The following is a 113,310-nucleotide window of genomic DNA, read 5'->3' as shown; positions in this document are numbered from 1 at the left end:
CGGTTCGAGCGGGGTCACGTTCACGATGATGCCGCAGCGCGCATAGGTGCTCTTGCCGAGGCAGATCACCAGCACGTCGCGCGGGATGCGAAAATATTCGACCGTGCGCGCCAACGCGAAAGAGTTCGGCGGGATGATGCAGACGTCGGTCTTGCGATCGACCAGGCTCTTGCCGTCGAAATTCTTGGGGTCGACGGTCGAGCTGTCGATGTTGGTGAAGATCTTGAACTCGTCGGCCACGCGCGCGTCGTAGCCATAGGACGAGAGCCCGTAGGAGATGCAGCCGTCACGCCGCTGCGCCTCGACGAAAGGCTCGATCATGCCGTTTTCGAGCGCGTTGCGCCGGATCCACTTGTCGCTGAGAATCGCCATCCCCGCGTGATCGCGCAAGCCGGCGGGGGGGGCAAGCGGCGGCGGAGCGCTTGTCCACCGGCCATGGATGCTTTCGCGCATTGCCATCCCCTACCGATCGCTTTAGCCAAACGCCACAATTCAGGGGATCGGCGATTTTGGACGATAGCGCGACCGCTTCGGGTACCGTTCCGGTCCGTCGCCCCCCGTGGTGGGGCAAGTCGATGATGCCCGTCTTCGCCGGCCTCACCGCCGCGCTGCTCGCGCTGGCGCTGGTGATCGGCCAGACGATCGTCGCGCAGCGCGATGCCCGTGCCCTGGCCATGACCGAGGGCGACACGCTGCTCGCGCTCAACGCGCTGATGTCGGCCATGCTCAACGGCGAGACCGGGCAGCGCGGCTACCTGCTGACCCAGCGGCCCGACTACCTGACACCCTACACCAGCGCCAAGATGCGCCGCGATCGCGCCTCGCAGCAGTTGCGGGCGATCGCGGCCCGCGCCGGCGACACGCGGTTCCAGGCCGATCTCACGCGGCTCGAGGGTATGACCGACGCCAAATTCGCCGAGATGGACCGCTCGGTCGCGCTCGCCCGCGCCGGCTATCGCGACCAGGCGCTCGCGCTGATCCAGGCCGATTTCGGCAAGATGCAGATGGACGCGATCCGCCGCGAGATCTCGCGGATGAGCCTCGACAAGGCGAAGCGGCGGCGCACGGCCTTCGCCAGCGCCGAGATCTTCGAGCGTCGGCTGCTGCCGCTGATCGGCGTGCTCAGCCTCGCCATCCTCGCGCTGATCTACGCGGGCTTCCGCGCCGAGCGCAGCCGCTCGCTGGCCCAGGCCGAGGCCGATCAGGCCGCGGCCCTGCGCGAGGCCAACGCGCGGGTCGAACTGCTCGCGCGCGAGCTAAACCACCGGGTGAAGAACCTGTTCTCGGTGATCCTCTCGATCGTCTCGCTCTCGGGCCGCAAGCAGGCCTCGAGCCGCGAGGTGGTCGACGACATCCGCGCGCGCATCCGCGCGCTGTCGCTCGCCCATTCGGCGAGCCAGGGCGGCTACGGCACGCCGACGACCGAGCTCGGCCCCGTGATCGTCAAGACGATGGAGCCCTATGCCGACGGGGACGGCACACGCGTGCGCGTCGGCGGGCCGCGGATCGAACTGCCCGCGCGGATGATCACGCCGCTCGGCCTGATCGTCCACGAGCTCGCGACCAATGCGGTCAAGTACGGCGCGCTGTCGGTGCCCGAAGGCGCGGTCGAGATCGCCTGGACGGTCGCCCCCGACGGCCATCTTTCGCTGACCTGGAGCGAGCGCGGCGGCCCGGCGATCGCCGGCGAGACCGGCACCGGCGCGGCCGGCTTCGGCTCGCAGATGACCACGCTCGCCGCCAGCCAGCTCGGCGGCACGATCGCGCGCGAATGGCCCGAACAGGGCGCCATCGCACGGTTGAAATTTCCCCTGCCCTCGGACAGGGACGAGTTCGAAAAGGCTTGATCGGAAACGATGATTCTCCAGACCTCCGCCCCGCTACCGACGTCCCTGCCGGTGCCGACCCCGCTCTATCCGGTCCTCTTCGCGCCGTCCGGCACGCCGCCGACCGGCCACCACGCGGCGCCCTCGGGCCGTCCCGGCGAGCGCCTGCTCGGCAAGCGCGTGCTGATCGTCGAGGACGAGGCGATGGTCGCACTCGAGCTGCAATATGCCTTCGAGGACGAGGGCGCCGACATCGTCGGTCCGGCGCAGACCCTGGCGCGCGCCTTGGCGACGGTGAGCCAGGACCACGAGATCGACGTGGCCCTGCTCGACGTCGACCTGGCGGGCGAGAACATCTATCCGGTGGCAGACCTGCTGCGCCAGCGCGGCGTGCCTTTCGCCTTCCACACGGGCCACGGCTCGCGCTCGGAGATCGGCGCGCTGTTCCCGGGGGCGACGACCTTCATGAAGCCGGCGCTGCCCGAGGCGCTGATCGAGCACCTGGCGGGGATTGCGCGGTAGCGCTTCGCCACCCTCATCCAAGCTTCGCTAGCTCCTGACGGAGCAAGCTGCGCTATCCTTCTCCCGCCAGCGGGAGAAGGTCGGCTACCCCTCTCCCGCTGGCGGGAGAGGAAGCGAGACTTAGCCGCGCAGCGGCTTAGTCGCAGCGGTGAGGGTGGCCTCTAAAGCGTCCAGTCCGCCGCCGCGCCGAGCTCGCCCTTGAGGTCCGCGAGCGTCCCGCCCTTGGCGAGCAGCTTGCGCAGCGCCTTGCCGCCCATGTCGAGATAGGCGCGGTGCGGCACGGCGAGGACCACCATGTCGTACTGGCGGCTCAGCGCATCGCCGACCAGCGGGATGCCGTATTCGTGCAGCGCCTCGGCAGGATCGGCCTCGGGATCGTGCACCGTCACGCCGTGGCCGAGCCGGCCCAAGGTGCAGACGAGGTCCGCGACCTTCGAATTGCGCAGGTCGGGGATGTTCTCCTTGAAGGTCAGCCCGAGCACCAGCACCGAGCCGGGCTTGCCGTCACGCGCTGCGTGCAGCTGCTTGCCGACCCAGCCGGCCATCGAATCGTTGATGCCGCGGCCCGAGAGGATCACGCGCGGATCGATCCCGAGCTGTTCGGCGCGGTGCGAGAGGTAGTAGGGATCGACGCCGATGCAGTGCCCGCCGACGAGGCCGGGGGCGAAGGGCAGGAAGTTCCACTTGGTCCGCGCCGCGGCGAGCACGTCCCAGACCGAAAGGTCCATCTTCGAGAAGATCTGCGCGATCTCGTTCATGAAGGCGATGTTGATGTCGCGCTGGGCGTTCTCGATCACCTTGGCCGCTTCGGCCGCCTTGATCGACCTGGCGCGGAACACGCCGCCCGAAGTGATCGCGTCGTAGAGCTCGGCGACTCTTTCGAGCACTTCGGGGGTCTGGCCCGAGACGACCTTGGTGATCTTGTCGATCGTGTGCTCGCGGTCGCCGGGATTGATCCGCTCGGGGCTGTAGCCGAGGAAGAAGTCCTTGCCGCATTCGAGGCCCGAGGCCGCTTCGAGCAGCGGCGCGCAGACATCCTCGGTGACGCCCGGATAGACCGTGGACTCATAGACCACCACGGGCACGCGCCCTTCGGCGCAGGCCGCGGGCAGCAGCGCACCGATCGTGCGGCTGGCCGCCTCGACGATGCGCAGATCGGGGCGGTTGGCGCCGTCGATCGGGGTGGGCACGGTGACGATGTAGAAATCGGCAGGCGGGCAGCGCGCGGCGTCCGAGAGCAGCGCCAGCTCGGAAGCCTCGAGCCGCTCGGGCGTGATCTCGCCGGTGCGGTCGTGGCCCTTCGCGAGTTCCTCGATGCGGCGCGTGTCGACGTCGAGCCCGATCGTCTCGAACCGCCCGGCCAGCGCCACGGCGAGCGGCAGCCCGACATAGCCGAGCCCGACCACGGCGACGCGCGTCGTGAGCGCTTCCCCCGGTGCGAGCGGCGTCGCCTGGGCGGTCTGGGCGGGCGAATACATATAGGTCAAAGGCGGCCTCGCTGGTTTGCGCGAAGCCGGTTTAGCGGGAGGGTGTTTTTAGGCGGTTAATGCGGGTGGAGGCAGCGATCCGTTCGGCCTGAGCTTGTCGAGGGGGGCCGGTCGGAATTCACGAACTTCGCGCGTGTGGCGCATGGAGAGTTTTATGTGGTGAGTCGCGCGAAGACCGCGGCTTTCTGCGGGTTTGCGCGGGGTTTCGACGATGTCAAAGAGCGCGCGGAGTGTGGTGAAGTTTGCGGATGTAGGAAAGGCTGGTCCAACCCCGAATTCGTCGCTTCGCACTGCAATTTCTGATAGCGCAAATGGCAGTGCGCCAGCGCCGATACTGTTATATTTTTGGTTTTAAACGTGAATTCTCAGAATAATACATCGATACCCTCCAAATCGATTGACCTAATCGGAGAGCCATGCTCGTTTTCGAATGGGGAGAAAGCATGTCCTATCGAAAGTTGCCGCTGGCATCGTTGGTCGTAAATCCAGCAAATGACCGGCATGGCGAGTTAGAAAATGAGACCGCCGCAATTGCGCAGCTCTTTGCCACGCAAGAGCTGCATATGCGCAGTCTCGCCAAGGATCTTGTTGCCAAGGGTGAAATCTTCGAGCCACCTCTCGTCTTCCCCTCAGGCGACAGATATATTGTAGCCGACGGCAATCGCCGTACTACCTGCCTCAAGCTCCTGGCCACGCCCCGTCGGGCACTCACGGTCGAGCTGCAGGAATTCTTCGCAGATTGTCGTAAAAACTGGCCGGGCGACTTTCCTGATAAAGTCGAATGCCGAGTTAAGACCGACCGTGATCGCGTCGATGATATTCTGTTTCGGCGTCACACAGGCGTACAAGGCGGTATCGGCCAGAGCACCTGGAACGACCGAATGAAAGCCAATTTTGTCATCCGTACTGGCAAAGGCGGCGGCCTTAACGTTGCAGATGAAATTGAGAGGCGGCTCAAAGATGCTAAATTGCTGCCAGGGCGTAAAATTCCGCGCTCCAATCTGAATCGCCTACTCTCCGCGGAATCACTTCGCAATAGGTTAGGCATATCGGTACGGAAGGGAAAGCGCGACATTATTCGAGACGAGCAGGAGACACTAACTGCATTACATCGAGTAGCTAACGACCTAGCCAGCCGCACCATAACTTTGGACGATATTTGGGACACAGAATCTAAGCTCGCCTATATCGATGCTCTAGAAACTGAAGGTGTGTTGCCGCAAATTGCGCTTAAATCTAAGACAAGCCCCGGCACGCCTACGCCAGCGCCACGCGTGCCGCACCCAATTCCCGCGCCCCCGCGCCCCCCGGTTTGGCCTCATCTAATTCCCAACGTGAGCTATGGGGTCACATGGTCAGCACACCTCCAACGGCACCGCGCGATCTGGGAGGAATTGCAGTACAAGCTAGATCTCGGCGAGACCCCCAACGCGGTATCAGTGCTACTGCGAGTGCTGCTCGAACTCTCAATCGACAATTATGTAAAACGCCGACAACTCACAAATGTACAGGAAGGAGACAAGCTCGCAAACAAGGCTGGCAAGGTCGCAGATCACCTCCATGCCGCGAGCAAGATCGACAAGAAATATCTCGGCGCAATCGTTAAGCTTAAACAAGGCGAGGAAATCGTGTCGCTAGACACGCTCAACCGCTATGTTCACTCGCCAAACTTCAGTGTATCGCCTGACCATCTAAACATGCTGTGGGCGACGCTTGCTGAATTTATTGTGCTTTGCCTTGAGGCGTGACGTGTGGCCGCGTGCTTAGCAACAGGCCTGCGCCGCCTTACGTTTTCGGCCAGCCGCTCCACCTAACCCCCCCTTAACCCCCGCCCGCTAAACCCGCGCCCATGAGCACCGCCGCCGCCCCCGCCACCATCCTCGTCGTCTTCGGCACGCGCCCCGAGGCGATCAAGCTGTTCCCCGTCGTCGCGGCGCTCGAGGCCGATCCGCGCTTTCGCCCCGTGGTCTGCGTCTCGGCGCAGCATCGCGAGATGCTCGACCAGGTGCTCAGCATCGCCGGGATCGTCCCCGACTACGATCTCAACGTCATGCAGCCCGGCCAGACGCTCGACGCGCTGACCGCGCAGCTGCTGGTCGGGCTCGGCAAGGTGATGGACGAGGTCCAGCCCGACCGCGTGATCGTCCAGGGCGATACGGCGACGGCGATGGCCGGGGCGCTCGCGGCCTATTACCGCAAGCTGCCTGTCGACCACGTCGAGGCGGGGCTGCGGTCGGGCAATATCTATCACCCGTGGCCCGAGGAGATTAACCGCAAGATCATCGGCTCGATGGCCGCGCTGCACTTCGCGCCGACCGCGACCTCGGCCGCGGCGCTGCATGCAGAGAACGTCGATCCGGCGCGGGTCCACGTCACGGGCAATACGGTGATCGACGCGCTGCACTGGGTGTCCGAGAAGATCGCGGCCGAACCCGCGCTCGCCGCGGGGCTCGCGCCGCTCGAGGCGCGCTTCGCAGGCAAGCGGATCATCGGCGTCACCAGCCACCGCCGCGAGAATTTCGGCGGCGGGCTCGAAGCCATCGCGGACGCCGTGCGGCGGATCGCGGCGCGGCCCGACGTCGCGCTGGTCTTCCCGGTCCATCCCAATCCCAACGTCCGCATGGTGATGAACGATGCCCTGGCGGGCCTCGACAACGTCGCGCTGATCGAGCCGCTCGACTATCCGCACTTCGCGCGGCTGCTCGGCCTCGCCGAGATCATGCTGACCGATTCGGGCGGCGTGCAGGAAGAGGCGCCGGCGCTGGGCAAGCCCGTGCTCGTCATGCGCGAGACCACCGAGCGGCCCGAGGGCCTGGCCGCGGGCACGGCCAAGCTCGTCGGCACCGATGCCGACCGGATCGTAACGGAAATTTCAGCCCTGCTCGACGATAAGGCCGCTTACGAGGCCATGGCGCGCGCGCACAATCCCTTCGGGGACGGAACCGCGGCGCGCCGTATCGTGGAGATTCTGGGTAATGAAATCGGACGCCAAACCTGAAGTCTGTGTCGTCGGCCTCGGCTACATAGGCCTGCCCACCGCGGCGATCATCGCGCGATCGGGCAGCAAGGTGCTCGGCGTCGACGTCACGCAAAGCGTGGTCGACACGATCAACCGCGGCGAGATCCACATCGAGGAGGTCGATCTCGACGGCCTCGTCCAAGGCGTGGTGTCGCGCGGGCTGCTCGCGGCCTCGACGCAGATCGCCCCGGCCGACGTCTTCGTCATCGCCGTGCCGACGCCCTTCGACAAGAACCACGCGCCCGACATCTCCTATGTGCTCGCCGCGGGCCGTTCGGTCGCTTCGGTGCTCAAGGCCGGCGACGTCGTCATCCTCGAATCGACCTCGCCCGTCGGCACGACCGAGGAACTGCGCGATCTGATCGCCGAGCTGCGCCCCGACCTCAAGGTGCCCGGCCGCAGCCAGGGCACGCCCGACGTGTCGATCGCCTATTGCCCCGAGCGCGTGCTGCCGGGGAAGATCCTCGAGGAGCTGACCAACAACGACCGCTCGATCGGCGGCATCACCCCGCGCTGCGCGCGCAAGGCCTTGGCCTTCTACAAGCGCTTCGTGCGCGGCACCTGCGTGACCACCGACGCGCGCTCGGCCGAGATGACCAAGCTGGTCGAGAACGCCTATCGCGACGTCAACATCGCCTTCGCCAACGAGCTGTCGATCGTCGCCGACAAGATGGGGCTCGACGTCTGGGAAGTGATCCGGCTTGCCAACCGCCACCCGCGCGTCAACATCCTGCAGCCGGGCCCCGGCGTCGGCGGCCACTGCATCGCGGTCGACCCCTGGTTCATCGTCCACGGCGCGCCCGAGGAGACGCCGCTGATCCGCACCGCGCGCGGGGTCAACGACGGCAAGATCCACCACGTCATCAAGCATGCCGATGCGCTGATCTCGGCGCATCCGGGGGCCAAGGTCGCTTGCCTGGGCCTCGCCTTCAAGGCCAACATCGACGACTTCCGCGAGAGCCCGGCGCGGCTCGTCGCCGCGACCCTGGCGCGCAAGTTCGGCGAACGCATTCAGGTCGTCGAGCCCTATGCGGCCGAGCTGCCGCGCGAATTCGACGGCACGGGCGCGAGCCTGATCGACATCGACACCGCGCTCGAGGACTGCGACGTGCTGATCGCGCTGGTCGACCACGACGTGTTCCGCGTCGTGCCGCTGGCCGAGCGCGCCGACAAGCTCGTCTACGACACGCGCGGCATCTGGCCCGACCAGCCCAAGCCGGCCGAGCTGGACCGCGGCGGGCTGCGGCTGGCGAGCTGATCGCCCGAGACGGCATCCCGACACCGCGTGATGGCGCGGTTTCGGATGCATCTGCCGCCGGCTCCGTTGCCATCGGACGACGACGTGCCAGCATAGGCACATGACTCGCCTCGCACTTGCACTGCTGCTCGCCGTCGGTCTGCCGGCTTCGACCCTGGCCGAGCCGCCGGCGGCAAAGCCCGTGGCGGCCGAGGCGCGCTTCGTCCCGACCTTCGCGCCACCGCTCGGGCAGCCGCTGCTCTATCGCCTGACCACCGAACGCAGCACCCCGGTCGTCAAGACGCAGGCGGTGTTCGACCAGCAGGTCGTGTTCGAGCGGCTGGGCGACGATGGCTTCGTCATGCGGTTCCAATGGCTGCGCGTGACCCAGGGCGGCCGCAGTTACGACCTGGCCAAGGATATCGACAGCTTTCCGGTCGAAGCGCGGGCGATGTTCGCGCCGATGGCGATGGAGCTCGACGCCAATGGCCGGCCGCTGCGGATGCGCGACTGGCAGAAGCTGCGCGAGGGGCTGATCGACATGTCGCCGCTGATGGCGCGCGGGCTCGAGGACGATCCTGCCCGGCGCGCGGCCACCGAGAGCTTCCTGCGAAACTTCCTCAAGCGCTACGCCGCGCTCTCGGCCGAGGAAGCGGTCAACCACATGGTGCGGGGCTGGCCGCAAGTCCTCGCCGAGCTCGGCAGCGAAGTCGAGCTCGGCCGCGAGGCGCAGTCGATCATGCAGGCGCCCTCGCCGTTCAGCGCCGAGCCGATCGACTATGCGACCGCGGTGATCTGGACGCGCACCGACGAGGGGCGGACCCTGCATCTGACGCGGCGGTCGACCCCCAGCCCGGAAGGCCTGCGCGCGGTCGGCGAAGGCTTGACGAGCGCGGTGAAGCAGTTCCGTCCGCCGGGAAAGCGCGCCGATCCGGCGGAGATCCGGCGGATGTTCGCGGACATGAAGCTCAGCATGCAGACCGAGATCGATTTCGATCGCGCGACCGGCCTCTTGCGCAAGGCGGTCTTCGAGAAGAGCGCCACGACGAACGGTCAACAGGGCACAGACCGGATCACGCTGACCGCGCTGTAAGGCGGCGCGGGTGCCCCGTCAGCTATCCTTCACGATCGCGTGGAGCGCTTGGGTCAGCTCATCGATGTCCGTGGCGACCTTCCTGGCCCAGTCGGTCTGTGCGAAATGTTCGGTCAGCTTGGTCTGGCTGAGAAAGGCGACCGCCGCGGCCAGACAGTCGGCGCGGCTGATCGTTTCATGCTGGTTTGCCATTGCAACATCCCCTTGTGGTTGCCGGGGATGAATTATGGGAGGGCGCAGCGGCGTGATAACCGGGATTGCTCGGTTGCCGATCTTTAAGCCGCGCGCGGCGCCTCAGATCCCCGCGTACCAGGCGTAGTCGCCGACGTCCTCCCAGTAGCCGCCCTTGCCGCCGTAGAGCCCGGCGAGGCTGGCGCGGACCTCGATGCGCTGGACGAACTTGGCGTGCTTATAGCCGAGCTGGCGTTCGACTCTCAGGCGCAGCGGCGCGCCGTTGGCGACGGGCAGCGGCGCATCGTTCATCCGCCAGGCGAGGATCGTCTGCGGATGGAAAGCGTCGAGCAGGTCGATCGATTCGTAATAGGGCCGCGTGTCGAAGCGGTCGGCGCAGTGGAACACGAGGTAGCGCGCGCGCGGCAGCAGGCCGGCGAGTTTCAGGATCTGCGAGAGCTGCGGCCCCTGCCAGACACCGATCGCGCTCCAGCCCTCGACGCAATCGTGGCGGGTGATCTGGCGACGCTGCGGCATGGCCTGGATCGCCGCGAGCGGCAGCGCCAGGGGCTTGGCGACGAGGCCGTCGACCGTCAGGGTCCAGTTTGCGAAGTCCTGCGCGGCGTGGCTTTCGTAGTCGGCGCCAGCGACGCCGCGGTTGCCGTTGGGGCGGAACACCGGCGAGACGTCGGCGGGCGAAAACTCGCGCGCGAGCGGCTCGTGCCCGCCGATCAGCCGCTGCGAGCGTTCATGCAGCGCCTCGGCTCCGCTCAGCAGCGAACGGAATCCCGGGCTCTCGCCCAGCCGGTCGCAGCCGCCGAGCAACAGGCCCGAGCCGGCGGCGCCCGCGGTCAGCAGACCGCGGCGGGTGATCAGCCTGCTCATCGCGGCAGCCTGTACCAGCCGGTGATCATCGCGCGGACTTGGTTGAACGGCCCCGACAACAGGACCATCGCCAGGTGGATCACGAAGAAGCCGAGCAAGCCGAAGGCGGCGAGGAAGTGCAGCGAGCGCGCCGACTGGCGGCCGCCCCAGATCTCGGTGACCCAGGGCCAGGCGGCGTCGATCCCCGGCGCCATGCCGAGCCCGGTGACGATCACCAGCGGCAGCAGGCCGAACAGCACGCCGGCATAGGCGAGCTTCTGCAGCACGTTGTAGCGCGTGGCGGCCACGCCCGTGGGAAAGCGCAGCCGCGCATGAGCCTTCACGTCGCGCCAGACATGCGCGGGGCGCCATTCGCGACGGCTGATGTGGATGTCGCGACGCAGGTGGCCGTTCACCAGCGACCACAGCAGGTACAAGGCCAGGCTCAGCGACAGCACCCAGGCGAAGGCCAGATGCCAGCGCCGGCCGATCGCGAGGTCGTAGTATGACGGAATCGTCGCCCAGTGCGGAAAGGCCTTGTGCCGCTCTGCCCCGTCTGCGCCTTGCGAGACGCCCAGCAGGCCGGTGGTGCGGATCGTCACCTGGCCCACCCGCAGCACGCCCTCGCCCCGGACCGCACCGATCTCGAGCCATGCCTTGTCGAAGTTCGCGCCGTATTCGCCCCAATAGAGTCGCGGATGGGCGTTGAAGATCGTCAGGCCGCTCATCAACATGAGCGCCAGGGTGACGGCGTTGAGCCAGTGCCAGAGCCGCGTCGACAGCCGGTGGCGGTGCACGCGCTCGCCGCCCTCGGATGCCAGTGGATCAACCGCCTCGTTCATCGGACGAGGCTAGGCGATTCAGGGCCGCGCGGACAGCCCCACGTTGTAGTCGGCCAGCGGCACGCGCAGCGTGTTCTGGACATAGGCGATCGCGACATACTGGCCGATCATGAAGGGGAATTCGATCAGCTGCTGCTCGTTCCACTGCGAGGACAGGACCGTCCAAGTCGCTTCGGACAGCGCGCTGTCGCCGATCAGTTCCTCGACGCCGCGCACCACCGCGCGGTCGAAGTCGCTCCAACCATCGGCCGACGAGCCGTCGAGGACGCGCTCGATCTCTTCGGGGGTCAGCCCACAGCGCTGACCGATGCGCACGTGCTCGCCCCATTCGTAGGGAGCGCGGCAGAGCAGACCGCAGCGCAGGATCGCCAGTTCGCGTTCACGCGGCGGGATCGTGCCATTGTAGAGTGCGTCGCCGAGGATCATGTTCGGCTCGAACAGCGGCCGGTTCTTGATCATGATCCGCATGTAGTCGGGCATTTCGGTGGTCGGCGGCGCGCCCGCGCCGGCGCGGACCTTGTTGACCAGCGCGAAGGCCTCGGCGTCGCATTGGTCGTTGGGAAGCGGCGACACGCGCGGGCCATCGCCCACGACATGCGCCTGACGCGCGGCGACGTCGACCTCGATCCGGCCGGTTTCGATCCTGCTCATGTTCTCTCCCATTCTAGCCTTATTGGGTTCAGCGGTGACTGAGCCCCGTGTTGTTGCCGTCGAGCCGGAAGCGAACCGAATTCTGCTGCATCGCGGTGGTCGTATAGACCCCGACCAGCACGGTGAACTCCATCAGCTGCTTGTCGTCCCAAGTCTTCGCCAGCGTCGCCCAGGTCTCGTCGGTGATCATGTAATCGGCGTGGAGTTCCTCCACCGCCCGCATGATAGCGCGATCGTGTTCGCTCCAGCCCTCGGCCGCCGAACCCTGCGTGCAACGCTCGATTTCCTCCGCGGTGATCCCGCAGCGGTTCTTGCCCATCTCGACATGCTCACCCCATTCGTAGGGCGCGCCGCAGATCCAGGCGTTGCGCAGGATCGCCAGCTCGCGCTCGCGCGGGGGAACCGATCCCGCGGCCAAGGCGATGCCGATCGCCATCTGCCCGCGGAACATGCCGGGATGGACGAGCATCTGGCGGAAGCTCTCGGGCATGAAGCCGTTCTCGGGCATGCCGAAAGCGGCGCGGATCTCGACCGCGGCCTCCTCGGCCTCGGGCGGGAGATTGTCCTCGGGCAGCGGTTCGATCCGCGGCGGCCGACCGACGATCTGCGCCATGCGCGCGGCGATGTCGCGCTCGTTCGGCTCGAAGCTCATGTCCCGGTCTCTCCTCTCAACTGGCTCGCGCATTCCATAGAGCCTCGGCCTTGCTGAACAAGTGCCCAATCATCGCGGCGGCGTCATTCGCCCAGAAGGTGGAGCGCGACCTCGCGCCGATGCGCGGCGCGCCGGTGTTCTGCGAGATAGATTCCTTGCCAGGTCCCGAGTTGCATGCGCCCGTACCGCACGGGAATCGACAGGTTCACGCCGGTCAAGGTCGCGCGCAGGTGCGCGGGCATGTCGTCGGGGCCTTCGTCGTCATGAGCATAGCCGTCGCTCTCGGGCGCGAGCCGTTCGAACCAGGCGGCCAAGTCGGTCTTCACCGCCGGCGCGGCGTTCTCCTGGATCAGCAGCGAGGCCGAGGTGTGGCGGCAGAGCAGGGTCAGCAAGCCTTCCTGGATACCCGTTGCGCCAAGCCAGGTCGCGATTTCCTGGGTGATCTCGGTGAAGCCGCGCCCGCGCGTGGCGACGGTGAGGATGGTGGAGGCCTGTCGCATCGTCCCGGTATAGGCAGGAAAGAGCGCCGTGCCAGCCCGCCGATCGTCGGTTGACCAAGTCGGAATATATATGTCATTTTGACATGATCATTCCAAAATAAGGGCGAGACGATGACCGACCTGGCAACCGAGTTCTGCACCGTCGCGATCGACGGGCATGTCATGACGGTGACGCTTAACCGGCCAGAGCGGCGCAACGCGCTGCATTCGGACGCCAGCTACGAGCTCGGCGCGGTGTTCGACCGGTTCGACGCCGATCCCGACCTGTGGATCGCGATCGTCACCGGCGCGGGGGACAAGGCCTTCTGCGCAGGTGCCGACATCGTCACCGAGACGTCGCGCGAGCGCCCGCCCGTACCCGAATCGGGCTTCGCCGGCCTTGTCTGGCGTTTCAGCCGCCGCAAGCCGGTGATCGCCGCGGTCAACGGCATGGCGATGGGCGGCGGTTTCGAGACCGCGCTCGCCGCCGACATCATCGTCGCCGCCGAGACCGCGACCTTCGGCCTGACCGAACCGCGGATCGGGCTCGCCGCGCTCGGCGGCGGCATCCAGCGCGTGGTCGAGGAATTGGGGCCGAAGCGCGCGCATGCGCTGCTGCTGACGGGCCGCAAGATCACCGCGCAGGAAGCCCAGGCCATGGGCCTGGTCGCCGAGGTCGTGCCCGGCGATCAGCTTCTCGCCACGGCGCGGCGCTGGGCCGACGAGATCCTGGAATGCTCGCCCGCTTCGATCGCCGCGACCAAGGCCGTGGTCCAGTCGGTCGACGGCCACGGCCTCCGGCATTCGATGAAGGACATGTTCCACCTGCCCGAAGTGCGCAGCCTGCTGACCGGCCCCGACGCGCGCGAAGGGCCGCGCGCCTTCGCCGAGAAGCGCAAGCCGCAATGGGACAATCCGCAGTGAACGGCGATCTCGTCCTCGTCGAGCGGCGCGATGCGATCGCGCTGGTCACGCTCAACCGGCCCGAGCGGCGCAACGGCATCACCGTCGACATGTGCCACGCCTTCTACCGGGTGATCCGGGACGTGGCGGCGAGCGACGCGCGCGTCGTCGTGCTGCGCGGCGCAGGCAAAGACTTCTGCGTCGGCGCCGACCTCACCGGAGGGGATTCGGGCGAAGGTCCGCCAACGCGCGAGCGCGTGGGCGACATGCATCAGGCGGCGGCGGTGCTCCACACGATGCCGCAGGTGTCGATCGCCGCGATCGACGGCGGCTGCGCGGGCGCCGGGCTCGGCTGGGCGACCGCCTGCGACTTCCGCTTCGCCACAAGCGAGGCGCGGTTCAACACCGCCTTTCTCCAGGTCGGCGTATCGAGCGACATGGGGCCGCCCTGGTTCCTCACGCGGATCGTCGGCGGCGCCAGGGCGCGCGAGCTGATGCTGTTCCCGGGCAAGCTGACCGGCGAGGAGGCGCTGAAGCTCGATCTCGTGACGCGACTGTTCCCGCGCGAGACCTTGCACGCGGAGGTGCTGTCGCTGGCCGAGGAGCTCGCCGCGCGCGATCCGCTGGCGCTGCGCATGGCCAAGGCCAACCTGCTCTCGGCCGAAGAACTCGCGATCGTTGACTTCATCGAGATCGAGACCGCGCGCCAGCTCGAGACCGTCGATCGGCCCGATCTGGTGGCGCGGATGGCCGAGGGCTTTCGCGCGGCGAAGGACCGATAGCGCGGGCTCTAGTGCCCGCCCGCGCCGGGGCCGACCGCGCGCTTGGGCTTGGGCGACAGCCAGACCAGCGCCGCCGCGAAGAACAGCACCATGGCGGTGATCCAGAACAGGTGATTGACCGAGAGCATGATCGCCTCGGATTCGACGAGGTTCGAGATCGTCTGCCGGCCCTGCTCGGCCGACATGCCCGAGCTCTGCAGCGCACGCACGGTGTCGTCGGGCTGGATTTTCGAGACGAGCTCGCTGCGCGCGACGCGCTGCTCGTTGCCCCAGGTGGTCAGCGCGAGCGAGGTCGACACCGCGATCGCCATGGTCCGCAGGAAGTTCTGCAGGCCCGCGGCCGAAGGCACCTCCTCGGGCTTGACCGCGGCCAAGGACACCGAGGTCAGCGGGATCATGAAGAACGACATCGCCAGGCCCTGCAGGATCTGCGGCATCGCCAGCGTCCAGAAATCGGCGCTGCTGTCCCACTGCGTGCGCATCAGCGTGGTCAGCGCCATCCACACGATGGCGAGCGAGATCATCATCCGCGGATCGGCCCAGGACAGCATGCGCGCGGCGATCTGCGAGGTCAGCATCGCTGCGAAGGCGGTGAAGGCGGTGACGATGCCGGCGTCGGTCGCGGTATAGCCCATCGTCGACTGCAGCCACTGCGGGATCAGCACGATCGAGGCGAAATAGGCGCCAAAGCCGAAGGCCAGGGTGAAGACGCCCGCCGAGAAGCCGCGGTTGGCGAATATCCGCAGGTTGACGATCGGATGCTCCTCGGTGAGCTCCCATATCACGAAGACGCAGAAGCCGATGAAGGCGCCGATCGCCAGCATGACGATCATGGGATCGCCGAACCAGTCGTGATCGCGGCCGATGTCGAGCATGATCTGCAGGCAGCCGATCCAGAACACGAGCAGCGCGAGGCCGATGTAGTCGATTGGCAAGCGCTGCGTCTCGGTCTCGATCGGACGCAGGATCAGATACCCCATCACCGCGCAGAAGGCCGCGACGGGCAGGTTGATGAAGAAGATCCAGTGCCAGGAGATGTTGTCGCTGATCGCGCCGCCGATGATCGGGCCGAGCGCGGGGCCGGCCAGGGTGGTCATCGCCCAGAGGCCCATGGCCATGCCGCGCTTCTCGGGGGGGAACACGCGCATCAGCAGGGTCTGCGACATCGGCATCAGCGGTGCGCCGCAGATGCCCTGGCCGATACGGCAGGCGACGAGCATGCCCAGGGTGACCGACATGCCGCAAAGCAGCGAGAAGACGCCGAAGCCCACCATGGCGAACATGAAGCACTTCACCGCGCCGAAGCGTTGCGCGAGCCAGCCGGTCAGCGGCACGCAGATCGCCTCGGCGACGGCGTAAGAGGTGATGATCCAGGCGCCCTGGTCGAGCGAGATGCCGAGGTTGCCGGCGATGTGCGGGATCGAGACGTTGGCGATCGTCAGGTCGAGCACGACCATGAAGTTGCTGAGCGCCAGCACGATCCCGGCCAGAACGCGCCGCGAAGGCGGAATCATCAGCCAGGTCTGCAGTTCGGCGGATTGCGGTTTGCTGGCCATGACTGGGCTCCGCGCGCTTCTGTCAGCGGCCCGAGACGTCGATCTCGACTTCCATCGACAGGCCGACGCGCAGCGGATGCTCGGCGACCTCCTTGGGATCGAGCTCGATGCGAACGGGCAAGCGCTGGACCACCTTGATCCAGTTGCCCGTGGCGTTCTGCGCCGGGATCAGCGCCATCGAGGCACCGGTGCCGCCGGCGATACCCGCGACCTTGCCGTGATAGGTGACCGAGCCGCCGTAGATGTCGGCCGTGGCCGTCGCCGGCATGCCGATCGCCACGCGCTGGAGCTGACGCTCCTTGAAATTGGCGTCGATGTAGACCTGGGTCAGCGGCACGATCGTCATGATCGGCGTGCCCTGGGCGACGCGCTGGCCGAGCTGGACCTGGCGCTTGGTGACGGTACCGTCGATCGGCGCGCGGATCACCGTGCGCTCGAGATCGAGCCTCGCCGCGTCGAGCCTGGCGCGCGCGGCCTGGACCGCGGGATCGGTGTCCTCGTTCGAGCCGCGCACCAAAGCATCGTTGGCCGCATACTGCCCCTGCGCCGCGGTGCGGGTCGATTCGGCCTGGGCGATCACCGCCTGGGCCTGGGCCAACTGCGCGCGCGCCGACTGGAACGCCTGCCGCGCCGAGCTCAGCTCCTCGCCCGAGACCGCGCCGTTGCCCGAAAGCGCCTGGCGCCGCGAGAGATCGATGCGCGCCTTCTCGAACTCGGCCTGGGCGGCCATGACCTGCGCGCGCGCCACGGCGATGTCCGATCCGCGCGCCTGGACCTGGGCCGACAGCGCGGCGCCGGTCGCGACGCTCTGGCGGAACTTGCGACGCGCCTCGGCCAGTTCGGCCTCGGCCTGGGCGACCGCGATCTTCTGGTTCGACGGATCGAGCTTGACCAGAATATCGCCGCGCTTGACCGCCTGCGTGTCCTTGACGTTGACCTCGATCGCCTGCCCCGCGACCAGCGGCGTCACCTGCGCGACCTCGGCGTTCACATAGGCGTTGTCGGTGCCGACATGGTTGCGGCCGACCAGGAAGTACCAGAGCCCGTAGACGACGGCGACGACCAGGACGACGATCGCCAGACGCGTGAGCCACACGCGGCGCTGCGCCTTGCGGCTGGCGGCCTTGATCGCGGCTTCGTCTTCGGTCTCGGCCGGCTCGATTGCAGGAGGATTGGCGTCAGCCATGGGGTTGGTCCTTGGAAGTGGTGCGGGCGGGCTCGAAACCGCCGCCCAGAGCGCGAATGAGGGCGATGTCGACGGAGCGCAGGCCGGCGTGGAGCCCGGCAACGGCAAGCCGCGCCTGGAGCAGCCGGTCCTGCACGGTCAGGACATCGAGGTAGTTCGACAGCCCGCCGTCATAGCGCTGGCGGGCGATGTCATAGGCATCCTGCGAAGCGGCGAGCGCCGCGCGCGCTTGCACGAGACGCTGCTCGGCCGCGCGCTGGCTGGTCACCGCATCGGCCACCTGCTGATAGGCGGTGACCACGGTCTGGTCGTAAGTGGCGACGGCCTCGTCGTAGGTCGCACGGGCACCGCGGTAGCGGCCCTGGATCGCGCCGCCGTGGAAGATCGGCAGGCTGATCGCCGGACCGGCGCTGCCATAGGTCGCGTCATCCTTGAACAGATTGCCAAGGCCGAGGGCCTGGACGCCGAACATCGCCGAGAGGCGGATCGCCGGGAAGAAATCGGCGCGTGCGACCTTGATCCGGCTCGCCGCAGCCTCGACACGCTCGCGCGCGGCAGCGACGTCGGGGCGCCGGCCGACGAGATCGGTGGTAACGTTCTCGGGGAGGCCGCGCAGGGCGGGCACCGGCAGGGTCGGGCGCGCGATGGCGAGGCCGCGGTCGGGCCCGGCGCCGAGCAGCGCGGCCAACTGATTGCGGCGCAGCGCGATCTGCTCGTCGGTGGCGGCGAGCGCCCCGCGTGACGTCGCGACTTCGGCATCGGTCTGGCGCTCGCTGCCCCGCGTCTCGAGCCCGTTGATCCGGCGCTGCGAGATCAGCTTCTGCGTCGAGAGCTGGATGTCGAGTTCGCCCTGGCGGACGTCGCGTTCCTCGAACAGCCGCGCGAGATCGACATAGGCCGAGGCGATGCCCGCAGCGAGCATGAGCCGTGCCTGCTGCGCGTCGATCGCCGCGGCACGCTGTTCCGAAGTCGCCGCGACGAGCGCCGCGCGGTTCTTGCCCCAGATGTCGAGCTCGTAGTCGAGGCTGGCGCTGATGTCGGCGAAGTCGTTCCAGCCCTTGGGCAGGAAGGCCTTGAACTCGTCGGGATAACCGAGTTCGAGCGACTGCTTGCGATAGTTGGCCGAGCCGCCGACGTCGAGCCTGGGCAGGGTTGCGCCGCGGGCTTCCTGGCGCATCGCCGTGGCGCGGCGGAAGCGCGCGGCGGCGGCGGCGACGTCGGGTGAATTGCGCAGGCCCTCGTCGATCAGCGCGTCGAGCTGGGCATCGCCGAGCCCGCGCCACCAGCCGTCTCCCGGCCAGGCCGCGGACGGCTGGCCGGGGAGGCTCTGGCTGGCTGCCACGCTTTGGGGGGCGCGTGGCAGCGGCTTGGGGCCGAGCTGGGGAACCGGTGCGCAGGCGGCCGCGACAAGCGCGACACAGGGCACCGAAAGACGCAGGGATTTGGAGAGACTCGGCAGCGACATAAAAACCGTACCAGTTGGTATGGAGGGCTAGATGAGCCCGAGCCCCCACCTTGTCAACCCAAAAACCGTACTCTATAGTACGAAGATATGAAGACGCCTTCCACCCCTGCGCCGAGCCGCCGCGAAGCCAACCGCCACTCGCGGCGCGAAGCGATTCTCGACGTTGCGGCGCGATCGTTTCTCGAACAAGGTTACGCCGGCACGACGATGTCCGCGATTGCTGCAACGCTTGGCGGGTCGAAAGGAACCCTATGGTCCTATTTCGATTCGAAGGAAGTACTGTTCGGCGCAGTAATCGAACGCGTGACAAACGCGTTTCGCGCGCAGCTTTCGCTGATCCTCAATCCGAGCGATGGCGTCGAATCCGCGCTGCGCCGGTTCTGTACTGAATTCCTGCGCAAGGTGACCTCGCCGGAGGCGATCGCAATTCACCGGCTCGTCATGGGCGAAGCGGGTCGTTTTCCCGAAGTTGGCGAGATTTTCCATACACGCGCGCCTTTGCAGACCCAGACCTTGCTTGCCGATTTCCTCGAGGGCGCGATGGCCCGAGGCGAACTCCGGCGCGAAGAACCCTTGATGGCCGCACGGCAGCTTACGGCGCTTTGCCTCTATGGCGGACACCAGCAGATGCTCATGGGCCTGATCGAGAAGATGACGCCGGAGGCGATAGCGACGGAAGTCGAGCGAGCCGCCGCGACCTTCATGCGAGCCTACGCGCCCGAAGTGCCGTCATAAATCGGACAACAATCCGAAACCTTACTGACACCGTGCTGGAACACGGCTGTCATCGAGCGCCGTTAACGACTCGCCCGCCAAACACAAACCTTGGGGAAACGGGCGATGACAGACAATCTCGGACACATCAGCTATACCGACGGTGACGTCGACACCAACCGCTCGGCGAATCCCTCGCTGAACGAGATGGTCAATGAGCGCTATTCGCGCCGCCAGACGCTGTTCGGCGGCATGGCCACCGCGACGGCCGCCTTCTTCGGCACCTCGCTGCTCGCCGCCTGCGGCGACGACAACAAGGCCCCCGTGGTCAGCGCCGGTACCGCCGGCACCTCGAACTCGGGTCGCGTCGTCACGCTGAGCGGCACCGCCACCGACGACGGCACGATCGTCAGCACGAGCTGGACCCAGACGGCCGGCCCGACGGTGACCCTGACCAACGGCAACACGGCCACGGCGACCTTCATCGCCCCCAGCGTGAGCGCCGCGACCGAACTCAAGTTCACGCTCACGGTCACCGACGAAAAGGGCAAGGTCACCACGTCCGACACGACCGTGTCGGTCAGCCCCGCCGCGCTCGGCTTCACCGCCGTGCCCAAGAGCTTGACCGATCTGGTCACCCTGCCCGCCGGTTATACCGCCACGGTCGTCTACCGCCTCGGCGATCCGCTCGCAGCGGGCGTGACCGCTTTCGCCAACGACGGCACCGACAGCAACTACGCCCAGCGCGCCGGCGACCACCACGACGGCATGACCTATTTCGGCCTCTCGGCCACGGGCACGCCCGACGCGACGTCGAACACGCGCGGCCTGATGTGCATCAACCACGAGAACATCAACCAGTCCTATCTCCACCCGACCGGCGCGACATCGGGCAACCGTCCCTATGGCGAAGTCATCAAGGAGATCGAGTGCCACGGCGTCGCCGTCGTCGAATTCGCCCGCGCCGCGAGCGGTGCCTGGGGCTACGTCCAGGCCTCGACCTTCAACCGCCGCATCACGCCGTTCACGCCGATGGTCATCAACGGCCCGGCGCGCGGCAACGCGCAGCTCAAGACGGTCTATTCGCCCGATGCCACCCAGGCGCGCGGCACGATCAACAACTGCGCCAACGGCTATACGCCCTGGCAGACCTACCTGACCTGCGAAGAGAACTGGGCCGGCTACTTCCGTCGCGATGCCAGCGACGTCACCGCCCGCGCGGGAACCAAGCAGCAGACCTCGCTCGCGCGCTATGGCAAGGGCGCAGCCGCTACGGGCAACTATGGCTGGACCACGGCGACGGCGCCCGCCGGCGACACCAACATCGCCAAGTTCAACATCACGATCGACGCGACCAAGCCGGCCGACGGCACGGGCGATTTCCGCAACGAGATCAACCAGCTCGGCTGGGTGGTCGAGATCGATCCCTATGATCCGACTTCGATCCCGCGCAAGCGCACCGCGCTGGGCCGCATGAACCACGAAGGCGCCTGGCCGGGCCGTTTCGTCGCCGGCGTCAAGCCCGCCTGGTACCTGGGCGACGATGCGCAGAACGAGTATCTCTACAAGTTCGTGTCGAACACGGCCTGGGCCGCAGCCGACGCCGGCGCCACCAACCGCCTGGCGATCGGCGACAAGTACCTCGATGCCGGCACGCTCTATGTCGCCAAGTTCAACGCCGACGGTTCGGGCCAGTGGCTGCCGCTGGTGTTCGGTCAGGGTCCGCTGACCGCCGCCAACACCACCTACCCCTTCGCCGACCAGGCCGACGTGCTGATCAACGCACGCCTCGCCGCCGACGCGCTGGGCGCGACCAAGATGGACCGTCCGGAATGGACCGCGGTCAATCCGGCCAACGGTGAAATGTATCTGACGCTGACCAACAACTCGTCGCGCACGGTCGCCAACACCGATGCTGCCAACCCCCGCGCCTACACCGACCCCAAGGTCGGCGGCGGTTCGGCGACCAACGGCAACGCCAATGGCCACATCATCCGCCTGAAGGAAACCGGCGACACCACCGAGGCGACCGCGCTGACCTGGGACATCTATGCCTTCGGTGCAGGTGCCGATCTCGATGCGACGAACATCAATCTCTCGGGCCTGACCGCCGATAACGACTTCTCGTCGTGTGACGGTCTGTGGTTCGGTCGCACGTCGAACGCTTCGGGCCTGGTCAAGCCGCTGATGTGGATCCAGACCGACGACGGCGCCTATACCGACGTGACCAACTGCATGCTGCTCTGCTCGCAGCCCGGCACGGTGGGCGACGGCACGACCAAGACGATCACCAACACGATCGGCGCGACCAGCGGCACCCAGGCCACCCGCATCGGCGCCGCGCCGGGCGGCAACCTGCGCCGCTTCCTGGTCGGTCCGAAGGAATGCGAGATCACCGGCATCGATTCGACGCCCGATGGCCGCACGGTCTTCGTCAACATCCAGCACCCGGGCGAGAACGGCAACCCGGGCAACATCACCAGCAACTGGCCCCAGAGCCAGGCCGGCACCGCCTCGGGCCGCCCGCGCTCGGCGACGATCGCGATCACCAAGAACGACGGCGGCGTGGTCGGTCTCTGACCTTCACGCTCAGCGCAAAAGGGGAAGGGCTCGCTGCGGCGGGCCCTTTTTCGTTGGGAAGCGATGGGTGGCTGCTTTGTCGGCGGTTGTGGTCAGACCGCTGTCCTACATGAGCGGGTCAGGCTAGGCCGCCTGGGCTCTTTGCCATCGTCGATAGGACTCGTCACGGCTTCGCGCGACGGCACGAAGTGACGTCTTTCCGCGAGGTGGAACTTACCCCTTGGAGCCTGTCACTTTTGTCATTTTTGTCACCTTCGTCACTTTTGTCGCGGAAAGCGCCCTTTCACGCGTGACCGGTCTCGCTCGCGAGCAACGCCGGGTCGATGCCCTCGGCCTTCCAGGTCGCGGTCCAGCGGCTCTCGAAGGGGGTGCCGAACAGGACTTCGCTGTGCGCTTCGGCGGCGAACCAGCCGTGGTGGCGCATTTCCTCGTCGAGTTGGCCCGCGCCCCAGCCGGCATAGCCGAGCGCGATCAGCCAGTGCGTCGGGCCGCGCCCTTCGGCAATCGCGCGCAGGATGTCGAGCGAGGCCGAGAGCCCGCAGAGCCCGTCGATCTCGACCGTGCCCTGCCCGCCCCAGTCGGTCGAATGGAGCACGAAGCCGCGGCCGGGCTCGACCGGGCCGCCGTTGAGCACCTTGCAGTCGGGCGCCACGCCGGGGTCGATGTCGAGCTCGCGCAGCAGCTTGTGGAAGCGGATGCCCTCGCGCACGTGGCCGACCCCGATGCCGAAGGCGCCGTTCTCGTCGTGCATGCACATCGCGATCACCGAATGGTCGAAGCGCGGATCGAACATCCCCGGCATCGCCAGCAGCAAACGCCCCGATAGGTATTGGGCTTCCGTCATCTGCCTGCGATAATGGCCATTCGCACGGGGCACGACAAGCCGCTCTTGCCTGCCGGTCCCGCCTGCGGCACCTCCTGTGGCATGACCATGCTGTTCGACCTGACCGCCAATCCCTCGGTTCCCGTGATCGGAGAGGCCGCGCGCTTCCCCGTGCGGCGCATCTTCTGCGTCGGTCGCAACTATGCCGCCCACGCCAAGGAGATGGGCTTCTCGCCCGACAAGGACGCGCCGTTCTTCTTCACCAAGTCGCCCTGGGCGCTCTGCCAGAGCGGCGCGACGATCCCTTACCCGCTGGGCACGGCGAACTGCCATTACGAGATGGAGCTGGTCCTCGCGATCGGCGCGCCGGCCTTCCGCGTGGCCGAGGACGACGCCCTGGCGGCGGTCTACGGCTATGCCTGTGGCCTCGACATGACCCGCCGCGACCTCCAGAACGCCGCGCGCGACCAGGGCCGGCCCTGGGACTTCGGCAAGGACTTCGAGAACGCCGCGGTGATCGCCCCGATCACGCGCGCGGCCGACTTCGGCGCGGCCGCGGGCCAGGCGATCCGCCTGACCCAGAACGGCGAAGTCCGCCAGGACGCCAGCCTGACCGAGCTGATCTTCTCCGTGCCCGAGCTGATCGCCTATCTCTCGACCTTCTACCACCTCGAGCCCGGCGACCTGATCTACACGGGCACCCCCGCCGGGGTTGGCCCGATCGCCTTGGGCGACAGGCTCCTGGGCACGATCGACGGACTGACCCCGGTCGAACTGGCGATAGGGCCGGCGGACTAGCCATTCCCCGCTTGCCAAAGATAAGATAGCATATACTATCTAATGGCGAATCCCGGCAGGACCGGGTGCGGGAGAGTGCGATGACTATCGAGATCGAGCGGGCGATCCTGCCCTATCTGGCGGACCTCGAGGGGGCGGTGGACAACCTCGCGCAGACCTGGCGCCCCGAGGACCCGGCCTATCGCGCCGATCTCTACCGCCAGACGATGACGAGCCTGTCCTTCGCCTATTTCATGTATTTCCACGCCACGCCCGAGCATCCCGACTGGGGGCCGCTGTGGAACCCGGTCTACACGCTCCAGCCGAATCCCGACGACATCTACGTCTTCACCCCGATCCGCGGCGACCTGACCTATCGCGTCAGCGGCAACCGCGGCACCTGCAAGATCCTGTCGTTCACGATCCAGGGCAAGATGTCGGGCACGGTCGACCAGATGCCGCGCCCCAACGCGCACAACGACTACGACGACACCGACCTCGGCCTCGCACTCGGCGAGGACTTCGAGGTCGTGTTCAGCGCCGAGCGGCCCGCGGGCTACACGGGCAAGTGGGCGCAGATCGATCCCCAGGCCGGGGCGATGTACCTGCGCTACCGCCGCTACGACTGGGCCAACGAGACCGATCCCGAACTGTCGATCGAATGCCTGAGCCCGGTGCCGCCCAAGCCCCGCCTCACCCCCGAGCAGATCCTCGACAAGATCCGCGAGATGGCGAAGTTTCCCAAGCGCAAGACCAACCTCTACTTCGCCATGCAGAACGGCGTGATGGACCGCGTCGGCTGGAACGTGTTCGAGCCGATCCGCATGCAGGGCGCGTTGGTCAAGCAGGTCTACTGGCCGGCGAACTTCCAGTTCGATGCCGACGAGGCGCTGATCGTCGAGACCGAGATTCCCGCGCACGCGCCCTACTGGAACATCCAGCTCAACGACCCCTATTTCAACGCGCTCGAATACGTCTACCGCCTGTCGAGCACCAACGGCGCGATGGCCAAGCTCAGCAGCGACGGCAAGTTCCGCGCGGTGATCGCGCTCGAGGACCCCGGCGTGCCCAACTGGCTCGACCCCGCGGGCTTCCTCGAAGGCGGCATCTACGGCCGCTGGTACGATTGCGACAGCGAGCCGCTGCCGACGATCAAGCGCGTGAAGCTCGCGACCTTGCGCGACCACCTGCCCGCCGACACCCCCGTCGTCACCCCCGAGGAGCGCGACGAGGAGCTGCGCACGCGCGTCCGCGCCTGCCAGCGGAGGCGGCGCTGGTGATCGCCGACCAGCTCGACTTCTCCGGCCGCGTTGCGATCGTCACCGGCGGCGCCACCGGCATCGGCTATGCCACCGCGCTCCAGCTCGCCAAGCTCGGCGCCTCCGTGGTCATCTGCAGCCGGACGGTCGCCGAACTCGAAGCCGCGGCCGCCCGGATCGCCACGGAGAGCGGCCAGCGCTGCCTGGCCGTGCCGACCGACGTCAAGGACGAGGCCGCGGTGATCGCGCTGGTCGAGCGCACGGTCGCGGAATTCGGCCGCATCGACGTGCTGGTCAACAACGCCGGCGGCACGCGCATGGGCCCGCTCGAGACGATCCCGACCAAGGGCTGGGACTCGATCTTCGATCTCAACGTCAAGTCGGCCTATGTCGCCACGCGCGAGGTGGGCAAGCACATGATCGCGCAGAAGTCGGGCGCGATCGTCAACATCTCCTCGGGCGCGGGCGAGAACGGCGTGCGCGGCGGCGCGCACTATTCGGCGGCCAAGGCGGCGCTGCAGATGTTCACGCGCGTCACCGCCGCCGAATGGGGCAAGCACGGCATTCGCGTGAACTGCGTCGCCGCCGGCGCCATCGCGAGCCCGCGCGTGCTCGACGCCTGGCAGGTCGCGGGGCTCGAGCCCGAGACGATGGGCCAGGCGATCCCGCTGCGCCGCACCGGCACGCCCGACGAGATGGCCAACATGATCGTCTTCTTCGCCAGCGACGCCGCCTCCTACATCACAGGTCAGACGATCGGCGTGAACGGCGGCCCGGCGCTCGGCGGCATGCCCGATGTGTGAGCTGGTTCATCCTCCCCGGTACGGGGAGGGCGACCGCCTACGCGCAGCGGCGGTGGTGGAGGGGGCTCTCCTCCCACGCCGCGCTTGGCCGAGAACCCCCTCCGTCAGCGCTACGCGCTGCCACCTCCCCGTACCGGGGAGGATTTCATCTCCAAGGGACCTGACCACATGGACCTGACCTACGCTCCCCCCGCCCGGTTCCGCGATGCGCTCGACCAGCTCCACGACGTCGTCGCGCGCGAGGTCGGCAGCGACGATTTCGGCCCGGCCGACTACCTGCCCGGCCTCAAGGTCTTCCTCCAGTCGATGGACTACGACCCGCGCTTCACCGAGCACGGCCACCGCGCCGCCTGGGGCCAGGTCGTGCACGTGCTCAAGGGCCGCGCCCACGCGATCAAGGCGATGAAGGCAAACCCCGGCTTCGACGCCAGGCCGATCGTCAGCCCCGTGGTCATCACCGGCGTGCCGCGCACGGGCACGACCGCGCTGCACCGGCTGATGGCGGTCGATCCGCGCTTCCAGGGGCTGCAGACCTGGCTGCTCGACAGCCCGATGCCGCGTCCGCCGCTCGACAGCTGGGCCGCCTATCCCGAATTCCAGAAGTCGATGGCGGTGATCGAGGCGCGCTATGCCGCGGCGCCGCAGAAGCGCGCGGCGCACCACATCGCCGCTGAGGAGGTGCACGAATGCTGCATGCTCCTCTACCAGAGCTTCAATTCGAACATCCTGTCGTGCTCGTGGTCCTCGGCCACCTACGACGCCTGGCAGCGCAGCCAGGACGAGCGCGCCGCTTACGACTATTACTACAAGTGCGTGCAGCTTATCGGCATGAACGATCCCGACAAGCGCTGGCTGCTCAAGAACCCCGGCCATATCGAGAACCTCGACCTGCTCTTCGCGGTCTATCCCGATGCCAAGGTGATCCAGACGCACCGCGACCCGGCCAAGGCGATCCCCAGCCTGGTCTCGCTGCTGATGAACCTGCACCCGATCTATGAGGAGGGCCGCTACGACCAGCGCGCCGAGAACATGCTCGTGCGCGAAGTGAACGTCTGGTCCGACGCCGTGCGCCGCTGCGACAGGGTACGCGAACAGCATCCGGGCCAGGTGCTCGACGTGGTCCACGCCGATTTCCATCGCGATCCGATGGGCGTGCTCGAACGGATCTATGCGTTCATCGACATGGACATCCCCGACGACACGCGCGCGGCGATGGCCCAGCGGATCGAGGACAAGCCCGAACTCGCGCGCGGCGCGCACCGTTATGCGATCAAGGATTACGGCATGACCGAAGAACAGGCGCGCGAGCCGTTCGGCGACTATATCCAGCGGTTCGATCTGGTGGAGAAGAAGGCATGAAAGCCGCAATCTATGCCGGACAGGGCGGCGCGATCACGATCGAGGACCTGCCCAATCCCGAACCGGGGCCGCTCGACGTCATCATCAAGGTCGCGCGCTGCGGCATCTGCGGCACCGACCTGTCGATGACCAAGGGCGGCATGTGGGACTTCGGTGCGGGCGTGCAGTTCGGCCACGAATATGCCGGCGAGATCGTCGAGGTCGGCAAGGAGGTGACGAGCTTCCAGGTAGGCGAGCGCATCGCCGTGCTGCCCTCGGTGTCCTGCGGCGAATGCCAGTCCTGCCGCGCGCACGGCAACAACGTGCTCTGCGGTGCCAGCCCCGGCTCGGCCATGGCCGGCTTCGCCGAATTCGCCCGCGTCCCCATCAGCGTCGCCACGCGGCTGCCCTCGGTTCTGTCGATGGCCGACGGCGCGCTGATCGAGCCGCTGGCAATCAGCCTCTATGGCGTCAAGCTCGCGCAGATCCAGCCCGGCGACCGCGTGCTCGTGCTCGGCGGCGGCACGGTCGCGCTCTATGCGATCTACTGGGCACGGCGCCTCGGCGCGGGCAGGATCGTCGCCATGTCGCGCTCGTCGCGGCGCAAGGACCTGAGCCTCGAAATGGGCGCCAACGCCTTCGTGCCCTATGGCGACAACGAGATCGGCGAGGTGATCGAGGCCCTGGGCGGCAGCCCGCAGCACGTGTTCGAATGCGTCGGCGCCGAGGGCATGCTGATGAAGTCGATCATGCACGTCAGCCAGTTCGGCAAGGTGGTCAGCCTCGGCTTCTGCACCGCGCCCGATCCGGTGATCCCGGGCTTGGCCAGCTACAAGTGCGCCTCGATCCAGTTCGCAGTCGGCTATTCGATGAAGGAGTTCCTCTACATCGCCGACCAGATGGACAAGGGCCACTGCGATCCCAAGGCGATCGTGACGAACACGGTGCCGCTCGGCGATCTGGCCGGCACGATGCAGAAGCTGCGCGGGCCCAACGAAGAGACCAAGGTCCACGTCGTGATGTGAGGTGGCGCTGGCATGCTTCGACAAGCTCGGCATGAGCGGACTTGGGGGCGTGCGGCAAAGAACAAGATCCGCTCGGCCTAAGCTTGTCGAAGGCCCGAGCGCAACGGGAGACCCATGATGACCGCCCCCATTCCCGCGCTCGTGGTCGGCACCGGCTTCGGCTGCCGCATCCACGTGCCTGCCTTGCGCGCGACCGGTTTCGAGGTCGTCGGTCTCGTCGGCAACACCCCCGAGAAGCTGGCCAAGCGCGCCGCGCAGAACGGCATCGCCCGCCATTTCACCGATCTCGACGAGGCGATCGCGGCGACCGGTGCCAAGGTCGTGACCATCGCCACGCCGCCCAGCACCCACGCCGCGCTGACCTTGAAGGCCATCGCCCACGGCTGCCACGTCGTCTGCGAAAAGCCCTTCGCGGCCGATGCGATCGAGGGCCAGGCCATGCTCGACGCCGCCGAGCAGGCCGGCGTCTTCCACATGGTCGCGCACGAGTTCCGCTGGCTGCCCGATCGCGCGCTGTTCGGCCGCGCCATCGCCGAAGGCCTGATCGGCGATCCGCGCTTCCTGGTGATGGACCAGTTCATCCCGTTCTGCGCCGATCCCGAGACGCCGTTGCCCAAGTGGTGGTTCGACAAGGCCTCGGGCGGCGGCTGGCTCGGCGCCGGCGGCTCGCACCTGATGGACCAGATCCGCGCCTGGCTCGGCGAGTTCGAGGACGTCAGCGCCAACCTGTTCCTGACCTCGGATCGCCAGGCCGATGCCGAGGACTCCTACTCGATGCGCTTCCGCATGAAGAACGGGGTCGAAGGCTCGATGCAGCAGACCGCGGGCGCCTGGGGCCCCTCGGCAACGCTCTGGCGCTGCGCGGGGACCAAGGGCACGGTCTGGATCGAGGCCGGCAAGGTCTTCGTCGCCGACAAGAGCGGCACGCGCGAGCTCGCGGTCACGCCCGATCTCGAACTACCGCCCGCCCCGCCCGCCGAGGAGGGCGCGCGACGCATGTCGCACTTCGAGATCGGCCCGTTCACACGGCTGTGCGAGGCGCTGCACGCCGGGATCGAGGGAAAGCCCTCGGGTTCGCCCGTGCCCGTGCCGACCTTCCGCGACGGCCTCGCCTCCATGCAGATACTCGACGCGATGCGCGCTTCGTCCGACAAGGGCGGCGCGATAACGAAAGTGGGATGAGACGATGAGCGACAACCCGATCGACAGGGGCCAGGCCCTCTTCGCCGAGATATACGGCCAGGACATGGCCGACGGCTGCCGGGCCTTCGCAGAAAGCGATCAGGGTTTCGGCCCACTCCAGGCCCGGTGGACTCTCGAACTGCCCTTCGGCCAGGTCTGGACGCGCGAGGAACAGCTGCCCCGCAAGCTGCGCAGTCTGGCCGTGCTCGGCATGCTGATCGGCCAGGGCCAGTCCGAGGAGATCAAGTACCACACCAAGATGGGTATGAAGAACGGCCTGACCCGGCAGGAACTCGAGGAGGTGTTCTACTCGGCGATTCCCTATTGCGGATTTCCCATTGCCAACACGGCGAAGGCGGCCATGCTCGAGGCCTTTGCGGAACTGGACGCGGCCGCCGAATAAGGCCCGCGCAAGGGAGAAGGCGATGGACAGGTTCACCGTCGGCGAGGCGACGATTCATAGGGTCGAGGAAATGACCGCGCCGATGCCGCTGGCGATGTTCGGCGCGGACCTGGTCGCGCAGAACGCCGGCTGGCTTCATCCGCGCTGGGCGAATGCCGACGGCACCTGGGACATGGTCGTGCAGTCCTGGATCGTCGTGGTCGACGGCCGCGTCGTGGTGATCGACCCTTGCGTCGGCAACGGCCGCAGCCTGCCGCACTTCCCGCTCTTCGACCAGCTCGACACGCCGTTTATCGAGCGCTTCGGCGCCACCGGCATCCGTCCAGAACAGGTCGACTTCGTGTTCTGCACCCACCTCCATTCGGACCATTGCGGCTGGAACACGACTTTGCGCGACGGCCGCTTCGTGCCGACCTTTCCGAACGCCCGCTACCTGCTCGCCCAGCGCGAGCTCGACCGCTGGAACCCCGACCTGCCCGGTTACCGCCACGTGCCCGAGAACGCCGGCATCTTCGCCGCCAGCGTCGAACCGGTGATCGCGGCAGGCCTCGTCGACGTGGTCGCCGAGAACCATCGCATCTGCCCGAGCCTCGAGACGCAGCCCGCCTACGGCCACACGCTCGGTCATTCGGTGGTGCATCTGGACTCGGCCGGGGAGCAAGCGTGGTTCACCGGCGACGTGTTCCATCACCCGATCGAGCTGATCCACCCCGAGATCGACGCGGGTACTTGCGACGACTTCGCGCAGACCCTGATCACCCGGCGGCGGCTGATCGATCGCTTCGTCGCGACGGGTGCGCTGGTGATCCCCGCGCACTTCGTCGCGCCGCACGTCGGCCACCTGCGTGAGATCGAGGGGCGGCGGGTATTCCAGGCTTACGGACAATGAGGAGAGGACAATGAGCAATCTCGACGGGCTGGGCCAGGGCCTGGGCTACAAGGACAAGACCGTGGTCGTCACCGGCGGCGCCTCGGGCATGGGCGAGCAGGTCGCGCGGATTCTCGGCGAACTGGGCGCGAAAGTGCACATCGTCGACATCCAGCAGCCCAAGGTGGCCCACGCCAGCTTCCGCCAATGCGACCTCTCGGACTTCGCGCAGGTCCGCGCCACCGCCGCGGGCCTCGCCGACGTCGGGCCGATCGATTTCGTCTTCCCCTGCGCCGGCCTGCCGCCGCACATCAAGGGGCCGCTCTACTGCATGCGGGTCAACTACATCGGCACGCGGCTGTTCGTCGAAAGCCTGCTCCCTTCCGTGCGCGACGGCGCGGGCATCGCGCTGATCAGCTCGGACGCGGCGATGGGCTGGCAGAAGAACCTGGCACAAAGCCTGGAAATGCTGGCGATCTCCGACCCCGACGAGGCCTATGCCTGGTGCGAGGCCGATCCGACCAGCCGCGTCCGCGACGGCTATACGAGCTCGAAGGAAATGCTCGTGGTCTGGGTCCAGAACAAGGCGGTCGAGCTCGGCAACACGCGCCGCATCCGCCTCAACGCGATCGGCCCCTGTCCGACCAAGACGGCGTTCGTCGACCAGTCGAAGGACATCATGACCGACGAATTCATCGCCGCCTGGCCCTTCCCCTCGCTCGGCCGCATGGCCACGGCCGAGGAGCAGGCCTGGCCGCTGATCCTGATCAACAGCCCGCTCTGCGGCGCCGTGACGGGATCGTTCCTCTACACCGACCAGGGCTTCGCCAGCGGCGTCTTCACCGGCGCGATCAGCCCCGCCTTCATGGGGGGCTGACCGGCGGCGACGGACCTCAGCCCGCGGTGATGTTCGGCGGGCCGAGGTGCTGGAGGAAGTCGGGCTTGCCGATCGTCACGGCCTGCGCGCGCAGGATCGCGTAGGCGGTGGTGACGTGGAAGAAGAAGTTGGGCAGCGCGAAGCCCGTCAGATAGGCGCGGCCGGTGAAGGCGTAACCCATGCCGTTGGGGATCTTCAGCGTCACCTCGCGCTCCTCCCCGGCGTTGACCGCGGCGACGTCGACACTCTCGATAAAGGCGATCGTACGCGCGCAGCGATCGCGCAGTTCGGCAAAGCTCGCCTCGGTGTCGGGCATCGACGGCGCCTCGATCCCGGCGAGCCGCGCCATGGCATTCTTGGCGCTGTCCGAGGCCATCTGGAACTGCGCGGACAGTGGGCGCATGTCGGGCGCGAGCCGCGCGTCGATCAGCAGGCGTTCGTCCTTCTCGGCCGCGGCCTTGTCGAGCCAGGCGCTCATGTTGCGCAGCGATGCGACGAAGATCGGCGCCGAAGCGTCGTGGAGATGGAAGCTCATGAATCACCCTCCGCAGGTTGGCCCGCGCGATATGGTTTCGCCGCTGCGGTTCGACAACGGCCGCACGCACCGATTGCCGTAAATATGGAAGTGCCGTCGCCTCTTTGCCCGGCGGCGTCCCCTGGGCCCATAAGCGCTGGCAAGAACTTGGGAGAAGAAGATGGCACTGATGGACAGCTTCAGCCTTGAAGGCCGCGTGGCGGTGGTGACCGGCGCGGCGGCGGGGATCGGCCGGCAGGCGGCGCAGACGTTCGCCGAGGCCGGCGCCAAGGTCGTGATAGGCGACGTCGATGAGGCCGGCCTCGCCGAGACCGCGGCCCTGATCGGATCCGCTGCCACAGTCCTGCGCACCGACGTCAGCCGCAAGGCGGACATCGATGCGCTGGCGGCGAAAGCGCTGGAGCTGCACGGCCGGATCGACGTCTGGGCCAATGTCGCCGGTACCGCGGGGCCCTGCCCCCTCCTCGACGTGACCGAGGACCTGCTCGAGCGGGTCATCGCGATCAATCTCAAGGGCGTGTTCTGGGGCAGCCAGGCCGCGGCGCGCGCGATGAAGGAGACCGGCGGCGGCTCGATCATCAACATCTCCTCGACCGGCGCGATCTCAGCGCCGCCGGGGATGAGCGTCTATGCCATGACCAAGTCGGGTGTCAGCGCGATCACGCGCAACGTCGCCAAGGAGATGGGCGCTTTCGGCATTCGCGCCAACACGGTCTCACCCGGCTTCGTCGAGACCACGCTCGCGACCTGGTCCTACCGCAACGCCGACGGCTCACTCGACGAAGCCAAACGCGAGGAAGCTCTGCGCCTGCGCCGCAGCGCTGCGCCGCTCGGCATCATCGGCGAGCCGACCGACATCGCCCATGCCATGCTCTACCTGGCCTCCCAGGCCAGCCGCTTCGTCAGCGGCCAGAACCTCTACGTCAACGGCGGCGTGACGATGGGGTGAGCGCGCTCATGCGCGATCGCACTCGACGATCGCACCGTGGAGTTCGTAGCCGTTGATCTCCTCGATCCAGCCCATCGTCGGCTTGCGCGCGAGGCGGATGCCCGGCACGCGCAGCAGGGCGTCGATGAACACGCGCGTCTCGTGCATCGCGACCTGCGCGCCTGGGCAGCGGTGCGGGCCGTCGCCGAAGCTCAGCCAGTTCGAGGGCATGCGCTCGCGCTTCGAACGCTCGGCATCGATCGCAAAAGGACAGGCGCCCGTCGCCGCCTCGTCCAGATTGATGTTGCGGATGTCGACGAGGAACTGCTCGCCCGCCTTCACCTGCCGCCCGTCCGAGGTGACCAAGTCTTCCTCGGCCTTGCGATAGACATAGGCGGCGACGGGATCGATGCGGAGGATCTCGTCGAGAATGGCGAACTGGACCTCCTCGGAGCCGTCGAGGAACTGCCGCCGCAGGTCCTCGTTCTCGAGCAGGTGCCAGGCGACCATGACGATGAATTCGCGCGTCGTGATCATGCCTGCGGTCGCATAGGTCATGCATTCGACCAGAATCTCCTGGTCCGAGAAGCCTTCGCGCACGAGGAACGAGATTACGTCGTCGCAGTCGTGCGTCTGGCGATGGCGGATCGCCGGGACGACATCGCGCTTGAAGAACCACAGGGTGCGCAGGGTGTCCTCGATCGCACCGAGCCGGCCCATCAGACCCGGCCGCTTACGCTTGCCGCTGGCGGTGAACTTCTTGCGCAACCGGTTCGACATGGCATCGGGATCGGTGTTGGTCAGCCCGACGATCTCGGCAGCCACGTCGCAGGCGAGGCGCAGGCTCATCACGTCGAGCTGGCCGCGGCTATTGCGGCGCAGATCGCCCATCACCTCGGCCGTCGTCCGATCCATCACCTGGCGGTGCCGGCCGGCGATCGCCTTGGGCGTGAAATAGCGCGCGAGCTGGGCGCGGCGCTTCTTGTGGATCTCGCCGTCGAGGAAGATCACGGGAACCTTGCTCGGCTCCTTGTCCTTGAAATAGTCGACCTCCATGCCCTGCTTCACCGCCGCGCTGCGCATGATGTCGCGCGCGAAGCCGAACTGGTGGATCGGCGCGAAGCCCACTTCGGGCCGCGCTTCGGCATCGGCGAGCGCAGCCGACTTGCGGTCGTCACGGTTTTGCCGGGCGGGACAAGCGGCTGCACCTTCGGTCATCTCATGTGCCATCCCATTGTGATATATAGTGTATCATAGATATGAACCGCCATCGTGTCAAACCTGCGGCGGAGGCTAGCCGATCGAGACTTGCCTTTGACGCGCGATACGTGGAAATCGGGCGCGAAATACTCGCCGGCAGATCGGCCGCGGCGATCGGACAAGGTGAAGAATGGCTACCACGGCAGGTGTCTCGAGAAGCGACGAGTGGTCGACCCCCACGTTCTGGCGTGAACTCGCGCCAGCGCTGCGGATCGAGGACATCGACTTCCTGTCTTCGCTGCAACTGTTCTCTGTAGACGATCCTACCAGGGAGAGGCTGCAGGGGCTCATGCGCAAGGAAGGCTATTTCCAGCTGCCGCCGGTCGGCTGGAACCTGCCGCTCGAGGAGATGGTCGCGCTTGTCGCGAAGCTCGACGCGCAGGGCATCCCCGTGCCCTTCGCCTTTCTCTACGACGAGTTCTGGGCGCTGTTCATCAAGCTGCATCAGGTGATCGAGCCGATCCTCGGCCCCGGCTACATGCGCATGCCCGATTTCTGGGTCTGGTTCGTCGATCCGCGCCGCGACGACAGTGGCTGGAAGCCGCATCGCGACAAGACCCAGCCGACGTTGCGCGCCGACGGTTCACCGACCTCGCTGACGGTCTGGCTGCCGCTGTCCGACGCGACGACGCTCAACGGCTGCATGTATATGGTCCCCGCCGATCGCGACCCGACCTACAACACGCCCGAGAACGGCCAGTGGCAGTTTGCCCATCAGGACATCCGCGCTCTGCCGGCCGAGGCGGGCTCGATCCTCATGTGGAACCAGGCCGTGCTGCACTGGGGCTCGCACGGCAGCCCGCGCGAGACGCGGCCGCGCGTCTCCGCCGCGTTCGAATTCCAGTCGGCCGACGTGCCCCCGTACAACTCGCCGCTGATGGCGCCCAACACCGTACCAGGCTTCGCCGGGCGCCTGGCGCTGGTCGGCAAGCAGATCCTCCAGTACCAGCACATGTATCCGCTGGCGCCCGAGATGCGCGAGATCGCCACGCGTCTCAAGGATTCCGCCACGCTATGATCTGCCCCCGTTACTGGATCGCACCGGCGCTCGCCGGATGCCTGCTCGCGCCTTCGGTGGCCCAGGCTGAGGACGAGCCGATCGTCGTCACCGGCCGCGGGCTCGAGCAGACACCGGCGACGCCCGCCTACGACGTCGTGCGCATCGATCGCGAGCGGATCACCGCGACCGCCTCGGGCCGGATCGAGGACCTGCTGTCCTCGGTCGCGGGCTTCCAGCAGTTCCGCCGTTCGGACAGTCGCTCGTCGAACCCTTCGGCGCAGGGCGTGACCCTGCGCGCGCTCGGCGGCAATGCCACCAGCCGCGCGCTCGTGCTGCTCGACGGCGTGCCGATGGCCGATCCGATGTTCGGCTATATCCCGTTTTCGGCGATCGCCCCCGAACGGCTCGGCGCGGTGCGTGTGACGCGCGGCGGTGGCTCGGGCGCCTTCGGTTCGGGCGCGGTGGCCGGCACGATCGAGCTGACCAGCGCCAACGCCCAGGAGCTCGGCCTGTTCTCGGGCGAGGCTCTGGTCGACGATCGCGGCGAGACGACGCTTTCGGGCACGCTAGCGCCCGAACTCGGCCAGGGCTTCGCCGTGGTGTCGGGCCGCTGGGATCGCGGCCAGGGCTTCTGGACGACGCCCAGGAGCCAGCGCGTGCCCGCCAGCGCAAAAGCGAAGTACGATAGCTGGTCCACCTCGGTCCGCGCGGTCGCGCCGCTGACCGACGACATCGAGATCCAGGCGCGCGGCCTGCTGTTCGAGGACAACCGCGTGCTGCGCTTCGCGGGGGCCTTGACCAGCGCGAGCGGCCAGGACGCCTCGATCCGTCTCGTCGGGCGCGGCGACTGGGGATTCGAAGCGCTGGCCTATGTCCAGGCGCGCGATTTCAGCAACACCGTGATCAGCTCGACCAATTTCACCAAGACGCTCGACCAGCGCCGCACGCCTTCGACCGGGCTCGGCGGCAAGCTCGAATTGCGGCCGCCGGTGGGCGAAGCCCACGTGCTGCGGCTGGGTGCGGACCTCCGGATCGGCCAGGCCGAACTGCAGGAGGAAGGCTACAACACGACGGGCGCGGTCACGGTCCGCCGCCGCGCGGGGGGGCGCAACACCGACATCGGGCTGTTCGTCGAAGACGACTGGACGCTCGGCCCCGTGGTCCTGACCGCCGGTGTCCGCGCCGATCGCTGGACGATCCGCGAAGGCTTCCTGCGCGAGACCAATGCCGCGGGCACGACCGTGCAGCTGAACAACGTCTTCGCCGATCGCCAGGGCTGGGACACCTCCTTCCGCGGCGGCGCGGTGTGGAATGCAGGTGGCGGCCTGGCGCTGCGCGCGGCCGGTTACAGCGGCATCCGCATGCCGACGGTCAACGAGCTCTACCGGCCCTTCGTGGTCTTCCCCGTGACCACCCGGGCCAATGCCGCGCTGCGCAACGAGGAGTTGCGCGGGTTCGACCTGGGCATCGATTTCGCGCCATCGCCCGCGGTCACGCTGTCGGTCACGGCCTTCACCAACAAGGTCGAGAACGCGATCGCCAATGTCACTATCGCGGCGAACACGCGCCAGCGGCAGAACGTCGGCGCGGTGCGCGCCAAAGGGCTCGAGTTCGGTGCGGCGCTGCGACTGGGTACGGTGAGCCTCGACGGTTCGCTGGCCCTGACCGATGCCGAGGTCCAGGCGACGAGCACCCAGGCGGCGCTCGACGGCCTGCGCCCGGCGCAGACGCCCAAGATCGCTGCAAGCGCCACCCTGGCCTGGCGGCCGCGGCCGGGCTGGACCCTCTCGACCACCTTGCGCCACGTCGGCGCGCAGTTCGAGGACGATCTCCAGGTGGACAGCCTGCGCGCCGCGACCACGCTCGACGCCTTCGTCGAACTGCCCGTCACCGGCCCGTTCAGCCTGATCCTCCGGGCTGAGAACCTGACCGACACCGAGATCGTCACGCGCAACCAGGCCGGCTCGATCGATCTCGGCATACCGCGTACGCTATGGGCAGGCGTCAAGGTTCGCGTTAAGTAAGGCCGATGCCCGCCCTTACCGTCAATGCGCGTCCGGTCGAGTTCCGCTTGGATCCACAGACGCCACTGCTCTGGGCACTGCGCGACGCAGCTAACCTGACGGGCACCAAATACGGCTGCGGCGTCGGCGATTGCGGCGCCTGCACCGTGCTGGTCGACGGCGAGGCGACGCGATCGTGCCAGATCACGCTGGGCGAGGCCGAGGGCCGCGTCGTCGTGACGATCGAAGGTCTCTCGGAAGACCGATCGCACCCGGCCCAACAGGCGCTCGTCGCCGAGCAGGCGATCCAGTGCGGCTTCTGCACGCCGGGCATCGTCATGGCCGCGGCCGGGCTCCTCTCGCGCAATGCCGATCCGAGCGAGGCCGACATCAAGGCGGCGATCACGAATCTTTGCCGCTGCGGCGTCTATCCGCGGCTGGTCCGCGCAATCCAGCGCGCCGGCCGCGCCGCGCGCGGGCTCGAGGCGCTCAGCGCCGCCCCCGCACCGAACATCCGCCCGGCCGCCGCACGACGCGCGGTGCCAGCGCTGACCCCGAACAAGGAGACTACCCCATGAACGCGACGATCTGGCACAACCCCGCCTGCGGCACCTCGCGCAAGACCCTGGCGATCCTCGAGGAGACGCCCGGCGTCGCGGTGACCGTGGTCGAATATCTCAAGACGCCGCCCTCGGCCGACAAGCTCGCGCAGCTCTACCGCGACGCGGGCATCACCCCGCAGCAGGGCTTGCGCCTCAGGGGCACCGACGCAGAGGAACGCGGCTTGCCGCAGGCCGACGACGCGACCGTGCTCGCCGCCATGGCCGCCGAGCCCAAGCTGATCGAGCGGCCTTTGGTCGAAACCGAAAAAGGCGCCCGTCTGTGCCGTCCGCAGGACAAGGTTCTGGAAATCCTCTGACCGCCGAACAGCCCCGCTTGCATTGGCCGGGCAAATCGGGATACCCGATTCACGACATCTTACTGCCACATAAGCAAGGCCCGGCTCCCGCATGACGACCAGACAGTATGCCGAAGAGGCGCTGCCGCAGAAGCTCAAGCGCCGGGTGAAGCAATTCTTCGGCCCGTGGGGCGTGTTCTTCGAGGGCTTCGTGCGCAATCCGGTGATGGTCGGCTCGATCATCCCCTCGTCCGATCGCACGATCGCCAAGATGCTCGGCCCGGTGGACTGGGACGAATGCAAGCTGTTCGTCGAATACGGCCCCGGCGTCGGCACTTTCTGCCGCCCGGTGCTCGATCGGCTGCGCCGCGACGGCGCGCTGATCGTGATCGACACCAACCCGCTGTTCATCGACTACCTGCGCAAGACGATCACCGACAGCCGCTTCACCGCGGTGCTCGGCTCGGCCGCCGACGTGGAGGACATCGTGCTTTCGCACGGGCACGAGCATGCCGACTACGTGCTCTCGGGCCTGCCGTTCTCGACGCTGCCCGACGGCGTCGGCCCGGCGATCGCCGCGGGCACCTGGCGCGTGCTGCGCCCGGGCGGCGCCTTCCTGGTCTACCAGTTCACCGCCAAGGCGCGCGCCTTCATGGAGCGCCACTTCCGCCGCATCGACAACGGCATGGAATTCTGGAACGTCCCGCCGGCCTTCCTGTTCTGGGGCTGGAAGGACGAGGACGCGGACGTCTAAATCACTCGAACGGCGCGCTGGCGCGTTCGGCTGAGGGACCCGCGAGCTGGCGGTGCACCGCGGCGAGGATCGCGACGAAATAGAGCGTCATCACCGCACCGACGGCCGATGAGACGACCGCCGCAATCGTCGTCGCGGTCGATCCCGAGGCCACCAGCGCCAGGACGATGCCGATCAGCGTCATCACGACGATGAAGACCAGGCCGAAGGCCGCCAGGAACAGCAGGTAAAACAGCGCCACGCGCACCGAATTCCCGCGCGTTAGCCGCCACGAGCGTCGCAGCGCCGAGACCGGATTGCGCTCGCGTTCGACCGCGACGATCGGCGCGACGAGCGAAGTCTTCACCGCGACATAGAGCACGCCCACGAGCAGTGCGACGATGATCAGGCCGACGAACACCTGCGAGCCGGTCAGTGCCCCCGCCCCCAACAGAATGCTGCCGGCCACGCCGAGACCGAGGCCGAGCAGGAGCTGTGCCGCCAGGTAGCTGAGCAGCCCGCCGAGCCCGAGCTTGATCGCCTGGCCGACGGTGGGCCGGGTGCGATCGGTGAACAAGGTCAGCACGGCGAGTGTGCCGGTCGCCTGGGTCAGCGCGGTTATCAGCATGTAGGGAAAGACCGACAGGTAATAGGCCTGCATCGCCCCCATAAGCTGATCGGGGCTGGCGCCGGGGTTGGGTTCGGGCTGCGGCAGGAACAGCGCGAAGGCCAGGCTGGGCAGCAGGAAGAACACCCCGGCCAGCGCGAGCAGGAGCTCGCGATTGGTGGCGAGAGAAGAGGAGGCCTGCTTCCAGGCGAGGTTGCCGTCGAACTTCATGATCATGGCCCTTGATAACCGCAGCGAATGCCGCCACGCAACGCGCGATGACTGAGAGACTCTCCAGCGAGCTTCCCGGCGACATCGAGCTGCGCATCGATCGAGGGCTCGTGCCCTATCGCGAAGCGCTCGATGCGATGACCGCGCGTAACGCGGATATTGCCGAAGGCAAGGCGCGCGAACTGATCTGGCTGCTCGAACATCCGCCCGTCTACACCGCCGGCACCAGCGCCGCCGCACCCGAACTGCTCGACCCGCGGTTCGAGGTCGTCTCGGCCGGCCGCGGCGGTCGCTATACCTATCACGGCCCGGGCCAGCGCATCGGCTATGTCCTGCTCGACCTCAAGAAGCGCGCGCGCGACGCGCGCGGCTTTGTCCATGCGATGGAAGGCTGGGTGATCGCCGCGCTCGCGCGCTTCGGCGTCGAAGCCTTCCGCAGCGAGGGCCGCATCGGCATCTGGACGCAGGATATCGACGGCCGCGAGGCCAAGATCGGCGCGATCGGCGTGCGCATCCGCAAATGGGTGACGATGCATGGTTTCGCGGTGAACCTCTCGCCCGATCTCTCGCACTTCAACGGCATCGTCCCTTGCGGCATCGCCGAATATGGCGTCACCAGCCTCGAACGGCTAGGCGTCACGGTCGACCAGACGACCTGGGACGAAGCCCTGCTGGCCGAGGCCGCCGGCTTCCTCGCCGCGCTCGACAAGCCCTGCCCTTCCGATTCCTGCGAGGCCGCCGAATGAGACTGCCCCTGCGCGCCGCGGCGCTATGCCTGATCCCGCTCGCGCTCGCCGCCTGCCAGGGCGAGAAGAAGACCCCAGAGGCCGCGACCGCGCAGGGCGAGATCCTGCCCGGCTCGGCCAGCGACGCGATGCTGCCTTACGATACGCTGCAGTCGAAGCCGCCGCTCGCCCCGCCGCCGACCGAAACCGCGGGCAAGCCGGGCAAGGGCTCGGCGAGTGGCGCGGTTGCCGGTGCGGATGAGGCGGAAGCCGGCGCGAGCGAGGCTGCGGCGCCTGCAGCCGCGCCGTCGATTGCTGCGGAACCGGTCGAGTAAGCCCGAAAGCCGTCATCTCCGCAAAAGCGGGGACCCTTGGCAGCTCATACGTTCGTCACCGAGTAGACCGGGAGCGGTCCCCGCTTTCGCGGGGATGACGAAACGCGCGTCAAAGCCCCTTCTGGTAGATCACGTATTCGCGGTTGACCTTACTGTTGATCGCATCGGCGATCGCGATCATCCCCTGGTTGTCGTCGAGGATCCAGCCGATCTCGGCGGTCTTGGCGCCGAGAACGCCGACCGCTTCGCGACGGATGTATTCGATCATCATGAAGGCCAGCTGGCTGGCGAGGCGCGATGACTGCAGCTTCTTGACCACGCCCATCAGCGGCACGCGCATGCGGTCGGCCATCGGCTTCCGCGCCCAGAGCAGCAGCTTGATGAAGTTGAACGGGAACAGCTTGCCGCCGAACGGCTTGATCACGCGGTTCATGTCGGGGAAGGTCAGCATGAAGGCGACGGGCTCGCCGTCGACCTCGGCGATCATCAGCATGTCCTCGCGGATGATCGGCTTCATCTTCTTGGCGACGTAGTCGATCTCGCGCTGGGTGATCGGCACGAAGCCCCAGTTCTGCGACCAGGCATCGTTGAGGATGTGGAAGACGAGCTCCGCCTCCTGCTTGAACCGGCTCTTGTCGGCCCGGCGGATGCGAATGCGCGGGTTCTTCTCGCCGGAGGCGACGATGCGGTTGATCAGCGGCGGAAAACCTTCGGCGATTTCCAGGTCGTAGGTCAGCAGCGTCTTGGCGGGGCCATAGCCGGCGCCCTCGATCCAGGCCTGATAGCGCGGCGAATGGTGTCCCATCATGATCACCGGGTCGTGATCGAAGCCCTTCACCAGCAGGCCCGGCTCATCCCAGATCGACAGGCTGATCGGCGCGAGCACGCGGGTCATGCCCTGCTGGTGCAGCCATTCCTCCGCGGTCTCGATCAAGGCGGCAGCGACCGCTTCGTCCTCGGCCTCGAACAGGCCCCAGTTGCCCGTGCCCGGCCCCATGCCCTGCTCGGGCGGAAGCGTCCAGGCGAGCCGATCGAAATGCGCCGAGATGCGGCCGACCACTTGGCCACCGCGGTACGCGAGGAAAAGCTGCACTTCGGCGTGCTCGAAGAACGGGTTTTTCGCCGGGTTCAGCAGCTCGGCGACGTCTGCCTTGAGCGGCGGCACCCAATGCGGATCGCTGGCGTTGAGCCGATAGGGCAGGTCGATGAACGCCGTGCGATCGGCCTTGGTGGTTACCGGGATGATGGAAATTTCGGCGGAGGCCACTATATCACTTTCTCTGTTGCGATCGAGGCACGCGGAAGCTGGCGTACTGCGCCTCTCCACCCTTGGCCCTTGCATTGGCGCGCTTTGTGGACCATCCCGGCAGCGATTTCCAGCCGGGCCGCACTGTCGGCGCTCGAAAGATCGAGGCTACGTGCTCAATCCCAACAGGCCCGAGGACTTTACCGGAACCGACTGAATGACGGCATACCAAGCGATCGAGACCAGCCCCAAGACCGACGCGACGTCTTCGCGCATTGCCGACGACATGCCGATGCTGCGGGCCGCGGTCGATCTGACCCGCGACATCGCAGAGGCGCGTCCCGCGATCTACTGGTCCGACATGCTGGGCTCGGCCGCGGTCGGCTATGCCGCTCTGGCGGCGGCGATCCTGCTGGACAATCCCTGGGCCGCGACGGCCGCCGGCCTGATCTCGGCGCTGGCGCTGTACCGCGCGCTGCTGTTCATCCACGAGCTGACCCACATCCACAAGGACGCCCTGCCCGGCTTCCGCACGGGCTGGAACCTGCTGGTCGGCATCCCCCTGCTCACCCCCTCGTTCATGTACGAGGGCATCCACACGCTGCACCACGCGCGCACCCGCTACGGCACCGTGGACGATCCCGAATATCTTCCGCTGGGACGGATGAAGCCGGCCTCGCTGCCCACTTTCGCGCTGCTGGCTATGCTGCTGCCGCCCGGCCTGCTGCTGCGATCGGCGCTGCTGGTGCCGCTGGGCGCGCTCGTTCCCGCGCTGCGCAAGCTCGTATGGGAGCGCGCTTCCGCGCTGTCGATCAACCCGGCCTTCCGCCGCCGTCCGCCCGAAGGGGCCTTCGCACGCATGGTCTTCTGGCAGGAACTGGGCGCCAGCGCCTGGGCGATCGCCGTGCTCGCCGCAAGCTGGGCCTGGGGCTGGCGCCCGCTGCTGATCGCGATGGCGGTCATTTCGGTCACCGCCGTACTGAACCAGGTCCGCACGCTCGTCGCGCACCTCTGGGTCAACGAGGGGGAGCCGATGACGGTGACCGCGCAATTCCTCGATTCGGTCGACGTCCCGCCGCCGGGTCCGATCGCAGAGCTATGGGCACCCGTGGGTCTGCGCTATCACGCCACACACCACCTGCTACCGTCGGTGCCCTACCATTCGCTGGCCGAGGCGCACCGCCGGATATCGGCACACTTCGACCGCGATGCGACCTATCACAAAGCCAGCTATGTCGGACTGTGGCCACTGATGGCGCGGCTGGTGCGCAGCACGATGGGACGCGGGCCAACCTGATTTTTGCCATCCGTCTGACTTGAGATCTGCGCGCCGCAGCACGTGGTCTGGCCCTTTGCCTATTCCTCGGTCCGGACCAGCACCGTTTCACCGATGAGGGCGAAGAGCAGGAATGGCGCCCAGGCGGCGACGAGCGGCGGATAGCCACCGAAATTGCCCATGGCGAGCGCCGCGTTGTCGATGACAAAATAGGTGAATCCCAGGGCCATGCCCATGATCGCGCGGATCAGCACCTGCCCCGATCGGGCGAGGCCGAAAGCCGCGAGCGCGCCGAGAAGAGGCATCAGCACCGAGGACAGCGGCCCCGAGATCTTGTGCCACCACTTGCCCTCGAGCTCGCTGGTGCGGCGACCGGCAGCCTTGAGATCGGCGATCGAATCCGACAGCTCGAACAGGCTCTGTGCATCGGGATCGACCGCGCTGATCGCGATCTGGCCGGGTTCGACGCTCTGCGCGATGATCTGCGAGCCGAGCCTCTGCGTCATCGTGGTCTTCACCTCGAAGCGCTCGGGCGTCTCGAGCCGCCAGCCGGGGCCGACAAAGGTCGCGCGCGGCCCGCGCAATTGCTCGACCACCATGCCTTGCGCGTCGCGGCGATACCAGGAGACATTCTGCAGCACCATGGCGCGGCCCTGACCCGTGACCGTTGCGGCCATCAGAATATTGGTGCCGTCGCGCACGTAGACGTTGCTGCGCACACCCGAATCCTTGGGCAGCGGGCCGTAGTTGGCGCTTTGCCAGACCTTCAGCGTCGCATTGGCGCGCGTCACGACGCGCTCGTTGAAGGCGAAGCTCAAGCCGGCGACGACGATCGCGGTGAGAAACAGCGGTGCCAGCACCTGGTGGGCGGAGAGCCCCGCCGCCTTCATCGCGATGACCTCGCTGTTCTGGTTCAAGGTGAACAAGGTGACGATCGTCGCCAGCAGCACGGAATAGGGCAGGAAGCGTGCCATCAGCTGCGGCGCGCGGAGGGTCACGTAGGTCCAGAGCTGGCCTTGGCCGTTGCCCTGATATTCGAGGATCTTTCCGCTCTCGCTGAGCAGGTCGAGCATCTGCAGGACCAGTACGAGCATCAAAAGCACGCCGAGCACGCGCGTGATGAACAGCCGCGCGAGATAGAGCGTCAGGGTCCGCGAAGGGAAGAAATCGAGCTGCATCGTCTTCCCCGCCTAGGTCGTTTGCCGTTGCCGGCGCTTGATGAGCGCCTGCACACGCTTGACCAGCTTCTGCGATCCGGTCTCGAGCCAGCCGATCGCCTGACCGCCGGGCACATAAGCGACGCGCCAGTACATCCACACGATCAGCGCGGAAAAGATCACGAAAGGCCCCCACAGCGCGAGCGTCGGGTCGATCCTCCCGAGCGAGGCGACGTTCTGCCCGTACTCGTTGATCTTGTGGTAGACCGTCACCATCACCACCGAGACGAACATGCCGAGCGCCGAGCTCGACCGCTTGGGCGGGATCGCCAGCGCGAGACCCAGCAGCGGCACGAGCAGCATCATCACGACCTCGACCATGCGGTAGTTGAAGCTCGCCTGGCTCTTGATGCGGATGTCCTCGGGTAGGCTGTCGTTCCAGCCGATCTTGAGCAACTCGGGCAGGATATATTCGCGATCCTTCTCGCCGCGCGCCCGGAACTGCTCGATCGCCGGCAGGTCGATGGGCAGGTCGTGCCGCGTGAAGCTCAGCACGCGCGGCGTCTCGCCCGGCACTTCCTGGACGATCTGACCTTGGACCAGGCGCAGGATGATCGTGTCGGGCCGGCCCTGGAGCGCGAGGAAGCGCCCCTCGCGGGCCGAGATCGACAGGACCTGCCCCTTGTCGTCGGCCAGGCGCGCGAAGATGCCGATGAGTTGGCGTCCATCGTCGCGGCTCTGCTCGATGCGCAGCGCCATCTTGTCCTGCAAGGTGGTGAACTCGCCCACCTTGATCGCCGCGCCGAGCGCGCCCGAGCGCAGCTCGAACTGGAGCTGCTCGTAATAGTAGCGCGACAGCGGCTGGAGATAGCCGACATTGGCGAAGTTCAGCGCCACGAGGACCAGCGCCATGATGTAAGGCACACGCAGCAGCCGCGTATAGCTGAGGCCGACCGCGCGCATGACGTCGAGCTCGCTCGAGGTCGCGAGCTTGCGGAAAGCGAAGAGCACGCCGAGCATCAGCCCCAGCGGGATCGCCAGGCTCGCGTACTCGGGCAGCATGTTCGCCAGCATCTTGAACACGACACCCACGGGTCCGCCTTCAGCCGCGACGAAGTCGAACAGCTTGAGCATCTTGTCGAGCATCAGCAGCGAAGCCGCGATCGCGAAGACCGCGAGCATCGGCATCAGCGTCAGCTTGAAGATGTAACGGTCAATGGCGGTGAAGAATTTCACGTGTGTGGCGATTCCATCGGCTCAGGCGAAACCCCTATCGTCGCCGAGCGATGGGCGGAAGCGGTTTCGCACGTGGAATGCCGTACCATCGCGCCAAAACGCGCGAGGTGTGCCTTTGGTGCCAATACCTTACGCCCGAGCGGCCACGACGTGCGGCGTTCCGAACGGCCCGGTCAGGCCTTTTCGAGCGTGCACTGCAGCGGGTGCTGGTTCTGCCGGGCGAAATCCATCACCTGATTCACCTTGGTTTCGGCGATTTCGTAAGGAAAAATGCCGCAGACGCCGACACCCTTCTGGTGGACGTGGAGCATGACGCGCGTCGCCTGCTCGAGATCCATGTTGAAGAAGCGCTTGAGGCACATCACGACGAATTCCATCGGCGTGTAGTCGTCGTTGAGCATCAGCACCTTGAACTGGCTCGGCTTCTTGGGCTTGGCGCGGGTTTTGGTGGCGACACCGAGCTGGTCCTGACCACCGGCGTCACCGCCGCCGCCTTCACCCGCATCGTCGCCATCGCCGGCGCGCACGCGCAGCGACCAGAGGGAATCAATCGAGCCGAAATCGTGATGCATCGCACGAGAATATCGCAAGCCGGGGGCAAACGACAACCCATCGCAGGTGGTAAACGCAAAACGGACCGGCCGGCCTTGCGCCGCCCGGTCCGTTTTTTGCGTCGAACCGCGCCGTGGCGCGCGGCTCGGAACGATCAGGCGGCCTTCTTCAGCTTCTCGACCGCGAGGGTCACGCGGCCACCGATCGGCGCGAAAGCTTCGTTGGTGAGCTTGGCCACGGCCTCACCGGTCTTGGTGCTGTAGGCAATAGCCGTGTCGAAGTTGCGACGCAGCAGTTCGGTCTGCAGCTTGAACAGGTCGGTCGGCGACTTAATCGCGGCGAAGGCCTTCACGTCGGCGGTCGCGGTCTCGAAAGCGGTCTTGCTGTCGGCGACGAAGCCGTTGCCGAGTTCTTGCAGGCCCGAGGCCAGGATCTTGCCCGATTCGACGAAGGCTTCGACATTGCCCTTGGCGAATTCGCTATATTCGCTGGCGGCAGCGCTGGTCTTGGCGAAGGCGTCCTTGGCTTTTTCCTGAGCGCCGTTGACGGCGTCCTTGATCGAGGCGGTCACGTCCATGGGAATTTCCTTGAGTTGGGCGAGGAAAGGAATGCTCGGAGCGGAACCCGCCGCAGCGGGCTTGGCGATCTTTGGAGCAGGCTTGGCTGCTGGCCGAGCCTTCGCGACCACGGCCTTGGCGGGCTTCGCCGCGGCGCGCTTGGCAGACGGCTTCGGCGCGGGCTTGGTGGCCGATTTGGTCGCCTTGATGACCTTAGTCGCCGGTGCGCGCAGGCGCGGCACTTTCGGCTTGAGCTCAACCGGCGTGGCCGGCTCGGCCTTCGCTTGCGGTTTGACCGGCAGCGTCAGCGCGTCGGCCGGGGCGGCATCGGCGGGCTTGCGGTCCCGCTTGGGCTTGGCCGGAAACTCGACCGGCGCGACGCTTTCGACGGCGACGCTCTCGGTGGCTGGGCTTTCGGCTATTGGCGCAACGATCTTGTCGCCAACAGCCTCGGACGCGGCCGCATAGGCCTTTTCAGCCGCGACTTCGGCTTTGGTCTCGTCTGTATCGGCCATGCGGTAGAATCCTCGGCTGACGCGACTGGAGGCCCGCACGGACGCGCGAACGCTCTGCTGCATTGCACAATAGACTCGGAAAACATCGGGTCAAGCCATTATTGTGCACTGCAACATAGCAGAAACATAATCGTCGCTAGCCCGACACGGCTCAGCGCGTCTTGACGTAGCGCCCCGGGGCATCCTCGATGACCTTGTCGCCGCGCGCGCCGGGCACGCGCTTTCCGGCCGCCTTGACCTCTCCCGAGTCCTGGCCCCGCAGCCAGCCGAGCCAGTGCGGCCACCACGATCCCTGATGCTGCTCGGCGCGCTCGATGAACTGTTCGAGCGTTTCGCCGGGCTTGTCGTTGGTCCAGAAGCCGTACTTCTTCGAGCTGGGCGGATTGACCACGCCCGCGATGTGGCCCGAGCCGGCAAGCAGGAAGATCCAGGGCCCCTTGAGCTGGCGCGTCAACTTCCAGACGCTTTCGGGCGGGGCGATGTGATCCTCGCGCCCCGCCTGGATATAAGCAGGCGTGGCGATCAGGCGCAGGTCGATCGGCGTGCCGTCGGCGCTCAGCGCATCGGGCTCGACCAGACGGTTGTCGCGGTAGAGATCGCGCAGATAGGTGCAGTGCCACTTGGCCGGCAGGTTGGTGACGTCGCCGTTCCAGTGAAGCAGGTCGAAGGCCGGATAGTCTTCGCCCATCAGGTAGTTCTTGGTGACGTAGGACCAGATCAGGTCGTTGCCGCGCAACAGGTTGAAGGTCGCCGCCATATAGCGGCCATCCAGGAAACCCTCAGGTGCGAGCGTAGCGATCGCATCGATCTGCTGGTCGTCGACGAAATGCTTGAGGTCTCCGGGGTCGGCGAAATCGACCTGGGCGGTGAAGAAAGTCGCGCTCTTGACCTTGTCGGCCTCACCGCGTCGCGCGAGCACGGCCAGGGTCGCGGCCAGGGTCGTGCCCGCGACGCAATAGCCGATGGCATGAGTGGACGGCACGTCAAGCCGGGTCCGCACGGTGTCGATCGCATCGATCTGCGCGCGGACGTAGTCGTCCCAGACGACATCGGCCATACTGGCATCGGCGGACTTCCACGAGACCATGAACACGGTCACACCCTGCTCGACCGCCCAGCGCACGAAGCTCTTCGCCGGGTTGAGGTCGAGGATGTAGAAGCGGTTGATCCACGGCGGGAAGATCACCAGCGGTGTTGCCAGCACCTTGTCGGTGGTCGGGGTGTATTGGATCAACTGGTAGAGCGGCGTTTCGTGGACGACCTTGCCCGGGGTCACCGCGATATTCTCGCCCAGCTTGAACGCCTCGGGATCGGTATGGGTGAGCTGCCCTCGGCTCAGATCGGCGAGCATGTGCTCGAGCCCTTTGGTCAGGCTCTCGCCTTGGGTCTCGATTGCGCGATCGAGCGCGATCGGGTTGGTCAGCGGGAAATTCGCCGGGCTCAGCGCATCCACGATCGCCCGCGTCAGGAAGCGGAGTTGCTGCTGCCTGGCCGGATCGAGCCCCTGGACGCCGTCGGCCGCCGCCTCCGCCTGTTCGGCGAAGAGCAGATAGGCCTGGTGGATCAGCGCGAAGAACGGCTGCTCGCGCCATTTGGGATCGGCGAAACGCCGGTCGCTGCGCGGCAGCTTCGCTTCGGCATCGGGACTGTCGTCATGCGTGGTCGGGCCGATACCGTACTGGCCGAGCACCGATTGCCAGAGCTGGAGGCTGTCGTCCCAGAGGCGCTTCTGGTTGTCGGCATCGGCAAGGGGCACCTGACGGTACCAGGATTCGAGCAGGCCGGTCAGCTTGGCGGGGTCGGCATAGTCGGCCGCGGCCCCGCTCTGGAACTGGCCCCACATCGCCTGCAGCGATTCGGCGACGTCCCCCCAGGCCGGAGTCGGGGCATCGCCGAGGCCCTTGGGCAGGACCGGCGCGAACATCTGGCCGAAGACCTGCGAGGCGGCCTCGGTCTGTGCCCGCAACATCTCGGTGAAGATGTCGGGCGCGCGCCCGTCCGAACGCGACTTGTCTGCCATGACTCAGGACTCCTTATTGGCATTCGCACCCCGCGGCATGTCCCACGGGAAACAATCGAGTCCTCTCCATCCGCTTTGCAGGATAGCCCGCCCAGAGCCATTTGCCAGCGCCCGTTTATCCGCCTAGAGCGATTTCCTGCGGCAATTCCGCCGCATGCAAACTGGATTGCCAGAAGTCATGGAAGACGAGTTCTACCGCATCAAGCGCCTGCCGCCCTACGTCATCGCCGAAGTGAATGACATGCGTGCAGCCGCCCGAGCGGCCGGACGCGACATCATCGACCTCGGCATGGGCAATCCCGACCTGCCGCCGCCTGCGCATATCGTCGACAAGCTGTGCGAAGTCGCGCAGAAGGCCGATGCGCACGGCTATTCGGCCTCGGCAGGCATCCCCGGCGTGCGCAAGGCGCAGGCCAATTACTACGGCCGCCGCTTCGGCGTCGAGCTCGATCCCAACACCGAGGTCGTGATGACCATGGGATCGAAGGAAGGCCTCGCCTCGATGGCGACGGCTATCACCGCACCCGGCGACGTCGTGCTCGCACCGAACCCGAGCTATCCGATCCACACCTTCGGCTTCATCATCGCCGGCGCGACGATCCGTTCGGTGCCAACGACGCCCGACGAGCGCTATTGGGAATCGCTCGACCGCGCGATGGCCTTCACCGTGCCGCGCCCGTCGATCCTGATCGTCAACTATCCGTCGAACCCGACCGCCGAGACGGTGGACCTTGCCTTCTACGAGCGCCTCGTCGCCTGGGCGAAGGAGAACAAGGTCTGGATCCTGTCCGACCTCGCCTATTCGGAGCTCTACTACGACGGCAACCCGACGGTTTCGATCCTGCAGGTGCCCGGCGCCAAGGACGTCGCGGTCGAGTTCACCTCGATGTCGAAGACCTTCTCGATGGCCGGCTGGCGCGTCGGCTTCGCCGTGGGCAATCCCAGGCTGATCGCCGCGCTCAAGCGCGTGAAGAGTTACCTCGATTATGGAGCTTTCACGCCGATCCAGGCGGCCACCTGCGCGGCGCTCAACGGGCCGCAGGACATCGTCGAGATGAACCGCAATCTCTACCAGAAGCGCCGCGACGTTATGGTCGAAGCCTTCGGCCGCGCCGGCTGGGACATCCCGCCGCCCAAGGCCTCGATGTTTGCCTGGGCGCCGCTGCCACCTGCGCTTAAAGATATGGGATCGTTGGAGTTTTCCAAGCAGCTCCTGACCCATGCCGAGGTCGCAGTGGCCCCCGGCGTCGGCTATGGCGAGGACGGCGAAGGCTTCGTGCGCATCGCCATGGTCGAGAACGAGCAGCGCCTTCGCCAGGCCGCGCGCAACATCAAGCGCTACCTGGCGAGCATGGGCGTGAACAGCTCCGCCGCCTGACACCCGCATCCCCGTCGGTATTGGCAACACCACCGACTTGCTGTGTTCTTCCCGAGCCTTGGCGCCGATTCGACGCGCCACGGTTCGGGATAGCAAAGAACATAAGGCCGATGGGGGCGTGGAGTGCGCCACTTTCACTGGTTGTGCGCAACCGAAATCCCGGCTGCCTGGGATCTGCGGCGCTGCGGCTGGCATCTGGTGCCGCCCGCACCGATTGCGGACGCGGGTGAGGCCGTCGCGCTCGCCGATATCGCGAGCCTGGACGAACACGCCTGGTCGCGATTGCATCGCGAGCAAGGCCAACCGCGACATGATCGCATAATCATGCTCGGCGTGGCCGATAGCGACGAGCGCGCGCGGCTGATCGGTCTGGGTTTCGGTGACGTGCTCGACGAAGCGCCGGGCCTGAGCGAGATCGCGGCGCGGGCACTGCGGCTCGCCGAACAGGCACAGTCGCTGCCGCGTCGACGCGCGATCGGCCCCTTGCGGCTGGACCTGCTCGCGCGGGACGGCACGATCGCCGGGAGGCCGCTGGCGCTCCACCCGCGCGAATTCGCGCTGCTCTGGCGGCTGGCCGATACGCCGGGCGTGCCCGTGGCCAAGCCGACCTTGCTGCGCGAGGTCTGGCGACTGTTCCACATACCCGACACCAACAGCCTCGCCGTCCATATCTTCCGCCTGCGCGCCAAGCTGGCGGCGGTCGGACTCGGCGGGCTGGTGCGGACGGCGCCGGCTGGCGGCTATATGCTGGTGCCGCCACCAGGCGAATCGCCGGCTCTACCGATGGCCATTGCCGATCGGCGCTGGCATGATCTCATCGTCGGCACCCCGGATGGGATTGCGATCGGAGACCAGCGTCCATGACCCACCCCTTGCCCACCAGCGACCGCGTCGGCGCCACCATCGACGCGGATGGCGTAGCCCGCGTGACGCTGACGCGCGGCGACAAGCTCAACGCGCTCGATCCGGCGATGTTCGATGCGCTGATCGCGGTGGGGCAGGCGCTGTTCGACCTGCCCGGGCTGCGCTCCGTCGTGCTCTCGGGCGAAGGCAAGGCCTTCAGCGCAGGACTCGATCTCGCGACCTTCGAGGAAGCGCTCGGCGGTGCGGCGGCACCGCTGACCCAGCGTACGCACGGCAATGCCAACCGCTTTCAGCAGGCGGCGCTGGTCTGGCGCAAGCTGCCCGTGCCGGTGATCGCCGCGGTTCACGGCGTCTGCTTCGGCGGCGCCCTGCAGATCGCCAGCGGCGCCGACATCCGCGTCGTGGCGCCCGAAGCGCGGCTGGCGGTGCTCGAAATGAAGTGGGGGATCGTGCCCGACATGGGCGGCTTCGCGCTGTGGCGCGGCTGCGTGCGCGACGACGTGCTGCGCAAGCTGACCTACACCAACCGGGAGTTCTCGGGCGAGGAGGCGCTGGCTTTCGGTTTCGCCACGGTGGTCGATGCCAATCCGGTGGCGCGCGCCATGGCGCTGGCGCAGGATATCGCACAGCGCAGCCCGAATGCGGTGCGCGCCGCGAAATCGTTGTTCAATCGCAGTACGGAGCTTTCGCTCGACGACATTCTGGCCGCCGAAAGCTTCGAGCAGCAGCGGCTGCTCGGCACGCGCAACCAGATCGAGGCGATGATGAGCCAGACCGAGAAGCGGCCGGCGAATTTCGTCGATCCCTGAGGCTCAGCGCACCGGGATCTTGATCATAACCGGCAGCAGTTCCTTTGGCTGCGAGGCGCCGTGCGAACCGAACAGCACACTGGCCGCGGTGAACAAGGTCAGCGCGACCACGCCCCAGTGCAGCGTCTCCGCCTTGCGGACCGGCGTTGCGACTGCCGTCGGCTTGCGCAGACGCGGGACCGGCGTCGGCTCCTCCATCAGCCACGGCGGCGTCTCATCGGCCGCGACCGGCGACTTCACCGCGTTCGCGGGGGTGATGATTCCGGGCTGGGGAAGCGGGAGTGCTTTGGCGGTTTCCATGGGCTTTTAGCTAGGCTTACATGGTAAACGAAATCTTACCGCGAAGGGGAAATGGCGACGTGAACGAAGTTGAGATCGTGATCTGCGAGCATGAAACTCTGGCCCTGCGCGGCGAGCTGGCAACGCCCTCAGGCCCGGGCCCGCATCCCGCCGTGCTGGTCGTGCACAACGCCTTCGGCCTCGGCACGCACATGCGCCAGGTTATCCAGGACCTCGCCGCCGAAGGCTATGTCGCGCTCGCGGTCGATATGTACGGCGACGGCGCCTACAGCGAGGACGAGAGCGTCGTCGGCGGCCTCGTCGCGCCGCTCTGGGGCAATTCCGAACGCCTGCGCGCACGCATGGGCGCCTGGCACGATGTGCTCAAGGCACGACCCGAGGTGGCCCCGGATCGGATCGCCGCGCTCGGCTATTGCTTCGGCGGCATGTGCGTGCTCGAATTCGCACGCGGCGGCGGCGATGTTCGTGCGGTGGTCAGCTACCATGGCATCCTCACCACGGCCGCACCGGCAGCCAAGGGCGTGGTCACGGCCCATGTCGCGGTCCACACCGGCGGGCGCGATCCGCACGTACCGGCGGCCGACGTCGCCGCACTGCGCGCCGAACTTATCGACGCCGAAGCCGACTGGCAGATCGCCGAATATGCCCATGCCTACCACGCCTTTACCGATCCTGCGGCCGACGACCCGAAGAACGGCCGCGCCTACGATGCGTTGGCGGACCGGCTGTCCTGGGCCTCGACCTTGGCGCTGCTCGACCTGAAGCTGCGCGGCGCGGAAGTGTAACCCATTTCCCGCACCTGTGCCGATAATGCCGCGGCGCAACGGGCGCGCGGTTGGCACGCTCGGCTAGGCGGCCTAAGCCGCGCACCGACCGCGGGAAACCGCGGCGAAGATCGCGCCGGTGCCCCGCGAGGGGCTTAATTCGGGAACACGGTAAGGCAGAGACATCTGCCCAAGCCGAGGCTGTCCCTGCAACTGTGAGCGGATAGCGCGATGCACGAGGCTCCTCTGGAGCCGCCACTGGGCGCCGATCGCGTGCCTGGGAAGGTCGTGCATCGTGCCGTGACCCGCGAGCCAGGAGACCGGCCGGCGCATGGTCGCTCTTGCCTTGGCCCAGGGATCGGCCACGGCACGGTTCTCCGTCTGAGCGACGACCAAGCGGCGGGGCCGCTGTGGTGCGCCGGAGGTGGGTCGATTGCGCCAGCCCCGTCCGGCGCGTCGGTCGAGGGCATCAACGCCCCGGCAGCCCCCGCCCTCGTTGCCCGGCGCGGAGGGACAAGACCATGAAGACCGCCTATACCTCGCTGCTGGCGCTGGCCGTAGCCACGCCCGCTTTCGCGAGCTCGAACCCGAGCCAGCCCGCCACCAACGCCGCGGGCGAGACGATCGTCGTCACCGCCTCGCGCTCGAACGCGGGTATTGCCGCCGACCGGCTCGGCGCCTCGGTGACGGTGCTCGACGCTGCGGCGATCGAAGCGCGCCAGACGCGCGTGGTTTCCGACGTGCTGCGCGACGTGCCCGGCGTCGCCGTCAGCCGCGCGATCGGCGGCCTCACCCAGATCCGCCTGCGCGGCAGCGAAGCCAATCACGCGCTCGTGCTGATCGACGGCATCGAGGCCAGCGATCCGTTCAACGGCGAATTCGACTTCAACGGCCTGATCGCCGACCAGGCCGTGCGCATCGAAGTGCTGCGCGGCCAGCAAAGCTCGCTCTACGGCTCCGACGCGATCGGCGGCGTGGTCCACTATCTGACCCTGAGCGGCGCCGAGGCCCCGGGCTTCACCGCGCGCGCCGAGGGCGGCTCGTTCAACACCTTCGACGGCGCCGCGCGCTTCGCCGGTGCGACCGACCAGCTCGATTACGTCGTCTCGGGCGGCTACTACCGCACCGACGGCACCCCCGTGGCCCGCAACGGCACGCGCGACGTCGGCTCGGAGACCGCCGGCGTCAACGCCAAGCTGGCTTGGACGCCGAGCGAGAGCTTCAAGCTGACCGGGGTCGCCCGCTACTCGTGGAACGACTACGACGTCGCCAACACCGAGCAGAACCCGGCGAGCCCGTTGTTCGGCTTCATCGTCGACAGCCCCGGGGTGCGCGCCACCAAGGAGAGCCTCTACGGCCTGCTGCGCGCCGAGCTGACCGGGCTCGACGGCCGCTGGGTCAATGCCCTTACCGGCCAGTACGCCGACGTCACACGCAAGGGCTATACCGGTGCGCTGCGCGACACCGGCAGCAATGGCCGCCGCTACAAGGGCTCGTTCGAATCCAGTCTGCGGTTCGGGGACGAGGTCGTCGTCCACAAGCTGACCGGCGCGCTCGATCTCGAGCGCGAGGAGTTCCAGAACACCACGCCCGGCGGCTTCGCCTTCACCGGCCGGCGCAACACGACCAATCTGGGCCTGGTCGGCCAGTACGAACTGAGCATCGACGAGAAGGCCACCTTCGGCGCTTCGGTCCGCCAGGACTGGAACAACCGCTTCGCCGATTCCACCACCTGGCGCGTCCAGGGATCCTACACCCTGCCAACCGATACGCGCGTTCACGCCGCCTATGGCACGGGCGTCAAGAACCCCGGCTATTTCGAACTCTACGGCTTCGTCGACGGCCAGTACATCGGCAACCCGAACCTGCGCCCCGAGAAGTCCGAAGGCTGGGAAGCCGGGCTCGAGCAGCGCTTCGGCGAGATCGCGACGATCGGCGCGACCTGGTTCGACAACCGGCTCAAGGGCGAGATCTTCACGACCTTCCCCGCGCCGACCTTCATCGCCACCCCGGCCAACCGCACGACCAAGTCGCGCCAGCGCGGCGTCGAAGTCGCCCTGTCAGCCCGGCCCGTGCCGCAGTGGCGGATCGACGCGGCCTATACCTGGCTCGACGCCGACGAGAACGGCGCGGTTGAAGTGCGCCGCGCCAAGCACATCGCCAGCTTCAACTCGACCTGGACCACCGCCGACGAGCGCCTCTCGGGCACGCTGACCGTGCGTTACAACGGCCGCCAGCAGGACGTCGCCTTCACCGACCCGAGCTTCGTGCCGGTCAACGTGACGCTCAAGGACTACGTCCTCGTCAACCTCAACGCCGAGTATCGGCTGACAGGCGCCATCACATTGTTCGGCCGCGTCGAGAACCTGTTCGACGAGGACTACGAAGAGGTGTTCAGCTATGCCACGCCGGGCGCGAGCGCCTATGGCGGGGTCCGCGTGAAGTTCTGATCCGATGATGAGCCCTCCCCCTCCGGGGAGGGCTTCAGACCACCAGATCGAGTGTGAGCAGCAGCCCCTCGGATCGGTAGTCGAAAGCGACATGGCCGTCGCTGCCATGGAGGGCGGCGGCGATCATGCGCGAGCCGAAGCCGCGGTGGGTCGGCGTCGTGACCGGCGGACCGCCACTCTCGCGCCATTCGAGACGCAAGGTTGGCCGCTCGGTCTCGGCCAGACGCCAGGCGATCGAGACCCGGCCGTGCTCGGCCGACAGCGCGCCGTACTTGACCGCATTGGTGCCAAGCTCGTGCAGCACCATCGTCAGCAACAATGCCTTGTTGGCCGAAAGCCGCACCTCGGGTCCCTCGACCGAGACGCGTGGCGTGCCCTTGATCGAGAAAGCGGCGAGCGAGCGCTGCACCAACGCGGCGATATCGATCTCCTGCCAGTCGCTGAGCGTCAGCAGGTCGTGCGCGCCCGACAGCGCATGCAGCCGGCTGATGAACGCATCTTTCTCGGACGGCGGCGTGGTCTTGAGCGTCTGCGAGGCCAGCGCCTGGATCGTCGCGAGCGTGTTCTTCACGCGGTGCTTGACCTCGTGCAGCAGCAGTTCGCGCGCGTCCTCCGCCGCTTTGCGGTTGGCGATCTCGGCCTGGGCTGCACTGTGCAGCCGGGCGTTGTCGATCGCGACGGCGGACTGCGAGGCGATCGCAGCGATCAGCGATTCGGTTTCGGGCGCGAAGCGATCGGGCTCGGCATGTCCGAAGAACAGGCCGCCGATCACCGCACCCGACGACGAAACCACTGGCACCGCGAGATAGGAGACCACGGGCAGATGACCGGTAGGCATACCCTTGTGCGGCGTGTTCAGGCCGTAGCGCGGATCCTGGCGGATGTCGGCCGAGCGAACGATGCCTTCGCCGAGAAAGGTCGGCGCGAAGATCGCGGTGTTGCGCGGCATGCCGAACCGATCGAAAGCATCGCGCGGGGCGCCCGACAGCGCGTAGAGCACGTAGCTTTCGCCATCGGCGTCGAGCACGTTGTAGAAGAAGGCGCCGAACTGCGCGCCGCTCAGCGCGGTTGCCTCGTCGGTCACGGCCTGAACGATGCGCTCGAGATCGAGATCCTGCGAGATGATCCGCGACACCCGGTTCAGCGCTTCGAGCCGCTCGGTCTGCCGCTCGAGCAGCGCGTCGGCCTGTTTCTTCTGCGTGATGTCGCGCGCGATCTTCGAGGCGCCGACGATCGAGCCGTCGGACCGCCGGATCGGCGAGATCGTCAACGAGATGTCGATCTGCCGGCCCGACTTGTGCAGGCGCTTCGTCTCGAAATGCTCGACCCTTTCACCGCGGCGCAGGCGCTCGATGATGTCGGTTTCCTCGCTGCGCCGATCGTCGGGGATCAGCGTCAACACCGAATGGCCGATAATCTCCTCGGGCCGGTAGCCGAACAGACGTTCGGCTGCGCCGTTCCAACTCGTTATGGTTCCGTCGAGCAGCTTCGAGATGATCGCATCGTCAGAACTTTCGACGATCGCGGCGAGGCGCAGCGCAGCCTCCAGCGAGGATTCGAGTCTGGCATCGACCACGCCCGCATCGTTACCCACGTCTGCGCCGCCGTGCGACAAATCGTTCATCCGCGACCCCCATGCGCATTTTGGTTTGCGCGCCGGATCGGGAACGATCAAGCGCTCAAATGGTTTCCTATTGAATACAAGATATCAGATACGGAATTCAGGGCGGAAGGGCCGGGGGCACAGGTGACGGGACTCGCGAACCGGACGGTTCTGATAGTCGAAGACGAATGGCTTGTCCGGATGGAGCTCGTCGCGGCTTTTGAGGACGAGCATTGCATCATCGTGGAGGCTGCTTCGGCCGAAGATGCCTGCGACGCGCTGCGGGCGAGCCGTGGTAGCGGTGGGCGGGTCGATCTGCTCGTTACCGACATCCGCCTCACCGGACTTCTGACCGGCTGGGACCTCGCAGCCAAAGCGCGCGATATCGATGCCGGTATCGGCGTGATCTATGTCTCCGCCAATCCCCCCGCACCCGGCCGTGACGTCAGCGACAGCGTGTTCATCGACAAGCCGGCGCTGGTCGACCAGGTCGTCGTCGCTGCTCGCCGCTTGCTGGGCTAGCGCAGCGGTGCAAAGCCGAAGCCGCGCAGATACTGCATCGTCGCGCGCGCCTGGGCCACGCCCTGGCCGATCTGCACCGTGGCATTGGCCAGGCGCGGCTTGCCGCGGCCAAGGTTCGGCTGATTGCCCGTCGCCGTGACCCCGTCGGTGAAGGGGCTGAATTTGCGATTGGAATCGCGATCGTGGACCACCGCCACCGCATAGGCGCCGGGGCGCGGCGCACGGATGCAGAGCACCGGATTGGGCTGGCGCGGCACGGGCACTTCGATGCGCTTGAACACCTTGCCCGCAACGACCAGATCCTTGTCGTCCGCCAGGTAATCCTGCTGGTTCGCCGGATAGAGCTCGAGCCGCAGCATGCCCCGCGTGTCCTTGAGCCCGAGAACTTCGACGCGCAGCGCGGGTCCCGGTTCGTTCGCCCGGCAATCGGCATCCTGCCTGCCGCGCTGCTCGTAAGGCGGGACGGGACCCGCCGCCGTCAGCAACACGGCCGCCGCCGCGAGAACTATCGTTTTCCGCATTCGTCACTCACTCGTCGATTGCCAAGGCTGGGCGCGTAGCACGGTATCGCCCAGACCGCGCGCGGCAAAGCGCGGCGCCAGAACCTTGTGGAACAACCGGTCCTGCCAGCGGAACGGCGTGACGTGGTAGAGCAACCGCTCGCCCAGCGTCCAGCGCACGCCACCGCGGTCCCGGCGACGGTCCGAAGGCACGCACCACAGCTCCCGATCGTAAGCTTGCGAGCCCTGCCGTAGCACGCGGTTCATCAGCTCGTGATCCTTGAGGACATAGGGCCAGAGCCGGAAGTCGTAGCCGCCGGCGCGACGCAGAGCGTCGAGGCGGAAGCTCTGGCAGGCGCCGCTCGTGTGGTTCTGCCAGGGCAACAGCCGCGCCGCGAGGACCTTGTGACAGATGGCGAGCCATGACCGCCAGCCACGCTCTGCCGGCGGGTTGCAGGCCGCCACTGCCACGCAGCCGGGTCCATACCGGTCGAACAGCCCGGCCGCGCGTGCGAGGTACTGTGGCGGGTACCAAGTGTCGGCATCGCAGATCGCGATCAGTTCACTGCGCCCCTCGGCGATGCCTCGGCTCAGCGCATGAACCTGACCGGGCTGAGGCTCATCGAGGAATTCGGCGTCCAGTCCGTGCTCGACCACGAGCGCGCGCGCCGCCGCGATGCAGCCGTCGGTCGAGCCGTTGTCGACCACGATCAGCCGAAACGGCACGGTCTGCGCGGCCAGCGACAACAGGGTACGCGGCAGGAAATCGCGCTCGTTGAACACGGGGATGACCACCGACCAGCGCGGCTCCGAGCCTTCGTCCATGCCGTGCGAACTAGGTCGATCAGATGACGCCGCGATGACCGGCTGCATAACAAAACCGTCATCGCAATTGCATCGGGCTGTAACACCTGAGGTGCAGGAGCGGGCCTCGCGTGCAGTCGAAGGGCCGTGATCCATGTACAAAGACAGCTTCGCTTCGGGCGAGCTGACGGCAGGCCCGGACATGAAACTGCATAGGGCCGATGGCATCGGCAACAGCCGCCTGGCGGCCTGGTTCAGCGCTCTCGTCTCGCTCGCGCTTCTCGTCGCTGTCGCCGCACAGCTTCGCGACATGGACCTGCGCCACGTCGTCGCGATGATCCCGACGAGCCCGCTGTTCTGGACGGTGTTCGCGGCCTGGTATCTGGCCGGTCCGGTCAGCGAATGGATCATCTACCGCCGGCTCTGGCACATCCCCGTCACCGGCATCGGCGCGCTCATGCGTAAGATGGTCTCCAACGAACTGCTGCTCGGCTATCTCGGCGAGGCGCAGTTCTACGCCTGGGTGCGTGCGCGCCAGCAGTTGGCCGCGGCGCCCTTCGGCGCGATCAAGGACGTGACGATCCTCTCGGCGCTGACGGGCAACGTCACCACCCTGATCATGCTGGCGGTCGCCTGGCCGCTGGTTTTCTCGGGCAAGATCGGCCTGGGCATGCAATCGACATTCGTCTCGCTCGGCGTGGTGCTGATCAGTTCCTTCGTGATCCTGCTGTTCCGCCAGAAGCTGTTCACCCTGCCCGGCCGCGAGCTGCGCTTCATCGCGGCGCTGCACCTCGCCCGCATCGCGACGAAGACCGGGCTCGGCGCGCTGCTCTGGTATCTGGTGTTGCCGCAGGTCGCGGTGTCGCTGTGGCTTGTTCTGTCGACCTTGCGTCTGCTCGTCTCGCGGCTGCCGCTGGTCCCTAACAAGGAGGTGGTCTTCGCCGGGATCTCGGTGGTCCTGCTCGGCCACCACGAGCAGGTTGCAGCGCTGCTGGCGATGATGGGTGGGCTCGTTCTTGCCAGTCACCTGATCGTCGGGGCCAGTTTCGCCAGCGCCGACCTCGTCGAATCCTGGAGACGGCGTTGAGAATCGTCGACGTCTGCGCCTTCTATTCGCCGCAGGGCGGCGGGGTGCGGACCTATGTCGAGCAGAAGCTCAAGATCGGCCCCGAGCTGGGCCACGAGATCGTCGTGCTGGCCCCCGGCGACGACCATGCCGTGATCGAGCACGGCCCGGCCGCCCGGATAGTCACGATTCCCTCGCCGCGCCTCGCCTTCGATCGCAAGTATTGGTACTTCGGCGACGAGCCCGCGCTGCACGCCGCGCTCGACGCGCTCGATCCCGATTTCGTTGAGGTCGGCTCGCCCTGGCGCAGCCCGTCTTATGTCGCGCGCTGGCAAGGGAATGCTCCCCGCGCGCTGGTGATGCACAACGATCCGTTCTCGGTCTATGCCTACCGCTGGCTCGAGCCCTGGCTGCGCCGCGAGACGATCGACCGCCGGATCGACTTCCTCTGGCAGCACATGCGCAAACTCGGCCGCGACTACGACCGCGTCGTCTGCGCCAGCCGCGAACTGCGCGCGCGCCTCGCACGCGGCGGCGTCGCGGGCACGGCGCTGCACCCGATGGGCATCGACACCACGCTGTTCGGCCCGCAGCGCCGCGACCCCGAGGTCCGGCGCCAACTGCTCGCGCTCTGCGACCTGCCCGAGGACGCGCATCTGCTCATCGGCGTCGGCCGCTATGGCGCGGAGAAGCGCTGGCCGGTGGCGATCGACGCGGTGATGCGCGCGGGTCTGACCCGGCCGATCGGCCTCGTGCTGATCGGCGAGGGCGGCGCGGCCAAGCGCCTGACCAAACACATCGCCGGCAATCCGCACATCCACCTGCTCGCGCCCGAGCGCAACCGCTTGCGCTTCGCGACGATCCTCGCGAGTGCCGATGCGCTGATCCATGCGAGCACGTCGGAAACCTTCGGCATGGCCCCGGCCGAAGCGCGCGCCTGCGGCGTACCCGTCATCGTCCCCGACGAAGGCGGCGCGGCCGATCATGCTGCCGACGGCGCCGGCCTGACCTACCGCGCGGGCGACGCCCTGGCCGCGGCCGAAGCGATCCTGGCGCTGCTCGACCAGTCGCGACCGCTTCGCACGCCGCATGCACGCTCGATGCGTGACCATTTTACCGCGCTTTTTGCCGACTACGAGCGCATCCGCGAAGGCGAGCGCCGCGTTGCCTGACCGGGCGCTACGCCAGGCGCGCGCGATGGCGGCCGTTGTTGCGCTGCTGCTCCTCGCGCTCCCGTGGATCTGCCTGCCGCGCCACTCGCGACTGCACCGCGCGCTGCCGGCGCTGGGCTGGAAGCTGCTGCTCGCCGGCTTCGGCATCCGCCTGCGCTGCCACGGCACGCCCGCGGCGCCATGCTCAGCCCTGACCGTCGCCAACCACGTCTCCTGGACCGACATCGTCGTGCTGGGCCGGCTGCTAGACGCGGGGTTCGTCGCCAAGTCCGAAATCGCCGACTGGCCGATCATCGGCGTGCTGACGCGGCGCTACGGCTGCGCTTTCATCGCCCGCGACAGCCGCGCCGCGGCGCATCGGCTGGCGCGCGCCATGGACGCCTATCCGGCCGGGCGCGGCCTCGTACTCTTCGCCGAGGGCACGACCGGGCTCGGCGATACCGTGCTGCCGTTTCACAGCGGTCTGTTCGCGGCAAACGCGCGCTGGCCGCAGGTACAACCGGTGACGATCGTCTATCGCTGCGCCGACGGCACGCCCCTGTCTCCGGCCGGGCGGCGCGCCGTGGCCTGGGTCGGCGACGACGCGCTGTTGCCGCATGCGCTGGCACTCGCCGGCGCCGGCGGGGTCACGGTCGAGGTCTGGTTCGAGGAGAGCTTCGCGCCGCAAAACCGCAAGCACGCCGCGCAGGAAAGCCATCGGCTTATCGCCGCGCGGCTGGCCGAAAATCAGGCGGCAGCGCTGAACCGTGCGGCGTAGCGCTCGGCGATCGCCTCGACCGGCATCACCACGCAGACGTCGATCGTGTTGAAGGCCTGGTCGACATAGGCACCCTCGCCGAACTTGGCGCCGACGCGCATATAGCCTTTCACCAGCGGCGGCAGTTCGATCAGCGCGCGGCGTTCGTCGTAGGAGCCTGGCGACAGGCGATCCATCGCCACGCCCTTGCCCGGCAGGACCGAGGGCCGGCACTCGGCAGGCGCTAGGTGCTTGTGATGCAGATAAGATAGCGCTGCGGCGTGGGCATCGACATCGGTGCCCGCAAATGAGGCGCAGCCGAACATCAGCGCGATCTCGTGGCGCGCGATGTAATCCGCGATCCCGCGCCAGAGCAGCGAGATCGTGCCGCTGGTGCGATAGGGCGGCAGCACGCAAGACCGCTCGAGCTCGAGCAGTTCGCCCGAGCCGCCGATCCGCGCAAGCGGAGCGAGATCGAACTCGCCCGCCGAATAGAAACCGAAGCTTCGCTTGGCGACGCTTTCGCGCAGCAGGCGATAGGTACCGACCACCTGTTCGCCCGCGGGCGCATCCTCGTCGATCACCAGCAGATGGTCGCAGAGCGGATCGTAGACGTCGGCGTCGAGATGTTCGGGCCGCTGAGACGCGGCTTCGGCCGCCGCATCAGCCCCCATCTCGGCATAGAAGACCCGCCATCGGAGCCGCTGAACAGCGTTCAGCTCCCGCTCGTCCTGCACGAGACGCAGCGACAACCGACGCTGGCCTACGATCGACTGCAAACTCTGCTGCATCCGAGCTTGCTAGCAGCCCGCTGTGACAAGCCCTTTTCAATCCGATTATGCTTCGATGACGGTTTATTCGAGATAGGTGGCGCGCAAGGCGGCGAGATCGGCCGGTGTCACGCCGATCTCCTTCTCGAGATAGGTCTCGACCGAGCCGTATTTGGCTTCGATCGCCGCAAAGGAGCCGAGCAGCAGCGACTTGCCCTGCGCGTCGTAGAGCGGCGTGGGCTTGCGATCGCCGGCGGCGGCGCCGCGCGCGAAGACCTGCGCGACCGGATCGCCGGGATGGGCGGCGAGATCGATCGGCGGCATTTCCCAACGCGGCTGACGATAGCTGGTCGAGAGGTGATAGTCGGCGACGATCGTCTCGCGCGGCACGCCGAGCGCCGAGAGCACCATCGCCGTCGTGAAGCCCGTGCGGTCCTGTCCCGCCGAGCAATTGTAGGCGACAGGCCCCTCGTGGCGCTTGAGCAGGTCGAAGACGATGCGCAGTTGCGGGGTCAGCATCTCGGGCAGGTTCGCATAGATACTGCCCGAGGGACCCTGCGCGCTCATTCGCAGGATCTCCTGCATCGAATAGCCGACCGCGGCATAGCGCACGCCCTCGATCTTGGTCGGCGCGAGCACGCGCTCCTCGCTCGAGCGCAGGTCGACCATGTCGGCGAGGCCCAGCGTCTTGACGCGCGCGAGATCGCCCGGGGTCAGCATGGCGGTGGCGCCCGAGCGGTAGATCGAGCCCCAGCGAACGTGTTTGCCGCCGGCGGCCTGGTAGCCGCCGATGTCGCGGAAGTTCGAACCCTGATCGAGCGGCACCAGCCGCTCGGCGACCTCGACGAGGCTGCCGTCAACCTTGTTGCGGACGAGAAAATAGGGCCGCGCGGCCGGATCGACCGTGACGTCCTGCTTTCCGTCGCGATCCCCGGCCGAGACCAGCTTGGCGGCGGCGGGATTCGTGACCGCATGGTCTGCCCAGAACAGATCGACCGGGCCCTTGGCGGTCCAGCTCACGGTCACCCTGTCGGGCGCCACGCGCGCCACTGCGACCTGATCGGGCCGCGCGAAGGCGGGTGCGGCCGATGCGAGCAGCAGGCTCGCGGCGAGGGCGGCAATGGCACGGGACGGATTCATGGCTCTACTCTCCGCGAGGACTCTGCCGCGCAGAATGGACGGCGCGCAAGTCATTACGATGAAGCCTTTCGCATCATTGTTACATTTTCGTGACAACATGGGTTATCTGTAGGGCGGGACCGCGGCCGCCTCTTAAGGCCTGCGCGGGACAATCGGGTCACCACTGCGGCCGTGTCATCGGCCAGATAAGGTGCGAATTCACATGGCCGAAGGCCAGGAAACCGAACTCAAGCTGGCGGCTTCTCCGGCGATGCTGGCGCAACTGCGCGAGCATCCGCTGCTCGCCGGCAAGGACACGGCGCTGACCCTGGTCACGCGCTATTTCGACACCCCCGACGCGATCCTGCATCGGCACGGCGCCACGCTGCGACTGCGCGACGACGGGACCAAGTCCGAGCAGACCTTCAAGAGCACCGCCGGCAGCGACAGCAGCCTGCGGCGCGGCGAGTGGAACGCGCCGGCGACGGGTGAAGCGCCCGATCCGCAGACCTTGCCCGCGGCGGCGCGCAAGCTGCTCGAGCCCTTGCTGGTCGATGCCCGGTTGCGACCGCTGGCGACCACGCGGATCGAGCGGATCACGCGGCGACTGAAATTCGGCACCTCGACGATCGAAGCCGCGTTCGATTCGGGCACGGTCGAAGCAGGTCGGCGCAGCGAGCCCGTGTGCGAACTCGAGCTCGAGCTGGTCGATGGCGAGGCGGCCGATCTCTTCGCGCTGGCCCGGCAACTGCCGCTCGGTCCCGAACTCGCCTGGTCGACCGAAAGCAAGGGCGAGCGCGGCCATGCACTGGCGCTCAAGCTACCTTTCACGGCCGCGCGCGCGGGCGAGGTGGCGCTGACGCCCGCTATGACCGTGGCCGAGGGCTTCCAGGTGATCGCCTGGAACTGCCTGGCGCAGTTTCTCGGAAACTACCGCGAGGTGCTGGCCAGCGGCGATCCCGATGCCGTGCACCAGAGCCGCGTCGCGATCCGCCGCCTGCGCGCCGCCTTTAGCCTTTTCGGCGATCATGTCACCGACGAGCGCAGCGCCGCATTCCGTGCGGAGTGGAAAGCCGCGGGCGATGCGCTATCCCCTGCACGCGACATTCACGTGCTGGTCGAACGGATCGAGAGCGCGGCGCAGGACGCAAAGGACGATACGCTAGACCTGCTCAAGCACCTGCGCGCGCAGCGCAAGAAAGCAACGCGCGAGGCCCAGACCGCATTGTCGGATCCGGCACTCCAACAACTCCTGATCGGCTTCGCCGAATGGCTCGAACACGACCTGCCGAGCGCATCCGAGCCTTTGAGCGAATTCGCCGCACGCACGCTCGCGCGCCGCCGACGCAAGCTCGTCAAGCAGCCGGCTCTCGACAAGCTCTCCGATGAAACGCTCCACGAGCTACGGATTCAGGGCAAGAAACTGCGCTATGCCGCCGAATTCTTCGATGCCCTATATCCGGACAAAAAGAGCGCAAAGGAGCGCCGCGCTTTTGCCAAGGCTCTGGGCAAGCTGCAGGATTGCCTTGGCAGCGTTCACGACATTGCCGTCGCGCACGACCAGCGCGAGCATCTGTTCGCCGGAAAGGAGCCGATCGCCGCGGCCGGGCTCTCGGCCCAGCTCGCCGAACTGCTCGACAAACACGGGCCGGGCCGCAAGCGGCTGATCAAGTCGGCAAGCAAGGCGCTCGACCGGGTTGCCGAAGCGCCGGCCTGGTGGAAGTTTCCGATCATCGAACAATAATCCTCCATTTCGACACCCTCGCCCGATTGACGCGCGTCCCGCACCGGTTAGTGCTGCGCACAAGGATGGCGTCGAATCGCGATGCCGCGGCGAGAGGGACGAAAAACGGTGAGCACTGACAGCGACGTCTGGACCGATCCGCGCGCGGCGAAGACCTTCCCACAACTGATCCGTGCCGCTGCCGCGGCCTATGGCGACGATCCCGCGGTCACGCTGACCGGCGAGACCATTCCCGACGAGACGGCGAGCTTCAACGACCTCGATCGCCAGTCGGCAGGAATCGCCCGAGGCCTGATCGCGCGCGGCATCGGCAAAGGCGCGCGCGTCGGCTTCATCTACGGCAACGGCCCCGGCTTCGCGATCATGCTCGCGGCCGCGGCGCGCATCGGCGCCATTGCCATTCCAATCTCGACGATGATCCGCGCCAACGAACTGGTGCGCGTGCTGCGCCAGTCGGACGTCTCCGGCCTGATCGTCCAGCGCAAGTTCCTCAACACCGATTATGTCGAACGGCTCTGTGACGCCCTGCCCGAATTGCGCGAGAGCGGCCCAGCGCTGCGCTTGACCAAGGCACCCTATCTGCGCTGGTTGGCCTCGACCGGCGAAGGCCTGCCCGCCAGCTTCGGCCAGGTCGATGCCCTGACCGCCGAGGGCACCTCGGTCTCTGAGGACTTCCTGCGCGAGATCGAAAGCGAAGTGCACCCGACCGACCAGATGGTCGAGATCTACACCTCGGGCTCGATGGCTCTGCCCAAGGGTGTCAAGCACAACCACGGTCCGGCGCTGTTCCGCACGCATTACCTGCGCGGGATGATCGGTCCCGAGCGCGGCAAGGAATACAGCGCCTTCCTGCCGATGTTCTGGGTCGGCGGACTGATGATGTCGCTACTGCCCAACTGGGAAGTGGGCGCTGTCACCACCTGCACCGAACGCACGATGAGCAACAGCCGCATCGCCATGGGATCGACCCTGGCCGAAGACGACCTGGCAATGCTCAAGCACCAGAAGCCCCCGTTTTGGGGCTTGGGCATGAGCGAGACGCTCGGACCCTATTCCTACGGCGACGAAGTGCGCGCACCGGGCCGTCCGGTCTGCGCACCGATGGACCACTTCGCCGACGGCTACGACATCCGCATCGCCGACGAGAACGACCAGGAGGTCGGCGACGGCAACATTGGCGAGATGCAAGTGCGCGGCTATCCGCTGGCAAGTTCGCTGCACAAGGTCGAGCAGTCAGTCTACTACACCGCCGACGGCTATTACCACACGGGCGACATGTGCCTGCGCGACGGCAACCGCGTCCATTTCATCGGCCGCAACGGCGACATGATCAAGACCGCAGGCTCGAACGTCGCGCCGGCCGAAGTCGAGATGGAGATGCAGGCGCTCGACGGCGTGCACAACGCCTATGTCGTCGGTCTGCCTGATCCCGAGCGCGGCCAACTTCTGGTCGCCGCCGTGGTCCCGCGCGAAGAGGGCGTCGAACTCGATTTCGCCGAGATCGAGGGCAAGCTGCGCAAGCAGTTGTCGAGCTACAAGGTGCCGCGCGCCTACGTGCAGATCACGCGCGAGGAAGTGCCGCTGCTTCACTCGAACAAGGTCTCGCGCCGCGACGTCACTGCGCTGGTTGCCCAGCGCCTCGGTCGACCGGCAGCCTGATCGTGGCCGCCTGGAAGGAACTGGTCGGCAAGGAGGTCGCCGCCGGCACCTTCTCCTGGACCTCGGACCGCACCCTGCTCTACGCGATCGGCGTCGGCGCGGGGCTCAGCGATTCGCTCGAAGAGCTGCAGTTCACCACCGAGAACACCCGCGGCGTGGCGCAGCAGGTCGTGCCGACCTTCATGACGCAGATGGCCTCGGCCGGCGGCGGCTGGATCAAGCAGCTCGGCTTCCCCGCGCGCGAATGGGACGGCTATCCCGAAGGCCTGCTCCACGGCGAGCAATCGGTCACCTTGCACCGCTCGATCCCCGCAGCAGGCACGGTCAACGTCAAGCAGGTGCTCGTCGGCGTGTTCGACAAAGGCTCGGGCGCGCTCTGCGTCTCGGACACCCACGCCACCCTCGCCGACACCGGCGAGTCGCTGGGCACAAGCCGCATGGGCCTGTTCGTGCGTGGCCAGGGCGGCTTTGGCGGCCCACGCCAACCGGCCGACGCTCTGCCCTGGGAAAAGCTCGAGCACGAGCCCGATCTCACCGTCTCGCTGCCGCTCCCGATCGGCCAGTCGCTGATCTTCCGCTTGTCGGGTGACCGCAACCCGCACGGCACCGATCCGGCGATCGCCAGGGAGGACGGCTTCGACCGGCCGATCTTCTTCGGCCTCGGCACTTACGGCTTCGCCAGCCGCGCGATCCTCAAGGGGCTCTGCGACGGTAACGTCGACCGCTTCGGCGCCTTCGAGGGGCGCTTCTCGCAACCGGTCTTCCCCGGCGACCGGCTCGACACGCGGATCTGGCGGACCGAAGGCGGCGCGCAGTTCCAGACCCTCGCCAATGGCGAGCGCGTGGTCATCGACCGCGGGATTTTCCGCTACCGCTGAGCAACCCCGCCGCGCGGGCACTGTCGAGCGATCTCGCTTCCAAATCCGGAGCTGCCCAAGGCATGCCCGATCGGTTCTGCGCGCGGCATTTACACCTTGTAAACCATATCACTCAATAAAGCGGAAAGGGCGACCTAGCCTCGTTGCAAAGGCCTTTCGATGTTGAGCAATCAGAATGAAATCATCGTTGCGCGCAATCATCTGCGCGGTGCCATGAAACTCCAGGCCGACGGCGACCTGGCCGCTGCAGAAGCCCGTTATCGACTGGTGGTCGATCTCGGCTATCGCCTCACCGAAGTCCTGCCGATTCTCGCCGGTCTGCTCGCGCGGCGCGATGCGCTCGACGAGGCCGTCGAACAATGGGACGCGCTGCTCGCGATCGATGCCGATCATCCGGTGGCTCTCCACGAAAAGAGCCTCCTTCTCGACCGCCTGGGCCGATCCGACGAAGCCGTCGCCTGCCTCGAGCGATCGTGCCGGGCCGCGCCCGACGATGCGATCGCGGCGAACAACTACGCGGTTATGCTCGCGCGCGAGGGCCGGACGATGGATGCGCTCACCGAATGGCGACGCGCCCTGGCCGTGCAACCCGACAACATCCAGCTTCGCCACCAGATGCGCCGACTGTGCACCGAGCAGGTGCCCTTCTGGCACATTCCGATGATGAACGACACGCGCCGTAACGACGCCTTCGAGGCCGCCATCGAGGTCGCGATCGCCAGCCGCGGCCCCAATGCCCGCGTGCTCGATATCGGCACCGGCAGCGGCCTGCTGTCGATGATGGCCGCTAGAGCCGGCGCGGAGTCGGTCGTCGCATGCGAAGCGGTCCCGATCATCGCCGACATGGCGCGACAGATCGTCGCCGCGAATGGTTTTGCCGACAAGATTGACGTCTTCGCCAAGCCCTCGACCTATCTCGAAGTCGGGGTCGAGCTCGAGGCGCCCGCCGATATCCTCGTCTCGGAGATCCTCTCGAGTGACCTGCTGACCGAGGCCGTACTCGACACCTTCGAGGACGCGCATCGGCGCCTGCTCAAGGACGACGCCATCGTCATTCCGCGCGCGGCGAGCGCGATCGGATGCCTGGTCGAGAGCGACGTGCTCAAGGACTATGTCTTCGTCGACCAGGTATCGGGCTTCGATCTTTCGCGCTTCGGCGATTTCGCCGCGATGAAGCTGCCGATCCACGGCACGATGACCGACTGGCGGCGCCTGTCGGCCGACATCGAACTTGTTCGCGTCGACCTCACCCAAAAGCGCCACGAAAGCGATCTCCAGGTGCTCAGCGTCCCCGTGGTCGCAGACGGCGTCGCGACCGGGATCGTCCAGTGGATGCAGATCGATCTCGCCGAAGGCATTTCGTTCGACAACCATCCCGACGGCTATTCCGACGGCGGATGGCTGCAGATCCTCCACAATTTCCCACAACCGATCCAGGTTCGCGCGGGCGAAGTGCTCGATCTCGCAGTTGGTCACGATCGCATCACGCTGATCGTGCAGCCGGCACCGAAGGTCGCTCTGACGGCGGTCTCCCAGGCCGCCTGAGGAATAGCCTTCCGGTCAGGCCCCTTCCGCCTCGAGCGCTTCGCTGTGTTCGAGCAGGCCGATGTGCGTGCGGCGGATGTGCGCGGCGAGGATGCGCGGGGCGAGGTCGGTCTCGCGTCGCTGGATCGCGCCGAACAGCAGGTCCCGCTCGGCGCGCATGACCTCGAGCAGTTCGGCATTCTTCAGCACGACCACGGCATAGGCGCGGCGATAGTGGTGCGTCGTGTCCCAGAGCCGCTCGACGATCTGCGCGAGCAAGGGAACCTGGTGCCCCCGGAACGCGGTCCAGTGGAACGCGCGCGCGAGCGGCATGTAGTCGTCGGCGTCGGTCACCTTCTCCAGCCGCGCCTTGATCTCGGCCATGGCGCCAAAATCGGCCTCGACGAGGTTCGGGATCGATTCCGCGAGGAGCATCGGCTCGAGCATCTCGCGGATCTGGTAAGACAGCTCCATGTCGCGCAGACCGAGACTGGCGACGCGCGCGCCAGCATTGGCCTTGAGCGAGACGAGTCCGCGCGTTTCGAGAATGCGGAGCGCATCGCGCACGGGAATGCGGCTGAGATTGAGCTCGCTCGCCAATTCGTCCTGCTTGATGCGATCGCCCGGCTTCAACTGCCCGGTCAGGATGCGTTCGGCGACGACATCGGCGACGCGCTGGCTGGCAACGGGGGACTGCTCGGATCGCTTCATCTCGGCTCCGCTTTGGCGACGGTATCGTGACCTAGCCCGGTTTTCGAGCTTTGACCAATCATGATGCCGCCCCAGCTTGCCCCGCGCCGACGGCTCGCTCGCCCCCGCTCCAGCGCCGGCGCGATGCCGGTAAAGAATGAACACGACCTATTGCAATATGTCCAGCAGCGGCTAGTGCCATCTGCAAGAGCCGACCGAATTCGCGAGCTGGATCGACATGACAAGCAATCCCGATTCCCATGCCTTCCAGGACCTCGTAGCGAGTCCGCCGGAGGTTCTCGAAGCGCATCTGGCCGCGCTCGATCCCGTGCCGCTGCTGCTGGTCTACACGCATCTCTCGGGCGACGAATCGCTGCTCGATCGGTTCCGCCCGCACATCAAGGGCGCCTGGTCGTTCGAAGTCGACATCCCCGAGCATCTCCAGGCGGAGCTGCGCGCGAAGGTGACCGCAACCTTCCGGGAATACGCCGCGAACGACCGCCCGCTGCCGCCTGCGCCAGATGCGGAGCGGCTCCAGCGCATGTGCGACGTCGCCGTCGGCCAGGTCGTCCCGCCCGAATATCTGCCGATGGTGCTCGAAGAGCTTAACTTCGGCACGGGCGACGCCAAGTCGGTGCCCTGGCGCAAGCCGGTGCCACGCGAGGTCTTGGACCGCTATCACGTGCTGGTGATCGGCGCGGGCTACTCGGGCCTCGCCATGGCGATCAAGCTCAAGGAAGCGGGGATCCCCTTCACCGTCGTCGAGAAGAACGACGACGTCGGCGGCACCTGGTATGAGAACTCCTATCCGGGCGTCGCGGTCGACACGCCCAACCATTTCTACTCCTACTCCTTCCGCACCTCGTCCGACTGGGACCACTATTTCGCCCAGGGACCGGAGATCATCGACTATATCCGCACCGTGTACCGCGAGGCGGACCTGGCCGATCACATGCGTTTCGAGCAGGAAGTCGTGCGCGCCGTATGGGACGACGACGGCCGGGTCTGGGCGGTCACGATCCGCCGCAAGGACGGCAGCGAATATCAGCTCACGGTCAATGCCCTGGTCAGCGGCACCGGCCTGTCCAACCGTCCCTCGATCCCCGACATTCCGGGGCTGGAGGACTTCAGGGGTCCCAGCTTCCATTCGGCGCGCTGGGACCATTCGCTCGATCTCGCGGGCAAGCGGATCGTCCAGATCGGCACCGGCGCGAGCGGCATGCAGCTCGGCCCCAAGGTCGCGGAAGTCGCCGGCCACCTCACCATCTTCCAGCGTTCGCCGCACTGGGCGCGCCCCAACCCGCTGCTCTATGCCGAGGTCAGCGACGGGCTCAAATGGGGGCTGGAGCACGTCCCGTTCTACACCAAGTGGTGGCGCTTCCAGCTGCTCTACGCGACCTCGGACGGCATGCTGCCGCATCTGCGCAAGGACCCCGACTGGCCCGAGCCGGAAACCTCGCTCAACGCGTTCAACAAGGGCATCCGTGAGCAGTTGATCGCGCACATGCGCGAACAGCTGAAGGGCGACGAAGATCTGCTCGCCAAGGTCACGCCCAGCTTCCCGCCCTATGGCAAGCGCATGCTGCGCGACAGCAACTGGTTCAGCGCGCTGACCCGAGACAACGTCGAACTGGTGACGGGGCCGGTGCGGGGGATCACCGCCACCGGCGTGGTCGACGAGGACGGGGTGGAGCACGCAGCCGACGTCATCATCTTCGCCACCGGTTTCAAGGCACGGACGCCGCTGTTTCCGATGGACATCGTCGGCACCGACGGCTCGCTGCGCGACAAATGGGGCGACGACGATCCGCGCGCGCACCTGGGCATCACCGTGCCGCACTTCCCCAATCTGTTCATCCTCTACGGACCCGGCACCAACGGCGGCCACGGTGGCAGCGCGGTGTTCAACTCCGAATGCCAGGTGCGTTATACGATGCTCGCACTGCGCGAGCTGATCGAGCGCGAGGCGAGCAGCCTCGAGGTCCGCCGCGAGCCGTTCGACGCCTATCAGGCCGAGTTCGACGCCGAGCACGAACAGTTGGTCTGGACCCATCCGGGCGTGAACAACTGGTACAAGAACAAGGCCGGCCGCGTTGTGACGAACAACCCCTGGCGGCTCTCGCGCTACCGCAACATGACCGCCACCTTCGACACCGACGAGTACGAGATCAAGGCATGAGCCTGAACGCCCTTCTGAGCCCCAAGTCGATCGCGGTAGTTGGTGCTTCGGACAACCCAAAGCGTATCGGCGGCGTACCGGTCGACCTGCTCAAGCGCGCCGGTTTCGCGCGGCTCTATCCGGTCAATCCGAAGAACGAGACCGTGCAGGGGCTGACCGCCTACGCCGATATCGAGAGCGTGCCCGAAGTGGTCGACCTCGTCATCGTGGCGCTCTCGGCCGAGGCCACCCTGCCCTATCTCGAACGCTGCCACGCGCTGGGCATTCCCGCCGCGCTGGTTTTCGCCTCGGGCTATGCCGAGACGAACGAGCCAGAGGGGATCGCCCGCCAGGAGGCGCTGACCGAGTTCGCGCATCGTACCGGCATGAAGGTCGCCGGCCCAAACGCCATGGGCAATGCGAACTTCCCGGCGGGCGTGTTTACCACCTTCGGCCAGTCGTTCCAGCCCGGCGAGCCTGCCGGCGAGACCGCGCTCGTCACCCAGAGCGGCAACATGTGCGCGACCGTGTTCCGCCTGGCGCGCCGCGCCGGCGTAACCTTCAGCCAGGTGATCAACACCGGCAACGAAGCCAGCGTCGAGCTCAGCGACTATCTCGATCATCTGGCCGAAGATCCGAACACCAGCTCGGCGCTCTGTTACGTCGAAGAACTGCGCAACGGGCCGAAGTTCCTCGCCGCCGCCGCCAAGTTCCGCGCGGCGGGCAAGCTGCTCGCGGTCTACAAGGTCGGTGCTTCGGAAAAGGGCGCCGAGGCCACGCGCTCGCACACCGCGGCGCTCGCTGGCGATTCTGCTGCCTACGACGCCGCCTTCGCGCGCGCCGGAGTGGCGCGGGCCAGCGAGCTCTCGGTGCTGGCCGACCTCGCCTATCTACATGGGCTGGGCGCCAAGATCGGCGGCAGCAATTGTGCGATCCTGTCGATCTCGGGTGCAGCCGGAGCAATCCTCGCCGATGCGCTGGCGCTGAACGGCGCGGAAGTGCCCACCCTGCCCGATGACGTGCAGCGAGCAATCAGTGCGCAGATCCCGGGCCACTCGATGGTCTCGAACCCGATCGACATGACGGGCAACATCGTCAATTCGAACGATTTCCTCAGCGAATGCATCCGCCTGGCGCTGAGCCCCGACGATATCGACCTGCTGCTGCTTTACACGCCGGGCGCCTTCCTCGCGCTCGACCAAGTCGAAAAGGCCGCGGCGGCAAGCGGCAAGGCGATCATCGTCATCGACACTTTCGCCATGGCCGACCGCGATCGGCTCGCCGCGGCGGGGATCGGCTATTTCGACGACTTCGATCGCGCCGCCCGCGCGATCGCAGCCTATGGCGCGTGGAAGAAGGCCGATACGGGAACGACCATCGCTCCGCCTGCAAGCGCAAGCTGGCCAACGCTCCCCACCGATCGCAACGCCCTGTCGGAGACCGAAGGCAAGGACGCGCTGGCCGCTTTCGGCATGCCCGTGGTCCACGATTCGCTCGTCCAGACAGCCGCCGAAGCCCGGATTGCCGCCGACAAGGTCGGCTACCCTCTCGTCGCCAAGCTCGTCAGCCCCGACGTCGCGCACAAGACCGAGCATGGCCTGATCCGCCTCGGACTCAACGATGCCGACGCAGTTGCCGATGTTTTCGAAACGATGATGGCCAAGGCGCGTTCGATGCATGTCCACATCGAGGGCGTCACACTCGAGCCGATGCTCCAGGGCGGTGTCGAGATTCTCGCCGGCGTCACGCGCGATCCGGTTTTCGGCTGGATGCTCACAGTCGGCCTCGGGGGGGTCTGGACCGAGCTGATGCAGGACGCCTGCCACGCCCTGCTGCCGGTCGATGCCGCGCAAGCCGAGGGCATGCTGCGCAGCCTCAAGGGCTTCAAGCTGCTCGACGGCTATCGCGGCGCGCCCAAGGCCGACGTTGCCGCCGCCGCCCAGGCCATCGCCGCGTTGGGCGCGGCCGTGCTCGCCGGCGGCGATCGCCTGCGCGAGGTCGAGATCAATCCTCTGCTCATCCTGCCACAGGGCAAGGGCGCGGTTGCGGTCGATGCGCTGGTGCTGCTCAATGCGACCGAAACCAAAGTGGAGGAGCCGGCATGAGCGACGATCTGGTCCAGCCGCAGAAGGTCGACATCGTCTACGAGACCGAGGAGCCCGTGCTCTATGAAGTCACGGATGGCGTCGCCTGGATCACGATGAACCGCCCGCAGTTCAACAATGCCCAGAACGGGCAGATGACCTATGCGCTCGACGACATGTTCCGCCGCGCGACCCATGACGACGCGGTCCGCTGCATCGTCCTCGCCGGCACGGGCAAGCATTTCTCCGCGGGCCACGACATCGGCACGCCGGGCCGCGACCTGCATCACGAGTTCGACAAGCGCGAGATCCTGCCTGGCCACACCAACAAGCCCGGCGCCGAACTGCTCTACACGCGCGAACAGGAGCAGTACCTCGGCATGTGCCGCCGCTGGCGCGACATTCCCAAGCCGACCATCGCGATGGTGCAAGGCGCCTGCATCGCCGGCGGACTGATGCTCGCCTGGGTCTGCGACCTGATCGTCGCCAGCGAGGACGCCTTCTTCCAGGACCCGGTCAATCCGCTGATGGGCATTCCCGGGGTGGAATACTTCGCCCACGCCTATGAACTGCCGCCGCGCGTGGCCAAGGAATTCCTGCTGCTGGGCGAGCGGATGAAGGCCGACCGCGCCTATCAGTTCGGCATGGTCAACAAGGTGGTTCCGCGCGAGGAGCTGCGCGCAGCGACCGAGGCCTGGGCGAACAAGCTCGCCGGCCAGGGCCGCCTCGGCAACTGGCTGACCAAGCAGGCGGTCAACCACGTCGAGGAACTGCGCGGCAAGCGCGCGGCGATGGATGCGGTGTTCCACATGCACCACTTCGCCCACGCGCAGAACGACCTCGTCACCGGCAGCTCGATCGGCGGGGTCAGCGGCAAGTCGGCGGCCGCGGCGAACAAGAAGAACGCGGGCGAATGAACTTAGAATATACCCCCGAACAGCGCGCCTTCCGCCAGGACGTGCGCGCCTGGATGGAAGCCAACGTCCCGCGCGAACGGCTTCCCTCGTTCGATCTCACGCGCGAAGGCTTCGAGGCGCACCGCGACTGGGAGCGCAAGCTCAACGAGGGTCGCTGGGGCATGGTCACCTGGCCCGAGGAACTCGGTGGCCGCGGGCTCGACCTGATCCGCTGGCTGATCTTCGAGGAGGAATACTACCGCGCCCAGGCCCCAACGCGGGTCAACCAGAACGGCATCTTCCTGCTCGGCCCGACGATGATGGAATTCGGCACGCCCGAGCAGAAAGCGCGCTTCCTGCCGCGCATGGCGGCGGGCGACGACATCTGGGCCCAGGCCTGGTCCGAACCTGGCGCGGGCAGCGACCTAGCCGGCGTACGCTCGACAGCGACACGAGACGGCGACCACTACGTCCTCAGCGGCCAGAAGATCTGGTCGAGCCGCGCGGTCTTCGCCGACTGGGCCTTCGGCCTGTTCCGTGAGCCCGGCAGCGAGCGGCACAAGGGCCTGTCGCTGATCCTGTTTCCGCTCGACGCCCCCGGCGTCACCCGTCGCCCGATCGAACGCATGGACGGCGAGCAGGTGTTTGCCGAGATTTTCCTCGACGAAGTGCGCGTACCCGTCACCGACCGCCTCGGCGGCGAAGGCGAAGGCTGGAAGGTCTGCATGGCCACCGCCGGCTTCGAACGCGGGCTGCTGCTGCGCAGCCCTGCACGCTACCAGCACGCCGCGAGCAAGCTGATCGCGCTTTACGAGGCGCACAAGGACAGGCTGCCGGCATCGATAGCCGAACGCGTCGCCAAGAGCTGGATGGACGCCGACGCCTACGCCCTGGCGATCTACGCGATGTGCTCGCGCCTCGCCGCAGGCGGCACGATCGGGCCCGAAAGCTCGACCAACAAGATCTTCTGGTCCGAGATGGACATGGCGCTCGCGCAGACCGCGCTCGACATCCTCGGCGCAGGCGCGGAACTGCCCGGCGAGTGGCTCGACTACTACGTCTTCGCGCTGGCCGGGCCGATCTACGCGGGCTCGAACGAGATCCAGCGCAACATCATCGCCGAGCGCATGCTCGGCCTGCCGAAAGGCTGAAACCCCGTGCATTTCGCCTTCACCGAAGACCAAGCCGCGATCACCGAGGCCGCGCGCGACATGCTCGTCGAGAGCTGCACCCCGGCCGACCTGCGCCGCCTGCTTGCGAGCGGCGAGGCCTTCGATGCCGCGCGCTGGACGACGATCCGCGACATGGGCCTGCTCGGCATATGCGTGCCCGATGCTCAAGGCGGGCTCGGCCTCGATACGATCGACCTGATCGGCATAGCCGAAGCCGCTGGTTACGTTGCCTTGCCCGAGCCTCTGGTCGAGCAGGCCGGACTCGTCGCCCCGCTGCTGGCCAGGCTCGGCGGGCCGGTCGAGCGGGTGCTGGCCGGCGAGGTCTTCGCGATCGGTCATCCGGCCAATCCCTTCGTCGCCGACGCCGACGGCGCCGGTGCCCTGCTGCTCTATCATCAGGGCGAAGTACACCTCGTCGCGCGCGACGCGGTGACGCTCGCCCGCGCCGAGAGCTTCGATCCCTTCCGACGTCTGTTCCGCGTCGACTGGACACCGTCGCAGGCCACACGTCTGGCCGATGACTGGGGCGATACCGTCGAGCGTGGCCAAGTGCTTGCCGCTGCTCAGGCGATCGGCCTCGGTCAGCGTTGCATCGACATGGCCGTCGCATACGCCAAGGACCGTCACCAGTTCGGCAAGCCGATCGGCTCCTACCAGGCGATCAAGCACCTCGTCGCCACGGCGCAGGTCGCGATCGAGTTCGCGCGCCCCGTCGTCCAGGCGGCTGCCGCGGAACTGCCACTCGGCAATGTCGCATCGCGCGCACGTGCCGCCCACGCCAAGCTCGCCGCGACCGAAGCCGCACAGCTGGCAGCGCAAACCGCGGTGCAGGTCCACGGCGCCATGGGCATGACCTGGGAAGTCGACGTCCACTTCTTCCTCAAGCGCGCACGCGCGCTCAAGACCGCCTGGGGCACTCCCGGAGCGCACACCGCTACGGTGATCGAACGCATGACCGCGGCACCGACCGGGCCTGCGATGACGTTCGCCAGCGAGGTCGCGCAAGCCGCTGGTTGACCAAGCCCCGCTTTCTGTGGCACCTGCCGGCGCCTTCGGACGCGGGTGTAGCTCAATGGTAGAGCAGCAGCTTCCCAAGCTGAATACGGGGGTTCGATTCCCCTCACCCGCTCCAGACGTCTAAGCCGCGAAGTCCTTGAGCGCCGCGTCGACCATCTGCCGCCACAGTTCTGCATCGCCGGCATCGGCCATGATCGCGTCGGGCTCGCGCAAGGTCTTGAGCACCGCGACGGCATCGTCCTGATAGGCATACCAGCGGGCGTCGACCTGTTCGGCGGCCGAGCTGTCGTCGCCATGGGCGTTGGCGCTCAGCCGCTGGCCGGCCAGGACGCGGGCGATCCGTTCGATCGCGCTCAGTTCGGAAACGGGCATCGCGCTCTCCTTCGGCGGTTCAACCCGCCGGCGTCGCGGCGGTTCCGCCGGGAACCCTTTCGCGCGCGGCACCGTTGTCAGGTCGGAGGAGAGACGATGACCCTGATTTCGATGATCGTTGGCGGCGCCTTCGTCGGCTGGGCGACGCGCCGGGCTTTCGAAGAGGCCTAGCGCCGGCCTGGCGCGGAAGGACTTCAGCCGCCGTTCTTGCGCGCCATGTCGAAGCCGAACAGCAGGTGGTCGAGCTCGCCCTGCGGGACGGGCGCGAAGACCAGCGGCGTTTCGGCTGCGCGGATCGCGTCGATGTCGCTGGCCACGTCCTCGATCGTCCAATCCTTGCGGAACACGCCCTCGCTCTCGGCGACGAAGGCGCGCGCGACGCGGCCGCCCATGGCGACGAGCATCTCGCCCGAAACCGAACAGTCCTCGTGGCTCAACCAGGCCACCGCCGGCGCGACCATCTCGGGCTCCATCGGCGGGAACTTGCTCGTGTCGATCCCCGCCGACATGCGCGTGACCGCCGCCGGGATGATGACGTTGCTCTTGATCCCGGCGTCCTTGCCCTCGATCGCGGCGGTGTTCGACAGACCCATGAAACCGGCCTTGCACATCGCGTAGGTCGCGTTGTTGGCCTTGCCGTAGAGCCCGTTGATCGAGCCCGTCAGGACGATGCGGCCATAGCTTTGCGCGGTCATCACCGGCATCGCCTCGCGCACCATGTTGAAGGCGCCCTTGAGGTGGACCGCGAGCACCGACTCGAAATCCTCGTAGGACAGTTCGGTCAGCGAGCCGCGGCGGACGTTGCCCGCCGAATGGATCAGGATGTCGAGGCGGCCGAAGGCGTCGAGCGCGGTCTGGACGATCGCCTTGGCGCCTTCTGGCGTGGCGACCGAATCGAGGCTGGCGACGGCTTGGCCACCGGCGGCCTTGATCTCGGCGACGAGCGCATCGGCGGGACCTTCATCGGTCGTATCACCCGACATCGACACGCCGGGATCGTTGACCACGATCTTCGCCCCGCGCGCGGCGAGCAGCAGCGCATAGGCGCGACCGAGGCCACGACCGCCGCCGGTGATCACCGCCACGCGATCGTCGAATCTCAGCTCAGCCATGGCACTCTCCCGTATACAATCGGCGCAAATGTCTAGAGGCGCCTTAGCGGACTGCCTTCGCCGAACGCAATGCGGCGATCTCGTCCGCCGACAGCCCGAGAACTTCGGCGAGGATCGCATCGGTGTGCTGGCCGAGCACCGGGGGCGCCGCGGGCTTGGGCTGCTTCTCGTCGAACTTAATCGGCCGGTTGACGATCGGGATCGTACCGAGCGTCTGGTGCTCGACCTCGACCACCATCTCGCGCGCCACGGTCTGCGGCTGCGCCAGCGCCTCGGTCACGCCGAGGATCGGCGCGTGCGGCACCTCATATTTCGTGAACAGCTCGACGAGTTCGGCGACCGTGTAGTTCCGGGTCACCGCCGAGACGATCGCGTTGACCTCTTCGCGCGCTTCGCGGCGCTTGAGGATCGAATCGTACCGCGGGTCGCTGGTGTTCTCGGGGCAGCCGAGCGCCTCGCAGATCTTGCCCCAGAACGAGTTGGTCAGGCAGGCGACGATGATCGAGCCGTCCTTCGCCGGGAAGGCGCCATAGGGCACGAGGTTCGGGTGCTGCGAGCCCTGCGGCTTGGGGTCCTCGCCGTTGAACCAGGCGAGCTGGGCGATGTAGCCGAGCAGGCCGAGCATACCGTCCATCAGGCTGATGTCGATGCAGCGGCCACGCCCCGTGCGCTCGCGCTCGTAGAGCGCCGAGATGATCGCGATCGGGCCGTTGATCCCGCCGACGAGATCGCCGAGCGGGATGCCGAGCTTGGTCGGCTGCTGGCCGGGCTCGCCGTTGACGCTGAGCGCGCCCGACATGGCCTGGAGCACGATGTCGAAGCTGGGCCGGTCCTTGAGCGGGCCGGTCTGGCCGTAACCCGAGATTGCGCAGTAGATCAGCCGCGGATTGGCTTCGGACAGCTCAGCATAGCCGAGGCCGAGGCGGTCCATCACGCCGGGGCGGTAGTTCTCGACCACGATGTCGCACTGGGCGGCAAGATCCTTGGCGAGCTGGACGCCTTCGGGGGTTTTGAGGTCGATGACGATCGACTTCTTGCCGCGGTTGACGCTGAGGTAATAGTGGCTCTCGCCATCGCGGATCGGCGGGAAGTCGCGCGTCTCGTCGCCGCTGCCCGGCGGTTCGATCTTGAACACCTCGGCGCCGAGATCGGCCAGCGCCAGGCTGGCGGCGGGCCCGGCCAGCACGCGGGTGAAATCGAGCACGCGGACTCCCGCGAGTGGGCCGGCCCAGGTGGGGGTAGCGCCTTCAGTCATCCCATTGCCCTAAGAGCTTCGTCATGCCCGCGAAAGCGGGAAACCCCATCCTTCCAGGCTTCGACGCGTGGCCCGGTTCGGAGGGAGACCCCGCCTGCGCGGGGATGACGGTAAATCCTGTTTCAAAACGCACGATCCCGGCCGCGCCGAAGCGCGACCGGGATGCGTGTTGGTATCCCGAAGGATCAGCCCTTCGTCGGCAGCTGTGCGACCGAGGTACCGAAGGCCGAAAGCTCGCCGCGGTGCGTCGTCGCCTTCTGCTCGACCTCGACGTACTTCTTGCCGTTCTCTTCGAACTTCTTGGTGACGGTGCCGTCGATGAACACCACGTCGCCGTCCGGGTTGTGGCGACGAATCTGGCAGTTCGACTTGTGCAGGAAGCCGTCGTCGCCGATCCAGTTGGTCATCTGGTGCGTCAGCCACGAGCAGCGCTCTGGGCCGTAGTCGTAAGCGCCCGGGGCGCCGACCTCGAGAGCGAAGTCCTCGTCCCAGTGCACGCGCTCGGGGCAGTCGGGCACGTTGAAGCGGTTCTTGATGCCGAGGCCCGGGTGCGCCTGCTGCATCTTCCAGGCCATCTTGTTGGCGCGGATGTAGAGGCCGCCCCAGCCCTGGGCATAGGCGATGAAGCCCGTGACGGTCATCGGACCCTTGATCATGCGCGGCAGCACGTCGCCGACGTTGACGTCCTCGAAGTAGCGCGGGGTCGCGCCGCGGACTTCCTCGTTCGCGTAGTATTCGCTGAACTCGGCCAGCTGCTCTTCGGTGAAGGGCTCAACGCGGCCGCGGGCTTCGGTGTACTTCGTGCCGCGTTCGCGCGCTTCGTCGCGGTCGGTACGGAACACCCACGAGTCGGCGCCGGCAACGTGGTCGCCATGCTGGTTGTAGAAGTCGACGTGATAGATCTGCTGGAACGAGCGACCGGCGAACTTGGTCTGATGCTCGACCAGGTCCTTGAGGTGCGCTTCCGAAGAGATCACGTCGTTGCGCAGGACCGGCTTGTGCCAGGTCCAGTCCGAACCGGCCCACATCGCGTGAACGCCCGAAAGACCGCCCGAGTAGCCCGAAATGATGCGGTTGGTCGAGAACAGGAAGCTCGGCAGCGCGACAATCGAGCCATACTGCGTGTTCTTCGCGTATTCGGGATCGGTCCAAAGGCGGTTATCGTCGCCGATGCCGTGAGCATAGTGGCGGATCGCGTCGCGCGAAGCTTCGTAGTTCCACGGCTCGATCGAATTCTCGATCTTCACGCCGATACGGCTGCGGAGCGACGCGAGGCCCTCCTCGGTGATCTTGGGGAATTTGTTGTCGGCCATCGTTTCTTCCTTCTGAAAGGTGGGGTTAGACCGCGGCGGCGGCTGCCTTGGCAGCCTCCTGATCGCGGAGCATCTTGCGGTGAACCTTGCCCGCGGGATTCTTGGGCAGTTCGGCGACATATTCGACGATACGCGGGAATTCGTGCTGGGCCAGCCGCTCGCGGGTGAAGTCCTGCAGTTCCTTGGTCAGCGCGTCGCTGCCTGCCACGTTGCTTACGACGAAGGCCTTGACCACCTGACCGCGCGCTTCGTCGGGCACGCCGATCACGCCGCATTCGAGCACATTGTCATGGCGCAGCATGGTGTTCTCGATCTCGACCGCCGACATCGTCCAGCCAGCCGAGATGATCACGTCGTCGGCGCGGCCGCAGTGGTAGAAATAACCGTCCTCGTCGGTCTTGGCGCGGTCCTTTGTCGAGAGCCAGCCGCCGCCCCGCCACAGCATCAGTTCGCCGATCTCGCCCGGATCGGTGATCGAACCGTCGGCGCGGTGCACTTCGAGCTTCTGGCCCGGAACCGCCTTGCCGAGCGAGCCGGGCTTGACCACGAAATCCTCGGCGCCCGGATAGTTGACCAGGACAACGCCGATCTCGGTCGTGCCGTACATCGAGCAGGCCGGGACATGGAAATACTGGTCGATCCACTCGAGCGTCGCCGGGTCGATCGGCTCGCCGGTGTAGGACAGCTTCTGGAAGTGGAACGCGTAGTCGCCGCCCTTCCCGCTGTTCTTCATCATGCGGTAGTGCGTCGCTGCCGCCGACATGTTGGTGATGCCGAACTGGTCAAGCGCCTGCATCAGCCGCACCGGATCGAAGCGGCCGGCGAAGGTGCCGGTGGTGACGCCCATCGCCAGCGGCGCGAGCGTGCCGTGCCACAGGCCGTGGCCCCAGGCCGGGCTCGACGGGCAGAAGAACTCGTCACCCGGGCGGATGCCGGTACCGTAGAGCGCGGCGAACATCAGCGTCACCAGCGTGCGGTGTGAATGCTTGACCGCCTCGGGCAGCTCGCGCGTGGTGCCGCTGGTGTACTGGAAGACGGCCATGTCGTTGGCCTTGGTCTTCGGTTCGTAGGTCGCCGGATACTGCTTGATCTCGTCGAGCAGGCCCTGGTCGGCGACGACGACGCGCGGGGCGCCGTCGGCATTCACCGCGCCACGCGCCAGATCGGCCTTCTCGGCATTAGTGATCAGAATCGTCGGGTTGCAGTCGCCAACACGCAAACGCAGTGCATCGGGGCCGAAAAGGGTGAACAGCGGCACCGAGATCGCACCGGTCTGCATCGCGCCGAACAGGCAGACGTAGAACGGCAGGCTGGGCTCGAGCATGAAGGCGATGCGATCGCCCTGCTGGATGCCCTGCGCGTCGAGCCAGTGCGCGAACTGCGCGGCGCCCGCGGAAATCGTGTCGAAGCTGAGGATCTCGTCCTGGCCGTCCGCATGGGCGATGCGCACGGCTGCGCGGCCCGAACCGTCGGCGTGACGGGTGATGCATTCGTGCGCAATGTTCAGATAGTCGCGGTCGCCGTCGAACAGCTCCCACAGCGCCGCGGAATTGGCATGGGCCTGCGCATCGGCATAGCTCGTGTATTCGGTCAGCTGGGCCATCGATCCACCAGGTTGGGGTTGCGTCTCAGGATGCGACGAATCGTCCGCCGCCTCTCTCCATCGCCCTCATGGCAGAAAGCCCTTGTCGTTGTAAATATAGAATGATATTCAATATATTGAATGAAAGACAACACTACCCCTGCCGACGATCGTCTCGCCAAGGCGGTCAAGGATTCCAAGGCCCCGGCGATCTCGCGCGCCGCGGCCGTTCTGCGCCTGCTCGGCAAGAGCGAGACGCCCTTGGGCCTCCAGCCGATCGCGCGCGAGCTCGGGCTCGTGCCCTCGACCTGCCTCTACGTGCTGCGCGCGCTAACCGCCGAGGGCCTCGTCGCCTTCGATGCCGATACCAAGCGCTATACGCTCGACGCCGGCGTGCTGACGCTTGCGCGGCAGTGGCTGAGCCGCAACGAGTTCCCCGACCTCGCCCAGCCCGCGCTCGACCGGCTCGCGCAGAAGTTCGGTGTGACCATGCTGGGCGTGCAGATCTTCGGGCTCGACCGGATCATCGCAGTGGCCGTATCGCAAGCCGGTGCCTTCCAGGTCAGCGTACAAGTCGGTAGCCGCTTCCCCGCGCTGATCAGCGCCACCGGCCGCTGCATCGCCGCTTTCGGCGACTACCCCGAGGCGCAGCTCGAAGCGCGCTTCAAGCCGCTGCGCTGGGACGATCCGCCGAGCTTCGTGGAATGGCAGGGCCAGGTCGCGCAGACCCGTGAACAGGGCTTCGGCATCGACGAAGGCAATTACATCGCCGGGGTCACCGTGCTTGCCGCGCCGGTCTGGAAGACGCCCGACCACGCGCGCACGCGCCCGAGCCATGCGCTCGTCGCGATCGGCCTCGGCTCCGCGCTCAGGCGCAATGGTCTCGCCGACCTGCAGGACGCCCTGCTCGCGACGGCACAAACGCTTTCCGGGCAGCTGGGCGGATAACGGCACACCGTTGCAATATTGAGACAGTTGACACGCAAGTTCCGTAAAATCCGGAAAGCGTATTGCCCGGTATCATTTCGATTCATATTGATCCGCCTCGAAGACAGGCGTGCGCGACGGCCGCCGAGATCGCGATGCCCTTGCGCGCGATCAAAGTCGGCGCCCGAGGCGCCATGCGACAGTGAGCTCGATAAAAGAGGAGACACGGGATGAGGTGCAAGACGATCTTTCTGGGCGGCTGCGCGCTGCTCGCCACGATGAGCACGGTCACGCCGGCCCTGGCACAGGACACGGGCACACAGGCCCAGTCGAACGATGCCGCCAACGAGGGCGACATCATCGTCACCGCCCGCCGCCGCGACGAGACCGCACAGGAGACCCCGGTCGCCCTGACCGTGCTCAACGACGCGCTGCTCGATCGCTACGGCGTTCGCGGCGTCGCGCAGATCCAGTCGCTGACGCCGGGCCTCTACACGGGTGAATCGTCGGGCGCGATGGGCGGCACGATCTCGCTGCGCGGCATCGGCTCGGGCGATTCCATGGCCTTCATCGACCAGGCCGTGTCCTCGAACATCGACGGCGTGCCGATCAGCTCCGCGCAGATCCTGCGCGCCGCGCAGATGGACCTCAAGCAGATCGAAGTCCTGCGCGGGCCGCAGGCGCTGTTCTTCGGCAAGAACAGCCCCGGCGGCATCATCTCGCTGACCACGGCCGATCCGGGCAAGGACACCGAGGCGCTGCTGCGCGGCGGCTACGAGTTCACCGCGCGTGAGAAGTATGTCGAGGCGATGTATTCGACGCCGATTTCGGATACGGTCGGCCTGCGCATCGCCGGCCGCTATTCGGACATGGACGGCTATTTCAAGCTGGTCTCGGCGCAGGTTCCCGGCGCCGTGCCGATGGATATCGACCGCTTCCCCGACCAGAAGGAGCTGTTCCTGCGCGGCACCTTGAGCTGGACCCCGTCTGACCGCGTCTCGGTGCGCCTCAAGGCGACCGTCACCGACACCGACATGATCGGCGGCTCGTCGCAGTATTCGGACATCGTCGCCTGCCCTTACGGCACGCCGCAGCGCCCGGGCGAAACATCGTTCAACTGCCTCAACGACCGCACGCTGCTGATCTCGCAGATCCCGGCCTCGACCATGGCGATCAGCCCCTTGTTCGAGAACCCGAACGGCGCGCGCTACAACAACCAGACGCTGCTCAGCGGCCAGCTCGACTGGGACGTGACCGACACGCTCAAGCTGACCTCGGTCACCGGCTACTACAACGTCAAGGAGCGACTGACCTCGAACGGCGGCTATGGCCCCTACAGCAACAACGCCTTCGCCGTGCGCTTCAAGAACGAGCAGATCAGCCAGGAACTGCGCCTCGCCTCGGACTTCGACGGACCGGTGAACTTCCTGCTCGGCGGTTTCTATGAAGACCGCAAGCTGTTCACCTCGACCATCATCGTCCAGCCCTTCGGCGCGGTGCTGACCCCCGCGCTGCCGGCGACGCCGGTTCCCGCCAACACCCGCCTGCCGATCGAATCGACGAACCAAAAGCAGGAGTCCTATTCGGGCTTCGGCCAGCTGATCTTCGATCCGACCGACCAGATCCAGGTGACCGCGGGTGCGCGCTATACGCACGAGGTCAAGAACCTGCTCGACTACTCGGTCGCGCTGGGCACGGCTGCGGGCTACGGCGCGCCGGTCAACGTCGCCGCCGATCCACGCTACGGCAGCCGCCGCCTAGCCTACAACGACTTCTCGCCCGAGGCGACCATCACCTGGAAGCCCGCCACCGACGTGATGCTGTTCGCCTCGTACAAGGAAGGCTTCAAGTCGGGCGGCTTCGACGCGGGCTATACGGGCGGTGCGATCGTCGCCAATCCGGCGCGCGGCCAGACCTTCCAGCCCGAGCACGTCAAGGGCGGCGAGATCGGCCTCAAGTCGCGCTTCGCCGATCGCCAGGTGACCTTCAACCTGACCGGCTACTGGTACGACTACTCGGGCTTCCAGGTTTCGGTGTTCGATACGATCAGCCGCGCCTTCCGACTGCAGAACGCTGGCACCGCACGCGTCCGCGGCATCGAGGCCGAACTGCGCTATAGCCCCGCCTCGGTTCCCGGGCTGAGCTTCCACGCAACGGGCGCGTTCAACGACGCCAAGTTCCGCCGTTTCGATACGGCCGACTGCTATCAGGGCCAGACGCAGGCGCTGGGCTGCAACCTCGTGCAGAACACCGCCACGGGTGTCTTCACCGCGCAGAACCTGTCGGGCAAGCGCCTGCGCAAGGCACCGCAGTTCGCGGCGACCTTCGGTGGCTACTACGAGACGCCGGTCTCGACCGGGCTGATGCTTGGTCTCTCGGTCGACGGCTCCTATTCGGGCGGTTACGAGTACGGCACCAACTACCAGCCGCTCGCCTACCAGGGCGCCTATGCCAAGCTCGACGCCACCCTGCGCCTGTTCAGCGAGGACAAGCGCTGGGAGTTCGCGGTGATCGGCCGCAACCTGACCAACAAGCTGAACCTCATCAACGGCATCGATCGCACGGGCACGGGCAGCGGCAAGGGCACTGCGCTGGCCAGCTGCACCGTCGCCTTCCAGACCGGCTGCGCCGCGATGTCGGACATCATCGGCACGCCGACGATGCCGCGCACCGTCGCGCTGCAGGCGACGTTTAGGTACTGAGACCGGTACTGAAGCTTGTGACGATGCCCCGCAGCGTGCCAAGGCGAACGGCACGCTGCGGGAGCTTCAAGCATGAGTGACCAGACCGAAACCAACAAGCGCCTCGCGGTTGCGCTGCTCGAAGCCTCGGGCAAGCACGACGGCCCGGCCTTCGCGGCGCTGATGCATCCCGAGGCGACCTGGGAGACCGTCGGCAAGCCGCACCTCTTCGCCTATGCCGGTGTCCAGAACCGCGACAAGATCTGTGCCTATATGGCCAGCCCGAGCATCTTCGTCGGCGGCGTCGAAACCCGCTTCGGCGACATCACCGCCGAGGATGATCGGGTGGCGGTCGAGGCCGCGACCAAAGGCACGCTGCCCGACGGGCGCGTCTACACGAACACCTACCACTACCTGTTCACCTTCCGCGACGGCCTCGTCTGGCGCGTGAAGGAATACATCGACACGCAGTCTGCGGCGGAGTTCTTCGCGAAGTAAGATCCTCCCCCAGGGGAGGATCTTGGAGATCAGCCCTTGCCCTTGAGCAAGACCGTCCGCAGCATAGTCAACGCCGTCTCGCCGCGCTGGTTGGTCAGTTCGTGCTGGAACACGACGATACCCTGCCCCGGCCTCGACTTGGACTCGCGCTTCTCGATCACCTCGGTCGAGCAGGTCAGCGTGTCGCCGATGAAGGTCGGCTTGGGCGTGACCACCTTGTCGAAGCCGAGGTTGGCGACGAGCGTGCCCACGGTCGTGTCGGCGATCGACAGGCCCACCGCGAGGCTGAAGGTGAAGGTCGAATTGACCAGGATCTTCCCGAACTCGCTGGCCTTGGCATATTCGGCATCGAGATGCAGCGGCTGCATGTTGTGCGTCATCGCACTGAACAGCAGGTTGTCGGTCTCGGTGACCGTGCGGCTCGGCTGGTGGACGATCCTGTCGCCCACGCTCCATTCGTCGAAATATCTACCCGGCATTTCATCCTCCCCGGTACGGGGAGGGGGACCGCGACGCGAAGCGGCGGGGTGGAGGGGGCTCGCCCCCAACGCCGCGCCAGCCCGAGGGCCCCCTCCACCATGCTGCGCATGGTCCCCCTCCCCGTACCGGGGAGGATTTCCATCAATCTTCTTTGGCCTCGATCCGCGCCAGCAGCGCGTCGACCTGTACCTGCGCACCCGCCACGGCGTTGAGCTCGGCCACGGTGCCGTCGAACGGCGCGGTCAGCGTATGCTCCATCTTCATCGCCTCGAGCGTCAGCAGCTTCTGGCCCTTGGTCACGGTGTCGCCCGCGGCAACCTCGACCGCGATGACCTTGCCCGGCATCGGCGCGAGGATCGCGCCGTCGCCGCCGTGTCCGCCGTGCGAGCCGTCCTTGCGCCAGGGGGTCAGTTCCCAGACCATGCCACCCTCGGCGATCAGCACGCCGGTCACGGGTTCCTCGCTGCCCTCGCCGGTCAGCGCGATCTCGATCGGCTCGCCGTCGAGCAGGAACTTGGCCGTACGGCGCGCGGGCGCATTGAGGCGGAAACCGAAGCTCTCGGCCACCGGCACCAGCGAATCCGCGGCATCGGACAGCGCCTCGTCGGACGGCAGCGGCTCGACCGCCATGGCCTCGCCGTCGCGGCCGATCAGACCGGTGTCGACCGTGCCCGCGGCGAAGTCGGGATGCGCCAGCGCCTGGATCAGGAAGGCGGCGTTGGTCTTGACCGGCCAGACCGCCGAGTCCTCGATCATGTCGGACAGCCGCTCGCGCGCCTCGTCGCGGCTCTCGCCGTGAGCGATCAGCTTGGCGATCATCGGGTCGTAGAACGGCGAGACCTCGGCGCCTTCGTAGACGCCCGTGTCGATGCGGCCGCCCTCGGTCTCGCCGAGATCGAAGACCTCTAGCGTGCCGATGCTCGGCAGGAAGCCCTTGGCCGGATCCTCGGCATAAAGCCGCGCTTCCATCGCCCAGCCGTCGATCGCAAGCTCGTCCTGCTGGAGCGGGATCGGCTCGCCCGAAGCGACGCGCAGCTGCCATTCGACGAGGTCGACGCCGGTGATCTCTTCGGTCACCGGATGCTCGACCTGGAGCCGCGTGTTCATTTCCATGAACCAGATGCGATCGGCGCGCAGGCCCTCGGAGCCGTCGGCGATGAATTCGATCGTGCCCGCGCCGACATAGTCGACCGCCTTGGCCGCACGCACCGCGGCCGCGCAGAGCTCGGCGCGGGTGGCTGCGTCCATGCCCGGTGCCGGGGCCTCCTCGATCACCTTCTGGTGGCGCCGCTGCAGCGAGCAATCACGCTCGAACAGATGGACGACATTGCCCTGCGTGTCGCCGAAGACCTGGACCTCGATGTGCCGCGGCGAGAGGATGTACTTCTCGATCAGCACGTGGTCGTTGCCGAACGAGCTCGCCGCCTCGCGCTGGCACGAGGCCAGGCTGTCGACGAAGTCCGCGGGGTTTTCGACCAGCCGCATGCCCTTGCCACCACCGCCGGCGACGGCCTTGATCAGCACCGGATAGCCGATCTTGCCGGCCTCTTCGGCGAGGTGCGCCGGGTCCTGGTTCTCGCCCATGTAGCCGGGCGTGACGGGCACGCCGGCCGCCGCCATCAGCTTTTTGGCTGCGTCCTTGAGGCCCATCGCGGTGATGCTCGAAGGCTTGGGCCCGACCCAGACGAGCCCGGCGTCGGCGACGGCCTGGGCAAACGCGGCGTTCTCCGAGAGGAAGCCATAGCCCGGATGGATCGCCTCGGCGCCGGTGGCCTGGGCCGCGGCGATGATCTTCTCGCCGATCAGGTAAGACTCGCGCGCCGGCGCCGGGCCGATGTGCACGGCCTCGTCGGCCATCTGCACGTGGAGCGCCTGGGCATCGGCGTCCGAGTAGACCGCGACGGTGCGGATACCGAGCCGCCGCGCTGTGCGGATGACCCGGCAGGCGATCTCGCCGCGGTTGGCGATGAGGAGGGATTGGATCATGGTCATCACATCCTGAACACGCCGAACTGCGGCCGGTCGGGTATCGGCGCTTCGAGGCTCGCCGCGAGGGCGAGGCCGAGCACGTCGCGCGTCTGCGCGGGGTCGATCACGCCGTCGTCCCAGAGCCGCGCGGTCGCATAGTAGGGGTTGCCCTCGTCCTCGTACTTCTGGCGGACGGGCGCCTTGAAGGCTTCGGCCTCCTCGGGCGTCCAGCTCGCGGCGTCGCGGTGGACCGTGGCGAGGACCGAGGCGGCCTGCTCGCCGCCCATCACCGAGATGCGCGCGTTGGGCCAGGTGAACAGGAAGCGCGGCGCATAGGCGCGGCCGCACATGCCGTAGTTGCCCGCGCCGAAGGAGCCGCCGATCAGCACGGTGATCTTGGGCACGGTCGCGGTGGCGACGGCGGTGACCAGCTTGGCGCCGTGCTTGGCGATGCCCTCGGCCTCGTACTTGCCGCCGACCATGAAGCCCGAGATGTTCTGGAGGAACAGCAGCGGGATCTTGCGCTGGCAGGCGAGCTCGATGAAGTGCGCGCCCTTCTGCGCGGACTCCGAGAACAGCACGCCGTTGTTGGCGAGGATCGCCACCGGATAGCCCTGGATATGCGCGAAGCCGCAGACCAGGCTCGAGCCGTAGAGCGCCTTGAACTCGTGGAACTCGCTGCCGTCGACGAGACGCGCGATGACCTCGTGCACGTCGTAGGGCGCGCGCACGTCCTCGGGGATGATGCTGTAGAGATCCTCGGCTGGGTATTTGGGCTCGCGCGCTTCCTGGATATTGAGGCCGTGCGCGTGCCGCGGGCCGAGGTGCGAGACGACGTCGCGCACGATCGTCAGCGCGTGCTCGTCGTCCTCCGCGAGGTGGTCGGTCACGCCCGACTTGCGGCTGTGGAGATCGCCGCCGCCGAGGTCCTCGGCGCTGATCACCTCGCCCGTCGCCGCCTGCACCAGCGGCGGGCCGGCGAGGAAGATCGTGCCCTGCTCCTTCACGATCACGCTCTCGTCGGACATCGCCGGCACATAGGCGCCGCCGGCCGTGCACGAGCCCATGACGCAGGCGATCTGCGGGATGCCCTTGGCGCTCATCTGCGCCTGGTTGAAGAAGATCCGGCCGAAGTGGTCGCGGTCGGGGAAGACCTCGGCCTGGTGCGGCAGGTTGGCGCCGCCGCTGTCGACCAGATAGACGCAAGGCAGGTTGTTCGCCTCGGCGATCTCCTGCGCGCGCAGGTGCTTCTTGACCGTCAGCGGGTAATAAGTGCCGCCCTTCACCGTCGCGTCGTTGCAGACGATCATCACCGGCCGGCCCGAGACCTGGCCGATCGCCGCGATCATGCCCGCGCCGGGAATGTCCTCGCCATAGACGCCGTCGGCGGCGAGCTGGCCGATCTCGAGCAGCGGCGAGCCCGGATCGAGCAGGCGCTCGACGCGGTCGCGCGGGAGCAGCTTGCCGCGGCTCGTGTGCCGCTCGCGCGACTTGGCATTGCCGCCGAGCGCGGCCGTGGCGACGCGCTCGCGCAGCTCGGCGGCGAGCGTGCGGTTGTGCGCGGCGCGGGCCTGGGCCTCGGGACTGTCGGAGTTGAGTGCGGTCTGGAGCACCGGCGCGCTCATCGAAGATCCTCTCGTATCGTCTGTTGCCGGCTATCTAGCCCCGTGCGGCGCCGTGCGGAAATTGAAAGAATCGCCGCCGCGTAATAGACAGTGTCTATGATAGACCAATATATGCTGCGCTATTTCCTGGCCGTGGCCGAGACCGGCAATTTCAGCCGCGCGGCCAAGAGCGTCAGCGTGACGCAGCCGACGCTCTCGGCCGGGATCGCCAAGCTCGAGCGTCAGCTCGGCACCCGGCTGTTCGATCGCGACCGCCAGGGCGTGGCGCTGACCCCAGCGGGCAGCCGCTTCCTCGCCCGCGCACGCCGCATCGCCGAGGAATACGACCGCGCGCTGCAGGACATCCAGCACCGTCCCGAGCCTAGCGTGCTGCGCGTGGGCGTGCTCAACACGGTTCCCACGGCAACGGTCGAGCACCTCTTGGTGCGGCACGGCGAGAGCGGCGGCAACGAGGTCGTCGAACTGCTCGACGGCAGCGAGCGCGACCTCGCCGAACGGCTCGATCGCGGCCGACTCGACCTGGCGCTGACCGTGATCCGCCCACACCATGCGCGCTTCAAGCCCGAGCTGCTCGCGCGCGAGCGCTACCTGATGGTCCTGCCGCGCGACCATCCTTTCGCCCAGGCCGAGCGCGTCGCGCCCGAGGATCTCGCCGGCGACCGCATGGTCGTGCGCCGCCACTGCGAGGCCCTGCCCGAGATCGACCGGTTCTTCACCGCGCGCGGCGTGCGGCCGCGCTTCGTGCTCAAGACGACCAGCGACCAGCGCGTGCTGGCCGTGGTCCGCGCCGGCCAGGGCGTAGGCATGATGCCCGAGAGCTTCGCCGATCCGATGGTTTCGATGGTCCGCGTCGCCGACTTCGCGCTGACGCGCGATATAGGCGTACTCTATGCTGCGGGGCGCGAACCCGAGGCTTTCGCCGGCAGTTCGTTCCTTTCGCTGCTGCGCGAGCACTACGAACGATTGGTTCGAAATAGCCAATCTTGCATCCGTCACCATCTTAGTTCATTTTTCGAACAAATAAACTAAGGGAGAGCCAGGATGGAAACGAGTCGTCGTCAATTCGCCAAGGGAACCGCCGCCGCCGCGAGCCTTGCAGCCGCATCGGCGCTGCCCGGAATCGCGCGCGCAAAAAGCGCGGGCGAACCCGTGGTCGAAACGCGCGCGGGCAAGGTCCGCGGCGTGCTCGCCGATGGGGTCTACAGCTTCAAGGGCATTCCCTACGGCGCGCCGACCGGCGGCAAGAACCGCTTCCTGCCGCCGCGCGCGGCCGAGCCCTGGACCGGGATCAAGGACTGCCTCGGCTGGGGCAACATGGCGCCGCAGGGCCAGTCGACCGCCAATCCCTCGGCCGGCATGGGCGCCGAGATGGGGAAGTTCTTTGGCACGGCCGCGGGCACGCAGACCCCGGTCAGCGAGGACTGCCTGTTCCTCAACGTCTTCACCGCCGGGCTCGACGACGGCGCCAAGCGGCCGGTCATGGTCTGGATCCACGGCGGCGGCTTCGCCATCGGCACCGGCGCCGGCCCGCGCACCGACGGATCGAACCTCGCGCGCAACCAGGGCGTGGTCTCGGTCTCGCTCAACCACCGGCTCGGCGCGATGGGCTATGCCTATCTCGGCGGCTTCGATCCCGAATTCGCACGGAGCGGCAACCAGGGTCAGCTCGACCTGATCCTCGCGCTCGAATGGGTGCGCGATAACATCGCCCGCTTCGGCGGCGATCCCGACCGCGTGATGATCCACGGCGAGAGCGGCGGCGGCGCCAAGATCTGCACCCTGCTGGGCATGCCCAAGGCGCAGAGCCTGTTCCGCCGCGCCGCGCTGCAGAGCGGCACGGCGACGCATGTGCCGACCATCGACGGCGCGACCGAATGGGCCGAGATGCTGCTCAAGGAAGTCGGGCTCGACCGCGCGAACTTCCGCAAGTTGCAGGACGTGCCGATGCAGCAGATCCTCGAAGCTCAGGCCAAGATGGAACGCGCTGGCCGTCCCGGTCCTCGCCGCGGCTTCGTCCCCACCGCGGGCACGCCCGACTTGCCGCTGCAGCCCGTCGATGCAGTCGCCGCCGGGCACTGCGACAAGCCGCTGGTGATCGGCAGCGTCATGCACGAGATGGCGCTGATGCTGATGGGCATGGGCGTCGATCCGCGCTCCATCGACGAAGGCAAGCTTGCCCAGATGTCGGGCATGTTCTTCGCCGACAAGGCGCCCGCGCTCGTCGCTGGCTACAAGGCCAACCACCCCGACTATACGCCCGGCGACCTGATGGTGCGCATGTGGTCGGATTCGATGCGCATGGGCGAAATCGAGCTGGCCGAGGCCGCGGCCAAGGCGGGCAAGGCGCCGGCCTACATGTATCTGTTCGACTGGCACAGCCCGGTCCTGCCGCACCTCAAGGCCGCGCACGGCATCGACGGCTCGTTCTACTTCGACAACACCGAGGCGCTGCCGATCACCGAGAAGAACGCGGGCGCACGGCTGCTGGCGCGGCGCGCGAGCACGGCCTGGGCCAATTTCGCCAAGACCGGCACCCCCGCGGCGCAGGGCCTGCCGGCCTGGCCCGCCTACAGCGCGGACAAGCGCGAGACGATGATCCTCGCCGCAGAACCGCACATCGAGAACGACCCGCTGGGCAAGGACCGCGAACTGCGCGTCCGCACCACCGGCTATCTATAACGGAGCGACGAGACGAATGCTGCACGCCTTGCAAGAAGCCTTCACCGGCGAAAACATGCTGACGACCTGGCTGGTCCTGTTCCTGGCCAGCGGGCTCGTCGCCGGGCTCCTCACCGGCTTCTTCAAGGCGCGCAAGATCCAGCCCAAGGGCTTCAAGTGGAAGATCTTCGGCCAGGAAGCGCTGGTCGCGGTCGTCACCCTGGCGATCTCGGGCACCGTGCTCGGCTTCGGCCAGACCTGGCTACGCCAGAACGGCTGGATCGCCTTCCAGCAAGGCCCGGCCGCATGGTGGGAAATCGCGCTCGAATACGGCGCCTACTTCCTCGGCTTCGACACCTATTTCTACTGGCTGCACCGCTGGATGCACAAGGAGCCGGTCTATTCGTGGGTGCACAAGCTGCACCACCACTCGACCGCGCCCAACCTGCTGACGACGCTGTCGGTCAACCCGCTCGAATCGCTGATCAACGGCGGCTTCCTGCCGCTGTTCCTCTCGCTCTACAGCGTCCACCCGGAATCGCTGGCGCTGATGGGGCCGACGACGATCATCATGGGGTTCTACGTCCACTCGGGCTACGAGTTCTTCCCGCGCTGGTGGAACAAGAGCTGGGCGACCAAGTGGTTCATCACCGCCACCTTCCACGACCAGCACCACAAGTATTTCAACTACAACTTCGGCGGCTACACGACGATTTGGGACCGCATCTGCGGCACCATGCGCAAGAAGTTCGAGAGCGATTTCGAGAATCCCAGGGGTCGCAAGCCGGCGCGCCAGGGCGATGCTCCCGCCGGCAATCCGCAGCCGGCTTGACTTGAAGCCAGGCTTGCCGCCCCTTGCGCGCGAGAAAAACGTGCGCAGGGGACAGGATCATGATGGCGCCATCGGACATGACGGGAAGAGTCGCGCTGGTGACCGGCGCGGCGGCGGGACTCGGACGAGCAAGCGCGATCCGACTTGCAGAAGTCGGCGCCGACCTGGCGATCACCGACGTGGCCGAGGCCGGGCTCGAAGAGACCGCACAGACGATCCGCGCGCTGGGGCGCAAGGTGCTGGTCCTGCCGCTCGACCTCTCGCAGCGTGCCAACTGCCGCACCGCGGTCGAACGGGCGGTGGCAGAATTCGGCCGGCTAGACGCGCTGTGCAACGTCGCGGGCGTGATGATCCCCGGCCCCAGCGCGACCATGACCGACGAGGCCTGGGACCTGACCATGGCGGTCAATCTCGCCGCGCCGTTCTTCCTGATCCGGGCGGCGATCCCGCATCTGCTCGAAGCGAAAGGCGCGGTGGTCAACGTCACCTCCTGCGCGGCCTTCCAGGGCCAGGCCTATTTCGCCGCCTATTGCGCGACCAAGTCAGGGCTCGCCAACATGACCAAGGCGCTGGCGATGGAATTCACCAACCAGCCGCTGCGGGTGAACGCGGTGGCGCCCGGCGGAATGATGACCGGCCTGACCGACGGCATGAAGCTGCTCCCGCCCGACACCGACTGGCCGCTGGTCCAGCGCATCGGCAGCCCGCGCGGGCTCTGCGAGATCGAGGACGTGGCCGAGACCGTGGCCTTCCTCGCGACCGATGCGGCGCGCGGCTACCACGGCTCGGTGATCCAGATCGATGCGGGGGTAACGGCCGGGTAGGTCCCTAGAGGACCCGCGGGTCCACCACCGTCCGCACCGGCGCCAGCGGCCCCGACATCTCGGCCAAGGTTTTCTCCACCCCCGACAGCCCGACGCGCGCGCCGAGCCAGGGGGTGACGTCGATCGAGCCGTCGGCGATCGCGCGCAGCGCCGTCGCCATGTCCTGCGGCTCCTCGCCGCCGGCAAACTGGACGTTGAGCCGCTTGTTCTGCGCGGCGAAGACGAACAGCGCCTCCTCGTCCATGCAATAGCCGCCCATGACGATCCGCCCGTCGAACGGCGCGGCCTCGATGATCCGCTGCAGCATGCCCTTCTGGCCGACGCATTCGTAGATCAGGTTGGGCACGCGGTTGCCGAAATCGGGGAGCGGCGCGTGCGGCGATATCTCGCGCGGATCGACCGCGATATGCGCGCCGGCCTTGATCGCCAGTTCGCGCCGCCCGGCATGGAAATCGGCGGCGATGATCGGGGCAATGCCCATCAGCTTGAGCCCGGCGATGACGCCCAGCCCGATAGCGCCGCAACCGAGCACCAGCGCGGCATCGTCCTTGGTCGGACGGCCGCGACGCGCGTGCTCGAGCCCAACCGCGAGCGGCTCGACCATAGCGGCATGGTCGTCGTCGAGATCGCCGGGGACCTCGATCATGATCTCCTCGTCGAGCAGCATCAGCTCGCCGAAGCCGCCCGGGCAGTCGTGGCTGTAGCCGATCACCGCATGCGCGCCGTCCTGGCGCATGATCGGCACCGAAGTGACCTTGCGCCCCGGCGCGACCGCGCGGCGGCTGCCTGGGCCGTAGTCGATCACCTCGCCGACGAATTCGTGGCCGGGCACGAAGGGCCGGCCGAAATCGAGCGCGGCATAAGGCCCGCCGAGCCGGCGCGACAGGTCGATGATGTTCTGCCCCGCGTGAAGGAAGTGCACGTCCGAGGCACAGAGCCCGCAGGAGTGCGTGCGCACCAGCGCCTGGCCCTTGCCGGGCACGGGATCGGGCTGCTCGCCGATGTGGACCTTGCCGTTTTCGAAGTAGGCGGCTTTCATGCTTTAACCCTTGAGTACGGAGTAGGAGGGATCCTCGCGGTCGCGCCGGCTGCGCGGATTGCCGGGCAGCGGCGTGACCTCGGTCATCGTGCCGTAGTCGACCAGGCAGTCGCGCCGATCGATCGCCCAGTCGCCGTCGCGCTTCGACCAGCTATCGACGTAGCGCGCCCAGAAGGCATGCTCGATCACGCGCGCGCCGTCCTGCCGCTGGAGCGTGGCGTAGACGTAGGATTCGCTGCCCGCCTTGTCCCCGTCGAGCTCGACGATGACGTTGGTCACCTGGTGCGAATGGTGGAGAAACTCGCGGTGCTTCTCGCAGATGTAGTCGATCCAGCCGCGCCCCGAGCCGACATAGCCGGGGCTGAAATCGGCATGGCTGTCCTCGTGGAACACCGAATGGCCGACGGGCACGTCGAGCCGGTCGACCGAGCGGCAGTAGCGGTAGATCTTGTCGGTGATCGCCAGCCGGTCGGCCAGGTCTTCGGGGGTCACAGCGTGAAACCCTGCAGGAAGCTGTAGGACGGGTCCGAGGTGTCGCGCGCCGAATTGTGCGGACCGCGCATCGCGATCACCTCGCGAACCTCGTCGTGATCGTAGGCGACCGCGCGTTGAACGATACCCCAGCGGCCGTCGCGCTTTTCCCAGCGGTCGAGATAGCGCGCACGGACGAAGATCTGGAACTCCTTGCCGTCGCGCAGCATGCGCATCGTGCCCGTCATGTAGGCCTCGCTGCCCGCACGGTCGCCGTCGAGCGCGATCAGCACGTTCGAAACCTGGTGCGAATGGCTGGTCAACCCGTCGTGTTGCTTGATGATCGTGTCGATCGCCCCGCGGCCCGGCCCCTGGTAGACGCCCTCGCCATAGTCGGCGTGGCTGTCCGCGTGGAACACGGCATGGCCGAGCGCATGATCGAGTCGGTCGACCGAACGGCAATAGGCGTAGAGCGCCTCGTGGATCGCCTGCTTGTCGAGCAGGGCCTGGATCTCCTTTTCGCCGGCCACGTCAGTGCTCCACTTCGTAGCTGGGCATCATCCGCTCGATATATTCGATCTTGGCGCGGCGATCGTCGGGCGAATTGGGTGCCATGCCGGCGACGTCGTTCTCCTGGCCCCAGTTCCAGATCGGCCCGTGCGGCAGCTGGCGCAGGCCGATCTCGGCGACCTCTTCGGCCGAGGCCATGTCGTCGGGGATCGCCTGGCCGCTCTCCTCGAGGATCTTGCGGTGCGCGGGCGTGTCGGTGCGGCCGAGCACCAAGGTCAGCACGTCGACGCCGACATGGCGCAGTTCGGCCCAGAGACCTTCGGCGAAGTTGAGCACGAAGCCCTTCGAAGCGCAGTAGGCGGCGATGCCGTGGAGCCCGCCATAGCAGGCGCCCGAACTGACCAGGATCATGCCGCCGCGCTTGCGCGCCTTCATGCCCTGGCCGAAATGGTGCGCGAGCCGCATCGTCGTGTTGACGTTCATCGTCACCAGCCCGTCCCAGGCGGCGATGTCGCCGTCGAGGAAGCGCGAACCGTTGGGATCGGCGCCGGCGTTGGTGATCAGCAGGCCCACCTCGCGGTTCCTCGCGGCCTCGGCGATCCGCGCGGCCGCCTCGGGCGCCGAGAGATCGACCGAAGCGGTCAGGCATTCGACCCCGAGCCCGGCGATTTCGGCCGAAGCCGCGGCGAGCTTGTCGGCACTGCGCGCCACCAGGATCAGGTTGATCCCCTCGCCCGCCAGGCGCCGGGCGAAGGCGAGGCCCGTGCCGTCCGAAGCCCCGGTTATCAGGGCCCAGGGGCCGTATTTCGCGGCAAAATCGCTGGCCAAGATGTCTCTCCCGTTTTTGACTTGATTCGCTGGCTGACCTCTATAAATTCACGAAATTCAGAATATGTCAAAACCATTCCCTTCCGACGCCGACCGACGGTTCATGGACGAGGTCGCCTCGCTGATGGCACCTTGGGGCTGGTCACGACACATCGCGCGGATCTTCGCCTACCTGCTGCTGCGCGAAACGCCGGCCACGCTCGACGAGATCTCGGAACACCTCGCCATCAGCAAGTCGATCGTCAGCGTGGCGACGCGCGAGCTCGAACAATACGGCAATGCGCGGCGGCAGAGCCAGCCGGGGACCAAGCAGATCCTCTATTCGGCGCCCGACAAGCGCTATGGCCCCTTCCCCGACCAGGCAGCGATGATGGGCACGATCGCGTCGCTGATGGTGCGCCAACCGACCGAGAGCACGGTGGTGAAGGGCCGGCTGACCAAGGTCGCGGCCTTCCTCACCGCGATGCGCGAGGCGATCGACGACGTCTACGAAAGACCCGAGTTCCGGGATTGACCGTCAGACGGTGACCGGCGCCAGCGCGGCTTCGCTAGCCGTCGTCTCATCGAGCTTCGGCAGCAGTTCGGCCACCCGCGCGCGGAAGGCTTCGGCGCCCTGCTCCTTGACCACGCCGTAACCGGCGACGAGGTCCGCCGCCGCGGCGATCTCGACCGCGGTGTGCAGATTGGCCGGGGTGATCTTCGCCGCGACCTGGCGGATCAGTTCGCGATACTCGCCGATCAACGCACGTTCGAGCTTGCGGTCGGCCTGCCAGCCGAGCGGATCGAAGGCCGAACCGCGTAGCCCCTTGAGCTTCGCGAGAACCCGGAAGGCAGGCAGCACCAGCCCGGCGGGCAGCGCCACTTTCTTCGGCCGTCCCGTCTTGGCATCCTTGCGCCCCCAGGCGAGCAGCGGCGAGCCAAGGTTGATCTTGAGCTTGGGATCGCCGGCGAACTGGTCGCGCAGGCCGGTCATGAAAGCGGGATCGCTGTAGAGCCGCGCAACCTCGTACTCGTCCTTGTAGGCCATCAGCTTGCCGAGGCCTTTGGCGACTTCGATCAAGAAGGGTTCGCCCGCTTCCCCGACCACGCCGCCGATCTCATCGACGAAGGTCCGGTAGTCGGCGGCATAGGCTTCGTTCTGATAGGCGGTCAGCAGCTTTGTCCGGCTCTCGACCACCTCGGCCAGGGTCCGCGGCAGCACGACGCCGTGCGCGGGCGCATCGGCGAGGTCGAACAGGTCGGCGGCGCTGTGCGCAGCGAGGCGGCCGAGCGCGAGCGCGTTGAGGTTGGCCTTGGCGGCGACACCGTTGAGCCGCACCGCTTCCTCGATCGAGGCGAGCGACACGGGCAGCAGCCCCTTCTGCGCAGCAAAGCCGACCATCATCAGGTTGGTGAAGATCGAATCTCCGAGAAGCCGCGTCGCCAGGGCGCCCGCGCGCAGGGTGGCAATGTTGCCCGGATCGACGCGCTTGCCGATCGCGCCGATGAAGCGGCTGGCGGTCAGGTCGAGGTTCCGGTTGGTCTGGAACTCGCCGGTCGGCGTGACGTCCTCGTTGGCCAGGACCTGGGTGTCGGGCCGTGCCAGGGTAAGCACGTCAGGGCCCGAACCGACGATCAGGTCGCAGGCGATGATGACGTCGGCCTGGCCCGTGCCGAGCCGCGCCGAAGGGATCGCCTCCTTATCCTGGCCGATGCGCAGGTGGCTGGTCACGGCGCCGCCCTTCTGCGCCATGCCGGTCTGGTCGAGAATCTTGGCCGCCTTGCCTTCGAGATGCGCCGCCATGGCCAGGATCGCGCCGACCGTGAGCACGCCAGTGCCGCCGATGCCGGTGACGAGCATCGCCATCGGCGATGCCGAAACGTCACGCACCGGCGGCACAGGCAGGGTCGCGACCAGCCGCGCCAGCGCCGCGTCGTCGAACGAGCGCTTGACGAGCGTCCCGCCCTCGACCGTGACGAAGCTCGGGCAAAAGCCCTTGATGCAGGAATAGTCCTTGTTGCAGGTCGACTGGTCGATCGCGCGCTTGCGGCCGAATTCGGTCTCGACCGGGGTCACCGACAGACAGTTCGACTGAACCGAGCAGTCGCCGCAGCCCTCGCAGACCGCCTTGTTGATGAACAGCCGCTTGTCGGGATCGGCGTAGGCGCCCTTCTTGCGCCGGCGCCGCTTCTCGTTGGCGCAGGTCTGCTCGTAGACGATCACCGACGTGCCCGGGATCTCGCGCAGTTCGCGCTGGACCGCGTCGAGTTCGTCGCGGTGCAGGATTCGCGTGCCCGGCGGCAGATCGCGGGGCTTGAACCGCGTCGGGTCCTCGCTGACCAGGACGACGGGTTTCGCCCCCTCGGCGACGAGCTCGTGGATGATCTGTTCGGGCGTCAGCGCGCCTTCGGCGGGCTGGCCGCCGGTCATCGCCACGGCGTCGTTGTAGAGGATCTTGAAGGTAATGTTGCTCTTGGCCGCTATCGAGGCGCGGATCGAGAGCAGGCCCGAATGGGTATAGGTGCCGTCGCCCAGGTTCTGGAACATGTGCGGCGTCTCGACGAAGGTCTGCGCGCCGACCCAGGGCATGCCCTCCTGGCCCATCGACACGGTCTGCATCGTCCGCCGTTCGGGCATGAAATGCGCAAGGCCGTGACAACCCGTTGCGCCCATCGCCGCCGAGCCCTCGGGCACCAGGGTCGAGGTGTTGTGCGGGCAGCCCGAGCAGAAATAGGCCGCGCGGATCGAGGTCGGCTTGAGCGCCTTGGCGCCGCTTTCGAGATCGCGCAGCACGGCATCGCGCGCGGCGACCTCGTCGGTGAGGATGCCCAGCGCGGCCATGCGCTTGACCAGCGCCTTGCGCACCGAACCCGGATCGAGCACGCCGATTTCCGAGATCAGCGGCACACCATCGGGCCCGGTCTTGCCCGAAAGCGCCGGCGCATCGGCGCGGCCGTAGAAGATCCGCGCGAGCTGCTCCTCGACGAAGGACCGCTTCTCTTCAACCACGAGCACTTCGGCCGAACCGCCGCAGGCCTCGCGCGCGAACTGCGCGTCGAGCGGCCAGACGAGCCCGAGCTTGACCACGCGCAGGCCGATCGCGCGGCGCTTGCCCTCGTCGAGCCCGAGGTCGGCGAACGCCTGGCAGACGTCGAGCCAGGCCTTGCCCGCGGTGGCCACGGTCAGCCGGCGATCGGGCGCATCGTGACTGACCCTGTCGAGCCGGTTGGCCTGGGCGAACAGCGGCACGATCGGCAGGCGGTGCTCGATCACCGCCTGCTCCTGCGCGAGCGCCGAGGCGTTCTGCTTGAGGTTCGGCGATACGCGGCCTGCCAGGTCGGGCATCACGATGGGGAAGGAATGGCCGGGCAGCGCCACCGTCGTCGTCAGGTCGAGCGTATCGGTGACCGCCTTCATGCCGACGTAGAGCCCCGAGGCGCGCGATAGCGCCCAGCCGAGCTGGCCCATCGACAGGATCTCGTCGGTCGTCGCCGGATAGAGCATCGGCGCCATCGCCGTGACCAGGACATGTTCGGACTGGTGCGCGGTCAGCGAGCTTTTGGCGGCATGGTCGTCGCCGCAAAGCAGAAGGGCGCCGCCGTTGCGGTGCGTGCCCTCGAAATTGGCAGCCTTGATCGCCTCGCCCGCGCGCTCGACGCCGACGCCCTTGGCGTACCACAGCGAGAACACGCCATCGACGCGCGGCTTGCCGTACCAGCCGAGCTGCTGGGTGCCGCGCATCGAGGTTGCGGCCAGTTCCTCGTTGAGCCCCGGCTCGAAACGGATGTCATGCGCGGTCAGCAGTTTCTCGCTGGCCCAGAGCTGTGCATCGAGCGTGGTGATCGGCGAACCGCGATAGCCGGTGACGTAACCCGCGGTGTTCAGCCCGGCCGCGCGATCGCGCTTCGATTGGTCGAGCATCAGGCGCACGACGCCCTGCAGCGCGGACAGCATGACCTGCCCGTCTTCCTGGGTATACTTGTCCTCGAGCGTGACGACCGTCTTGGTCACGAAATTCCCGTTCTGTGCTGGCCCCGATCCGCTTTCCAGATGGGGTCCGGGCTGGCAAGCGGCAAGCCGGGCTTGCGCCGCGGCGGTCAAGCCGCGTTGCCTGCCCTTGGCCGGCGAAAGAGCCTGCGCCTTTCACCAAGCAAACGATTGCTTGCATTTGGACGCTCACCGGCAATGATGCACGGCAAATGAGGAGAGAACGGCCCATGCAACTCAGCGACTACCAGGACAAATATGCCGGCATCCGCTTCGCGCGGGCGGACGGCGTCCTCCAAATGACGATCCACACGCGCGGCGGGCCGGCGCTCTGGGGTTCCGCGCCCGAGAGCCTGCACCGCGAACTAGGCGATGCCTTCCTCGACCTGGCCCGCGACGCCGAGAACCGTGTGGTCGTGCTGACCGGCACCGGCGACAGCTTCATCGCCGCGTCCGATCCGACGCAGTCCTACCCCGAAGACAGTCTCGCCGCGATGTGGCCGCGCATTTACGACGAAGGCGTGGCGCTGCTGAACAACCTACTGGCCGTTCCCGTGCCGATGATCGCAGCGGTCAACGGACCCGCGCTGATCCACGCCGAGATCGCCGTGCTCTGCGACATCGTGCTCGCCGCCGAGACCGCCGAATTCGCCGACCTCGCGCATGTGCCCAGCGGCGGCGCGATCCCCGGCGACGGTGTCCACGTCGTCTGGCCGATGCTGCTCGGCCCCAACCGCGGGCGCTATTTCCTGCTCACCGGCGAGCGCATCCAGGCGGCCGAGGCGCGGCAGATCGGCGTCGTCGCCGAAGTCCTGAGCCCCGAGGCGCTGCTGCCCCGCGCGCGGGTCCTGGCGGCGCAGCTCGCGAAACTGCCGCTGCCGCTGCTGCGCCACACGCGGATGCTGCTGACCAAGGACCTGCGCCGGCGGATGTTCGACGAGTTGCATAGCGGCCTCGCGCACGAGGCATTAGCAACCTTGGTCCCCCGTACCTAGGCTTCGGCCCGCGCCAGATCCTCGGCGAGCTTGGGCACTTCGGCCAGCGCGCGCAGCGCGTCGTTGAGATGGGTGCAGCCCTCGGGGCCACGCAACTGGCCGAGCACGGTGTCGCGCACCTCGGTGATCCGCGAGCCGATCAGCCGCCGGGCATTGTGGATCGCGCCCGGGCATTCGGAAAACGGCAGGATGCGCGCCTCGGGTTCGAGCGTCAGAATCTCGAGCGTTGCGGGATCGGCCGTGGCGACGATGTTGTATTCGTGGATCGCCACGCGGGTACCGTCCTTGCGCTTGGCGCTGTCCTGGAAGGCAGCGTCGATGCGGATCAGGCCGCTGGCGTCGCGCGTCACGTCGATCCGGCGCGCGCGGCGGAAGCTGGGGCCGTCGACGTCGTGGAGCGGGTGCCAGCCTTCGGGATCGTGCGGATTGCGCACGTCGCCGGCGTCGGCATCGGCGACGTTGCGCGGCGGACCGTCGGGATCGACCCCGCTGTGGCCTTCCTGGAGGCCCCAGCAGACGTTGACCCGCGCGGCCATCATCTTGTCCATTTCCTCATGGCCCATGCGCTCGCGCAGGCGGGCCTGCCAGTCGTCGTGCCATTGCGACCAGGCGAAGGCCGAGACCAGCGCCGTGCCCGAGATGTCGTCGAGCGGCAGGTAAAGCGGTGCGCCGGTCGCGATCAGTTCGGGCATCGTCTCCTTGATGAACAGACGCAGGTGGTTGCCGCCGCGCACGCCGACGAGGCTGTCGAGCCGGGAATCGTATGGTTCGCCGACGATCGACGTGATGGTCTTGTCCTGCGCCAGAGTCGCACGGTAGCCGGCCTCTTCGAGCACGCGTCCCCCAGAGGCTTTGGCACCGCCCCCGGCCGGCGTGAAGAAATCGCGCGCGCGGCCGACGAACAGCCGGTCGCCGTCCTCGCCCTCGGGCCAGGTCACGTCGATGCTCGAGGTGCGGCGGACCGAGCTGGAAGCGCGCGCGGGTGCAGGATTGGCGGTAGCGCGAGGCGGCGGCGGGAGAACTTTACTAGCCATGCTTAGTAAAGTGTTCCCCTTTCGCCGTCATTTCAAGCGGGCTCTGCCACCTTGACCAGCAGCTTGCCGACGAAGTCATGACCCGAAAACACGCTGGCGAAGGCTTGGGGCGCCGCCTCGATGCCCTCGACCACCGCCTCGGGATAAGTCAGCTTGCCGTCCGATATCCACCCGGCGATGTCGTCGAGCGCCTTCTGCCCGGCCATGAAACCGGCGAAACCGCGAATCTCGAGGCCGGTGCCCATGATCGTGCGGTACAGCGCGGGCATGTGGTCGGGTCCCGGTCCTTCATAACCCATGCCGTAATAGGCGATGTAGCCGCACATCGCCATGCGCGAGCCGCGATTGAGCTGCTTGAACACCTCGAGCGTGACATCACCGCCCGTGTTGTCAAAGTAGCAGTCGATGCCGTTCGGCGCCGCCGCCTTGAGCTGGGCAGCGAAGTCCGGCGCCTTGTAGTCGGCCGCGCCATCGAAGCCGAGGTCGAGCAGCGCCTGGACCTTGCCCGCCCCGCCGGCGATGCCGACCGCGCGCGCGCCGTGGATCTTGGCGATCTGCCCGGCAATCGAGCCGACCGCGCCGGCCGCGGCGGAGATCGCCACGGTCTCGCCAGGCTTGATCCGCAGGGTCTCGATGCCGCCGTGCGCGGTCTGCCCGGGCATGCCGAGCACGCCAAGCGCAGTCGAGACCGGCGCGAGGCTCGGATCGAGCTTGCGCGGCGGGCCGCGATAGTCGGCCTGGTCGGGCGCGACGACCGCATATTGGCGCCAGCCGGTGCGGCCCTCGACCACGTCGCCGGGCGCGTAGTCGGGATGGTTCGAGGCGACGACTTCGGAGACGGTCGCGCCGACCATCACGTCACCGAGCTCGAGGTGCAGCGCGCCCGACAGACGCACTTCGTCGATGGCGAAGCGGAACAGCGGATCGACCGCCAGCCAGAGCGTACGCAGCAGGATCTTGCGCTCGCCCGCGGTCGGGATCGGCACTTCCTCCAAGCGGAAGTCGGACGGCTTGGGATTGCCCTTGGCGTAGGAGGCCAGGACGATCTGCTTCATCGTGTCGGTCATGAGCTTCCCGCTACTTGAGCTTCACCGTCACCGCCGACATACCGCGGTGGTCGAGCCCGCGATAGACCGGCTTGGGCAGGTCGGGATCGAACCGCATGTTGGGGAAACGATCCATCAGCCCGGAAATCGCGACAATCATCTCCTGCCGAGCGACGTCCATGCCGAGGCAGCGGTGCGGGCCGAAGCCGAAGCCCATCTGGTGGCTCTTGTCGCGGAAGATGTCGTAGCTCTCGGGGTTCTTGAAGATCGCCGGATCGTGATTGGCGGCACCCAGGCACATGTGGACGCGCGCACCGGCCGGAACCAGCACGCCCTCGACCTCGGTGTCCTCCATGCAGAGCCGCGGGAACACCGGATCGGTCGCGCGCCAGCGCAGCCCTTCCTCGACCGCCTGGTCAAGCAGGCCGCGCTCCTTGACCGCGGCGTCCCAGAAATGGGTGTGATTCATCAGCGCGTCGATCGTGATGCCGAGCTGGCGCCAGGTCGTGCCGCCGCCGGCGAAGATCGCCAGCTTGCAGTAGCCGAAGATCTCGTCCTCGGTCAGCGGACGCTTGTCGCCGGTGTCCTCGTCGAGGATCTCGGCGTCGATCAGGCCCGAGATCAGGTTGTCGCCAGGCTGGCGCGTGTTCTCGGCGATGAGGTCGCGCAAGGTCGTGTCGATCCACGCGCGCGAGGCGGCGGCTTCCTCGGGCGGGAGGCTGCGCGCACCGAATGTCGCGCGGTCGAGCTGGTAGCGGAACTCGATGACGTTCGCGCCCTCGAGCCCGATCGCCCGCGTCACCGTCGCCATCGGCAGCAGCGCGCAGAGCTCCGAATTGAGATCGACCGCGTCCTGGTCCTGGATTCGGTCGAGCAGCGCGTCGACCGTCTCCTGGATCCAGCGCTTGTTCCACCAGTCGAGCACCTTGGGGCGCTTGAACAGCGGCTGCGCCGCCGAGCGCAGGCGCTTGTGCGGCTTGCCGACCATCGACAGGATCGTCTTGCCGATCGTGCGCACGCCGGCACTTTCGTTGTAGCCCTCGGACGAGAACACCAGGTTCTCGCGGAAGCCGACCTCGCAGGCGCGATAGGAGAGGAAGGTATAGGACTCGCGCTCGGGTCCGTGCATCCCCGGCATCTCGGGCACGCCGAGCAGTTCACGCAAGGAACCCTTGTGCACGGCGGCGCTGTCGCGCAGCGCGTTCATGTCGTCGGTATAGTCCTTCGACATGTCGACGCCGGTGTTCGCCGACTGCTTCTTCATGTTGAAGAGCTCGTCGTAGCGCGGATTGTCCGAGACGAGCGAAGCCAGCGCGTTCGACTTGCCGTGCGAGACGGGGCAGCTCGCCATGGTCAGCCTCCGACCTTCTTGCCGGCCGTGAGACCACCGTCGACGGGCAGGTTCACACCGGTGATGTTGCCCGCGAGGTCCGAGGCGAGAAACATCGCCGCGCCCGCGGTGTCGGCCGGGTCGATCGCCTTGCCCAGCGGATGGGCCTTGCCCATGCCTTCGAGGATCTTGTCCTTCTGCTCGTGCTCGGGGTTCATGCCGCCATAGTTGGTCAGCATGCCCGCCGGGCAGACCGAGTTCACGCGGATGCCCTTCTCGGCGACTTCGATCGCGAGCGTGCGCGTCATGGCGACCACGGCGCCCTTGGTCGAACCGTAAAGTACGCCGCCGTAGCCGGTCAGGCCCGCGACCGAGGCGGTGTTGACGATGACGCCCGCACCACCCTGCCCATTTTCGGCCTGCTTGTCGAACTGGCGGATCGCGGCCTGGCAGCCGAAGATCACGCCGTTGATGTTCACTTCCTCGACCTTGCGCATCTCGGCATGATCGAGATCGACGAGCTTCTTCATGCCGACGCCGGGAATCGGCAGCACGGTGATGCCCGCGTTGTTGTAGATGATGTCGAGCCGGCCGAAGGTCTCGACCGCCAGCGCCACGGCGGCACTGACCGAGTCGGGATCGGCGACGTTGCACTCGACCGCCTTGATCTGACCCTGCGGCGCGCCCGCCAGCTTCACCGATTCCTCGGCGTTGGGCAGGTTGATGTCGGCGGCGATGACCTTGGCACCGTGCTCGGCCCAGAGCTTGATCGCGGCGCGGCCCACGCCCGAGCCGGCGCCGGTGATGACCGCAACCTTGCCTTCGAGAAGTCCTTGCATCGTCTTGTCCCTCGTCCCGTTTTTATGTGGTTGGCCAGCCGGCGATCAGCCGCCCAGATTGAACGTCGTGACCATCTGGAATTCGCGCAGGCCCTCGATGCCGCGCTCGCGACCTAGGCCGCTCATCTTGATGCCGCCCCCCGACGCGTAGCTCGACATGACCGCGCCATTGACGTTGACCGCACCCGAGCGGAGCTTGAGCCCGGTCTGGTAGGCCGCAACCTTGTCCTGGCCCGTAACCCAGGCCGAAAGGCCGAACTGGCTGTCGTTGGCCATCTGCACCGCGTGGTCGAGGTCCTTGTAGCCGATCACCGTGACCACCGGGCCGAAGATCTCTTCCTGCGCAGCGGGGTTCGAATTGTCGGGCACGTCGAGCACGGTCGGCTCGAAGTAGAAGCCCTTGTCGAATCCCTCGGGACGCTTGCCGCCAGCGACAACGCGGCCGCCCGCGGCCACGGCGGCGGCGGTGAAGTGTTCGGCGCGCGCGCGCTGCGCGGCGCTGATGACCGGGCCGAGCACGGTGGCGGGATCGTTGGCGGGGCCGATCTTAACGTTGGCGACGGCCGCGGCCATCTGCTCGAGCACTTCCGCCTTGTTCTCCTCCGGCACGAAAACGCGCGTGCCGAGGACGCAACCCTGGCCGGCGTGCGAGGTGCAGACCTGGAAGGCGTGGCCCGCAGCGCGGCCCACCGAATCGGGCAGGAAGATCGCCGCCGACTTGCCGCCGAGTTCGAGCACCAGCCGCTTGAGCGTGGGCGCCGCCTGTTCGGCCACCTTGGCGCCGACCGTGCAGGACCCCGTGAACGAGACCATGTCGACCGCCTTGTCGGTCGAGATCATCTGCCCGCCTTCGAGGCCGTTCTCGATGATAACGTTCATGACGCCCGCGGGGATGCCGGCCTCCTCGGCCGCCTCGGCGAAGATCAGCGAGGACAGCGGAGTCAGCGGGTTGGGCCGCAGGATCACCGAATTGCCCGCCATCAGCGCCGGCACGACCTTCCAGAAGGCCGTGTAGAACGGCACGTTGTAGGCCGAAATCGCCGAAACCACACCGAGCGGGCGGTAGAGCTTGAGGCTCTGGACGGTGAAGTAGGGATTGACCAGCTCGTGCAGCGGCAGCGGATTCTGCTCGTGCTCGGGCAGCTTGAGGAACATGTCGACGATCTCGTCGGTCATGCGCAGCGGGGCATGGACCTGCGCGCCCATGACGTTCGACGAGGTCGGGCAACCGGCCTCGCGGATCGCGAAATCGCGCAGCGCGTCGGCGCGCTTGCGCAGCGCCTCGGCATAACGGCGCATGGTTTCACCGCGCTCCTTCATCGACAGGCCGCTCCACCGGCCGTCGTCGAAGGCCGTGCGCGCAGCCTGGATAGCACGCGCGACCTGGGCGGTGCTGACGCCGGTGACTTCGGCGACAACCGATTCGTCGGAGGGGTTCTCGACGACGAAACCCTGGCCTTCACCCGAAACGAAAGCGCCATCGATATAGCCGGCGTAGGTCACTAACTCTCTCCCAAATATTCGCTATAGCGAACTTCTGTTCGGTTTTTCTAACCTAGCTAAGCATCACCGACCCGTCAATCCGACTCGCGGCGGAGCGCAGGTATCGTCGGGGCGAAAGCCGGCGGCGTTAGGCCCAGATTTCCTCGTCGGTCGGCACGGGCTTGTTGGCGATCACCTTGCCGATCCGCGACACGTTCATCAGGTGCTTGTAGTCGAGGTTCTCGGAGATCGAATTGCCGCCCCAGGAGCCGCAGCCGAGCGTGGTCGTCGGCGCGAAGCCATTGGTCAGCGAACCGCCCGCGGTGAGCGAGCTCGGCTGGTTGACCACGAGCCGGCTGATGGGCAGCTCGAGCCCGGCATGGCGGATGTTCGCCTCGTCGTGCGAATGCAGCGCCGCCGAATGGCCGGCGCCTTCGACCAGCAGGTTGGCCTTGGCCTTCTGTACGGCTTCCTCGAAGGATTCGTAGGGGAGGATCGCGACGACCGGGCACAGCTTTTCGCGCGCCAGGATGTCGTCCTCGCCCGCACCTTTGGCCGGCAGCAGGATCAGCCGCGCAGACTCGGGCACGTCGATCTCGGCCATGGCGCCGACCGCGCGCGCCGAAATGCCGACGACATCCTTGTTGAGCTGGCCGCCGGGGAACACGACCTCGCGCAGCGCCTGGATCTGCGCCGCGTCGTCGGTGAACCAGACTTTGCCCGTCTCGGTGAAGGCGCGGATCGTCTCGTCGAAGCGCTCCTGCGGGGCGAGGACGAATTGCTCGTGGCTGCAGATGATGCCGTTGTCGAACGAGGCGCCGGTGACGATCTTGCCCACCGCCTCGGCCAGGTCGACGCCGCGGTCGATGATCACCGGCACGTTGCCCGCGCCGACACCGAACGAGGGCTTGCCCGACGAATAGGCCGACTTGACCATCGCCCCGCCACCCGTGGCGACGACGACGTCGACCGATTCCATCAGGCTCTGCGTCTTGCTGATCGAACCGTTGCGGACGACCTGGATAAGGTCCTCGGGCCCGCCGTGCTTGCGGACTATCGCCATGAAGGCTTCGGTCAGATGCTCGGCGCAGGCCTGGGCCTTGGGGTGCGGCGCGAAGATCACGGCATTGCCGGTCTTGAGCGCGAACATGCCGTTGCACATCGGCGTGACGATGGGATTGGTGATCGGCGTGACGGCGCCGACCACCCCCATTGGCTTGGCGACGAAGACCATCTGGGTCTCCTCGTCCTCGCCGATGATCCCGCGACTCTTCTTGCCTTTGAGGCTGTTCCAGATCGCGCGGGCCTTGCCTTTCTTCTTGAGGACCTTGTCCTCGAAATTGCCGATGCCGGTCTCGTCGACCGCCATGCGCGCCAGCGTCTCGGCGTGGTCGTAGACGTATTTGCCGATGTCGCGGACGATGGCGTCGACCTGCTCCTGGCCGAAGCTCTCGAAATCCGCCTGCGCGATCCGCGCGCGCGATACGAGCGCCATGATTTCGGGATCGACCGAGAATGCGCTGTCCGTCGTGCTCATAGCCTGTTCCTCTCCGCAAACCGCGTGCCGCTCTTGCGGCTTGTTGCCTGATCAATAGGCCAGTGCAGGCGATCGTCAAACGCCGATCGGGCCGTGGCCTGTTGCCATCGACGCGGAGCCATGCCTAAGGCGGCGAAGTACGGAATCGACAGGCCGTTTCCCGGCCTCGCCCCTGGGGGACCAAGCGCATGAACTACACCGATTTCCTGAAGCAGCAGTGCTACATCGACGGCAAGTGGTGCGACGCGGACGCGGGCGGCACGATCGAAGTCACCGATCCGGGCAGCGGCAAGGTGCTGGGCACGATCCCCAAAATGGGCACCGATGAGACTCACCGCGCGATCGAGGCGGCCGAGGCCGCGCTTCCCGCCTGGCGCGCGAAGACCGCAGGCGACCGCGCCAAGCTTCTGCGCAAGCTATTCGACTTGATGATCGAGCACCAGGACGCGCTCGGCGAACTGCTGAGCCGCGAACAGGGCAAGCCCTTCACGGAAGCCAAGGGCGAAGTCGCCTATGGTGCGGGCTTCATCGAGTGGTTCGCCGAAGAGGGTAAGCGCGCCTATGGCGACGTGATCCCGAGCCATGCCGCCGACAAGCGCATCGTCGTGCTCAAGCAGGGGCTCGGTGTGGTTGGTGCGATCACGCCGTGGAACTTCCCCAACGCCATGGTCACGCGCAAGCTGGGCCCGGCATTGGCCGCCGGCTGCACGATCGTCATCAAGCCGGCCACAGCGACGCCCTATTCGGCGCTGGCGATCGCCGCGCTCTGCGAGATGGCCGGCATCCCCGCGGGCGTGGTCAACGTCGTCACCGGTAGCGCCGGCCAGATCGGCGGCGAACTCACGCGCAACCCGACGGTGCACAAGATCACCTTCACCGGCTCGACCGAGATCGGCCGCCAGCTGCTGCGCGAGAGCGCCGAGACGATCAAGAAGTGCTCGATGGAGCTCGGCGGCAACGCGCCGTTCCTGGTCTTCGACGATGCCGACGTCGATGCGGCGATCGAGGGCGCGATGATCTCGAAGTTCCGCAACAACGGCCAGACCTGCGTCTGCACCAACCGCTTCTACGTCCAGGACGGCGTCTACGACGAATTCGTCCAGAAGCTGGCCGCGCGCGTCTCGGCGATGAAGGTCGGCTACGGCATGGAAGCCGGCACCGACGCCGGCCCGCTGATCGACGAGGCCGCGGTCGCCAAGGTCGAAGAGCACCTCAAGGACGCGATCGACGGCGGCGCGACCCTGCTCGCCGGCGGCAAGCGCAGCCCACTGGGCGGCACCTTCTTCGAGCCGACCGTGATCGCCGGGGTGAAGCCCGACATGAAGCTCGCGCACGAGGAAACCTTCGGTCCGCTCGCGGGCGTGATCCGCTTCAAGACCGAGGAAGAGGCGATCAAGCTGGCCAACGACAGCGAGTTCGGCCTGGCCTCCTACTTCTATTCACGCGACCTCAGCCGCGTCTGGCGCGTGGCCGAAGCGCTCGAGGCGGGCATGGTCGGCATCAACACCGGCCTGATCTCGACCGAAGTGGCGCCGTTCGGCGGCGTCAAGCAGTCGGGCCTGGGTCGCGAAGGTTCGAAGTACGGGCTCGAGGACTTCATGGAGACGAAGTACCTCTGCATGGGCATCTGAGCCGGTTTCCGGCGCGTCCGCCGCGGCGCGCCGGTCCGACCTTGCCGCGGAAACCTGCCAGGGCGCGCGATAGTGAATCGCGACCCCTGCCTCGGACGTCGCCAGAAGGCTGCGCCAGATCCGGCCGAAGAGTCCGGGCTTAGAATCACGATTGGTCACGCTGCGAACTCCATGGGTCGTTTCGACCGAGGATGTAATTTCGCGCGCCAAGCGATTGGCGCCTAATTTGGCCCTTCAAGCGACCAAATTTAGCGTATAGGTCCCTTGAATGCGAAAAACAGTCGAACTCGATGACTTCGATCGCCGACTGATCGAACTCGTTCGCCAGAACAACCTCGAGCCGGCGCGGACGCTGGCCGAGAAGGTCGGCCTGTCGATCTCGGCAGTGCTGCGGCGGCTGCGACGGCTGCGTGAAAACAAGGTGATCGTCGCCGACATCGCGGTGGTGGACCCGGCGCTGACGGGCGCAGCGCTGACCATGCATGTGCTCGTGCAGATGAAGGTGCCCGGCCGTCAGCCGATGGACGCCTTCGCACGCCGGATCGCCCGGCGGCCCGAAGTCACCGCCGCTTGGGAAGTCACCGGCGAGGACGACTT

The 113,310-nt window shown here is 67.0% G+C and carries 104 protein-coding genes, 1 tRNA gene and 1 riboswitch (2 of these 106 running past the window's edge); of the genes, 58 read left to right on the top strand and 47 right to left on the bottom strand.

Features of this window, described 5'->3' with window-relative positions; genetic code table 11:
* Positions 1-372 carry the 5' portion of a dCTP deaminase gene (gene dcd / locus WG901_RS13905; protein ID WP_339587668.1) on the bottom strand. It extends 183 nt beyond the left edge of the window, so the window shows 372 of its 555 coding nt (coding positions 1-372); it begins with the start codon at positions 370-372; its stop codon lies off the left edge, out of view.
* A 137-nt stretch (positions 373-509) separates the two neighbouring features.
* Between dcd and WG901_RS13900 the strand changes: the two genes are divergently transcribed.
* Complete coding sequence (locus WG901_RS13900; RefSeq protein ID WP_339587667.1) at positions 510-1,847, top strand: sensor histidine kinase; 1,338 nt, start codon at positions 510-512, stop codon at positions 1,845-1,847.
* Positions 1,848-1,856: 9 nt separating this feature from the next.
* A complete protein-coding gene (locus WG901_RS13895) occupies positions 1,857-2,348 on the top strand; it encodes a response regulator (RefSeq protein WP_339587666.1) in 492 nt (163 codons plus the stop codon).
* Between the two features lie 161 nt (positions 2,349-2,509).
* Here the strand turns inward: WG901_RS13895 and WG901_RS13890 are convergent, their stop codons facing one another.
* Positions 2,510-3,826 carry a nucleotide sugar dehydrogenase gene (locus WG901_RS13890; protein ID WP_339587716.1) on the bottom strand — a complete coding sequence of 439 codons (1,317 nt, stop codon included), beginning with the start codon at positions 3,824-3,826 and terminating at the stop codon, positions 2,510-2,512.
* A gap of 425 nt (positions 3,827-4,251) precedes the next feature.
* On the opposite strand from WG901_RS13890, the gene WG901_RS13885 reads away from it, so the two are divergent.
* The 4 genes from WG901_RS13885 to WG901_RS13870 all read left to right on the top strand — a co-directional run bounded on the left by WG901_RS13885 (position 4,252) and on the right by WG901_RS13870 (position 9,184).
* Entirely contained in the window at positions 4,252-5,583 is a 1,332-nt protein-coding gene (locus WG901_RS13885; RefSeq protein ID WP_339587665.1) for a hypothetical protein, read from the top strand.
* Between the two features lie 101 nt (positions 5,584-5,684).
* A complete protein-coding gene (wecB, locus tag WG901_RS13880; RefSeq protein ID WP_339587664.1) occupies positions 5,685-6,833 on the top strand; it encodes a non-hydrolyzing UDP-N-acetylglucosamine 2-epimerase in 1,149 nt (382 codons plus the stop codon).
* Positions 6,811-8,112 carry a UDP-N-acetyl-D-mannosamine dehydrogenase gene (wecC, locus tag WG901_RS13875; protein WP_339587663.1) on the top strand — a complete coding sequence of 434 codons (1,302 nt, stop codon included), beginning with the start codon at positions 6,811-6,813 and terminating at the stop codon, positions 8,110-8,112. The genes wecB and wecC overlap by 23 nt, the downstream gene beginning before the upstream one ends.
* Before the next feature lie 100 nt (positions 8,113-8,212).
* Positions 8,213-9,184 (top strand): hypothetical protein, encoded by a 972-nt coding sequence (locus WG901_RS13870; RefSeq protein WP_339587662.1) that lies wholly within the window; start codon positions 8,213-8,215, stop codon positions 9,182-9,184.
* An 18-nt stretch (positions 9,185-9,202) separates the two neighbouring features.
* On the opposite strand, the gene WG901_RS13865 is transcribed toward WG901_RS13870, so the two are convergent.
* From WG901_RS13865 to WG901_RS13840, 6 genes are all read right to left on the bottom strand, one after another.
* Entirely contained in the window at positions 9,203-9,376 is a 174-nt protein-coding gene (locus WG901_RS13865; RefSeq protein WP_339587661.1) for a hypothetical protein, read from the bottom strand.
* A 102-nt stretch (positions 9,377-9,478) separates the two neighbouring features.
* On the bottom strand, positions 9,479-10,240 hold the full coding sequence (locus WG901_RS13860) for a molybdopterin-dependent oxidoreductase (RefSeq protein ID WP_339587660.1): 762 nt from the start codon (positions 10,238-10,240) through the stop codon (positions 9,479-9,481).
* On the bottom strand, positions 10,237-11,061 hold the full coding sequence (locus WG901_RS13855) for a cytochrome b/b6 domain-containing protein (RefSeq protein WP_339587659.1): 825 nt from the start codon (positions 11,059-11,061) through the stop codon (positions 10,237-10,239). The genes WG901_RS13860 and WG901_RS13855 overlap by 4 nt, the downstream gene beginning before the upstream one ends.
* An 18-nt stretch (positions 11,062-11,079) precedes the next feature.
* Entirely contained in the window at positions 11,080-11,712 is a 633-nt protein-coding gene (locus tag WG901_RS13850; protein WP_339587658.1) for a carboxymuconolactone decarboxylase family protein, read from the bottom strand.
* Between the two features lie 28 nt (positions 11,713-11,740).
* Complete coding sequence (locus tag WG901_RS13845) at positions 11,741-12,364, bottom strand: carboxymuconolactone decarboxylase family protein (protein ID WP_339587657.1); 624 nt, start codon at positions 12,362-12,364, stop codon at positions 11,741-11,743.
* A gap of 83 nt (positions 12,365-12,447) precedes the next feature.
* Positions 12,448-12,864: a secondary thiamine-phosphate synthase enzyme YjbQ gene (locus WG901_RS13840; RefSeq protein WP_339587656.1), complete on the bottom strand. Its 417-nt coding sequence runs from the start codon at positions 12,862-12,864 to the stop codon at positions 12,448-12,450.
* 111 nt (positions 12,865-12,975) lie between these two features.
* Between WG901_RS13840 and WG901_RS13835 the strand changes: the two genes are divergently transcribed.
* Both WG901_RS13835 and WG901_RS13830 read left to right on the top strand, forming a co-directional pair.
* Positions 12,976-13,767: an enoyl-CoA hydratase-related protein gene (locus WG901_RS13835; RefSeq protein WP_339587655.1), complete on the top strand. Its 792-nt coding sequence runs from the start codon at positions 12,976-12,978 to the stop codon at positions 13,765-13,767.
* The gene (locus WG901_RS13830; protein WP_339587654.1) at positions 13,764-14,528 is read left to right on the top strand and encodes an enoyl-CoA hydratase/isomerase family protein; all 765 of its coding nucleotides are present in this window, start codon (positions 13,764-13,766) and stop codon (positions 14,526-14,528) included. The genes WG901_RS13835 and WG901_RS13830 overlap by 4 nt, the downstream gene beginning before the upstream one ends.
* A gap of 8 nt (positions 14,529-14,536) precedes the next feature.
* Here WG901_RS13830 and WG901_RS13825 read toward each other — a convergent pair whose 3' ends face one another.
* Genes WG901_RS13825 through WG901_RS13815 form a run of 3 tightly spaced genes read right to left on the bottom strand, consistent with a single transcriptional unit; the run spans position 14,537 to position 18,735 of the window.
* Positions 14,537-16,084 (bottom strand): DHA2 family efflux MFS transporter permease subunit, encoded by a 1,548-nt coding sequence (locus tag WG901_RS13825; protein WP_339587653.1) that lies wholly within the window; start codon positions 16,082-16,084, stop codon positions 14,537-14,539.
* A gap of 22 nt (positions 16,085-16,106) precedes the next feature.
* Positions 16,107-17,270, bottom strand: a complete 1,164-nt coding sequence (locus tag WG901_RS13820; protein ID WP_339587652.1) for an EmrA/EmrK family multidrug efflux transporter periplasmic adaptor subunit — start codon at positions 17,268-17,270, stop codon at positions 16,107-16,109.
* Positions 17,263-18,735 (bottom strand): efflux transporter outer membrane subunit, encoded by a 1,473-nt coding sequence (locus WG901_RS13815; protein WP_339587651.1) that lies wholly within the window; start codon positions 18,733-18,735, stop codon positions 17,263-17,265. The genes WG901_RS13820 and WG901_RS13815 overlap by 8 nt, the downstream gene beginning before the upstream one ends.
* An 87-nt stretch (positions 18,736-18,822) precedes the next feature.
* On the opposite strand from WG901_RS13815, the gene WG901_RS13810 reads away from it, so the two are divergent.
* Both WG901_RS13810 and WG901_RS13805 read left to right on the top strand, forming a co-directional pair.
* Complete coding sequence (locus tag WG901_RS13810) at positions 18,823-19,470, top strand: TetR/AcrR family transcriptional regulator (protein ID WP_339587650.1); 648 nt, start codon at positions 18,823-18,825, stop codon at positions 19,468-19,470.
* Between the two features lie 105 nt (positions 19,471-19,575).
* Entirely contained in the window at positions 19,576-22,029 is a 2,454-nt protein-coding gene (locus WG901_RS13805; RefSeq protein WP_339587649.1) for a PhoX family protein, read from the top strand.
* 283 nt (positions 22,030-22,312) lie between these two features.
* On the opposite strand, the gene WG901_RS13800 is transcribed toward WG901_RS13805, so the two are convergent.
* The gene (locus WG901_RS13800) at positions 22,313-22,873 is read right to left on the bottom strand and encodes a YqgE/AlgH family protein (protein WP_339587648.1); all 561 of its coding nucleotides are present in this window, start codon (positions 22,871-22,873) and stop codon (positions 22,313-22,315) included.
* Positions 22,874-22,885: 12 nt separating this feature from the next.
* On the opposite strand from WG901_RS13800, the gene WG901_RS13795 reads away from it, so the two are divergent.
* The 9 genes from WG901_RS13795 to WG901_RS13755 all read left to right on the top strand — a co-directional run bounded on the left by WG901_RS13795 (position 22,886) and on the right by WG901_RS13755 (position 31,384).
* Positions 22,886-23,650, top strand: a complete 765-nt coding sequence (locus WG901_RS13795; RefSeq protein WP_339587647.1) for a fumarylacetoacetate hydrolase family protein — start codon at positions 22,886-22,888, stop codon at positions 23,648-23,650.
* An 86-nt stretch (positions 23,651-23,736) separates the two neighbouring features.
* Positions 23,737-24,909, top strand: coding sequence for a hypothetical protein (locus WG901_RS13790; RefSeq protein WP_339587715.1), 1,173 nt, complete (start codon positions 23,737-23,739; stop codon positions 24,907-24,909).
* Positions 24,906-25,691, top strand: coding sequence for an SDR family NAD(P)-dependent oxidoreductase (locus tag WG901_RS13785; RefSeq protein WP_339587646.1), 786 nt, complete (start codon positions 24,906-24,908; stop codon positions 25,689-25,691). Before WG901_RS13790 ends, WG901_RS13785 begins: the two co-directional genes overlap by 4 nt.
* 168 nt (positions 25,692-25,859) lie before the next feature.
* Positions 25,860-27,050, top strand: coding sequence for a sulfotransferase family protein (locus WG901_RS13780; RefSeq protein ID WP_339587645.1), 1,191 nt, complete (start codon positions 25,860-25,862; stop codon positions 27,048-27,050).
* Positions 27,047-28,054 (top strand): alcohol dehydrogenase catalytic domain-containing protein, encoded by a 1,008-nt coding sequence (locus WG901_RS13775; protein WP_339587644.1) that lies wholly within the window; start codon positions 27,047-27,049, stop codon positions 28,052-28,054. Before WG901_RS13780 ends, WG901_RS13775 begins: the two co-directional genes overlap by 4 nt.
* A 117-nt stretch (positions 28,055-28,171) precedes the next feature.
* The gene (locus tag WG901_RS13770; protein WP_339587643.1) at positions 28,172-29,236 is read left to right on the top strand and encodes a Gfo/Idh/MocA family protein; all 1,065 of its coding nucleotides are present in this window, start codon (positions 28,172-28,174) and stop codon (positions 29,234-29,236) included.
* Positions 29,237-29,240: 4 nt separating this feature from the next.
* A complete protein-coding gene (locus WG901_RS13765; RefSeq protein ID WP_339587642.1) occupies positions 29,241-29,639 on the top strand; it encodes a carboxymuconolactone decarboxylase family protein in 399 nt (132 codons plus the stop codon).
* Between the two features lie 22 nt (positions 29,640-29,661).
* Positions 29,662-30,528, top strand: coding sequence for an MBL fold metallo-hydrolase (locus tag WG901_RS13760; protein WP_339587641.1), 867 nt, complete (start codon positions 29,662-29,664; stop codon positions 30,526-30,528).
* Between the two features lie 10 nt (positions 30,529-30,538).
* Positions 30,539-31,384: an SDR family oxidoreductase gene (locus WG901_RS13755; RefSeq protein ID WP_339587640.1), complete on the top strand. Its 846-nt coding sequence runs from the start codon at positions 30,539-30,541 to the stop codon at positions 31,382-31,384.
* A 16-nt stretch (positions 31,385-31,400) separates the two neighbouring features.
* On the opposite strand, the gene WG901_RS13750 is transcribed toward WG901_RS13755, so the two are convergent.
* Complete coding sequence (locus tag WG901_RS13750; protein ID WP_339587639.1) at positions 31,401-31,919, bottom strand: DUF1993 domain-containing protein; 519 nt, start codon at positions 31,917-31,919, stop codon at positions 31,401-31,403.
* Positions 31,920-32,079: 160 nt separating this feature from the next.
* Here WG901_RS13750 and WG901_RS13745 point away from each other — a divergent pair, with 160 nt between their 5' ends.
* Positions 32,080-32,868 (top strand): SDR family NAD(P)-dependent oxidoreductase, encoded by a 789-nt coding sequence (locus tag WG901_RS13745; RefSeq protein WP_339587638.1) that lies wholly within the window; start codon positions 32,080-32,082, stop codon positions 32,866-32,868.
* A 6-nt stretch (positions 32,869-32,874) separates the two neighbouring features.
* Here the strand turns inward: WG901_RS13745 and WG901_RS13740 are convergent, their stop codons facing one another.
* Positions 32,875-34,065, bottom strand: a complete 1,191-nt coding sequence (locus tag WG901_RS13740) for a cytochrome P450 (RefSeq protein WP_339587637.1) — start codon at positions 34,063-34,065, stop codon at positions 32,875-32,877.
* A gap of 172 nt (positions 34,066-34,237) precedes the next feature.
* Here WG901_RS13740 and WG901_RS13735 point away from each other — a divergent pair, with 172 nt between their 5' ends.
* The 5 genes from WG901_RS13735 to WG901_RS13715 all read left to right on the top strand — a co-directional run bounded on the left by WG901_RS13735 (position 34,238) and on the right by WG901_RS13715 (position 38,762).
* On the top strand, positions 34,238-35,125 hold the full coding sequence (locus tag WG901_RS13735; protein WP_339587636.1) for a phytanoyl-CoA dioxygenase family protein: 888 nt from the start codon (positions 34,238-34,240) through the stop codon (positions 35,123-35,125).
* Positions 35,122-37,131, top strand: a complete 2,010-nt coding sequence (locus tag WG901_RS13730; RefSeq protein ID WP_339587635.1) for a TonB-dependent receptor — start codon at positions 35,122-35,124, stop codon at positions 37,129-37,131. Before WG901_RS13735 ends, WG901_RS13730 begins: the two co-directional genes overlap by 4 nt.
* Positions 37,132-37,136: 5 nt before the next feature.
* Positions 37,137-37,688, top strand: a complete 552-nt coding sequence (locus WG901_RS13725) for a (2Fe-2S)-binding protein (RefSeq protein WP_339587634.1) — start codon at positions 37,137-37,139, stop codon at positions 37,686-37,688.
* Positions 37,685-38,029, top strand: a complete 345-nt coding sequence (gene arsC, locus WG901_RS13720) for an arsenate reductase (glutaredoxin) (protein ID WP_339587633.1) — start codon at positions 37,685-37,687, stop codon at positions 38,027-38,029. The genes WG901_RS13725 and arsC overlap by 4 nt, the downstream gene beginning before the upstream one ends.
* Before the next feature lie 91 nt (positions 38,030-38,120).
* Positions 38,121-38,762: a class I SAM-dependent methyltransferase gene (locus WG901_RS13715; protein ID WP_339587632.1), complete on the top strand. Its 642-nt coding sequence runs from the start codon at positions 38,121-38,123 to the stop codon at positions 38,760-38,762.
* A 1-nt stretch (position 38,763) separates the two neighbouring features.
* On the opposite strand, the gene WG901_RS13710 is transcribed toward WG901_RS13715, so the two are convergent.
* A complete protein-coding gene (locus WG901_RS13710) occupies positions 38,764-39,585 on the bottom strand; it encodes a DUF7847 domain-containing protein (RefSeq protein WP_339587631.1) in 822 nt (273 codons plus the stop codon).
* A 41-nt stretch (positions 39,586-39,626) separates the two neighbouring features.
* Here WG901_RS13710 and lipB point away from each other — a divergent pair, with 41 nt between their 5' ends.
* Positions 39,627-40,325 (top strand): lipoyl(octanoyl) transferase LipB, encoded by a 699-nt coding sequence (gene lipB / locus WG901_RS13705; RefSeq protein ID WP_339587630.1) that lies wholly within the window; start codon positions 39,627-39,629, stop codon positions 40,323-40,325.
* On the top strand, positions 40,322-40,639 hold the full coding sequence (locus WG901_RS13700; RefSeq protein WP_339587629.1) for a hypothetical protein: 318 nt from the start codon (positions 40,322-40,324) through the stop codon (positions 40,637-40,639). Before lipB ends, WG901_RS13700 begins: the two co-directional genes overlap by 4 nt.
* A 109-nt stretch (positions 40,640-40,748) precedes the next feature.
* On the opposite strand, the gene WG901_RS13695 is transcribed toward WG901_RS13700, so the two are convergent.
* Positions 40,749-41,906, bottom strand: a complete 1,158-nt coding sequence (locus WG901_RS13695; protein WP_339587628.1) for an N-acetyltransferase — start codon at positions 41,904-41,906, stop codon at positions 40,749-40,751.
* A 196-nt stretch (positions 41,907-42,102) separates the two neighbouring features.
* On the opposite strand from WG901_RS13695, the gene WG901_RS13690 reads away from it, so the two are divergent.
* Positions 42,103-43,182 carry a fatty acid desaturase family protein gene (locus tag WG901_RS13690; RefSeq protein ID WP_339587627.1) on the top strand — a complete coding sequence of 360 codons (1,080 nt, stop codon included), beginning with the start codon at positions 42,103-42,105 and terminating at the stop codon, positions 43,180-43,182.
* Positions 43,183-43,241: 59 nt separating this feature from the next.
* Here WG901_RS13690 and lptG read toward each other — a convergent pair whose 3' ends face one another.
* The 5 genes from lptG to WG901_RS13665 all read right to left on the bottom strand — a co-directional run bounded on the left by lptG (position 43,242) and on the right by WG901_RS13665 (position 49,198).
* Positions 43,242-44,339, bottom strand: a complete 1,098-nt coding sequence (gene lptG / locus WG901_RS13685) for an LPS export ABC transporter permease LptG (protein ID WP_339587626.1) — start codon at positions 44,337-44,339, stop codon at positions 43,242-43,244.
* A 12-nt stretch (positions 44,340-44,351) separates the two neighbouring features.
* Positions 44,352-45,554 carry an LPS export ABC transporter permease LptF gene (gene lptF, locus WG901_RS13680; protein WP_339587625.1) on the bottom strand — a complete coding sequence of 401 codons (1,203 nt, stop codon included), beginning with the start codon at positions 45,552-45,554 and terminating at the stop codon, positions 44,352-44,354.
* A 173-nt stretch (positions 45,555-45,727) separates the two neighbouring features.
* Positions 45,728-46,126, bottom strand: coding sequence for an ATP-dependent Clp protease adapter ClpS (gene clpS, locus WG901_RS13675; RefSeq protein ID WP_339587624.1), 399 nt, complete (start codon positions 46,124-46,126; stop codon positions 45,728-45,730).
* A 134-nt stretch (positions 46,127-46,260) separates the two neighbouring features.
* Positions 46,261-47,178: a phasin family protein gene (locus tag WG901_RS13670; RefSeq protein ID WP_339587623.1), complete on the bottom strand. Its 918-nt coding sequence runs from the start codon at positions 47,176-47,178 to the stop codon at positions 46,261-46,263.
* Between the two features lie 151 nt (positions 47,179-47,329).
* Entirely contained in the window at positions 47,330-49,198 is a 1,869-nt protein-coding gene (locus WG901_RS13665; protein WP_339587622.1) for a PHA/PHB synthase family protein, read from the bottom strand.
* A 178-nt stretch (positions 49,199-49,376) separates the two neighbouring features.
* Between WG901_RS13665 and WG901_RS13660 the strand changes: the two genes are divergently transcribed.
* The 3 genes from WG901_RS13660 to WG901_RS13650 all read left to right on the top strand — a co-directional run bounded on the left by WG901_RS13660 (position 49,377) and on the right by WG901_RS13650 (position 52,249).
* Complete coding sequence (locus WG901_RS13660; protein ID WP_339587621.1) at positions 49,377-50,576, top strand: LL-diaminopimelate aminotransferase; 1,200 nt, start codon at positions 49,377-49,379, stop codon at positions 50,574-50,576.
* 333 nt (positions 50,577-50,909) lie between these two features.
* Positions 50,910-51,440, top strand: coding sequence for a winged helix-turn-helix domain-containing protein (locus WG901_RS13655; RefSeq protein WP_339587620.1), 531 nt, complete (start codon positions 50,910-50,912; stop codon positions 51,438-51,440).
* Positions 51,437-52,249, top strand: coding sequence for a crotonase/enoyl-CoA hydratase family protein (locus tag WG901_RS13650; RefSeq protein WP_339587619.1), 813 nt, complete (start codon positions 51,437-51,439; stop codon positions 52,247-52,249). The genes WG901_RS13655 and WG901_RS13650 overlap by 4 nt, the downstream gene beginning before the upstream one ends.
* Before the next feature lie 3 nt (positions 52,250-52,252).
* On the opposite strand, the gene WG901_RS13645 is transcribed toward WG901_RS13650, so the two are convergent.
* A complete protein-coding gene (locus WG901_RS13645) occupies positions 52,253-52,549 on the bottom strand; it encodes a hypothetical protein (RefSeq protein ID WP_339587618.1) in 297 nt (98 codons plus the stop codon).
* 59 nt (positions 52,550-52,608) lie between these two features.
* Here WG901_RS13645 and WG901_RS13640 point away from each other — a divergent pair, with 59 nt between their 5' ends.
* Positions 52,609-53,334 carry a dienelactone hydrolase family protein gene (locus WG901_RS13640; RefSeq protein ID WP_339587617.1) on the top strand — a complete coding sequence of 242 codons (726 nt, stop codon included), beginning with the start codon at positions 52,609-52,611 and terminating at the stop codon, positions 53,332-53,334.
* A gap of 99 nt (positions 53,335-53,433) precedes the next feature.
* Positions 53,434-53,656: riboswitch (cobalamin riboswitch) on the top strand.
* A 178-nt stretch (positions 53,657-53,834) separates the two neighbouring features.
* Positions 53,835-55,763 (top strand): TonB-dependent receptor, encoded by a 1,929-nt coding sequence (locus WG901_RS13635; RefSeq protein ID WP_339587616.1) that lies wholly within the window; start codon positions 53,835-53,837, stop codon positions 55,761-55,763.
* Between the two features lie 34 nt (positions 55,764-55,797).
* Here the strand turns inward: WG901_RS13635 and WG901_RS13630 are convergent, their stop codons facing one another.
* Positions 55,798-57,387, bottom strand: coding sequence for a PAS domain-containing sensor histidine kinase (locus WG901_RS13630; RefSeq protein ID WP_339587615.1), 1,590 nt, complete (start codon positions 57,385-57,387; stop codon positions 55,798-55,800).
* Between WG901_RS13630 and WG901_RS13625 the strand changes: the two genes are divergently transcribed.
* Positions 57,370-57,888, top strand: a complete 519-nt coding sequence (locus WG901_RS13625; protein ID WP_339587614.1) for a response regulator — start codon at positions 57,370-57,372, stop codon at positions 57,886-57,888. The two genes, WG901_RS13630 and WG901_RS13625, sit on opposite strands and share 18 nt — an antisense overlap.
* Here WG901_RS13625 and WG901_RS13620 read toward each other — a convergent pair.
* On the bottom strand, positions 57,885-58,409 hold the full coding sequence (locus WG901_RS13620; RefSeq protein ID WP_339587613.1) for a DUF2141 domain-containing protein: 525 nt from the start codon (positions 58,407-58,409) through the stop codon (positions 57,885-57,887). The genes WG901_RS13625 and WG901_RS13620 overlap by 4 nt on opposite strands.
* Before the next feature lie 3 nt (positions 58,410-58,412).
* On the bottom strand, positions 58,413-59,213 hold the full coding sequence (locus tag WG901_RS13615) for a glycosyltransferase family 2 protein (protein WP_339587612.1): 801 nt from the start codon (positions 59,211-59,213) through the stop codon (positions 58,413-58,415).
* A gap of 133 nt (positions 59,214-59,346) precedes the next feature.
* Here WG901_RS13615 and WG901_RS13610 point away from each other — a divergent pair, with 133 nt between their 5' ends.
* The 3 genes from WG901_RS13610 to WG901_RS13600 are packed head-to-tail and all read left to right on the top strand — an operon-like array spanning position 59,347 to position 62,187.
* Positions 59,347-60,279 (top strand): hypothetical protein, encoded by a 933-nt coding sequence (locus WG901_RS13610; protein ID WP_339587611.1) that lies wholly within the window; start codon positions 59,347-59,349, stop codon positions 60,277-60,279.
* On the top strand, positions 60,276-61,430 hold the full coding sequence (locus tag WG901_RS13605) for a glycosyltransferase (RefSeq protein ID WP_339587610.1): 1,155 nt from the start codon (positions 60,276-60,278) through the stop codon (positions 61,428-61,430). The genes WG901_RS13610 and WG901_RS13605 overlap by 4 nt, the downstream gene beginning before the upstream one ends.
* Positions 61,431-61,455: 25 nt before the next feature.
* The gene (locus tag WG901_RS13600) at positions 61,456-62,187 is read left to right on the top strand and encodes a lysophospholipid acyltransferase family protein (protein WP_339587609.1); all 732 of its coding nucleotides are present in this window, start codon (positions 61,456-61,458) and stop codon (positions 62,185-62,187) included.
* Here the strand turns inward: WG901_RS13600 and WG901_RS13595 are convergent.
* Positions 62,157-62,957 (bottom strand): GNAT family N-acetyltransferase, encoded by an 801-nt coding sequence (locus WG901_RS13595; protein ID WP_339587608.1) that lies wholly within the window; start codon positions 62,955-62,957, stop codon positions 62,157-62,159. The genes WG901_RS13600 and WG901_RS13595 overlap by 31 nt on opposite strands.
* 63 nt (positions 62,958-63,020) lie before the next feature.
* Positions 63,021-64,076, bottom strand: a complete 1,056-nt coding sequence (locus WG901_RS13590; protein WP_339587607.1) for a tyrosine-protein phosphatase — start codon at positions 64,074-64,076, stop codon at positions 63,021-63,023.
* Positions 64,077-64,278: 202 nt separating this feature from the next.
* On the opposite strand from WG901_RS13590, the gene WG901_RS13585 reads away from it, so the two are divergent.
* The 4 genes from WG901_RS13585 (at position 64,279) to WG901_RS13570 (ending at position 69,881) form a co-directional block, all read left to right on the top strand.
* Positions 64,279-65,799 carry a CYTH and CHAD domain-containing protein gene (locus WG901_RS13585; RefSeq protein WP_339587606.1) on the top strand — a complete coding sequence of 507 codons (1,521 nt, stop codon included), beginning with the start codon at positions 64,279-64,281 and terminating at the stop codon, positions 65,797-65,799.
* A 108-nt stretch (positions 65,800-65,907) separates the two neighbouring features.
* Entirely contained in the window at positions 65,908-67,458 is a 1,551-nt protein-coding gene (locus tag WG901_RS13580; RefSeq protein WP_339587605.1) for a class I adenylate-forming enzyme family protein, read from the top strand.
* Between the two features lie 2 nt (positions 67,459-67,460).
* Complete coding sequence (locus WG901_RS13575) at positions 67,461-68,336, top strand: MaoC/PaaZ C-terminal domain-containing protein (protein WP_339587604.1); 876 nt, start codon at positions 67,461-67,463, stop codon at positions 68,334-68,336.
* Between the two features lie 213 nt (positions 68,337-68,549).
* Positions 68,550-69,881: a 50S ribosomal protein L11 methyltransferase gene (locus WG901_RS13570; protein WP_339587603.1), complete on the top strand. Its 1,332-nt coding sequence runs from the start codon at positions 68,550-68,552 to the stop codon at positions 69,879-69,881.
* Between the two features lie 15 nt (positions 69,882-69,896).
* On the opposite strand, the gene WG901_RS13565 is transcribed toward WG901_RS13570, so the two are convergent.
* Positions 69,897-70,571, bottom strand: a complete 675-nt coding sequence (locus WG901_RS13565) for a GntR family transcriptional regulator (RefSeq protein WP_339587602.1) — start codon at positions 70,569-70,571, stop codon at positions 69,897-69,899.
* Between the two features lie 217 nt (positions 70,572-70,788).
* On the opposite strand from WG901_RS13565, the gene WG901_RS13560 reads away from it, so the two are divergent.
* From WG901_RS13560 to WG901_RS13535, 6 genes are all read left to right on the top strand, one after another.
* The gene (locus tag WG901_RS13560) at positions 70,789-72,729 is read left to right on the top strand and encodes a flavin-containing monooxygenase (protein WP_339587601.1); all 1,941 of its coding nucleotides are present in this window, start codon (positions 70,789-70,791) and stop codon (positions 72,727-72,729) included.
* Positions 72,726-74,813, top strand: a complete 2,088-nt coding sequence (locus tag WG901_RS13555) for an acetate--CoA ligase family protein (protein WP_339587600.1) — start codon at positions 72,726-72,728, stop codon at positions 74,811-74,813. Before WG901_RS13560 ends, WG901_RS13555 begins: the two co-directional genes overlap by 4 nt.
* Positions 74,810-75,709, top strand: coding sequence for an enoyl-CoA hydratase (locus WG901_RS13550; protein WP_339587599.1), 900 nt, complete (start codon positions 74,810-74,812; stop codon positions 75,707-75,709). The genes WG901_RS13555 and WG901_RS13550 overlap by 4 nt, the downstream gene beginning before the upstream one ends.
* Positions 75,706-76,839 carry an acyl-CoA dehydrogenase family protein gene (locus tag WG901_RS13545; protein WP_339587598.1) on the top strand — a complete coding sequence of 378 codons (1,134 nt, stop codon included), beginning with the start codon at positions 75,706-75,708 and terminating at the stop codon, positions 76,837-76,839. The genes WG901_RS13550 and WG901_RS13545 overlap by 4 nt, the downstream gene beginning before the upstream one ends.
* 6 nt (positions 76,840-76,845) lie before the next feature.
* The gene (locus tag WG901_RS13540; protein ID WP_339587597.1) at positions 76,846-77,877 is read left to right on the top strand and encodes an acyl-CoA dehydrogenase family protein; all 1,032 of its coding nucleotides are present in this window, start codon (positions 76,846-76,848) and stop codon (positions 77,875-77,877) included.
* 41 nt (positions 77,878-77,918) lie between these two features.
* Positions 77,919-77,992 (top strand) — tRNA-Gly (locus tag WG901_RS13535).
* A gap of 5 nt (positions 77,993-77,997) precedes the next feature.
* On the opposite strand, the gene WG901_RS13530 is transcribed toward WG901_RS13535, so the two are convergent.
* The 5 genes from WG901_RS13530 to WG901_RS13510 form a co-directional block, all read right to left on the bottom strand.
* Positions 77,998-78,249 (bottom strand): hypothetical protein, encoded by a 252-nt coding sequence (locus tag WG901_RS13530; protein WP_339587596.1) that lies wholly within the window; start codon positions 78,247-78,249, stop codon positions 77,998-78,000.
* A gap of 194 nt (positions 78,250-78,443) precedes the next feature.
* The gene (locus WG901_RS13525; RefSeq protein ID WP_339587595.1) at positions 78,444-79,361 is read right to left on the bottom strand and encodes an SDR family NAD(P)-dependent oxidoreductase; all 918 of its coding nucleotides are present in this window, start codon (positions 79,359-79,361) and stop codon (positions 78,444-78,446) included.
* A 43-nt stretch (positions 79,362-79,404) separates the two neighbouring features.
* Positions 79,405-80,616 (bottom strand): CaiB/BaiF CoA transferase family protein, encoded by a 1,212-nt coding sequence (locus WG901_RS13520; RefSeq protein ID WP_339587594.1) that lies wholly within the window; start codon positions 80,614-80,616, stop codon positions 79,405-79,407.
* A gap of 185 nt (positions 80,617-80,801) precedes the next feature.
* Entirely contained in the window at positions 80,802-81,929 is a 1,128-nt protein-coding gene (locus WG901_RS13515; protein WP_339587593.1) for an FAS1-like dehydratase domain-containing protein, read from the bottom strand.
* Positions 81,930-81,954: 25 nt separating this feature from the next.
* The gene (locus WG901_RS13510; RefSeq protein WP_339587592.1) at positions 81,955-83,532 is read right to left on the bottom strand and encodes an acyl-CoA synthetase; all 1,578 of its coding nucleotides are present in this window, start codon (positions 83,530-83,532) and stop codon (positions 81,955-81,957) included.
* A gap of 120 nt (positions 83,533-83,652) precedes the next feature.
* On the opposite strand from WG901_RS13510, the gene WG901_RS13505 reads away from it, so the two are divergent.
* From WG901_RS13505 to WG901_RS13495, 3 genes are all read left to right on the top strand, one after another.
* A complete protein-coding gene (locus tag WG901_RS13505; protein ID WP_339587591.1) occupies positions 83,653-84,459 on the top strand; it encodes an IclR family transcriptional regulator in 807 nt (268 codons plus the stop codon).
* Positions 84,460-84,668: 209 nt separating this feature from the next.
* Positions 84,669-87,140 carry a TonB-dependent receptor gene (locus WG901_RS13500; protein WP_339587590.1) on the top strand — a complete coding sequence of 824 codons (2,472 nt, stop codon included), beginning with the start codon at positions 84,669-84,671 and terminating at the stop codon, positions 87,138-87,140.
* 72 nt (positions 87,141-87,212) lie between these two features.
* Positions 87,213-87,617: a nuclear transport factor 2 family protein gene (locus WG901_RS13495; protein WP_339587589.1), complete on the top strand. Its 405-nt coding sequence runs from the start codon at positions 87,213-87,215 to the stop codon at positions 87,615-87,617.
* 29 nt (positions 87,618-87,646) lie between these two features.
* Here WG901_RS13495 and WG901_RS13490 read toward each other — a convergent pair whose 3' ends face one another.
* From WG901_RS13490 to WG901_RS13480, 3 genes are all read right to left on the bottom strand, one after another.
* A complete protein-coding gene (locus tag WG901_RS13490) occupies positions 87,647-88,096 on the bottom strand; it encodes a MaoC family dehydratase (RefSeq protein WP_339587588.1) in 450 nt (149 codons plus the stop codon).
* 142 nt (positions 88,097-88,238) lie between these two features.
* Positions 88,239-90,083: an acetyl/propionyl/methylcrotonyl-CoA carboxylase subunit alpha gene (locus WG901_RS13485; protein WP_339587587.1), complete on the bottom strand. Its 1,845-nt coding sequence runs from the start codon at positions 90,081-90,083 to the stop codon at positions 88,239-88,241.
* A 5-nt stretch (positions 90,084-90,088) separates the two neighbouring features.
* On the bottom strand, positions 90,089-91,690 hold the full coding sequence (locus WG901_RS13480) for a carboxyl transferase domain-containing protein (protein WP_339587586.1): 1,602 nt from the start codon (positions 91,688-91,690) through the stop codon (positions 90,089-90,091).
* A gap of 96 nt (positions 91,691-91,786) precedes the next feature.
* On the opposite strand from WG901_RS13480, the gene WG901_RS13475 reads away from it, so the two are divergent.
* From WG901_RS13475 to WG901_RS13460, 4 genes are all read left to right on the top strand, one after another.
* Entirely contained in the window at positions 91,787-92,719 is a 933-nt protein-coding gene (locus tag WG901_RS13475; RefSeq protein WP_339587585.1) for a LysR family transcriptional regulator, read from the top strand.
* Positions 92,720-92,731: 12 nt separating this feature from the next.
* Entirely contained in the window at positions 92,732-94,369 is a 1,638-nt protein-coding gene (locus tag WG901_RS13470) for a carboxylesterase/lipase family protein (protein ID WP_339587584.1), read from the top strand.
* Between the two features lie 16 nt (positions 94,370-94,385).
* A complete protein-coding gene (locus WG901_RS13465) occupies positions 94,386-95,180 on the top strand; it encodes a sterol desaturase family protein (protein WP_339587583.1) in 795 nt (264 codons plus the stop codon).
* A gap of 77 nt (positions 95,181-95,257) precedes the next feature.
* The gene (locus tag WG901_RS13460) at positions 95,258-96,004 is read left to right on the top strand and encodes an SDR family NAD(P)-dependent oxidoreductase (protein ID WP_339587582.1); all 747 of its coding nucleotides are present in this window, start codon (positions 95,258-95,260) and stop codon (positions 96,002-96,004) included.
* A gap of 4 nt (positions 96,005-96,008) precedes the next feature.
* Here the strand turns inward: WG901_RS13460 and WG901_RS13455 are convergent, their stop codons facing one another.
* Genes WG901_RS13455 through WG901_RS13440 form a run of 4 tightly spaced genes read right to left on the bottom strand, consistent with a single transcriptional unit; the run spans position 96,009 to position 98,852 of the window.
* Entirely contained in the window at positions 96,009-97,043 is a 1,035-nt protein-coding gene (locus tag WG901_RS13455; RefSeq protein WP_339587581.1) for a zinc-binding dehydrogenase, read from the bottom strand.
* 3 nt (positions 97,044-97,046) lie between these two features.
* Positions 97,047-97,535, bottom strand: coding sequence for a nuclear transport factor 2 family protein (locus WG901_RS13450; RefSeq protein ID WP_339587580.1), 489 nt, complete (start codon positions 97,533-97,535; stop codon positions 97,047-97,049).
* Positions 97,532-98,044 carry a nuclear transport factor 2 family protein gene (locus tag WG901_RS13445; protein ID WP_339587579.1) on the bottom strand — a complete coding sequence of 171 codons (513 nt, stop codon included), beginning with the start codon at positions 98,042-98,044 and terminating at the stop codon, positions 97,532-97,534. The genes WG901_RS13450 and WG901_RS13445 overlap by 4 nt, the downstream gene beginning before the upstream one ends.
* 1 nt (position 98,045) lies before the next feature.
* Positions 98,046-98,852 (bottom strand): SDR family NAD(P)-dependent oxidoreductase, encoded by an 807-nt coding sequence (locus tag WG901_RS13440; protein WP_339587578.1) that lies wholly within the window; start codon positions 98,850-98,852, stop codon positions 98,046-98,048.
* Positions 98,853-98,955: 103 nt separating this feature from the next.
* Here WG901_RS13440 and WG901_RS13435 point away from each other — a divergent pair, with 103 nt between their 5' ends.
* The gene (locus tag WG901_RS13435; RefSeq protein ID WP_339587577.1) at positions 98,956-99,366 is read left to right on the top strand and encodes a GbsR/MarR family transcriptional regulator; all 411 of its coding nucleotides are present in this window, start codon (positions 98,956-98,958) and stop codon (positions 99,364-99,366) included.
* 3 nt (positions 99,367-99,369) lie between these two features.
* Here WG901_RS13435 and WG901_RS13430 read toward each other — a convergent pair whose 3' ends face one another.
* Positions 99,370-102,933: an indolepyruvate ferredoxin oxidoreductase family protein gene (locus WG901_RS13430; RefSeq protein WP_339587576.1), complete on the bottom strand. Its 3,564-nt coding sequence runs from the start codon at positions 102,931-102,933 to the stop codon at positions 99,370-99,372.
* 116 nt (positions 102,934-103,049) lie between these two features.
* On the opposite strand from WG901_RS13430, the gene WG901_RS13425 reads away from it, so the two are divergent.
* The gene (locus WG901_RS13425) at positions 103,050-103,814 is read left to right on the top strand and encodes an enoyl-CoA hydratase/isomerase family protein (protein ID WP_339587575.1); all 765 of its coding nucleotides are present in this window, start codon (positions 103,050-103,052) and stop codon (positions 103,812-103,814) included.
* On the opposite strand, the gene WG901_RS13420 is transcribed toward WG901_RS13425, so the two are convergent.
* The 6 genes from WG901_RS13420 to WG901_RS13395 form a co-directional block, all read right to left on the bottom strand.
* Positions 103,811-104,848 (bottom strand): DUF2889 domain-containing protein, encoded by a 1,038-nt coding sequence (locus WG901_RS13420; protein WP_339587574.1) that lies wholly within the window; start codon positions 104,846-104,848, stop codon positions 103,811-103,813. The genes WG901_RS13425 and WG901_RS13420 overlap by 4 nt on opposite strands.
* Positions 104,849-104,880: 32 nt before the next feature.
* A complete protein-coding gene (locus WG901_RS13415) occupies positions 104,881-105,915 on the bottom strand; it encodes an NADP-dependent oxidoreductase (protein WP_339587573.1) in 1,035 nt (344 codons plus the stop codon).
* Between the two features lie 10 nt (positions 105,916-105,925).
* Complete coding sequence (locus WG901_RS13410) at positions 105,926-107,245, bottom strand: cytochrome P450 (RefSeq protein WP_339587572.1); 1,320 nt, start codon at positions 107,243-107,245, stop codon at positions 105,926-105,928.
* 2 nt (positions 107,246-107,247) lie between these two features.
* Positions 107,248-108,063: an SDR family NAD(P)-dependent oxidoreductase gene (locus tag WG901_RS13405; RefSeq protein WP_339587571.1), complete on the bottom strand. Its 816-nt coding sequence runs from the start codon at positions 108,061-108,063 to the stop codon at positions 107,248-107,250.
* 45 nt (positions 108,064-108,108) lie between these two features.
* Positions 108,109-109,566 carry an aldehyde dehydrogenase family protein gene (locus WG901_RS13400; protein WP_339587570.1) on the bottom strand — a complete coding sequence of 486 codons (1,458 nt, stop codon included), beginning with the start codon at positions 109,564-109,566 and terminating at the stop codon, positions 108,109-108,111.
* Between the two features lie 127 nt (positions 109,567-109,693).
* On the bottom strand, positions 109,694-111,082 hold the full coding sequence (locus tag WG901_RS13395; protein ID WP_339587569.1) for an aldehyde dehydrogenase family protein: 1,389 nt from the start codon (positions 111,080-111,082) through the stop codon (positions 109,694-109,696).
* Between the two features lie 188 nt (positions 111,083-111,270).
* Here WG901_RS13395 and WG901_RS13390 point away from each other — a divergent pair, with 188 nt between their 5' ends.
* Both WG901_RS13390 and WG901_RS13385 read left to right on the top strand, forming a co-directional pair.
* Positions 111,271-112,713 carry an NAD-dependent succinate-semialdehyde dehydrogenase gene (locus tag WG901_RS13390; RefSeq protein ID WP_339587568.1) on the top strand — a complete coding sequence of 481 codons (1,443 nt, stop codon included), beginning with the start codon at positions 111,271-111,273 and terminating at the stop codon, positions 112,711-112,713.
* Positions 112,714-112,981: 268 nt separating this feature from the next.
* Positions 112,982-113,310 carry the 5' portion of an Lrp/AsnC family transcriptional regulator gene (locus WG901_RS13385; RefSeq protein ID WP_339587567.1) on the top strand. Its footprint extends 154 nt past the window's final position, so the window shows 329 of its 483 coding nt (coding positions 1-329); its start codon is at positions 112,982-112,984; its stop codon lies off the right edge, out of view.

Source organism: Novosphingobium anseongense, assembly GCF_037482895.1.
Classification (GTDB): domain Bacteria; phylum Pseudomonadota; class Alphaproteobacteria; order Sphingomonadales; family Sphingomonadaceae; genus Novosphingobium; species Novosphingobium anseongense.
Note: the sequence above shows the minus strand (reverse complement) of the source record. Positions and strands in the feature narration are given on the sequence as shown.

Excerpts from the sequence above, each read along its gene's own strand:
- wecB (WP_339587664.1), top strand. The coding sequence starts at position 5,685 with ATGAGCACCGCCGCCGCCCCCGCCACCATCCTCGTCGTCTTCGGCACG.
- WG901_RS13725 (WP_339587634.1), top strand. The coding sequence starts at position 37,137 with ATGCCCGCCCTTACCGTCAATGCGCGTCCGGTCGAGTTCCGCTTGGAT.
- WG901_RS13740 (WP_339587637.1), bottom strand. The coding sequence starts at position 34,065 with ATGACCGAAGGTGCAGCCGCTTGTCCCGCCCGGCAAAACCGTGACGAC.
- WG901_RS13635 (WP_339587616.1), top strand. The coding sequence starts at position 53,835 with ATGAAGACCGCCTATACCTCGCTGCTGGCGCTGGCCGTAGCCACGCCC.
- WG901_RS13780 (WP_339587645.1), top strand. The coding sequence starts at position 25,860 with ATGGACCTGACCTACGCTCCCCCCGCCCGGTTCCGCGATGCGCTCGAC.
- WG901_RS13600 (WP_339587609.1), top strand. The coding sequence starts at position 61,456 with ATGGCGGCCGTTGTTGCGCTGCTGCTCCTCGCGCTCCCGTGGATCTGC.
- WG901_RS13755 (WP_339587640.1), top strand. The coding sequence starts at position 30,539 with ATGAGCAATCTCGACGGGCTGGGCCAGGGCCTGGGCTACAAGGACAAG.
- WG901_RS13465 (WP_339587583.1), top strand. The coding sequence starts at position 94,386 with ATGCTGCACGCCTTGCAAGAAGCCTTCACCGGCGAAAACATGCTGACG.
- WG901_RS13595 (WP_339587608.1), bottom strand. The coding sequence starts at position 62,957 with ATGCAGCAGAGTTTGCAGTCGATCGTAGGCCAGCGTCGGTTGTCGCTG.
- WG901_RS13565 (WP_339587602.1), bottom strand. The coding sequence starts at position 70,571 with ATGAAGCGATCCGAGCAGTCCCCCGTTGCCAGCCAGCGCGTCGCCGAT.
- WG901_RS13670 (WP_339587623.1), bottom strand. The coding sequence starts at position 47,178 with ATGGCCGATACAGACGAGACCAAAGCCGAAGTCGCGGCTGAAAAGGCC.
- WG901_RS13455 (WP_339587581.1), bottom strand. The coding sequence starts at position 97,043 with ATGAAAGCCGCCTACTTCGAAAACGGCAAGGTCCACATCGGCGAGCAG.
- WG901_RS13690 (WP_339587627.1), top strand. The coding sequence starts at position 42,103 with ATGACGGCATACCAAGCGATCGAGACCAGCCCCAAGACCGACGCGACG.
- WG901_RS13570 (WP_339587603.1), top strand. The coding sequence starts at position 68,550 with ATGAAACTCCAGGCCGACGGCGACCTGGCCGCTGCAGAAGCCCGTTAT.
- WG901_RS13710 (WP_339587631.1), bottom strand. The coding sequence starts at position 39,585 with ATGATCATGAAGTTCGACGGCAACCTCGCCTGGAAGCAGGCCTCCTCT.
- WG901_RS13890 (WP_339587716.1), bottom strand. The coding sequence starts at position 3,826 with ATGTATTCGCCCGCCCAGACCGCCCAGGCGACGCCGCTCGCACCGGGG.
- WG901_RS13715 (WP_339587632.1), top strand. The coding sequence starts at position 38,121 with ATGACGACCAGACAGTATGCCGAAGAGGCGCTGCCGCAGAAGCTCAAG.
- WG901_RS13805 (WP_339587649.1), top strand. The coding sequence starts at position 19,576 with ATGACAGACAATCTCGGACACATCAGCTATACCGACGGTGACGTCGAC.
- WG901_RS13550 (WP_339587599.1), top strand. The coding sequence starts at position 74,810 with ATGAGCGACGATCTGGTCCAGCCGCAGAAGGTCGACATCGTCTACGAG.
- WG901_RS13820 (WP_339587652.1), bottom strand. The coding sequence starts at position 17,270 with ATGGCTGACGCCAATCCTCCTGCAATCGAGCCGGCCGAGACCGAAGAC.
- WG901_RS13730 (WP_339587635.1), top strand. The coding sequence starts at position 35,122 with ATGATCTGCCCCCGTTACTGGATCGCACCGGCGCTCGCCGGATGCCTG.
- lptG (WP_339587626.1), bottom strand. The coding sequence starts at position 44,339 with ATGCAGCTCGATTTCTTCCCTTCGCGGACCCTGACGCTCTATCTCGCG.
- WG901_RS13525 (WP_339587595.1), bottom strand. The coding sequence starts at position 79,361 with ATGGCTGAGCTGAGATTCGACGATCGCGTGGCGGTGATCACCGGCGGC.
- WG901_RS13800 (WP_339587648.1), bottom strand. The coding sequence starts at position 22,873 with ATGACGGAAGCCCAATACCTATCGGGGCGTTTGCTGCTGGCGATGCCG.
- WG901_RS13855 (WP_339587659.1), bottom strand. The coding sequence starts at position 11,061 with ATGAACGAGGCGGTTGATCCACTGGCATCCGAGGGCGGCGAGCGCGTG.
- WG901_RS13620 (WP_339587613.1), bottom strand. The coding sequence starts at position 58,409 with ATGCGGAAAACGATAGTTCTCGCGGCGGCGGCCGTGTTGCTGACGGCG.
- WG901_RS13505 (WP_339587591.1), top strand. The coding sequence starts at position 83,653 with ATGAAAGACAACACTACCCCTGCCGACGATCGTCTCGCCAAGGCGGTC.
- WG901_RS13410 (WP_339587572.1), bottom strand. The coding sequence starts at position 107,245 with ATGGCGAGCTGCCCCGTCTCGCACGGCAAGTCGAACGCGCTGGCTTCG.
- WG901_RS13665 (WP_339587622.1), bottom strand. The coding sequence starts at position 49,198 with ATGGCAGACAAGTCGCGTTCGGACGGGCGCGCGCCCGACATCTTCACC.
- WG901_RS13840 (WP_339587656.1), bottom strand. The coding sequence starts at position 12,864 with ATGCGACAGGCCTCCACCATCCTCACCGTCGCCACGCGCGGGCGCGGC.
- WG901_RS13470 (WP_339587584.1), top strand. The coding sequence starts at position 92,732 with ATGGAAACGAGTCGTCGTCAATTCGCCAAGGGAACCGCCGCCGCCGCG.
- WG901_RS13435 (WP_339587577.1), top strand. The coding sequence starts at position 98,956 with ATGGACGAGGTCGCCTCGCTGATGGCACCTTGGGGCTGGTCACGACAC.
- clpS (WP_339587624.1), bottom strand. The coding sequence starts at position 46,126 with ATGCATCACGATTTCGGCTCGATTGATTCCCTCTGGTCGCTGCGCGTG.
- WG901_RS13865 (WP_339587661.1), bottom strand. The coding sequence starts at position 9,376 with ATGGCAAACCAGCATGAAACGATCAGCCGCGCCGACTGTCTGGCCGCG.
- WG901_RS13760 (WP_339587641.1), top strand. The coding sequence starts at position 29,662 with ATGGACAGGTTCACCGTCGGCGAGGCGACGATTCATAGGGTCGAGGAA.
- WG901_RS13610 (WP_339587611.1), top strand. The coding sequence starts at position 59,347 with ATGTACAAAGACAGCTTCGCTTCGGGCGAGCTGACGGCAGGCCCGGAC.
- WG901_RS13775 (WP_339587644.1), top strand. The coding sequence starts at position 27,047 with ATGAAAGCCGCAATCTATGCCGGACAGGGCGGCGCGATCACGATCGAG.
- WG901_RS13815 (WP_339587651.1), bottom strand. The coding sequence starts at position 18,735 with ATGTCGCTGCCGAGTCTCTCCAAATCCCTGCGTCTTTCGGTGCCCTGT.
- WG901_RS13750 (WP_339587639.1), bottom strand. The coding sequence starts at position 31,919 with ATGAGCTTCCATCTCCACGACGCTTCGGCGCCGATCTTCGTCGCATCG.
- WG901_RS13615 (WP_339587612.1), bottom strand. The coding sequence starts at position 59,213 with ATGGACGAAGGCTCGGAGCCGCGCTGGTCGGTGGTCATCCCCGTGTTC.
- WG901_RS13495 (WP_339587589.1), top strand. The coding sequence starts at position 87,213 with ATGAGTGACCAGACCGAAACCAACAAGCGCCTCGCGGTTGCGCTGCTC.
- WG901_RS13555 (WP_339587600.1), top strand. The coding sequence starts at position 72,726 with ATGAGCCTGAACGCCCTTCTGAGCCCCAAGTCGATCGCGGTAGTTGGT.
- WG901_RS13500 (WP_339587590.1), top strand. The coding sequence starts at position 84,669 with ATGAGGTGCAAGACGATCTTTCTGGGCGGCTGCGCGCTGCTCGCCACG.
- arsC (WP_339587633.1), top strand. The coding sequence starts at position 37,685 with ATGAACGCGACGATCTGGCACAACCCCGCCTGCGGCACCTCGCGCAAG.
- WG901_RS13395 (WP_339587569.1), bottom strand. The coding sequence starts at position 111,082 with ATGAGCACGACGGACAGCGCATTCTCGGTCGATCCCGAAATCATGGCG.
- wecC (WP_339587663.1), top strand. The coding sequence starts at position 6,811 with ATGAAATCGGACGCCAAACCTGAAGTCTGTGTCGTCGGCCTCGGCTAC.
- WG901_RS13405 (WP_339587571.1), bottom strand. The coding sequence starts at position 108,063 with ATGCAAGGACTTCTCGAAGGCAAGGTTGCGGTCATCACCGGCGCCGGC.
- WG901_RS13860 (WP_339587660.1), bottom strand. The coding sequence starts at position 10,240 with ATGAGCAGGCTGATCACCCGCCGCGGTCTGCTGACCGCGGGCGCCGCC.
- WG901_RS13530 (WP_339587596.1), bottom strand. The coding sequence starts at position 78,249 with ATGCCCGTTTCCGAACTGAGCGCGATCGAACGGATCGCCCGCGTCCTG.
- WG901_RS13585 (WP_339587606.1), top strand. The coding sequence starts at position 64,279 with ATGGCCGAAGGCCAGGAAACCGAACTCAAGCTGGCGGCTTCTCCGGCG.
- WG901_RS13850 (WP_339587658.1), bottom strand. The coding sequence starts at position 11,712 with ATGAGCAGGATCGAAACCGGCCGGATCGAGGTCGACGTCGCCGCGCGT.
- WG901_RS13545 (WP_339587598.1), top strand. The coding sequence starts at position 75,706 with ATGAACTTAGAATATACCCCCGAACAGCGCGCCTTCCGCCAGGACGTG.
- WG901_RS13700 (WP_339587629.1), top strand. The coding sequence starts at position 40,322 with ATGAGACTGCCCCTGCGCGCCGCGGCGCTATGCCTGATCCCGCTCGCG.
- WG901_RS13480 (WP_339587586.1), bottom strand. The coding sequence starts at position 91,690 with ATGAGCGCGCCGGTGCTCCAGACCGCACTCAACTCCGACAGTCCCGAG.
- WG901_RS13735 (WP_339587636.1), top strand. The coding sequence starts at position 34,238 with ATGGCTACCACGGCAGGTGTCTCGAGAAGCGACGAGTGGTCGACCCCC.
- WG901_RS13885 (WP_339587665.1), top strand. The coding sequence starts at position 4,252 with ATGCTCGTTTTCGAATGGGGAGAAAGCATGTCCTATCGAAAGTTGCCG.
- WG901_RS13630 (WP_339587615.1), bottom strand. The coding sequence starts at position 57,387 with ATGAACGATTTGTCGCACGGCGGCGCAGACGTGGGTAACGATGCGGGC.
- WG901_RS13645 (WP_339587618.1), bottom strand. The coding sequence starts at position 52,549 with ATGGAAACCGCCAAAGCACTCCCGCTTCCCCAGCCCGGAATCATCACC.
- WG901_RS13485 (WP_339587587.1), bottom strand. The coding sequence starts at position 90,083 with ATGATCCAATCCCTCCTCATCGCCAACCGCGGCGAGATCGCCTGCCGG.
- WG901_RS13745 (WP_339587638.1), top strand. The coding sequence starts at position 32,080 with ATGGCACTGATGGACAGCTTCAGCCTTGAAGGCCGCGTGGCGGTGGTG.
- WG901_RS13795 (WP_339587647.1), top strand. The coding sequence starts at position 22,886 with ATGGCCATTCGCACGGGGCACGACAAGCCGCTCTTGCCTGCCGGTCCC.
- WG901_RS13810 (WP_339587650.1), top strand. The coding sequence starts at position 18,823 with ATGAAGACGCCTTCCACCCCTGCGCCGAGCCGCCGCGAAGCCAACCGC.
- WG901_RS13460 (WP_339587582.1), top strand. The coding sequence starts at position 95,258 with ATGACGGGAAGAGTCGCGCTGGTGACCGGCGCGGCGGCGGGACTCGGA.
- WG901_RS13475 (WP_339587585.1), top strand. The coding sequence starts at position 91,787 with ATGATAGACCAATATATGCTGCGCTATTTCCTGGCCGTGGCCGAGACC.
- WG901_RS13835 (WP_339587655.1), top strand. The coding sequence starts at position 12,976 with ATGACCGACCTGGCAACCGAGTTCTGCACCGTCGCGATCGACGGGCAT.
- WG901_RS13510 (WP_339587592.1), bottom strand. The coding sequence starts at position 83,532 with ATGGCCCAGCTGACCGAATACACGAGCTATGCCGATGCGCAGGCCCAT.
- WG901_RS13765 (WP_339587642.1), top strand. The coding sequence starts at position 29,241 with ATGAGCGACAACCCGATCGACAGGGGCCAGGCCCTCTTCGCCGAGATA.
- WG901_RS13825 (WP_339587653.1), bottom strand. The coding sequence starts at position 16,084 with ATGGCCAGCAAACCGCAATCCGCCGAACTGCAGACCTGGCTGATGATT.
- WG901_RS13415 (WP_339587573.1), bottom strand. The coding sequence starts at position 105,915 with ATGACCGACACGATGAAGCAGATCGTCCTGGCCTCCTACGCCAAGGGC.
- WG901_RS13590 (WP_339587607.1), bottom strand. The coding sequence starts at position 64,076 with ATGAATCCGTCCCGTGCCATTGCCGCCCTCGCCGCGAGCCTGCTGCTC.
- WG901_RS13845 (WP_339587657.1), bottom strand. The coding sequence starts at position 12,364 with ATGAGCTTCGAGCCGAACGAGCGCGACATCGCCGCGCGCATGGCGCAG.
- WG901_RS13420 (WP_339587574.1), bottom strand. The coding sequence starts at position 104,848 with ATGGCTAGTAAAGTTCTCCCGCCGCCGCCTCGCGCTACCGCCAATCCT.
- WG901_RS13650 (WP_339587619.1), top strand. The coding sequence starts at position 51,437 with ATGACCCACCCCTTGCCCACCAGCGACCGCGTCGGCGCCACCATCGAC.
- WG901_RS13870 (WP_339587662.1), top strand. The coding sequence starts at position 8,213 with ATGACTCGCCTCGCACTTGCACTGCTGCTCGCCGTCGGTCTGCCGGCT.
- WG901_RS13390 (WP_339587568.1), top strand. The coding sequence starts at position 111,271 with ATGAACTACACCGATTTCCTGAAGCAGCAGTGCTACATCGACGGCAAG.
- WG901_RS13770 (WP_339587643.1), top strand. The coding sequence starts at position 28,172 with ATGACCGCCCCCATTCCCGCGCTCGTGGTCGGCACCGGCTTCGGCTGC.
- WG901_RS13560 (WP_339587601.1), top strand. The coding sequence starts at position 70,789 with ATGACAAGCAATCCCGATTCCCATGCCTTCCAGGACCTCGTAGCGAGT.
- lipB (WP_339587630.1), top strand. The coding sequence starts at position 39,627 with ATGACTGAGAGACTCTCCAGCGAGCTTCCCGGCGACATCGAGCTGCGC.
- WG901_RS13515 (WP_339587593.1), bottom strand. The coding sequence starts at position 81,929 with ATGGCCGACAACAAATTCCCCAAGATCACCGAGGAGGGCCTCGCGTCG.
- WG901_RS13425 (WP_339587575.1), top strand. The coding sequence starts at position 103,050 with ATGCAACTCAGCGACTACCAGGACAAATATGCCGGCATCCGCTTCGCG.
- WG901_RS13895 (WP_339587666.1), top strand. The coding sequence starts at position 1,857 with ATGATTCTCCAGACCTCCGCCCCGCTACCGACGTCCCTGCCGGTGCCG.
- WG901_RS13520 (WP_339587594.1), bottom strand. The coding sequence starts at position 80,616 with ATGACTGAAGGCGCTACCCCCACCTGGGCCGGCCCACTCGCGGGAGTC.
- WG901_RS13490 (WP_339587588.1), bottom strand. The coding sequence starts at position 88,096 with ATGCCGGGTAGATATTTCGACGAATGGAGCGTGGGCGACAGGATCGTC.
- WG901_RS13660 (WP_339587621.1), top strand. The coding sequence starts at position 49,377 with ATGGAAGACGAGTTCTACCGCATCAAGCGCCTGCCGCCCTACGTCATC.